This window comes from Fusibacter bizertensis (assembly GCF_029914245.1).
Taxonomy (GTDB): Bacteria; Bacillota; Clostridia; order Peptostreptococcales; family Acidaminobacteraceae; genus Fusibacter_C; species Fusibacter_C bizertensis.
In genome coordinates this window covers 230,687-346,029 of record NZ_JARYZI010000003.1, presented here as the reverse complement: position 1 = coordinate 346,029, position 115,343 = coordinate 230,687, and the positions used below count along the sequence as shown (strand labels likewise).

Here is a 115,343-nt window from a genome sequence, read left to right as displayed (position 1 = left end):
CGCCAAGCTGCGTTACTCTATATTGTACATCAGTGAGTGTTTTCTTCAAAGTAGCATCATCAGGTTTGGGATAATCAGCGGGATCAATAAGTGATTGATCTGCGATTGATAGATCAATGTGACAATAGCCATTTGGATTTTTAGCGAGATAATCTTGATGGTACTCTTCAGCTAAAAAGAATTGATCAAGCGGTGCTACTTCTACGACAATAGGCTTCTTAAATTTTTCTTGTTCTTCTTTGATAATGGTAGTAATGACGTTTAAGTCTTCTTCGTTGCTATAATAGATACCCGAACGGTACTGTGTTCCAACATCATTTCCTTGTTTATTAAGACTTGTTGGGTCTACAACTTTAAAGTAGTATAACAAAAGTGTACTTAAATCAACTTTAGAACTATCATAGACAACATGTACAGTTTCAGCATGCCCTGTATCTTTGTATGAAACTTCTTCGTATGTTGGATTTTCAGTGTTGCCATTCGCATACCCAGAAGTGACATCATAAACGCCTGTGATTTTTTCCATGTAGGCTTCAATCCCCCAAAAGCAACCACCAGCGAGATAGATATCTTTAAATTGATCCTTGTTCCAGTCAATATCAGTTGAGCTTTTTTGTGAAACTGCATCTGAGGAACTGGCGGTAATAGCTTCTGTACCACATCCAGTAACTACAAGTGATAATGTTAAAATAATGAATATTAATTTTTTCATAGTCATGTCCTTTCTATCTTAATGTCCTTAAACTAATAAATAGACATAAATGCTTCTGCTATAGTTTGATTATCAACATGTCCAGGCATAGATTTAATCAATATGCTATCTGAACCGATATATGCAGAAGTTGGATATGCGCGAACACCGAAAGCTTTGGCAATAGAGCCGTTCTCATCTAAAAGTACTTCAATGTTTTTGTAATCTAAAGAACTAAACCATGTGATAAAATCATCTTTTGACTGCTCGCCGTTATAATCAGGTGATACAATCGTGATTACTTTAAAATCTTGGTCGCTTGAAGATAAATCATCTAATTCTTCAAGACCAGCTAAGCAAATTGAACACCAAGATGCCCAAAATTTCACATATACTTTTTCACCTTTTAATGAGCTTAAACTTACTTCTTCACCTTCTAAATTCATCAAAACAAAATCAGGTGCTAAAGCGCCATCATTTGACATCATTTCTTCTGACCCCATATTGCCTTGTGCAATGGATTCATCAGTCATCATAGTCTCCTCAGCCATCATCGAATCTTCATCATTCATAGCTAAGGTTGTTTCTGCCATTTCGTTACTTTCCATGTTTTCTTTTGATGATCTAATTCCAAGTGCAATACCAGTACCTATAATGAGTATTGCTAAACCTATAAATATCAAACTATTTTTTTTCATATCATTAACCTCCATTTAAAATAACCTGTCTATCCAGGCTGTTAAAGTTGATAAGTTTCGAGTCATGAGTATAAGTCCCATAATTACGATTAGTGCACCACCAATTTTTTTGATCATTGGAAGGTGTTTTTCTAGGTTTTCAAACCGCTTCATGACTAATTGAGAAAGACTTGCTAAGACAATGAAGGGAATTGCCAACCCAATTGTATAAAGTAACATCAGCCAACCACCATAAAGTGCTTGACCACCATCAGCTGCAACGACAAGTACTGCCCCTAAAACGGGTCCAACGCATGGCGTCCATGCAAAGCTAAAGGTGAAACCTAAAAGATAAGCATTTAAATACCTATTTTTCCTTTGGTTATTGAATTTTAAACTTTTAAATCTTTCTAGTGCGGGTAACCTAATAAGCTCCATTTGATGAAACCCCATAATCACTACTAGTGCCCCACCTATAAAATAAAAAGCATCCAGCTGAATAAAAGCACCAAGTGCACCTGCCCCAAATCCTAAAGTGATAAAAGTCGTTGAGAGTCCGAGTACAAATAACATTGTTTTAATAAAAGGTGCCATTTTTTTGAAATGACTACCATCATGATCTGTTAAAATACCTATATAGACTGGTATCAATGGGAATGTACATGGAGCGAAAAAAGAGAGCAATCCAGCAAAGAATACAGTACTCATAAATAATTCCATAACATCATCTCCTTGTATTTTTGATTATATTTAAATTATATACTTTCATTTGTCTTAATGATATCTATTATCATTTGAAAAAACTAGATTATCATTTGATTTTATTAGGTATAATGAAGATAGTTTTATATGGTACATATCAGAATAGAAACTGGCGCTGTCTAAGAATGAGCTCAATTTATAGCGAAAAGGAAGGTCTGTGATGAAAAGAGAAATTTTATTACTTGGAGATCAACGTCTTTATGATGTAAGTCGAGAGATTAATCGAGAAGACTTAAGTGAAGTACTTGAAATTGTTCAAGACTTACACGATACTTTGATGGCTTTTAGGCATGAATATGGTGTTGGAAGAGCCATTGCAGCTCCACAAATTGGTGCGTTTAAGCGTCTTATCTACATGCATATAGAGAACCCCAAAATCATAATCAATCCTGCTTTGATATTTGAAGATGAAGAAAAGATGGAAGTCTTAGATGATTGCATGTCTTTTCCAATGCTATTAGTACGCGTTGAGCGTTATAAGAGATGTAAATTGGAATATCGTAATGAAAACTGGGAACTGTGCCTTGAAGAGCTTGAAGGGGATTTATCTGAGCTTATTCAGCATGAATATGATCATTTGGATGGGATCCTAGCGACTATGAGAGCCAAAAGCACAATGGATTTTGTATATAAAAAGAAGTGATAATTTAATTTGAAAGGGGTATAAGCTAATCATAGGCTTTTACCCCTTTTTTAGAAAAAATCCAGTTGTGATAAAATTAGAATTCACATCAAGTGAGTATTTTTGATTTGTCACAGTGTGATTTAATATTGTGAGGTTAATATGAAAAAAACATGGATGACAATTCTTATACTAGGTTTTATAGTTGTATTGGCTGGTTGCAGCTCGCAGGAAAATTCATCAGTCGCTACAGAAAGTACTACTGCAAATAGTGAGCAGATGTCTAGCGAGACGACTATGGAAATGACAAATGAAACAACAATAGGTGTAGATGCAAGTACTGAGGCTGTGGAGGAAACAACTGTCGATGAAAATGGTAATTCTCTAATTGTTTTTACAACTGAAGAATTGGCTAAGTTCAATGGTCAAAATGGCCAACCAGCTTATGTTGCCTATGAGGGTAAGGTATATGATGTTTCAGAAGTTAAAGAATGGAAAACTGGAACGCATCAACGTAAATATGAAGCTGGGAAGGATTATACAGATGTACTCAATAATATTGCGCCACATCCCGCGAGCTTTTTACTTGATATAGGTGTATTAGTGGGCATATTGAAGTGAATTCAACTGTAATGTATGTAAAAAGTGAGTTATTAAAGGATAAAACCTCAATAGCTCACTTTTTATGTTTTTGAGAGTAATTATTTGTTAATCTCATGTAGTTTTTCTTCAGTTTCCAGTTTTATTTGTTCTAGTTCCTCAGTTTTACTTCTAATTTGTTCGTCTAAAGACTGAATTGCCTCAACTGATGATCGAACAAGTTCATAAGAGAAATTTAGAGGATCTGCTTCATAAACTAGTAAACCAACTTGACTAAGTAGTTCATCTTTGCTTTTGTTCAAAGTTGAGATTTCGGATTTGACTTTATTGGAGTCGATAAGTGATGCAGATTTTGCGCCGATAACCTTAGTACTTTTGTCAATGCCTTGTTTGAGTTTGCCAAAAAGATCTGACATAGTATACCTCCACAATTTGATACTAAATATATACACTTAATTATAAAAAAAAAACATGCATCTGCATGTTTTGCTAAATTTCATCTTCATGATATATTTTTTTGAGTTCACCACTAGCGATCATTTCGTGAAGAATCTCGACAAGTTTGATATCTAGTTTTCCCGCTGAAGCATCTGAATCAAGAATTGCCATAGACTGTTCTAGTGTCATGCCTTTTCGGTAAGGTCTATCTGTATAGAGTGCGTCAAAAATATCAGCAACAGTAATGATACGTGTTTCTATATCTATTTCAGAGGCTTTTAATCCGTTGGGATAACCACTACCATCTAGTTTCTCGTGATGAGATAATACCATATCAGCAGACTTTTGTAATGCGGTGATGGGTTTGATAATTCTTGCACCAGCTTCTGGGTGGTCTTTCATAACTTCAAATTCTTCTGTTGTTAAGCGCCCTGGTTTATTCAAGATTGCTTCTGGAGTAGAGACTTTTCCGATATCATGAATAATTGCACCAAGTTCGATGTTTTTTAGTTGTTCTTTGCTGAGCAACATGTGTTTTCCAAGGGATATTGCTAGATCAGCAACACGTCTAGTATGATTTTCAGTGTATGCATCTTTTGCCTCAACTAAATTAGACAAGCTGATAACAAACTCTAATACATTATCCATTTCTTTATCATAATCTCTTCTCAAAAGGTCATATAATCTTGTGATTTCATTGTTTTTTTTCTCAATAATCACAAGTTTTTGTTTCAGTTCTTTTTCAAGTTTGGATTTTTCAATGCCATTTTCAATTACTTTGATCAGTTCGTTATTATCCCAAGGTTTTTCTAGATAATAATAAAGTCCTAAATCGTTAATGCTCTTGATCGCACTTTCTTTATCAGAATAACCAGTAAGGAGAATTGGTACGATGTGCGGTTGTTTTTCTTTTATAAGAGATAATAAATCAAGACCATTCATGTAAGGCATAATAAAATCGGATATTACAAGATCAATCTTTTCACGATCCAATAGACCACTTTCAATTAATTCTTTTGGATCATTTGAAGTAAAAACTTCGTAATCTAGCATTATCTGAATCAGGGTTGATAAAGTAGATGTAATCATAATTTCATCGTCTATAATTAAAATTTTGCTCATATTTGCTCCTAACGTTGTATACTGGTTCAAAAAACAGTTATAATGTTTTATAGGCAAGATAGCCTTTAGAGATATTGTACCATATAATAGTTAAATAAAAACAAATAATGAGAGGAAGAAACATTTAGTTTCGGTAAAAAAATATGAAGCGTTCAATTAAGAGAAAAATTCAAAACTCCATGTTCTTAACTAATATACTTACGTTATTGATGACAACTTTTGTGTTGATTCCTGTGATTCATTATGCCTATGGGCCAGTAACTAGATATATAACAAACTCCATTGCATCTGATTATGTAAAAACGTATGAAGTTCTTTCTTCACAAAGTGCCATGAAGGGTCCAGGAACGCGACAATTTATGGAATCTACTTCATTAGATCAAGTGATTTCAAATATCAATGAACTCATCAAAGAAGAAGAGAATTTGCCAGATGATATGGCGATTAAAGATAATATGACTGAATCCTTAAAAATTGTGGCTCAAGATGAAGATGATTATAAGAGAATCATGGTACTTGCAAAAGAGATTTTTGATGATGCTAACATATTCCCTATCAAATTGAGTTTGATAGAGATGGATGTGTTTATCAAAGATAAAGAACTGTTAATCCCAATTACAAGAAATTATGATTCAAGTTCAGGATTCTCAAAGGATGTTCAAAGTGAAAATAAAATTGAAATAGTTAACGAAAATGACGAATCAATTGGTATGATTGCAATTAGAATGGATCCAATGCTATATACAGGTGTGAATGTCTTGTTTGTAACTTTAATTATAGCTTTGAGCTTATTTTCAATTATTTTCATAAAAATAATCAGTAAGTTTTTATCTAAAGGCATTATGAAACCTATGCATCAAACCAATGAGCAACTTAAACGTATGGCAATGAACGATGTCGAATCTTTATCTAGTTTTCAACTTATGATAAAGAAACCACCTGCTGAGATTGAAGAGATGATAGGTCATTCCAATACAATACTAAAAAAATTCAAAGAATTTAGTGAGCTTTTAGAAAATCAAAATGAAGAATTGCATATGCAAAATGATGAGTTAATTTTCAACAGAGAATTAATTGAGAACCAACAAAATCAACTGATCCAAAGCGAAAAGATGGCATCAGTTGGTCAGATATCAGCTGCAATTGTTCATGAAATTAACACGCCTATTGGTGCAATTAAAAGCAATGCTCAGATGGTAGACATGGTTCTAACGCAGATAGAGACACAAGAAGATCTAGAATCAATAAAACGCAAAGTATCACAGATGAAACCTGCTGTTTCTATGATCACTACTGCTTCTGATCGCGTGAGTCAGATTATTAAGAGCATCAAAAGTTTTTCAAGAATTGATCAGTCAGCTTTTAAAGATGCTGATTTACATGAAGCAATTGAAAGTGTCTTAATCTTAACATCAAATTTATGGAAAAGTAGAGTTACACTCCACAAAAAGTATTCTGAAATTCCATATATTAATTGTTACATCAGTTTGATCAATCAAGTGATTATGAATTTAGTGGTTAATGCAATTGATGCCATTGAAGGGACTGGTGAAATTACTATTGCAACAGGTTTAGTAAAAGATGAGGTGTATGTAAGCGTTGAAGATAACGGCATGGGAATTCCAAGTGATAAACTGAATCAGATTTTTATCCAAGGTTACACAACCAAACCAATAGGAAAAGGAAGTGGCTTAGGACTTGCACTGAGTAAAGATATCATGGATAAACATAATGGTAGAATTGAAGTTGCTAGTGAAGAAGGTAAGGGCAGTAAGTTTACATTATGGATTCCTCTCAATAATCCAGACAAGAGTTTGTAATGTGATAGTACAAAATCATAAAAAGACCAATTTATGAGCCAGCTATAGCTTATAAATTGGTCTTTAATCTGTTCGTGATATCTGAGTAGGTACAGTTAAAACGTGTATATATGCTTATCAATGGCGATTATTTCATTTGCTTCAAGAGGTTTGCTAAAATAGTAGCCTTGAACCACATCACAATTGTATAAGTGTAATAATCTAATGTGGTTTTGATCTTCGATACCTTCAGCTATAATTTTCAGGTTGAGTGCATGAACAAAAGCAATAAGTTTTTCAATCACTTCTACATTGGCGTGATTTAGTAATTTCAAATTCATTTCACGATCAAATTTCAAAGTGTCAATTGGTAAAGTAGCGAGATAACTTAGCGATGAGTACTCAGCACCAAAATCGTCAACAGCTATTTTTATACCATTTGATCTTAAATCATTCATAAAAGAAATTGCTGAGGATTTATTATCCAAAAAAATATGTTCTGTAATTTCTATTTGGATGAGCTCAGGTGGAACATCAAATTGCTTAAGTGTGTCAAATAAAAATTGCTTGTATTCAAGGTCGTTAAGTTGAAGTACTGAAAAATTAATCGCGATGGGCTTGGCTTTTAACCCCATTTTAATCCAAGAGGCAATTTGCTTTATCACCATAAAGGTTACTTTACGTCCGAGGGGGATAATTAATCCACTTTCTTCAGCAACTGGTATAAACTCCACAGGAGAAATTGAGTGTTCTTTGAATCTTAAGAGCGCTTCGTAGCCGATGATTTTACCAGAATCAAGGGCAACCTGTGGCTGATAAACAATTTTAAAGCCATCGTTCTCTAAAGCGTAGCGTAAGTTGCTTTGAATTTCTAATTTCTGCTTTAAATGCATGGCCATTTGTTTGTCAAAATAAGCATAATGGTTTTTACCAGTATTTTTAACATGGTAAAGTGCTAAATCAGCATACATAATAATCTGTTCAAAATCGATGCTATCTTCAGGAAATTTAGAAATCCCCATGCTAAATTCAACTTTGATTTCATGTTTATCAATTAGTAGTGGAGTAGAAAACATGTTGAAAATAGTCTGAACGTATTGATCTAGACTTTCACTATCGTCATTTAAATCATATGCGATTAAAAATTCATCTCCACCAAAACGTGAAACAAAAATATTTTCTGTTGATATAGTGGTTAGCTTTTCTGCAATTTTTTGAAGGACTTTATCTCCAAATATATGCCCTAAGGTGTCATTAATACTTTTAAAATTATCCATATCTAGTAGGATCACGGCGCCTCTTTTATTCATAGTAATTGCATCGGAGAGCATACGATGAAATGAACGACGATTAGGGAGATTGGTTAAGGGATCATGCTCAGCAAGAAAATTTATCTTTATTTGTTGCGTATTTATCTCCTCTAGCTGTGCAATAAGCTCTTCCTCGGAAGCAATTAACATATCGTTTTTAACCGAGATTTCTTCGTTATTTTCTTTAATGGTTGCAAGATAACTCGATACTTTCTCAAGTAAACCATTAATTGAATATGCAATACCTTTAAAAGGATTATCGCTCGACAAATTCAATCGTTTTATAGAAGTTTCCTCTACCTGGATACTACGAATTTGTGAGTCCATATGATCTAGACTGTTTTTTAGTTCTATGAAATTAGATTGCATTGCCCCTAGTGCACTGGAAATTTCACCTATTTCATCTTTGTTTTTAGAAAATTCATCTATTGTACTATGTTCATATTCGTCAAAGTTAAAGTTCGCCATCTTTTTAATCATTTGAGAGAGTGTAAGTATTGGTTTGGTAATATAGCTAGAAATTAAAAAAACAAATATAATAACAATGATTGCCATTATAACAGAAATAAGTAACAGCAATCCGGATAATTCACGAGATTGCTCGAGAATTTCGCTTTTATCAACAATTGAAACATATTTCCACCCACTTATTGGAGAAATATAAAGTGTAAAAACTTTGTTGACACCATTTAACATACCTTCAAAAGATTTGTTATTATACTGATCAAAATTGATGAATTCATCATTGGTCATCTCATGTACATTACTTAAGATCCAATCTGGATTCATGGGACTATTAATGATGATATTGTTGGGACTAAGGATACTAACGTAGCCTGAAGTACCGATTTTTATAGCTGAAACATCACCCATGATATCATGTAGCCGAATGGTTAAACTGACAACACCAATCGTTTCTTGATCTGATTTGACTTTTTTATCAATACTAACCACTAACTCTTTGCTCACAGTGGTTTCATAGGGTTCGGAAACTACGACATCATCACTTGATCTTGCGTTAATATACCATTCTCTTACTCTCGGATCATATGGTGAAGAAGGGCTAAACTGAGGGTATTCAATGTAACCACCAAATTCAGTGCCAAATGAAACAAATGCAACAAAAGGATGAGTATCTACTACTGATTTAAACAAGTTTGAAATTTTACGCTCATTTTCAGTTGAGGTATATTGATATGTTTCAGGTGCAAAAGAGGTATAGTTGTTGATATCAGCATCAACGTGTTGAATATTTTCATCTAGGACAAGCATAGAAGCCATATCTTTCATCGCTACAATTATGGATTCATCTACATGTTGAGCAACTTGTCTTAGAATCGTTTGCGTATGAATGATGCTGTTTTGATATAACCACTTTTCAGTTGTCCCTTTGATGTATAAGGTCCCAAAAGCAAAGGGTACAAGGCAAATCAACAACATACTAAATATAAGTTTTTTACGAATGGATAGGTTTTTGAGCATTAGTATTCTCCAATTATTAAGTGCTGTTATAGATGAGCTAATTGTAACATTTTTAAAGTCCGCTTGCTAGAAAATTAACATAACTATGTTACCTTCATGGGATAAAATACTTCATTAAATTATATTTTTCGTTTGGCAAGATTAGAGCAAGAATGGAAAACTCCTATTTACTTATATTGGTATCAAATTTATATCGTTTACATTTATTTTACAAAAATCAATTTTTTTTTGTGTTATAATACTCGTAAATAATGTTTATATAGGGGTATAATTATGATTCAGTGGGAACAACAATATGAGCTAGGCATCAAATCTATAGACGACCAACATAAAAGATTAATTGAGATTACCAGTGATTTATCTTTATTATTGACAAATGCAGTTGGTGGAGATGATATTTATGATCAGATGGTAGAAATAATACAAGAGATTACTGATTACACAATTTATCATTTTAAATATGAAGAAAGTCTTTTTGATAAAATTGATTTTGAGTATAAAGTAGCCCATATCAAAGAACATAATGATTTAATTGCTGAAATTGAAAGCTTGGACCTAAGAGCCGTTGATGAAGATCAAATCACATATGGCAAGAAAATACTAAAGTTTTTAATTACTTGGGTGTTTAAGCATATCAGTGGATCAGACTTTCTGTATCGAGATTTAATGATTTCAAATGGAATTCAATAGTCATTATTTTTTAGATGATTAAATGTGTTTCATTGAAGATTCAAAAGGTATAAATATATACAGTTAGAATAAAGGGTAATAGAGGTGAGCTTATGGATCAAACGACTAAAGACACTATTTATTTTTGTCTTGATTTTGTAAAAAATAATTATAGTGCTCAGAGTCAAAATGTACAATGTAGAAATTGGATTAAGATGGCGATGGATTTAGTTTCAAAGAGTGATTTGCCAACAAGTGACTTTATTGTTGCTAATTTAAAAGAAGCTGATGACTATTTTTCAGGTGTCAATGGTAATGCAACCTCAAACACACTTTTCGAAAAAATTGAGATGGTAAAAACGCTGCTTACTAGCTAAAAATATAATCCTCATGAATTAGTTTTAACTAATTCATGAGGATTTTTTTTGCTAATGGGATACGACATATATATAAGGAATCTGGATTATAACTAGAGGTTTGTTATAAATATACAATAAAATTGATTTGGAATAAAACTTAAATATCAATTTTATGATAAAAAAATTTAGAAGTATGTGCATGAAAATGTAAATTTTGTAGGTCTTTAGACGCATTTTTCGACTATTTTTATCATAATATAACTCTATTTTCAAAACAGTTGTTTTCAGGTCAAAATTGTTAAGATATAATAAAATGTAGACTTATATAATTTTGGAGGTTGACTTTGGTATATTTATCCATTGGCGTATTGGGATTTGTTTTGTATTATCTTTATGATATCAACAGCGTTATTTGGCAAAATCGATTCTTACATTATTTGTTTACGCTTGGAACGAGCTTTCAATTAATTGCTTCTATTGGCCTTTTGGTTAAATACTTCGACAAACTTAACTTTAATGTGCTTTGGATAATTACAGGTGTTTATAATTTAATACTATTAATATATTCCCTCTTTTTTGCTTTGCCTTTTGAGACGACCTATATTAAAGAAAATCACGAAAGAAAAGTATATCGAAAGGGCGTATATAGTTTAAGTAGACATCCCGGTGTTTTGTTTCATATGGGGACTTATTTCTCAATAGCGCTTTTATATCAAACTTTTATGGTCAGTCTATCCGCAATAATATGGATTACTATGAATATCATTTATATAATAATTCAAGATGCCTGGACTTTTCCACATACTTTTGTGGATTATAGTTCGTATAAAAAAGAAACGCCATTTTTAGTACCTTCTCATAAGAGTCTTAGAAAATGTATTAAATCTTTATAAGGTGGTAAATGATGAACTTAAAAAAGATGCTGAGTGAAAAACAATATGATCAAATTTGGAGCTTTTATTGTGGCTTCCTTGATTTGAGTTTGGAACAATACATGGATATACAGAAAAGGCTCATGATTGAACAGATGAATCTATGGTGTGCTAGTCCGCTCGGGAAAAGTATTTTAAAGGGAAAGAATCCTAAAACACTAGACGAGTTTAGAGCAATGGTGCCACTTACGACTTACGATGATTATGCTGATATTTTATTGCAAAAGCGAGCAGACACATTACCTGATCATCCTATTATCTGGATTCAAACAACATGGGAAGGTGGAAAACACCCTATCAAGGTCGCACCCTATACCCGAAGTATGTTAGATGTTTACAGAACAAATGTTACTGCATGCTTGATATTATCAACAAGTACTGCAAAGGGTAAATTTGATGTTGAAGATACAGATAAGTTTTTATATGGACTTGCTCCTTTGCCTTATGCCACAGGCTTATTCCCATTAGCTTTAAGTGAAGAAATTGATATTGAATTTTTACCTGAAATTAAAACTGCAGTGGAGATGACCTTTTCAGAACGAAATAAAGCAGGGTTTAAATTAGCAATGAAGAACGATGTAGAATTCTTCTTTGGACTAGGAAGTGTTGCATATGCAGTGAGTCAAAGTCTTTCAAGTATGTCTTCCGGAGGCTCAGGAGGATTAAAGTCACTGCTCAAATGTCATCCTAAGATGATGTATCGCATCTTAAAAGCTAAATATATCACTAAGAAGGAAAAACGTAATTTGCTACCAAAAGATTTATTCAAGTTAAAGGGTTTTATGGTAGCAGGTACAGATAATAAATGTTATAAAGATGATCTAGAGCATATGTGGGGAATCCGTCCCATGGAGCTTTTTGCAGGTACAGAACCTTCTATTATTGGGACAGAAACATGGACTAGAAAGGGAATGTATTTTTTCCCTGATACTTGTTTTTATGAGTTTCTACTTGAGAAAGATATGCTTAAGTTAATGGAGGAACCGACATTTAAACCACGCACTTATCTAATGGATGAAGTTGTTCCGGGTGAAAAATACGAGATTGTATTGACACTTTTAAAGGGAGGCGCTTTTGCCAGATATCGTGTAGGTGATATGTACCGGTGTGTTGGTTTAACAAACCATGAAGATGGCACTAAAATTCCAAGGTTTGAATATGTAGATAGAGTGCCAACCATTATTGACATTGCTGGTTTTACAAGGATTTCTGAGCATGGCATACAAAGCGCTATTGAATTATCTGGATTACCAGTGGTTGCATGGACTGCTAAAAAAGAGTTTTCTGAAGATAATAGACCATTTATGCATCTATATTGTGAGATAGAGAAGGATGCTTTTGCACATAACGCAGTGAGCACAGATATAATTAAGGAAATTTTAACGACATATTTTAAGTATATTGATCAAGATTATAGGGATCTAAAGAAAATTTTGGGGATGGATCCACTTAAAGTAACAATACTTAGATGTCAAACCTTTGCATCATTTGAAAAAAGGTATAAAAAAAATATTACTAAAGTCAATCCATCTCATAGTGATTTAATTGAGTTGTTAAGTGTTCAAAATCTTCAAGTAGCACAAGAGGGGGGAGTTGAATGAGTCAAAGCATATATGGTTATATTTCTAGTATTGCACTTTTATGTTACCTTTTTATGTTGATGATTTTTGTCAATGCTGAAAAAAATAAAATCATTAATGCTTTTTTGATGATTTTATCCTCTATGATTTTGTGGACGGGTGGCTCATTACTGATGCGTCTTCAAATTTGGCCCAATTATGTATTTTGGTATCACGTATCGCTGGGTGGATTAATGCTAATTATTTATAGTTACTTTAAATTTATCGTTTCTTTTACTGGAAAGAAAGCAACTTTAGCCTCTAATGTTTATTTTGTTTTACTGACGCTGTGTTTCTTAATTAATATTCCAGAAGGGATACTTTTAAAGTGGCCTAATCTAGTAGACGTCGGTGGTAAGACGATGATGGTTTATGACAAAATGACAAATTATGTCGCCATTTTATTTTTAGTTGCTGCCGTTGTGATCGTGCACATGCTATATTATCTATTTGGTTACCTTAAGAAAAATAAACGGTTAAATAAACAAGCCATGCCAATCGTTATTGGTATAGTTACTCTATTTGCTGGAAACTTAGCTTTGGTACTCCCTGTGTTTTCAGGTTTTCCTATTGATATTGTAGCAGGGGTTTTCAACGCAGGTTTTTTGATGTTTGCTCTGATCAGAAGGCACTTATTTAAACTCAAATTGATGGCAACAGAGAGTGTCGGTTATTTGTTTTGTGTAGTGCTTGGATTCCCTGTATTTTACAATCTGTTACCTTATATTGATAAGTATATTATTGGACGTGTCAATGGTCAGCAAGGTTATGAACTTCCAATTTATTTACTGAGCTTTGTTGTGGTGGTTTCACTTCTGTTCTATTTCTGGAAGAAAGTTATTTCTAGTATCTTTGTAAGAGAAGAAGAATCTCAAAACGAAATATTGAAACATTTTACAACTGAAGTTTCAAAGAGTCTTAAACTGAATGAAATATTGCAACAAACAGTTGAATCAATGAGTCAATCTACGGGAATTAAAAAAGTTTTTATTGGTTTACTTGATCATGAATCTAATAATTTTATACTAAGATACAGTGATCAGTCATTGGCAGATTTGTCTTTTGTAATTCGAAAAGACCATCCAATACTGAAATGGTTAAACAACAATGAAGATATACTTTTATTAGAAGAGTTTGAACAGACAGTAGATTTCAAATCAATTTGGGAAAGTGAAAAGTACCAACTTTCAAGGCTAGGTGCAAAATACTGTATAGGGCTTAAAGAAAATGGTGCATTGATTGGTATTATTTTATTTTCAGATTTTGGTAGAAAATCAAAGTTGAAATTACAAGATTTAAATATGATTATGTCTATTAGTTCAGTTGCTTCTATCGCAATTAAAAATGCACATGCATATGAAAAAGCATATTTTGAAGCACGAACTGATGATTTAACTGGCGTATTAAATCGTCGCTATTTCTATGAACTAATCGGTGAAATCTATGATCAAAATAAAGAAGGTGCACTGGCATTAATTATTATCAATATAGATGATTTTAAGTTGTATAATCAATTGTATGGTGTGAAGCAAGGAGATCAGGCGCTTAAAAATGTTGCTGATTTAATTAAAGGTTCCATTGGTGAACAAGGCTATATATCGCGTTATAGTGGTAAAGAATTTGCTATTTTGTTACCTGGATATGACGTGTTTTCTGCAAGAAAACTCACAGAGACAATTCGTGACCAAATAGGAAACATCACACATAATAGTGCAGGTCAAAGGCAAAAAAGTTTAACCATTAGTGCCGGTATAAGTGTGGCACCATTTGGTGCCAAAAGTGTAAAAGAGCTACTCGATAATGCTGATCATGCAGTATACCAAGTAAAACGAAAAGGTAAAAATGCAATAAGGGTGTTTGATACTTTTATCAATTCAGATAAAGGTTTAGATGAGCTAGATTATAACCAAGTTTATGATGATTATAAATCTACGATTTTTGCTTTAATGGCAGCAATAGATGCAAAAGATCATTATACATTTAATCACTCAGATAATGTTGCTAACTATGCTGTTGCTCTTGCAACTGAACTAAGACTAAACAAAGATATTGTTGAAAACATTAGACAAGCGGCTTTACTACACGATATTGGAAAAATTAGTATTCCCGAAAGTATACTCAACAAACCGGGAAAGTTAAGCGATGAAGAGTTTGTGATTATGCAAGGTCATGTGGAAGCTTCTATTGATATAATTAGACATTTACCATCTTTAGATTATGTTATTCCAGCTGTATTGGGGCATCATGAACGTTATGATGGCAAAGGTTATCCTCGACGAATTTCTGGAGAAGATATTCCACTAACTGCTAGAATTCTATGCTTAGCAGATTCATTTGATGCCATGATTTCAACACGTTGCTATAAACCAGATATGCCAATTGCAAAGGCGCTTTTAATCCTTGAAGAAGAAGCGGGGAGACAATTTGATCCTAAGTTAGTGTCGCTGTTTACAGATATGGTTAACAATGAAAAGCTTGGCTTATCATCAGCGGTTGAGCGATTAAAAGTAGTAAAAATGTAAATACAAATATAAATATAAATATAAATGAAAAAAATGAAAAAAATGAAAGCCCATTTACTTATATAATAAGAATAATGGGTTTTCATTTTTATGATTTTAAAGTATGTTCAAGTCTAGCAATAATGGCTTCACAAAGTTCATGCGTAATAAGTGCATCTTCATCTTTTTTGTTAAAACCTTTGTCTTGCGTAATTTCATCTAAAAATTGATCGATAATCGCTTCAAATCCTTTTTGTGTTAATGCTGAAACCCAATTATCATTGTTAGTAATAATTGAATTTCCATTTAAGTATTGAGTAGATAAACTTAAATCTTCTACAATACGTTTTTCTCCTTTTAACAGATATTCAATTTTTTCTTCAACTTTACCAGAGTCTCGATGCATGATGCCAACAGCAGTTTGACTATTGCCAAATAAATGAAGTGTAACTGCAATGAGTTCATTTGAAATACGCTTACCACTTACCCAAAAGTCAGTGATAGGCTCTGACATTAGATACCTAAGTGTATCAACAACATGGATAAAGTCGTCATAGACAAAGTGCCTGATGTGACAGGGTGAGTACAAACGATTCTTTTGATGAATAATGAGATCAGCAGGAGGAAGTTTTTTTAACGCTGTTAATAGAGGTGCGTATCTCCGGTTGAATCCTACACGAAGTATTATGTTTTTATCTTTTGCAAGTTGAAAAAGTGAGCGCGTTTCAAGTAGTGATTCCGACAATGGTTTATCAATATATACAGCAATTCCATTTTCAATGAGCTTTTTACATATTTCATAATGAGAAGGTGTTGCACTATGCACAAAAGCAGCATCAATACCAAGTGCAATTAAGTCATCAACAGAAGTGGTATGTTGATGAAGCTTGTATTCAAGCGATAACCGTTCAAGAACTAACTCGTTTCTAGAGCACAAAATCAAGTCAATATTTCTTTTGCGTGACAATATTGGTAAATAAGCTTTTTGAGCAATGTTTCCTATTCCTATCATTGCAATCTTCATATAGACCTCCACATGGTGATAAATCTAGTATACCCGTACCTTATAAGGATAAACCGATTGATAAAATCATGACAATATACAATGCACTTATATGCAAACATACAATTGACAAATCGCCAGAGGTAGGTTAAAATCTAAAAGAATTATGCAGTATTCATTTATAAATGTATAATATGGTAAAAAAAGGTTGAAACAAAATTGTGAATTTACAAGATGTTATAGGGGGAAATATGAAACCATCAATTAATTCAAAATTAGCGATTATCGGTGTTGCAATTGATTTGGGTGCAGGTACACCTGGAGTAAGTTTAGGACCAGCGGCTATTCGATTTGCAGGTGTAACAGAGCGATTAAGCAACATTGGTTATCAGGTTGAAGATATGGGGGATATTGTAGCAATAAAACCTGTCTCACCTCATACTGATGGCACTAACCTTAAAAATTTAGATGAAGTTGCAAGGGTAAATAACCTTTTATGTGAAAAAGTATCTACTGCAATGTCTGCAAACCTTTTTCCTTTGGTTCTAGGTGGTGATCACAGCATTGCAATTGGAACGATTGCAGGCGTTCTTCAACACAAGTCTAATCTCGGTGTTATTTGGTTTGATGCGCATGGTGATATCAACACAGATGAGACCTCACCTTCAGGAAACATACATGGTATGCCTGTTGCAGTAAGTTTGGGGTTGGGACATGATAGATTAACATCTATTGGTGGTACTGATAAAAAACTAAATACAAAAAATATTGTCTTTATTGGTTGTAGAGACTTAGATGCAGGAGAACGGAAAATTCTTAAGGAATTAGGCATTACTGTTTTTACCATGCATGAGATAGATCGATTGGGAATGACTGAAGTAATGACTAGGGCGATTGAAATCGCTTCAAATGGTACCGATGGTATCCATGTGAGTTTTGACTTAGACAGTATGGATCCAGTATTTGTACAAGGTACTGGAACTAGAGTTCCTGGAGGTTTAACTTACCGTGAAAGCCATTTGGCACTTGAAATGATTGCTCAAACTGAGAAAGTTGTCAGTGCCGAGTTTGTAGAAGTAAATCCAATTATAGATCATAAAAACGAAACTGCTAAAACAGCGGTTGCGTTAATAGGTTCTTTGATGGGAGAATGGTTAATCTAATCCCAAATATCAAAACTATAGATTCTGCCTCAGTAGAATGTGGTTAAAAATCAACAAGATGGGTAAATATAAAGTGACGATAATAGTCAGAAAGTAGGTGGTGATATGTTGAATGTTATACTTCAAGATGGTTTGAAGGATTACCTTAAACAGCATCATCATAACGATATCTCACTTAGTCTCACACATAGCGATTATGCAACAGGGAACATCCTTTCTATGAGTCCGCATATTCGTTATAAAGCTCCAGACGCTTTAGATCTATATGATACCTATATGGTTGATGGTGTTAGAGTGTATGTAGAAAAAGATGTAGTAGCCTATGATGATACTTTAGAATTTGTTGAGGAATCTCTTTTGGGCGTTCATAGATGCCATGTAGTTGGTATTAAGCTCGACAACAAACTCATATAAACTAAAAAAAAGATATCTCACTCTCTATTGAGGGGTGAGATATCTTTTTTTATGCTTTGTTTATAAGCTTTACACCACTTACAGTGATAGATTTGTTGAGAAAACCTTTTAACAGATTAAATTGAACTGCACTGCCGACAAACCTTGCACGCTTTGTAACGTAGACGTCAATTTCAGAAATATTCTCATGGTAATAATGCTCTAAATTTTTAGGCTTTTCGAGTGAAATATCTTCAAGTTCAAAAAAGCCGCAACATCCACCACCAGACAATGTGATGTCAAAAGTAAGATTTGATTTATTTTTTGATGTTAGATGTTGTATTACTTCTTCAGTTAATATGAATTTTGGTTGTTCCATTGTTCCTCCTCATTTTCTTTACGAATGTTCCGATCTAGTTTTACATCACTAGTTGTCTCGAATCAATCGCGAGATACTTGGTAAAATCGTAGCGAATGTAATAAGTAGAGCACCTGCTAGGCCTTGCAATCCGAGGGCTTCTCCTAGAATAATCCAGCCAAATAATGCACCAAAGAGCGGCTCGAAAACATAGAGTAAAGCTGTTCTAGAAGCTGTTAGGATGCTTTGGCAATAGTTAGCAATTAAATATGCAATACTTGTACAGCCAATGCTTAAAATTAGTATATTGATCCAAAGTTGTGGGTTGATTTTTAAATTTGTGGTCAATAGTGATAGATCCTCGCTGAATAATGCGAAAAGCAGACTTAGTACACCAACAGTAAGTACTTGAATAGATGCTAATGTTATTGCATGTGTATTTTTTACAAATTTTTCTACTTTTAGAATATAAAATGAAATAAAAATAGTTCCAAAGACCGTAATAATATCCCCATTGTTAATCCCACCATGGATACCATCAAGTGTGATCAGCGCGAGTCCTATAATAGCTAAAATAGTTGAAAACCATATGTTTTTTGTTTGATGTTTTTTATAGATAAATGTGAGTATGATGGGAACAAATATCACATTACTCCCCACTATAAATGCATTTTTTGCGACAGTTGTATATTTTAGACCATAAGTGTGCAAGATAAAAGCTAAAAAAAGCAATAAGCCTGTAATCAAACCACCTTTTAATGCTTGATTTGACAGTTTAAATTGTTTGAATACTACTAAAAAAAATACCAATATGATGCCACCGATGACAAAACGCATTGCCATAAAGGTGAAGATATTCATAATATCAAGCAAGGGTTTTGTGAGTGCAAATGAAGCTCCCCATAGTGCTACTGATAGCATGAGCCCTAGTTCGGCTAATTTACTTTTCATGTTTCACCTCGAAATTGTCACTTAATTCTATTTTACATGAATAAGGTAAGAATGTAACCTATAAATCAGTGATGGATTCTGTTATAATAAGATGAATTTAAAACTTAGCGATGTGCTATTAGAATAATTATAACTAATATTTATAATATATAAAATTAGAAAGAAGGCATTATGACACAAACATTTCGTGAATTTGGAATATCTGAAAATTTACTTAAATCTTTAGAAGAAATCGGTTATCAAGCACCAACAGAAGTTCAAGCAAAAGTTATTCCTAAAGTATTATCAGGACAGGACTTAATTGTAATTTCTAAAACGGGAAGTGGTAAAACAGGGGCTTTTGGTATCCCTATGTTAGAAAAATTGAATCACGACTTAAGTGGTCCAAAAGCTTTGATCTTGACCCCGACACGTGAACTCGCTGTACAAGTGGATCAAGATTTGAAAAGTATGTCTAAATATAAACCAATCAAAACTACTGTGTTATATGGTGGGCATAGTATGGTACAAGAAATAGAAAAGTTGGAAAAAGGCGTGGAAATAGTAACAGGAACACCAGGAAGGGTGTTTGATCATATCACTCAAGGCAATTTAAAGACGGGTTCAATTGAATACCTTGTACTTGATGAAGCTGATCGCATGCTTGATATGGGATTTATTGATCAAGTTAAACGAATTATTAAGAAAATACCTTCAAAGCGAGTTACGATGCTCTTTTCGGCAACTATGCCTTCAGAGATTCAATACCTTTGTAAGAGTTATATGAATTCACCAGATACAATTGAGATTGAGTCTGATACTAAAACTGTCGATTCAATAACACAATATTATTACAAAGTTGAAGCCAATGAAAAACGTAGACAGTTACATCGTATATTAACTGTTGAACAACCTGAAAGTTGCATGGTTTTTTGTAATACCCGAATTGCGGTAGATAGAGTCAACGAGTTCTTGGAAAATAAGGGGTATTCATCAAAAGCCCTTCACGGTGCAAATTCACAAAGTAATCGCATGAAATCTATTCAACAATTTAAAAAGGGTGGATTTGAAGTTTTAGTTGCGACAGATGTTGCTGCTAGGGGAATACACGTTGATGATTTATCATTGGTTATCAACTATGATGTACCTCAAGATAAAGATAGTTATGTACATCGCATCGGTCGTACCGGCCGTGCTGGAAATGGTGGAAAAGCGATATCTTTAGTCACTAAAGATGATCTTTTTACACTTTATGAAATAGAAGAACATGTGGGGGCACTTATACCAGAGGAGCCACTGCCTACAGATGAACAAGTAAACGCGATGCCAAAACGCGTTCCAAAACCTAGAACAAGACCGACTACTCATACTGGTAGTGATAAGCGAAATGATCATAAATCGAATCAATCGAGATCAAACAGTACGCATAAGACCGTACAAAATAATAAACCTTATAATGCACCAAAATCAAATAATTCATCAACTCAAAACACTAACCCTAAACCGAGTAACCCTAAACCGAGTAACCCTAAACCGAATACTCCTAGACCAAGTAATACGAATAAGTCGAAAACGGGTTATGAACAGAGAAAAAGTGCACCTTATAAATCTGAATATGCTCACAAAGAACAAGTTGTACCTTCTAAAGTTGATCCTACAAAAGTAGAAAATCAAAAATCAAATATGACATCACAGATTTCAGATAAAGGAACACCAACCAAAACTAAGACATCTTTGATTCAAAAGATTAAGCAAGTATTTAATAGAAAATAATAATATAAATACCAGTAAAAGATAAAGCAGCCACCACAATTGGGACTGCTTTTTATTTGTCTCAAAACTTTTTACTTACATACGCCGTCTATTATTGTGTAAGCTTACTTTGTAACACAGGAGATTTTAAATGGACAAAAAAAGAAAATTAATAGATGAACTTCAAGCTTATCTATTAGAAAATAAAAATGCACATTACAGATTAGCATATAGCTATACTAAACACCCCGAGGACGCTTGGGATATTATACAAGAAAGCGTGGAAAAGGCAATCAGGGCAATTCACAAATCCAATTTTCCCGAGTCAATTAATAATTGGTTTTATCGCATATTGATTAATACATCACTTGATTATCTTAGAAAAAACAAACGCCTTATTTTAACAGAAAGCAATGTGCTTGAGCGCATGTTAGAACATGAAGATCATTATGAAAATATTGATCTAGAGAAAGCAATGGATCAAATTCCATCGGAGATAAAAACGATTATTACCTTAAGGTACTTTGAAGATTTGAAAATATCCGATATAGCGATCATGCTGGATCAAAATGAAAATACAATTAAGACAAAATTATACAGAGGATTGCGATTACTTCGTCTTGAAATGGAGGAGGACTTATGAATATTAACGATAAACATATAAAAGAACAACTGCAAAATGAAATAGAGCGTTACAAATCTTCTCAGATTCCCGATGATCTTGAAATGAAAATTAGAAGAACCTTCAAAGTGAATCGTAGGAAAAAAAGCTTGCAAAGGGTAGTGGCAACTGCTGCTGCTGTGATGTTGCTTTTATTAGGGTCTGCAAATATCAATGAAAGCTTTGCAATTGCAATTTCTGAAATCCCGGTTTTAGGTAATATTGTCAAAGTGCTTAATTTCAGATTCGAAACAATAGATAATGAAAATATACATGTAAATGTTGAGACACCTGTGATTACCGGACTTGATAATGAGGTGCTTGAAAACAGTTTAAATGCAAAGTACTATGAAGAAAATAAAGCGCTTTATGATGACTTTATAGCCAATATGGGTGAGGTTGAAGCAGTAGGCGGCCATATGGGATTTGATTCTGGTTATGAAGTAAAGACCGATACTGATGAAATCCTTTCAATTGGAAGATATTATGTCAATACTGTGGGGTCATCCTCTACCACATTCTCTTTTGATACCATTGATAAGATCGAAGGTATCATGATTACATTACCAAGTCTCTTTAAAGATCAGACATATGTTGAGACCATCTCAAAGTATCTTGTTGAAAAAATGGAAGCGGATATGAAAGCCGATTCAGATAAAATTTACTGGGTAGGTGAAGATGATATTGAAGCATTCAAGCAAATAAATGAAGATCAAAACTTTTATATAACCGCTGAAGGAAAGTTAATCATCTCATTTGACAAATATGAGATAGCACCTGGTTATATGGGGACTTTAGAGTTTGAAATACCTACAGAAATCATCTCGGATTTACTGGTAAGTGATAAGTACATTCATTAAGCAAATCCTAACAAAATCAACAAAGAAAGTGGAAAACCATACTTCAAATCAAGTTGAAGTATGGTTTTTGCTATTTCTAAAATCTATACAAATTTGGAACTCTCCTATATACTAATATGCATGAGAAGCAAAGGAGGGACATTTATGTATGTAACGATTGATCACATACTTCATCTTGAAAAAATTGAAGGTATCAAATTAATTGCAGGTGCCTCTGGCATTCAAAATCGAATTAGCAATGTGAATATGCTAGACAATCCAGATACTTTCGATTGGCTTATCTCAGGGGATTTATTATTAACAACAGGTTACATCTTTAAAAATGATGTTGCCTATCAAAAGCATCTGATCCAAGAACTATATGAGCGAAATTGTGCTGGACTTGGTATGAAAGTACAAAGGTATTTTGAGAAAGTACCTGAGATGATGATAAGTGCTGCTAACGAATTAGGGTTTCCAATCATAGAAATTCCCTACAGGTATTCATTGTCAGATATTAGTAATGTCGTCACTAGTTCAATCTATGGGAATATGGATTCTATACTAAAAAAGAGTTTATCACTGCATGAGACTTTTACCAAAGTCGCTCTTCGCGGTGGCACTTTAAATGATATAACAGCAACGATTGCAGAGAAAATTAGAAATCCACTTATTTTACTTGATAGTAAGTTTAGACTGCTTGCTTATAAGGACATCATTGAAAATCAAGTGAAATTAGAAAGTATATTTGATCTACATTATAAAAGTGTCGTATTTGACAATGAGTTCAACAATAAGCTGCCAGTAGATCCAGAAAAATTTAAGAAATCAATAAAAATAAAGTTTATTCAAAATGAGTTATCGCTAATATGTAGAGTAATTCCCGTTATTGCAATAGGGACAATTTACGGTTATTTGGTAGTCGTTGAAAATGTTAGTAAGCTTACTGAGATTGATTATATTGCACTCGAACATGGTGCGACTGTTATCGCACTTGAACGTATAAAAGCAAAAGAGATTGAGGTTGTAAAACATCGCGTGAGAAGTGATTTTTTTGATGATTTGTTATCAGATAATATTCGTTCTGTTAATAGCCTGAACAATATGGCTGAAATTCATGGACTCAATGCATATAAAAAACATTATTGTATGATTTCTGAACTTAATAATACGCAGAAAACCAACAATGATGACTTTTGGAAAGACAACATACAATTAAGTAAAATTAGAGATCAAGTTACTAAAGTGATTCACGCTGTATTAAATCTGCATAAACATAAAGCAATATCAATTCACCGAAGAAATAAGATTATAACATTTGTTCAAATAGATGAGCAAGATACCAAACTTGTGAAAAATCAGAGTTTGGAAATTGCTAGAGATATCGTTGAAAAATGTCAAAAACAGTTTGGTGCTGTTGATATGCATATTGGTATCGGTAAAGTTTATGAAATTTTATCCATGAGTAAGAGTTTTAAAGAAGCCCAAGAAGCGATCAATATGGAATTTAGGCTTCAAGATGCTGCAAAAGTAGCACACTATGAAAATTATATGATTTACAATTTACTTGGGGCCGAACTTTCAAAAGAGAAACTCAAAGAGTTCTATGATAAGACTGTTGGTAATCTTGTAGACTATGACAAAGAAAACAACACCAATCTTGTAGAGTCACTTAAAACTTACTTTGCGCATAATGGCAACATCTCGGAGGCAAGTAAAGAGATGTTTATTCATAGAAACACTTTTATTTATCGCATTGAAAAGATAAAATCAATTCTTGCAAGTGATCTCAAAGACAGTGAAGCACTATTGGAACTTCAACTTGGACTAAAAATTATGGATTATTTATTATTGGGCAATATGCCTAACTGAATTGTATAGATTTTAGAAATTCATCCAATGACCATCCTTTTTATATCTCATATACTGAATATGAGAAAAGGGGATGGTCATTTTGTTTTATGTTACAGCTATTCATCAAACGAAGATGAACAAGATTAAACGTATATCAGAATTTATATGTGTTCAAGTTTTTGATAAAATGGCCAATTTTGTAGCTGGTGATGAAATGTTCACGATACAAAATCCAGATGTCGAACGCTCTGTAGCAGCGCTGATACTGACAAGGAAAATCAATTTTAAAAAATTACCTCTTAAACCAGGTGATCGTCTAGAAATTGTTGGAGATTGTATTTGCAATGACAACATCATATTTAACATTGCAAAAGCTGTACCTTTTGAGACGAATTTCAAACTTGCTGATATGAATAACTGGGATGAAGAACGTCTTATGAATGCTGCATTTATGGTTAAAAGTCAAATTGTAACTTCTAGTCATAATGGCGTTGGTATCGGTAATTGTTTGATCTATGAACAATTTAAGCCGCTGGATCTTGTTCAGCAAAAGTTTGTAAGATTGATTACACCTTTTGAATGTACGAATCAATGGCAGATTGATCAGTTCACTAGAACAATTGATCAAATCATAGGACTTGGCCCTGGCTTAACGCCGTCAGGAGATGACTTTTTAATAGGATTTTTAAGTGTCATTAGATTTTTTTCCGAAAATTCACAAATTAATCATCATTTAAATCGAATTGAAGAAAGGGTTGAATCTTTATTGTTTAAGACAACAGTGGTTTCAAAAGCCTTTTTAAGCGGTGCAATTGATGGTCAATTTGCCCAAAGTATCTGCCTTTATTTTGAAGCGCTGGATAATGAAGATAAAACTTTACAACATAGAAGTTTAGAAAAAATCGCACAACATGGTAGTAGTTCTGGTGTAGATACACTTAATGGGATATTGTTTGGAATCAAATGGATTATGGGGAATTTAAAACAGGCGAATCATTAAATTTTAAAGGAGATTTTAAATGGTAAAGAAGAGCATTATTAAAGAAAATGCTTACTACGATTCAGTGACCCTTATGCTGATATCTAGTGAAGTAAATGCTATGGAAGGCGTTGAAAACGCAGCAGTTATGATGGGTACAGATCAGAATAAGGATTTAATGTACGATTCTGGTCTAATTGATGACAAAGATTTAGAGCACATCAATGCCAATCATATGGTAATTGGCGTTTTAGCACAGTCAGAAGAAATTGCTGATCAAGTTATTGAAAAAGTCAATATGTCATTAGACCAGAAGAAAACAAGTACTGCAGGTGGAGCGGTGCGCACTAAAACAGCAAGCTCTGCAGTTAATAAATTAGGAACAGCTAATATGACCATTATCTCTGTTCCTGGAAGATTTGCTAAAAATGAAGCGATGAGAGCAATGGATCTGGGACTCAATGTACTTTTGTTCTCTGATAATGTATCACTTGAAGAAGAAATTGAGCTTAAAAAAGTTGCTGTTGAGAAACAACTATTATTGATGGGACCTGACTGTGGAACTGCTATTATCAATGGCGTATCACTTGGGTTTGCAAATAAAGTAGCTAGAGGACACGTTGGTATCGTAGCGGCAGCTGGTACAGGTTTACAAGAAGCATCTGTAATCGTTGATCGATATGGTGCTGGCATATCACAAGCACTTGGAACTGGTGGTAGAGACCTTAAAAAAGAAGTGGGCGGTATGATGATGCTCATGGGTATAGAGGCTTTGATTGAAGATGATGAGACTAAAGTAATCTTAATCGTATCTAAACCTGCTGCAAAAGAAGTGATGGATCAAGTAATTGATAAATTAATGGAAACAAGCAAACCGAAAGTTCTTTGTATACTAGGCGGAGAGCGTCAGACGTCTAAAGAAAATGGCGTATACTATGCTGAAACATTAGAAGATGCAGGGATCATTGCTGCAAGACTATCACAAGGTAAAGAAGATATAACAACCTATTTTTCTAAAGACAAATCCGAAATTGAATCAATAGTTTATAATGAATCTGCAAAATTCAAAAGCAATCAAAATTACTTGAGAGGATTATATGCTGGTGGAACACTTACTTATGAATCGATGTTAGTTGCCAGAGATATAATTGGCGAAACGTATTCTAACACACCTCTTAAATCAAGTTTATTGCTGACAGATGTAAAAAATAGCGTTAAAAATACAGTGCTAGATATGGGTGATGATGAGTTTACAAATGGTAGACCTCATCCGATGATCGATACAAGACTTCGTGTTGAGCGTATTAAGAAAGAAGTGATGGATGAAGAAGTTGCCGTTATATTATTAGATTGTGTAATCGGCTATGGTGCTAACGAAGATCCTGCAGGTGATCTTGCTAAAGTCGTTAAAGAAGCAAAAAATCTGGCTCAAAATGAGGGACGACATATTAGTTTTGTTGCATCAGTATGTGGTACTGAAAAAGATATTCAAGTTAGAATGGCGCAGGAAAACAAACTTAAAGAAGCGGGCGTAATTGTAATGGATAGCAACGCACAGGCAGCTAGATTAGCGGCACTAATCGTCAATAGAGGTGCAATGTTAGAATCACTTAGTTGGGAGGTTAATTAATGAAAGTAAATACTTTATTTAAATCTGAACTTAGAGTTGTAAATATTGGAATCGAAAGTTTTTTCAACGCATTACAAGATCAGCAAGTACCAAGTGCCCATGTGAAGTGGCAGCCACCAGCTGGTGGAAATGCCAAAATGATGGAACTACTAGAATTTCTTAAAAAATAAAGATAGGAGCGAACAACATGAATAAAATCGATATAGCAAATCAAAAAGCACTTGAAATTGTGAATAAAGGCGAACCTGTACTCGTAGATATTAAGTTTGCCAAAGACGTATTGCCAGGTATGGCTAAAAACGTTATAGGTCATGCTGGTCCTCCAATTACTTGGGCGGAAATGTGTGGTCCTATGAAAGGCGCTGTAATTGGTGCGATTAAATATGAAGGCCTTGCGACAACAGATGAAGAAGCTGTAAAACTCGTTGAAAGTGATGGCGTTATCTTTAAACACAATCATAGTATGGGGGCTGTGGGACCAATGACTGGGATGATCACTTACTCTATGCCGCTATATGAAGTGAAAAATATGACTTTTGGTAATGTTGGCTACTGTACTTTCAATGAAGGTTTAGGAAAAGTAATGCGTTTTGGTGCAAATGACGAGACTGTTATTAAAAGACTTAAATGGCTTGAAGAAGTACTCGCTCCTGTTTTAAAGAAAATGCTTAGCGAATATGGTCCAATGAATTTAAAAATCATCATTACAAAAGCACTTGCAATGGGTGATGAGATGCATCAAAGAAATGTTGCAGCATCTGCTTTATTTTTAAAAGAACTTGCCCCTAAACTAGTCACTGTTATTGAAGATAAAGAAGTTTTAAAAGAAGTAATGGAGTTTGTGACAGGTAATGAACAGTTTTTCCTAAATTTAGCGATGGCTGCTGGAAAATCTATTATGGATCCTGCAAAAAACATCAAGGACAGTACACTTGTAACTGCCATGAGTAGAAACGGTACAAACTTTGGTATAAAGGTAAGTGGTCTTGGAGAAAGATGGTTTGAAGCACCTGTTGAGATGCCAGTTGGATTATATTTCCCTGGATACTCTGAAAAAGATGCAAATCCTGATATGGGTGATAGCACAATTGTAGAGACTTATGGTATTGGTGGTTTTGCAATGGGTTCAGCACCAGCAGTAGTAAGATTTGTAGGCGCTGCATCTGTTGAAGCAGCACTAGATTATACACGTGATATGGGTGAAATTACCATAGGAAAAAGCCCTCACTACATTATTCCAAATATGAACTTCGAAGGTGTTCCAACAGGGATTGATATTCGAAAAGTTGTCGAATTTGGTTTAGCGCCAGTGATTAACACAGGTATGGCACACAAAGAACCTGGAATTGGTCAAGTAGGAGCGGGGATTGTAAAAGCACCGATGTCTTGCTTTACTCAAGCTGTAGAAGCATTTGCAGCACAATATAAACCGGAGGAATAAATGGCTAATCATAAACGTGTATTAATTGCTATTGGCGGTAATGCCATTACACAAGAAGGACAAGTGGGAACCATAGCCGAACAAATGGAAAACATTGAGCAAAGTCTAAGTCCAGTTGTAAAAATGTTGACAGATGGCTATGACCTTATCATTACACATGGTAATGGTCCACAAGTAGGCAGTGCACTGATTAAAGAAGAAACGAGTAAAAATAAGGTGCCGGCATACCCTTTAGATATTTTAAATGCCCAGACACAGGGCAGTATAGGGGTCCTTATAGAGCAAGCTTTGAAAAACAAATTGAGACTTGCAAGGTCAACTAGAGAAGTCGCAACCTTAATTACTCAAGTTTTAGTTGATCCTAAAGATCCAAGGTTTGAAAATCCTTCAAAACCAGTAGGTCCGTTTTACACAGAGGAACAATTGAAACAATTAAAGTCTGAAGAACCTTCAGCAAGAGATTTTACATGGGTGGAAGATAGCGGAAGAGGTTATAGAAGGGTCGTACCATCGCCTTTACCAGTGGATATCTTAAATAAAAAAGCGATTCAATCTTTAGCGGAAAATCATTTTGTGGTTGTTGCCGGAGGAGGGGGCGGTATCCCAGTTGTAGAAGATAATGGTCAGTTCATTGGGGTCGAGGCTGTTATAGATAAAGATTTTGCAAGTGCTTTAATTGCTGCACAAATCGAAGCTGATATTTTCATGATATTAACAGGTGTTTCTAGAGTGATGTTGAATTATGGAAAACCGAATCAAGTTGAACTCGCTGAGATGACGGTCGCTCAGGCTAAAAAATATATGAATGAAGGTCAATTTCCAAAAGGCAGTATGGGGCCTAAAATTGAAGCCGCAATTTCATATATTGAAAATGGTGGAAAGCAAGTTATTATCACTTCAATTGATAAAGTTGAAGCAGCATTAAATGGTGAAACTGGAACAAAAATTGTTAGATAAGATTAATTGTTTTAAATGGTTAAAAGGGGTTAATAATTCTGAAGAAGGAGAACAAATATGAAAAAAACAAAGTTCGCAGGTATAGCACTAATTTTATTATTAATGATTACACTCTTCTCAGGATCAGTGGTGTTTGCAGACACAGCAACTGAAACTGTCAAGGAAGTTCCATCTGGATTATATGCGATTTTGACTGTTATTCCATTAGCAGTTATATTAGTACTGTTATTTATGAAAGTTAATATGCTTGTAGCCGGTTTAATTGGTGGTATAATGGCTATGGTTATTGGTGGCATATCTCTTGCTACAGCAAATTCACTATTCCTTGCTGCAATACCGAGCATGCTTTCGATTACCGTCCCAATTATCAACTCAGCTGTTGCGACAGCAGTGTTTAAATCAGGTGGTTATACATCAGCCTTAGCACTTGTTAGAAGAGGTATTGGTGGAAAAGTCGAGTACTTTGCAGCATTTATCGTAATTCTAATGTCAGCAGCGACATATATGTCTGGTATTGGCGGAGGTACTGCGATGGTTCTTGCACCACTTGCTTTTGCAGCAGTGGGTGCTATTCCTGAGTTAATTGCAGCGATGTGTTTAGCTGCAGCAGTTTCATTTACAACATCTCCAGCATCACTTGAGTCTGGCATCGTATCAAAACTTACTGGAAGTCCTGTGACAGAATATGTCGCAACGATGAGACCTTATTGGCTCATCTTTGTAGCAGTAGCAGTTGTCATTGGTTTTATCGGTGCAAAACGTAGAAAAACACTTTTCCAAAGTGAAGAAACTGATGAAGTTAAAAATAAAACAACAAAAGAATTATGGTTAAATACAATGCCTGCAATTTTCTTGTTATTTGCAGTTCTTGCAGGACCTTATATCAATAAAGCGATTGGTATGCCAATTCTTGGACCAATGATGTACATGATCATCACAGTAGGATTAATTGCACTTTGTACTAAATTTACTTTACCACAATCGGCAGATGCGTTAATTGAAGGTTCGACTTATATCCTTACACGTCTATTCCAAGTTGGTATTTTCTTAACCTTTATCAATATCATCGGAGAAACAGGTGCCTTTGGCGCGATTGTAAGTGTTGCACAAGCTGCACCATCTGCACTGGTTGTACCTGTAGCTGTACTTGCTGGATTTGCAATTGGTGTACCTGCTGGTGCTTATGTGGGTACTATATTAACACTTGTATTACCTGTTGCAATCACACTTGGATTACCATTACAAGCTATTGGTTTTATCGCAATGGGCGTTGGACTTGGTAGTCAGATGAGTTTCGTAAATATTACGATGCAAGCGCAGTCTTCTGGATTCCAAATTCCAATTTTACAAGTTGTAAAAGGAAACTCAAAGTGGATATTAGGTTCACTTGTAATTTTGTTAGTGATATCATTTTTCGCATAATTGAATTAGGAGGCACAAATGGAACTTTTAATTAAAAATGTAATCATCGATGAAAGTAATAAACCTGTTGATATTGCTATTGAAAATGGATTTATTAAGAAAATAGCAGAAAATATTGTTGCTCCAGCTGATCGTGTAATATATGGAGAAGGACATGTGGTGATTCCAGGTCTGGTTGAAGCACATCTTCATCTTGATAAGGCACTGATTGCAGGTAGATTACCAAACAAATCAGGAACACTTAAAGAGGCAATTGAAGTCACTGGAAAACTTAAATCAACTTTTACGAAAGAAGATGTAATGACCAGAGCAACTGAAGCAATAGAGATGTTGATCCAAAATGGAACGACCTATGTACGTACACACGCTGAGTTTGATCCAAGTGGTGGTTTTCATGGATTTGAGACTATTATGGCGCTTAAAGATAAATATAAAGAGGTTATCGATATCCAAGTGGTTGCTTTTCCTCAAGAGGGCATATTTAAATCACCAGGAACTGAAGAAATGATGCATAGAGCTATGGAATTAGGCGCAGATGTAGTAGGTGGTATACCTTACAATGATACAGATGCCATAGCACATATTGATCTGATATTTGAAATTGCTAAGAAATATGATAGAGATATAGATCTACATCAAGATTTCAAAGATGAATACGAAGGACAAACCATTGCTTATTTATGTGAGAAAACCATAAAAGAAGGTTATCAAGGAAGGGTGTCAGTTGGCCATCTTACTACCCTTGGTGCGATGCCAGATGCTGAGTTAAACCCTATAATTGAGCTAATGGCAAAAGCGCAAATCAATGTAATGTGTTTACCTATGACCGATTTACACCTCGGTGGTAGAAATGATGAATACAATGTTAGAAGAGCTGTAACGCCAGTTAGGAAACTAAGAGACGGTGGTGTCAATGTCTGTTTAGCAACGAATAATATCAGAAATCCATTTACACCTTATGGTAATGGTGATTTGTTACAAGTAGCAATGCTGGCAATTCCTGTTGCGCATCTTGGCGGTGCTGATGATTTACACACAACACTACCTATGATCACAGAAAATCCTGCTAAAGCACTAAAATTGAGAAATTATGGTGTTAAAGTAGGGTGCGAAGCGACGTTAGTTGTTTTAGACACAAAAGATTACCATAATACAATACTAGACATGCCAGAGCGATTATTTGTGATAAAAAATGGACATGTTACCATTGAACTTAAAAGACAACTTACTAAGAATTATTAATCAATAGAGAAAAACTTAGGAATGATCAAGTAACAATAATGACCATAAAAAAAGGATGAGTATTCATCCTTTTTTTTATGGTCATTTTGCACAATAGAATGAAAGCTATTTAGTATAGCCCTACAATGACTGTACTATAAAAAAAACATAAAATAGAATTAGAAGACGCAGTAATTATTTAGGAGGTTTTTATGAAAAATATAAGAATATATAGCTTGGTGATCTTAATTTTAAGCATATCTGTTTTTGTGTTAGTGGGATGTTCAAACGACACATCTGTCATCACGATAAAATTAAGCCATGACTTACTTGAAAATACACCTCAACATGTTGGTGCATTAGCGTTTAAGTCAGAGGTTGAAACAAAGAGTGAGGGTAGAATTAAAGTGGAAATTTTTCCTGCAGGGCAGCTAGGAAGTGATGTGGAAGTGACTGAGATGATGCAATTAGGAACGCTACAAGCTGGTCTAGTACCAACCGCTAAGCTCAGTGGTTTTGCACCTGAACTCCAAATTGTAGACCTTCCTTTTATCTTTGAATCTCGTGATATCGCATATGCGGTATTAGATTCAGAGTTTAAAAATACGGTTTTCGAATCGCTTTTGGAAAAGAAACTTAAAGGAATCGCATTTTGGGAAAGTGGATTTAAACAATTTACATCAAATTTTGATATATCAAGTCCAAATGACTTAATGAACCGAAAAATAAGGGTTATGGAAAGTCCAATGCTCATAGAGCAGTATAAAATGGTAGGGGCGAATCCTACGCCTATTGATTTCTCTGAAACTTATAATGCGCTTCAACAGGGCGTAGTAGAGATGCAAGAAAATCCTTTGGTCTCAATTGTTAATATGAAGTTTTATGAAGTACAAGATGTTTTAACGATGAGTAATCACGGTTATCTTGCTTACGCGTTTTTACTCAGTAAAGATTTTTGGGATGGTTTATCAGAAACAGATCAAGAGATCGTCGAATCAGCAGCAATGAATGCTGCTAAAGTAGAGCGCGAAGAAACAATTGCCAGTGAAGAAGTCTATCTTCAGACGATTAAGGATAGTGGTACGTTGGTTAACGAAATAGATGATGCACAGCGTGCTGCTTTTATCAACGCATGGCAGCCTTTAAAAGATGACTATACACATATTTTGGGAGCTGATTTGATGGACCAATTGGATCAAGCGATAAAAGATGCCCAGCAAAAATAATATGAGTGAGGATTAAATAAAAAGTTAGGGGTGGATATGTTGGACAAAATTCTTGCTAAAGTTGAAAATACAATAATCGTAGGTGCACTGTTGTCTAGTGTCCTAGCACTTATGGTCAATATTGTATTACGGTATATATTTAAATCCGGTTTGATATGGGCTGAAGAATATGCGAGATTTGCTATTGTTTGGCTAACTTTTATCGGTGCAAGTGTAGTGATAAGAGAAGGCGAACATTTATCTGTGGGGATTGTGATGGAACTTTTGAAAAATCGTAAAGCTAAAGTCTTTGTAGAGAAGACTGGCATTTTATTGGCACTATTATTTAGCGTGTTCTTGATTGTATTTGGAGGTCAACTTACGGTAGAAACCTATAAACTTGGACAAGTTAGTCCATCACTACAACTTCCCATGTGGACCGTTTATAGTGCGGTTCCCATGGGGGGCTTGCTGACCAGTTATAGATTTATACAACTTTTAAGGAGAAAGACATGATTGCTTTTGTATTTGTTTTACTGCTTGCAATGATGCTAATGACGACGCCAATATATGTTGCGCTGGCAGGTACAGTAACGGTTGTTTTTGCGCTTTTCAGTGATATTCCACTTATGATTGTCATTCAGAGAATGTTTGCAGGCATCAATAAATTTTCGCTGATGTCTATTCCTTTTTTTATCTTAGCAGCAAATGTAATGAGTTATGGTGGCATTTCAAAACGAATCATAAAGCTTGCTAATATATTGGTGGGTGAATTACCTGGTGGACTTGCAATGACAGTTGTGCTCGCAAGTATGTTCTTTGGTGCAATTTCAGGGTCAGCACCGGCTACTGTTATCTCAGTGGGTGCGTTACTTTATCCTGCATTACTAGAAAAAAAATATGGTGAACACTTCTCCGCGGGAATCGTAACTGCTTCAGGATCACTTGGTATTATTATTCCACCTTCTGTGACGATGATCGTCTATGGTGCGATAACAGGTGCATCAGTTGGTGCTTTGTTTATGTCGGGGTTCGGGGCAGGAGTTGTATTTTCACTGGGTTTTATCCTGTATGCATTTCTATATGGCAAAAAACATAAAGCGGTGATTACGACGCAAACGTATACGATAAAAGAAAAAATTAAGGCGCTTAAAGATGCTGCTTGGGGGATGGGAATACCGATCATCATATTAGGCGGAATCTATAGTGGAATTTTCACTCCGACTGAAGCATCTGCAGTTGCTGTTTTCTATGCACTCTTTGTAGCACTTATTATTTATCGAGAGATGACAGTCAAAAGCATAACCCAAATGTTTGTTAGGTCGTCTGTAACAACTGCACAGGTCATGATATTACTTTCCGCAGCTTCAATTTTTGCATGGCTACTGACTTCAGAAGGTGCGACGACGCTCCTTGCGAGTAGCATGCTTCAGTTTAGCTCACACCCTTTGGTGATTTTGATGATGATGAATGTGATCTTTTTAGTGGGTGGGATGTTTATTGATGGCGCGTCGCTAATAATGATCTTAGTACCTCTAATTTATCCCATTGCCACTCGAGTGGGAATTGATCCAATCCACTTAGGGATTGTTATCACTGTCAATTGTGCGATTGGGATGTTTACACCGCCATTTGGACTCAATTTATTTGTAGCTTCGGGCATAACAAACAAACCATTATCATTTATAAGTAAATCTGTATTGCCTTTTATAGCAATATCTATGGTAATCCTGATTATAATTACGTTGTTTCCTAGCTTAAGTTTGTGGCTTCCAAACGTCATTTATAAGTAATCATACAAAATAAGCGCTTACAATTAAACTTGTAGGCGCTTATTTTATAGTGTGCTCTAAAATTTATTTATTTAGCATAGATTGATAGAGTGGACATGTCCTTAGAAGGTGCTCATGTGTTCCTCTAGAGACCAGGTTGCCTTGGTCCATGACATAGATATCTTTCATCTGTTCCATGCCTGTGAGACGGTGTGTGATCCATATAAGTGTATGGTTTGTACTTTCAAGTAGATTGTGCATAATTTCATTTTCTTTCTCGCGTTCAAGACCTGAGAAAGCTTCATCAAGTATTAAAAAAGGTTTGTCTCTTAAAAGTGCCCTTGCGAGTCCTAAGCGTTGTCTTTGACCTCCAGAAAGGCGTACACCATCTTCTCCAATCCATGGGTTTGTATCAGTCCAGAAAACTGGATCAAGGCCAGAGCGTTCTAATGACATGTTAAGGTCTGGATGATCTTCTTTAACAAATAAGTTTGAGATAAATCGATCGTTAAAGAGATAGATGTCTTGATTTACAACACTAAAATATTCAGCAAGATCATGATAATTTGCTTCATCATAAAATCCGCAAAGCAGAGCTGCCAAAGTGCTTTTACCAGAACCAGAAGGTCCTACAATTGCAATGTGCTTACCTGTTTCTAAAGTGAAACTCGGAAAATTTATTTTGAAATCAGAATGTTTATAATTAAAATCAATTGTATCATAATGAATTGAACTTAGTTGATCCTCTTCATCCCTCAAAATTTTAAAAGCATGATTGTTTGATGCGCTTGGTGGATTAGGTTCACTAGAAGTAAAAGAAACGATATTGGCAGCACTTACAACACATGCATCAGTTTTTATAAAAAAATTAAGTACAGTAGGTGCTGCTTCATACAAACTAAAAGTGGCTAATACAAATGTAGCTAACCAAACGCCGTCAAGTGCCTTATTTTGAATGAGTATGATCCCTACAATAATCAAGATTAAGATGTGTAAATTGATCAATATTTGTTGCAAATTGCTTGAAATAATATTTACTTGATTCATCGCTGTACATATTTGTTCTGTTTGCTGAGCTTGTTTGTTGACGGCGTTACGTTTAGCTAGTTTAGTACCATGCCATTTTAGCAAACTATGGAAATCAACATAACTGGAAAAGTCTGAATGATACACCTTTTTTGCCATTGTAAATTGGTGTGAAGTACTTTTGGTGATACGATTGATGATCCAAGCAACCCCTATAGTTGAAATCGGATAAAACACAAAAAAGAGCAGTGCTTGTATTTTATGGAGTTGCCATAAACCAACTGTTGCAATTAACCAGATCAAAATAGAACTCAATAAAGGTAAAATACCTCTCAGAAAATAATCTTGTAAAGTTTCTATGTCTAAGGTTAGAAGGTGAAAAGCATTTTTTCGGTTGAGATTAGTGATCATTTCACCAGAAAGTCTGCTGACGCTTTGGTACAGCTTTATACGCAATTGACTAAGGTATAAAAAAACTGCATTATGCGATAGAAGTCTTTCGACATAACGGAAAACTGCACGTCCAATACCTAAAAATCGCACGATTGTTATAGCAAGCATGATTTCTGCTATGGATGGCATCAGTGCTGAAAAAGAAATGATGTATGCAGAAAAAGCCATTAATCCAGTGGAAAAAAGTACAGTTAATACGGAAAAAAAAGTAGCATAAATAAGTGGTTTTCGATGTTTAATAAATAAAAGTGAATATAACGCTTTTAGAGGGTTAACGGTTTTCATACGCACCTCCATCAAGCGATACGGTATCATGGCAAAGTGATAAGGTCGTTATATTATGCGTTGCAATCACCAGTGTTCTCATGTATGAGATGCGTTTTAATGCCATAAGAACCTGTTGTTCACATGTTTTATCAAGTGCACTTGTTGGTTCATCAAGAAGAATGATTTCAGTTTCTCGTAGGCAAGCCCTTGTAAGAGCAACTAGTTGCTTTTCACCACCACTTAGTGGTTGAAAACCTTCACCAACACAGGTCATAAGTCCAAGTGGAAGACGATTGATCACTGCATCAAGACCAGTTAGTTTACTATATTTAGTAATCATTTCTTCATTAATATTTGGTGCATCAAGTTTTAAATTATATAAAAGGGTCCCACTTAATAGGTTACTTTTTTGGGGCATATATGTCATGGAGTTGATTAATGTGGACTCATTATAATCAGATAAATGTTTATCTTTGAAATAGATTGTTCCTTCTTTTGGTGTGAGTTCACCTAATAATAATTTAAGCAAAGTGGTCTTTCCAACACCACTTTTTCCAACAACTCCAAATATTTGTCTATTAGGAATTGCCAAAGATAAATTTGATATAATTGGTATATCTTGCACATAATAAAATGAAATGTTATCTAATTCGAAGAGCGGTGTATGATCATTGATGTTGAGGTTTTCAGTACCAGAATCCTTATGCTTTGAGATGATATTGTCTATATTTATTGTGTGATTTTGCGTGTAAGTCGCAATTAAAGTTTTAAACTCACTAGAGATGTTTTTGGCATTCATCGAACTATGAAATTTCAGTCCAAGTTGTCGTAATGGTTGGAAAAACTCTGGTGTCAATAACAATACAGCTAAAGCAGGAGCAAAAGACAGCTCACCATATAGAAGTCTTAAACCAAGAGATACGGCAATAACAGCAGTGCTAATCGTTGTGCAAAGTTCAAGTGCAAGTGCAGAGAGAAAAGTAATCTTCATTAAATTAAATGTTTGCTTTCTATAAGCCTCACTAATTCGGCTGACATTTTGTGCTTGAACTTTCTCTTTTTGAAAATACCGTATAGTGGGCATTCCCTTTAGTAGATCAAGTAAATGACCATTCATCCTTTTTAAAGTGAGCCATTGCTTTTGGTTTTCTCCTTCTGCATTTTTACCGATAAGGATCATAAATACTGGAATCAAGGGGGCTGTAACCATCATGATTAGACCAGAGATCCAATCGAGATAAAGTGTATAAGCCAATATAAGAGTAGCGTTTATGAGCATAAATATAAGGTGAGGTAAAAATTCAGCATAATAGGCATCAGTACTTTCAACACCTTCTGTTGCAAGTGTTGTTATCAGTCCTGAGATAGGTTGATCATCATCTTCTATATCATCTAATCCCTCTACCATTGATGTGAGTTCAGTTCTAAGAGAAAATTTGGCAGCTGAAGTTTGTTTCCTATTATACCACTCAAAAACTCCTTGGAAGAAGGGTCTTAACAGCAAAACCATAAACAGTAGTCCAAGCGGTGATAAAACTGACTGTATAGGAAGTCCCTTTAGGAAGACTCTGTTGATGACACTTGAAATTAGCAGCGCTTGCGCGATGGCAAGCACTGCTAAAGGTAACGCTAATAAACCGTTGAAAACAATGTACTTTTTTATTGATTTTATCTTTTGTATCAAGAATTTATCTATCATATTGCCTCGATATAATTTAGTAGTTTACATCTTTTAATGTCATACGCGCTTTAAAAACCCTAAAAGTCCAGTATTGATAAGCTAGGATAAAAGGGAGTAGTGTAAGTGCAATAACACTCATTACTTTAAGTGTATAATCACTTGATGCAGCATCAATTAAGGTTAAATTGTTGGCACTGCCTAAACTTGAAATCATCGCATTAGGAAATAATCCTGTGAAAAGAGCAGTCATAGTTAAAGCAATCACTAGAAAGTTTAGCAGTAGCGTTATCTTGATTTTACCACTTCTAAACATTAAATAGGATATAATTAATATGATACCAGAACTAATCAGTATGATTCCTGAAAGTAGAGATGTGCCTTTTAGAGATACATAAGCGGTCACAATGAAGAGTACGTATGCAATTAATGCAAAAATACCTAGTTTTTTCCCAATTTTCAAACTGTTTGTCTCTACGACGCCACTCGATTTATTGGCTAAATATACAGCGCCGTGAAATACAATAAACAAGCAGCCATAAAGGCCAGCAGCAAGTGTAAAAGGTGTTAAAAGGTCCCAAAAACCACCTACGTATTCCAATTTGCCATTAGCTATTTCTATAGGCGTACCTCCTATAAGATTTGCAAAAGCAACAGGTAGTAAGATCGCATTGATTAAACTGGAAAGAGAAAGTGCAGTATCCCAGTTATCTCGCCAAAATCGCGAATCACTTTTATTCCTAAACTCAAAGGTAACACCACGCACAATTAAACTTGCGAGTACTATAAATAGAGCTAGATAAAAGCCACTAAACATTGTAGCATACCAATATGGAAAGGCTGCAAACATTGCACCGCCAGCTGTAAGTAGCCAAACTTCATTTCCATCCCAAACAGGACCTATTGTCCCAATGGCGATTTGTCTTTGTTCGTCACCCTTTGCTACAAAAGGCAGTAGGATGCCAACGCCAAAATCAAATCCTTCTAAAAAAATGAAGCCAGTAAATAGAATGCCTATTAAAAGAAACCATAAATTAGTCAAATTTACCATGTGATTAGCACCTCACTTTCGGATTTTACAGATTCATCAATATCAGCAAAGCCTTTTTTAATATAATTCACCATCAAGGTGACATCAATTAATGCCAATATACCATAGAGTATTACAAATCCGATTAAACTTATTAGCATAGAAGTTGTTCCTACTGAACTTGCAGTTGTTAAACCATCTTGTAGCGTTAACAAGCCTTGTACAACCCATGGTTGTCGGCCAACTTCTGTAAAGATCCATCCAAATGTGTTACAAAGATAAGGAAGTGGCAGTAAAACTGCTAAAAGGATATAAAACCAAGCATGCCCTGTCAATTTTTTTGCAAAGATGACTGTCATTAACATGATCAATAACATGAAACTACCGGCATATACCATTATTCTAAAACTATAGTACATGAGCGTAACCGGAGGGGTGTAATCTCCAGGACCATAAGTTTGTTCATATTCTGCTTGTAAATCGTTGATACCTCTAACAGTTGCGTTTGGATCGTTAAATGCAAGTATACTTAAACCATACGGGATTTCAAGAGAGATCCCATTGGTTTTTCTTTTTTCATCAATGATCGAGAAAATGCTAAACGGTGCTTGTTCAGTTGTATCCCACAGTGCTTCAGAAGTAGCGATTTTCATAGGTTGATATTTTGCAATGTATTTGCCTTGACCATCACCTGCCCAGACGGATACCAAAAGTGCAATTAATGCAAACAATGCAACGGGTCTGATGAGTCTTTTAAATACATCGTTTTTCTTATTAATTAGTAAATTGATGGCGCTAATTGCTAGAACGAAAATAGCACCTGTTGCAAAACCAGAAGCTAAAACATGTGGAAATTGGACCCAAACATGCGGGTTGGAGATGAGTTCAAAAAAGTTTGTCATCTCAGCGCGAGGGCCAAATGCACTTTCTCTTAAAACAAACCCTGTAGGTGCTTGCATAAAAGAATTTGCAATAATAATCCATAGTGAAGATATTGAGGCAGCAATAGCAACAATCCATATAGTTGCTAGGTGTAATTTGGGGGAGAGTTTATCTCGTCCGAAAATCCATAGTCCTAAGAAAGTTGATTCAAGGAAGAAGGCAGCCAATGCTTCGATAGCAAGTGGTGCTCCAAAAACATCTCCTACGAACCTAGAATAATTTGACCAATTCATACCGAACTGAAACTCTTGAACAATCCCTGTAACAACACCAAGTGAAAAGTTGATAAGAAACAGCGTTCCGAAATACCTTGTTAAAGTATCCCACCCTTTATCTTTGGTTTTGTAATATTTGTACTGCATCCAAGCAACTATAAATGATAGTCCAAGTGTAAGCGGTACAAATAAAAAGTGATAAATGGTCGTTGCTGCAAACTGCAAACGTGCTAAAGTCAATAAATCCATATAAATACCACCTGTCTTTCTTTTTTGAGTATATACTCCGCGATATTTATACCCTAATAATATTTACATAACACACTAAATTTTATTTAGTTAACATGTGTCAGCTTAGTCATTGTTTGAAATTAGCAGCCGGTGGTATATCAAAATATAAGGAAAATGTACTAAAATCAAAGCATTGGCAATCGTGAAATTTGTGTTACAAATGTTAGTTTATTGAAAATATACTTGATTACATCAGCAAATGTGTGTACAGTAATTATATTATTTATTTTGAAGGAGTATAATTTGATGATGTATGTTTTGCTAATCCTAGGCTTTTTACTATTGATAAAAGGCGCAGATTATTTTGTAGATGGTGCTTCAGGAATTGCGAAGTATTATAGAATTCCTCCAATTATAATTGGATTGACGATAGTAGCTTTTGGTACTTCTGCCCCTGAAGCAGCAGTTAGTATAAGTGCTGCACTCAAAGGAAGTAATGGAATTTCACTGGGAAATGTTCTTGGAAGTAATATTTTTAACATATCTGTGATTATAGGGATCACATCATTTTTGAGTGCGCTTAGTGTTCAAAAACAAACCATAAGAAAAGAAATCCCCTTTACACTTTTAGGGGGTGTAGCGCTTTTGGTCCTTGCAAATGATTCAATATTAAATGGTACAAAACAGATGGTGATTAGCCAATCTGACGGTATTATATTACTACTTTTTTTTACAGTGTTTTTATACTACATTGTAGAAGCTGCACTTAATAGCAAAGAGCCTCAGGATAATTTTCTACCAGAATCTCATAGAGAATCTTTAAAACTTGGCCCCAACTTAGTTTATACACTTGGTGGAATGGCGGGTATAATTATAGGTGGGGAACTTGTCGTTAGTAGTAGTGTGAAAATTGCTACGAGTTTTGGTATTAGTCAAACGATTATAGGTCTTACAATTGTTTCGATAGGTACTTCGTTACCAGAGCTTATAACAAGTATTACAGCTGCAAGAAAAAAGAATACAGATATCGCTGTTGGAAATATAATAGGAAGCAATATTTTCAATGTGCTTTTTGTTTTAGGAATTTCGGCGTCGATACACTCAATTGTTGTAGAGCCTAAGCTAATCATGGAACTTTTTATCAATATTATTTTGACAGTTGTTTTATTTATCTTTTCTAGGACGAACAACAAGATAGTTCGTGGTGAAGGCGCTGTTTTTATATTGTTTTATGTAGTTTACATGGGTTATTTACTAGCAACCAATTTATAAAGCCCAATTACGGAGGTGGCTATTATGGCAATGACAATGACACTTCGCGAATATTATGAAGATGCCAAATCAAAAGGAAAAAAAGAATACAATAGATTTAAAGCCCGAGGTAAATCGGGGCACTTAAGTTCACTTGATGGACTTTTAAAAGATGTAGATATCGTAGGCACCGTGTCTTTGGGAAATTATGAAATCCCGCTTCATAAAGTAGTAGGAACTTATTATCATGCTCGGCGGATGCTATTTTCTAAGAGTTTTTTACCCCTTGAATCAGATACAAGTGAGTTTGGATTGAAATGGATCGAGGTTTGTAGAGCACATTTGGAAGAGGGCATTAGAGATTCAATAAAAGTTTATGAGTATCTAAATTTTTATTATGTAATGGAAGGCAATAAACGCGTCAGTGTACTTAAATATTTTGATGCGGTTACTGTTCAAGCTGAGATTATCAGATTAATTCCAAAATTTGATCCTGATGATGAGGATATTGTTAATTATTATGCCTTCTTAGAGTTCTTTGATGTGACTAAACTCGTGTCTATCTGGTTAAGTAAACCAAGACGATTCAAAAGGCTATTATCCTATTTGGAGGAATATGCGCCAGCTGATATTCTTCCAGAAAACAAATACATTCATTTTCAAAAGTATGTATATCACCCTTTTAGAACGATTTATTTGGAAGCAGGTGGAGAAGCACTTCCAATGACAACAGGTGATGCTTTTCTCCTTTATGCTAAACTGTATAAAATCCCTGATTATTTAGATGAACAACAAATTAGGGCAATTATGCCGAGTTTGATTAAAGAACTCACAAATTATGGAGAAGAAGAGGAAGAATTAGACATTGTAACCAATGCTGATGATATGGAAAAGGCAACAATTTTTGATGCGTTAACCTCTTTTATTGCACCTAAAAAAATCAAGGTTGGATTTGTCTATGCGAGAAACACTCAAAGTTCAGGTTGGACATATTCTCATGATTTGGGTAAAAATTATGTAGAAGAAGTTTTTAAAGATCAAATTACAACTGGGGTTATTGATAACGTTCCAGAAGATGATAGTGCCTATGAGGTTATCAAGTCATTTGCTGAAGATGGTAACTACGATGTAATCTTTACAACTAGTGAGGTTTTTAGAAAAGCAACTTTAAAATGTGCAATTGAACTGCCAAAAGTAAAGTTTTTTAGTTGTTCAGGGAATAGACCATATGTTCATATGTCAAATTATTTTGGACGAACTTACGAACCAAGATTTTTAGCGGGTATTATTGCTGGTGCCATGACTACTTCTAATTTAATTGGTTATACTGCTACAGATGCCAGCCCAGAAGTGATCAGTTCAATCAATGCTTTCGCAATTGGAGCCAAACTAGTAAATCCCAAAGCAGAGGTACTGGTTGCATGGACAGGCGAATGGAATAATCCGAAAAAGAGTACAAATATCAGTGAAAAACTAATTGAGATGGGTGCAGATATGATTAGTAATAAAAATCTAATTGTACCTAGAGAAGTAACCTGGGATTATGGTGTATATGCGATGTTATGCGATATCAACCCAGAAACTAAATTGCCAAACAACTATCTCGCAGCTCCTATTTGGAAATGGGGTAAGTTTTATGAGAAGATGATTTCTAGTATGCTAAATGGTACTTATCAGCGCATGCTGGCAAGCACAAATCAATCGCAAAGAATCATCAATTTTTGGTGGGGACTTGATGTAGGTGTTATTGATTTATATGCAGCAGAGGAATTAATTCCCCGCGATACAGTTAAACTCTTGAAATTAATGAAAGAGATGATTATGTCTGAACAATATCACCCTTTCATTGGTCCTGTATATGATAACAACGGACAACTTCAAATTGAAAAAGACGTTATCCCCACTCCAGAAGAAATCATGAGTATGGAATGGTTTGCAGATAATGTAAAAATCATAGTTCAATAATTTTATAGTCAAATGCATTGATTATTCTAGTTTCATTATATTGATGCTCACGTTCACAAATACCATAATTCAAGTGTTGGTGACCGTGTATCATAACAGCAGGCGCATACTTGTCTAGAAGCTTAAAAAAGCTTTTATAACCCGTATGCGCTTGATCTTTTCCATCACCAATCCCAAACACTGGGGCATGTGTCAATAAGATATCGATCCCTTTTCTGTATTTAAACTTATTTTTAGAAATTCTTCGCGACATTTCTAGATCGGTAAACTGTAATGGTCCACCGTTGTAAGTCATACAACCACCTAGACCAGCAATTCTAAGTCCATTGAATTCATATACTTTATCATCAATACATTCGCATCCTTCAGCAGGTTCTCTAAGTAAAGTTCTGTCGTGATTGCCATGTACATAGAGTAATGGTTTGTTAATCATCGTTACAATATATGATAAATAATGCGCTTTTAAATCACCTGCAGACAAGATAAGATCAATATCTTTAAAGCGACTTGGATCAAAGTAATCCACTAAGTATCTACTTTCTATATCTGAAATTGCCAGTATCTTCATAATACCTCCAACTTTAAGTATGTATTATTGTATCACAACATTAAAAGCTTTTAAATACTTGACAAGGATTGATCATAAGGCGTAAATTATGAGTATAGTATGCTGATGTGGCTCAGTGGTAGAGCAGCGCACCCGTAATGCGCAGGTCGTGAGTTCAAGTCTCACTATCAGCTCCAAAAAAGATGTACATCATGAAATTTGGACATTTTGTCCTTTGATCGTGATGTACATCTTTTTAGTTAGTGTGGTTATCTTTTAAATAAATTTGGGTCTAGTAGGTTTACTACCAATAACTTCTACTGCGCAACTCGCATTTTTAATAGAAACCGAATCTTTCCTTTTAAGCGCATCACCTTTGCATCATAGTTATCGATAACTAAAAGTAATCCTGTACCATTTAGTACAATGTGGACATCATTGTTTTCAGCTGTACAACAGTTGTTTGTCCCACAGATAATTTGCCTATGTTTCATTTGATTGGGCGGGAAGTTATTGATTCTGCTGACGTATTAAAGATATTAGTTTCCCGTGTCTAAGACACTGAACTAATTATAATAGGTTTAACTTAAAGTAACCTTAAAGCAATGAGAGAAGTGTGATATAATTTCATATGATAAAAAGTTGGAGGCAATATGAAATATAAAAAAATAATGGGATTAGATACAGAAGTTTCTGTAATTGCCATGGGCTGTATGCGCATGGGTGAGCTCTCAATAGAGGCGTTAGAAGGCTTAATAGAAAAGGCATTTAACTTAGGAATCAATTTTTTTGATCATGCAGATATCTATGCATCAGGTAGATCAGAACAATTATTCGGTGAAGTCCTTAAAAAAAGACCTGAGTGGAGAGAGAAGATGTTGATTCAATCTAAGTGTGGTATCCGAAAAGGTTACTATGATCTCTCTAAAGCGCATATAATTAGTTCAGTTGAAGCTAGCTTGAAACGTTTAAACACAGATTATCTTGATGTACTTTTGCTTCATCGTCCTGATGCACTTATGGACCCAGTAGAAATTGGAGAAGCTTTCGAAACCTTGTATAAACTAGGTATGGTCAAGACTTTTGGCGTTTCAAATATGACACCTGGACAAGTCGCTTTAATTCAAAAAAATTCGCAATATCCGCTTATTTTTAATCAACTACAGTTCAATGTGGTGCATGCATCCATGATAGACGCAGGCATACACGCTAATATGAAAGAGATGCCATCTCTAGATCATGATGGTGGTGTGTTGGATTATTGCCGTTTGAACAATATCACAATACAGTGTTGGTCTATTCTTCAAGCTTCTTGGGAAGAAGGGACATATATCAATCATAAAGATTACTCTGAGCTTAATGATATGCTTGAACGTTTAGGGCAAAAATATGGGCTTACCAAAGCGGCAGTGGCAACTGCGTGGATATTGAGACATCCTGCCGGCATGCAAGCTATAGCTGGGACCACATCTCAAGAAAATTTAGAAGCAATCTGCCAAGCTTCTAATGTAAATATTTCTAGAGAAGATTGGTACAAATTATACACTTCAGTCAATCGCATATTACCGTAGAGATGTACGGTTTAAAAACCATGTATAATGTAAATACATGGTTTTTTTATACCCAACGTGCCACCATTTCTTCACCTATCTTTTTTAAACGACTATGATGCGTTAATCCGGTAAAATGATTTTTTGATATTTTTCTAATATAAGACTTATCAAATGAATTGCGATGCATCTGTATGGCATCTGTAATCAGAAAGTTCATACTTTTTTCAAGAAGAAGGGTGAGGTTTGATTTTAATTTTATATTTTGAGTAGGGATGTTTAATAATACATTACTAGACAGTAGACATAGTTTTTCAACATTTTCTGCCAAAGTTTCTCTAGTCTGGCCAAAACTAAACAAAGTTCGGTGTGAGACAAATGCATCAGAAGTCATATCCTGCAAATCATCGGCAAGTTGTAGGACAATCCCATAGCCAGTAAGAAAATCAAATTGATCTGTGTCAAGCTTTCCTAATACAAGATAGCCATCAGCTATAACAGATGAGGCACCTTTTTCAAAAGAAATTTTGCTGATTTGACTGATATCAAGTTGGCTGTATTGTTGCTTCATACTTTCCTTTTGACATGCATGAATAAGGCATAAGCTTTCATATACCAATGGATATTGTTCTCTGCTGTATTGAGATTCAATAAGAGAAACCATATCATAGACATCAGTGTATTGGGGAGAAGTTTCATTACCTGTTATCCCATTGAGTCTATTGCCTAGAGCTTCAATGAACTGAAATTTTTCTTGCTTAGATAATGTTGAATCATCGAGTACATTGTCTGTAAGTGGATAAAGCATACTATAAGCAAACATCGCATCTGTAAGTTCGATTTTATGATCACACATCATTTGTATTGCGATCATAATCCAAACATTTCTAAGTGCTTGAAATATACTCTCATTGTCCATTTGTGGCCATTTTAGTCGAACTCTGGAGATAAATGCTTCAGTTGCTTCAATATAGTTGCCTTTTAATGAATCATCCATTTCGCCTATGTCAAATTGCAACCATAATCGAATAAGTCTATCAATCTCAGGGTCATCTTTGAACTTAGTCAAATCATAGTCTGAATTTGCAACGGGCCTAGACAGCTCACTTTTTGAAATCTTAATCAATTGCTTTCTAATGATATAAAAATGATAATAGCGTTTTAGGACAGATATAGGCTTAAGAGATCTTGTTATTTTATTTAATTTATCCCAACTTGACAGATATTCATCAATGGATGTGTTGAACCTTGACACCAGCAACATATAAGACTCCTTAGATTTGGTTAATATTTTTTTCTACTATATATATTATTAACATATAAAAATTGGAATTGGGTTAGAATTATGATAAAAAATAGGCATACTTGACAAATGTGACTAAAACGCATATACTTTCATCATCAAAAGCCGTGAAGAGAAGAGTAGTAGAGTATAATTCGCACAGAGAATTCCGCTAGCTGAGAAGGAATCGATATTGACTTTATGAAACAAGACTCGGAGCTATATTTCGGATCAATTGTGATGAAATATCGGGAGTTCCCGTTATAGAACTTAGCACTATGCTGATGAGGCTTTTTAGCGAATTAGGGTGGCACCGCGAGATTATCGCCCCTATGGTCATGATGACTGTAGGGGTTTATTTTTTGTTATAAAGTGAGATAAATAGGAGGATTTTATGTATACACCAAAAAGGCCAAGGCCAGAGTTCCCAAAGAGGGCAGTGATTACTGCAGGTATGCCATATGGTAATAAGCCGCTTCACTTTGGACACATCGGTGGCGTGTTTATACATGCCGACACGTTTACTAGATTTTTAAAGGACAGAATTGGGGCAGACAATGTCATATTTGTATCAGGCACTGACTGCTATGGCTCACCAATCTTAGCAAGCTATAAAAAGCATATTGAAGAAAGTGGAGAAGACATTAGCATGGAAGACTATGTCTACCGCTTTTATAATCTTCAAACAAATGTACTTAAGTCCTATGATGTTCAACCAAGTTTATATGGAGCATCAGCTTTTGGAGAAAGTGCAAAAGTGCATAACAAAGTATCTGAAACACTATTTAATGCGCTTTACGAACAGGAAACGCTTAATGTGATGTCATCTCCACAGTTTTTTGATCCAATAGAAAATGTTTATCTAAATGGTCGTCAAGTTGTTGGGAAATGTCCTGTAGACGGATGTAAATCAGATAAAGCGTATGCAGATGAATGTGCACTGGGACATCAGTATATGCAAGATGAATTAATCGATCCTGTTAGTATTTTGTCAGGTGAAAAACCTGTACTGAAGGATGTGAACAATTGGTATTTTATATTGGATGCATACAGAGAGCACTTAAACGATATGGTTACAAAGATGCGAAAAGAGAGACATGTACGTCCAAATGTAATTAATACAATTGAAGAATTTTTGAAAACACCAGTCATATATGTAAAACGTAAAGACCATGAAGAACTGATCTCCAAGGAAATTGATTTAGGTGCAAATGAAATTCAGGATGATGGCAAAAAACCATCAGTGACATATGTATTTGAAGCACTTGAAAATAGAGATTTAGCACGTGTAAAGCTAGATACTGAAGGTATTCGTTATAGAACTGGAAAGACACTAGTACCATTTAGACTATCAGGCAATATCGACTGGGGTGTTCCTGTACCGTCACGCGAGGGTTTAGATGACCTAACATTTTGGGTGTGGCCTGAGTCACTGTGGGCACCAATTTCTTTTACGATAACTTATCTTAATAGCCTTAATCAACCGAGTTCTGATTGGTCGAAGTGGTGGTTGGATAAAGATTCAAAAGTGTATCAGTTTATCGGGGAAGATAATATTTATTTTTATGGGGTTGCTGAGATGGGCATGTTGATGGCTTATCTAGGTATTCGCCCTGATGATGGACGTAGTATAGAAGATGTTAATTTTCCACAACTTGTGGCAAACTGCCATTTGCTATTCTTAGATTCAAAAGCAAGTAGTTCTAGTGAAGTAAAACCTCCAATGGCTGATGAACTTTTAAATCACTATACCAAAGATCAACTGAGAATGCACTTTTTAAGCCTTGGTTTATCAAAAAAATCAGTGAGTTTTAGTCCAAAACCATTTGACCCAAATTGTCCTGAAGATGCGCCAGATGTCGTATTAAAAGATGGCAATTTATTGACAAATGTCTACAATCGTTTGTTGCGTTCATGTTTTTATACGGCTCAAAAGTATTTTGATTCTGTTGTGCCAAAAGTTGAGGTCAGAGAAGAAATTAAAGATATTCTTCACAAAGCGATTTACGATTATGAGCATAATATGGCAAGACAAGAGTTTCATCTTGTAATCTATACCATCGATGACGTAATTCGTAGCGTCAGTAAGTATTGGTCAAAATATATGAAACAAGCTGATGATCACGATAGTGATGAATTAAGGGCTCAAGTTGTAGCAGATGCTATATATGCAGCAAAATCTATTTTAACTTTACTTCATCCTATTACACCATCAACATCAGAATTTGTAAGAGAATACCTGAATTTAAACGAAACACTGTGGTCATGGGAACATATCTTTGATGACGTAACAGCGCATATGGATACTCCTGAAACACATAAACTGAAATTTATAGAACCAAAATTTGACTTTTACAAAAAAGATGAAAGTCAATTTTAAAACAATTGCATTTGAAAATAACGTAAAAAAGCTGACTTTTGTTTATAGAAGTCAGCTTTTACTCATTCATGAAATTTTTACTTTTAAATCAATCCTTAGCTTTCACAATAGATGGTAAACCACGCTCGTTTAAGAGTGCCTCAGTGTCAAAAAGAGACCAATTTTTGTTAAGTGCAAACATGACAACTGCGTCGCGTTGATCTTTAACATATAGTTCAGATTTTTCAGCGAGTTTAAGTAACCTATTGGTTTCATCAAGAGCAAGTCCAAGCCCAAGCGCTAGCTGTAAAACTTTAGTTCTTGAAGGTTGTCGCTTGCCATTAAATAATTGATAACCATAGGATTCACTGATCATAGAGAGCCTTAAGCAGTCGGATATTTTCATATCTCGTACTTCCACTAAATGATAGAGATAATCGTTAAAATTCTCTGCAACTACACTGTGGCTGTGCGTATCTAAAAAAGCGTCTATATCCGAACTTTTAATCAAACTTTCTGCTAAGATTTCCGTTGATGGCTTTTTCTTATCCATATAGTCTCCACTTCCTTAATACACCTATTATAGCAATGGAATTACATGGATACAACTGGAAGTCAAAAAACTGTGCAAATTGCATAATAAATCGTAAGAAAAGTAAGGTACAATGTTTTTAGAAGGCAAGCGGCGCTATTGAAAGAAGGTAGATTTGTGGATTTAAACGACTTTCAAAAGAGTGTAGAATTTGATTTGTGCTCCAGCGGATTAAGTGACACTCTTCTTGAATCATATCATATCCGTTCACTGATTAGTTCAGGTTCGAGAAGTACTATTTATCTGTTAAAACGTAAAGAAGATGAATCTTCATTCGTTTTAAAGGCCATAACGCAAACCCCAAATCCGATGCAAGACCTGAATGCAATGGCGCCTGTTCATTGCCGAGGTTTTAACCGAATCGAGAAAAGTACGCAAACAAGTCATTTCCTTTATTATGTGAAACCATATATTCAAGGGATGACACTTTATGATTATAAACTTAGCAATGGGGCATTAACACAGTACGAAACGTTGAGTATACTTTATCAAATCGTTAATGCGCTGATGGCTTTAAAGAAATCAAGACCTAAACTCAAATATCGTAAAATTCTCCCTGAAGATGTGATTATAGATAGTAGGGGAAGGTGTACAATTATTGACCCAGAAAATATGGAAGTACAGGAATACTCACAAGATTATACAAGTGAGAGTGATCAAATCAATGGTATTGGAAATCTGTTATTATTTTTATTAGATCAATCTTGTACGCAGCACAAACAGCATAAAGAACATCATAAGGACAAGCCCAATCACTATAGGATAGATCAAGCTGTTTCCCTATTTTTATGGGCATGTTTGGCAAGTGGAACTGAACAAGGTATCAACACCTTAGAAGACGTGCTTGACAAATTGCTTGAGCTTACCAAAATTAAGATTACTTAATTAAGTCTAAAAAAAGTGTCGTTTGCTTTTTGAATTTCATCTAAAGCAGTTCTTAGATTACTACCAGATTGGATTAATGGGTGAATTGTAAGCGCATGTAGTGCTTTTGCGTAACTGTTTTCGAGAGATGCACTGATGACTAACCTTTCGTAACTTTTGAGTATTGAGAGTTCTCCTAGTGCAGTTTCAGTAAGCGTATTTACAGGTAGTGGTATAGCGCCACTCGAGGTGATCAGTGAGGTCGTTTCAATGACTGCATTATCAGGTAAGTTACATAGTATACCGTTATTTAATACATCTACGACCATTAGTGAATTTTTATCATTATAGATTGCATTTACAAGTTCACAAGCGGCTTCAGAATAATATGCGCCACCACGGTTTTCTAACTGTGGTGGTTTTTTATCGCATTTTTGGTCACGATATATCTCGAAAAGTTCAGTTTCAACTTTTTTCACGATTTCACCACGTGTACCATGTTCTTTGAAATCTTCATAAGCATGGTTATACATGTCACCTTGCATATAAAAATAAGAGTGATAATAGCAAGGCATTAGACCACTTCCTAATATCTGTTCAATTGCATAAGGCGTGTTGCCAATATTTTTTGGATTAAAAGAATCATCCATCATTAATTTAGGTAGCAAGCTTTGAAGTTGGTCTTCACCTTCGAAAACGATTTTATGTCCCCAAACATAGTGATTTAAACCTGTAATTTGCATAAAAAAGTTATCAGAACCAAGTTGCCTTGAAACTGCCTTATGCATATTAACAGGTACATTACATAGACCAATAGTTTTAATAAAAGAATGATTTAATACCGCTTCAGTTATGATTCCAGCAGGATTGGTAAAATTGATTAACCATGCATTAGGGCATAGTCTTTCCATATCTTTTGCAATAGCTAAAATAACAGGGATCGTTCGCATTGCTTTAGCAAAACCTGCCAAACCATTTGTTTCCTGACCAAGCATATGGTGCTTAAATGCAATTTGCTCATCTTTAATTCGAGCGTTGATTCCTCCAACTCGGAGTTGCGTGATGACAAAATCGGATGATGGCAATGCAATATCCCGATCATATGTTGCAGTGACTTTAACGTTGAGATTTGCCCTTTGAAACATCCTTTTTGTTAAGTCTAAGATAATACTTAACTTTTCAGCACCTTCAATTACGTCAACGAGACATAGTTCGGTAATGGGTAATTCATGATACCTTAATATAAATCCTTCAATGAGTTCTGGTGTATAGCTAGAGCCACCGCCTATTATGGTTATTTTTAAATTTTTCATATAAACTCCTTTGTAGAAAAATAATATTGTTTCTTTATTGTTTGATTATAAAACAGAAGCAAACAATAAAACAATAAGAAAAACAAGAAGAGTTTGTGATAATATATATATAAACAAGAAAACAAGAAAACAAGAAAACAAGAATAAGTAAAGCTGAGTGTATTAAGATTTAATGACTTTTAAATATAAGGAGGAAGCATTAATGACTGCAAGTGAAAGGTTAAGTGATATAAGGCAACGTGTAGAAAAACAAGGAACTGTACTGGTTAAAACGCTTGCAATTGAATATCGTGTTACAGAAGATCTCATAAGAAAAGATCTGAAGAAATTAGAGAAGCTTGATGTTGTCGACAGAATTTATGGTGGAGCGGAGAGAAAGAAAAATAAATTTCAAGCGTCAACTTTTGGTTATAGACTTGAGTCTCATGTGGAAGAGAAAGAGAAAATAGCTACAAAGGCAGTTAAACTTATAAGGCCAGGGAACTATATATTCTTAGACACGTCTTCAACTTCGTACTATATAGCGAAGTACATAGCTCTTGCAGAGATTGAAGTGACAGTAATTACCGATATGCTTGCTATTGTAGTTTTATTAAGTGACTATAAGTCTATTAAACTTATCAGCATTGGAGGTGAATATGATGCATATACAGGTGGTTTTTTTGGACCTGTTGCTTCATCACAAATTCACAAATATAAAACAGACTTGGCGTTCATCAGTTGTAAGAGTATAAGCGTAAAAGAGGGGTATCTTTTAGAAGGTTTCGCTGAAATTGGGAACCAAAAAAAAATCATATTAGATAACGCAAGTAAGAAAGTACTTGCAACTCAAAAGTCAAAGTACAATGACTCTGGCGTATATCGTTTTTATGAGTTAAAAGAGATAGACATCATTATAACCGAAGATAGTTTGGAGATGAATGTAGTTGAACAGTTAAAAGAACTTAAAATAAACATCTTTTAGTAGTATAATTGAAATAGAATAAATAATTTGGAGGAGGATCAGTTGAGGATAGGTACGTATATTAATAGTCTAATTGAGCAAGCGATGTCCAAGGCCTTTGAAGATCCCCAGTTCTCGTTCGAATTAGCACTTGAAGCGCAACAAGTAGCAATTGAATTAAATCTTGAAGTCGAAAGAGGAAAAGCACTTTTTCAAATGGCTTATGCTTGCAGGGTGATGTCAAAGCATAGTGAAGGACTAAATTATGCCTTTAAAGCATTAGAAATTATGAAAAAAGAACAACACATTCAAGGTATTTATAGAGCAAAAAATATTATAGGGATAATATATTTCTATTATGGCGATTTAACTGATGCGCTAGAAAATTTCATGAGCGCACTGGATTTAGTATCGGAGACAAATGACATTAATTTAAAAACTTCTATATTAAACAATATAGGTGAGGTATATAGAGAAGCTGGTGAGTACGAGAAAGCCAGAGTATATTATGAGCAAGCATTGTCACTTGCTCTCGAATTAGATCTAAAGTTCAATGCATCAGCAATATACCTTAATATTGGAGAAGTCCTCTATCAAGAGGGAAAATTTGAAGAATCAAATGTATTCTTGGAAAAAGGTTACCTTATTGTACTCGACGAGAATAGATTATTGGAGCAAGGGGAAGCTGAAACCAAGATTGGGCGCGCCTTCGTCGCACAAGGAAAATATATCGCTGCAAAAGAAACATTTTTAAGTGCTTTAGATAAATTGAAATCAGTTAACAATAAGTATTACATGGTTGATTTGTTGATGGAGATGGCAGACCTAGATGTTGCGGTGGGATTGAGTCCTTTAAGAAATTTAAATGAAGCCCTAGATTTGTCAATATTATCTGGAATTGAGAAGAAAATTGTAAAAATCTATGAGAATATTTCTTTTTATTATGAGAAAAAAGGGGATTACAAATCAGCACTTGAGTATTATAAGAATTTCCATTTGAAGCAATCGGAACTAGAAGCGTCAAATCTATCTAAAAGATTAGAAATTTTATCAGTGGAATTTAATTATTACAAAGAAAAAAGTGAGAATTTAAAATTCAAGAAATTAAGTGAAAAACTTGAGCGCGACATTGACACGTATAATAAAACACTTGAAAATGTAAAGGCTCAGAACCAGTCGTTACTAAAAGAAAGTCTTTATGATGAATTAACGGAAGTTTATAACAGACGTGGACTTGAAGTGAGCTATCAAGATTTATTCACCACGATGGATGAAATCTTGGGTTCAGTGTTCATTATTGATATTGATCGATTTAAAAACTTTAATGACACATGGGGACATGTAAAAGGCGATGAGTGTTTGAAAAAAATTACTGAGTCGTTAAATAAAAATATTAGTCAAGGAATCTTAGCGAGATTTGGTGGAGAAGAATTTGTGGTAATTACCCAATTAAAAACGCTAAGTGAAGCCACTAATTTCGCGCAACAGTTGAGAAAAAGTATAGAAAGCGAAAGCATACAAGCAGAAAAAAACGCTGATAAAGTGGTTACTATTAGTATTGGCGGTTATCTGGGTAAATTGACCAAAGATAATCTTATGAAGCATATAGAAGAAGCAGATAAGGAACTTTATATTGCCAAAGAAAATGGACGAAACTGTATATCCGTAAGAGAAGAGGCCAAGTAAAATGAAGCTCAACCGAAAACTACACATTCCCTTATATATACAACTTAAAGATCAGATTTTGATGACTATAAAATCTGATGATCATGCAATTGGTGATATGATTCAGAGTGAACAAGAACTGATGAAAGATTACCAAGTTGGTCGCGCTACAGTGAGAGAGGCGATTAATGAACTGGTGAAAGAAGGCTTTTTAGAAAAACAACAAGGTAGAGGCACTTTTATTAAAAGAAAAGAGACAAGTCTGGGTTTTGAGCCTCTTTTGAGTTTATCTTATTCTTTAAAGATGAGAGGTTGGGAGCATCAAAATCAAGTCTTAACAAAGTCACAAATAGACAATATCTTTTCAGAAAATCTAATAGTCAGTCCGAAACTTTTTTATTTTGAGAGAAATAGAACGATAGATGGACATCCCCTTGGACTTGAAAAGTTCTATTTCAGACCCGAATTTGAAGCGCTTATAGCTGATTATAACCTTGAGCATTCTATCGGAAAATTGATCTTAGAGATATTGAAATTACCGATAGAGAAGTTAACACAGGAGGTCACAATCCTCAAAGCAACTCAGGAAGAAGCCCAAATGTTAAAACTAAACACAGGAGATGATTTGATGTTTATGAGACGCTGGCTTTATGTCAAAGGTATCGAAGGTGTCTATCAATACTACGAGTTTAAAGTGCCTGTTGGTGTCTCCGCATTTCCTGCTGATTTATTATAGTGTAAGTAGAAATTTGATAGTTGTAAGTGATGAGCCGCTGTAGATGATCGTATAAAGATTATTTATATCGGCTTTTATTTTGTCCTATTTACTAAATAAAATAGATATGATATGATTAATTAAACGTCCGGACGACCGGATGAAAATAAAGTTTTCATAGAATTTGCGAGGTCAAGTAGATGCAAAATCAAATGTATGGTAAAAGAGATATTTATTCAAGTAGAAGACGAAACCAACAAAGGGCAAAACTTGAAAAGAAACTGAAAAAAGTGATAGATGGTAGTATCAATTGTAGTCTATATATGGATTCAGTTAGAATTACTGGACAGGTAGATACTTGGCAGAAGGTAGTTAAGGCTGGTCAAATAGCTGCAAAAACAAATTTTAAAGAAGTGATCAACGACATTTTTTTTAAAGAAAATAGTCAGAATATTCAGTTTAACGAGCGATTAGCAAGTACTGCTCGCTATGAAAACTGGGATATTGCCATCATAGGTGGAGGGATCATAGGTTGCGCCATAGCGAGAGAACTTTCGAAATATGATTTAAAAATATGTATCATTGAAAAAGAATACGATGTCGCAATTCACGCTTCCTCTAGAAACGACGGTATGATTCATCCTGGAATTGCATCGCCACTAGGTTCTTTAAAAAGCAAGATGAATATAAGAGGTAATGCACTCTATGAAAAAGTTTCAAAAGAACTTGAAGTGCCGATCAACTGGTGTGGTTCTTCAATTCTTTTTAAAACAACATCGAGCAAACTAATCTGGCCATTTTTTTGGATTAAAGCGAAGTTGATTGGACTTAAGGGTCTAGAATATATGCCTAAAAAAAGTGTGTATCAACGTGAACCACATCTTTCAGAAGGGGTAAAGTGGGGTGTTTTGTGCAAAAGAGCAGGTGTAACCTCTCCTTATAAAATGACTGTGGCATATGCTGAAAATGCGATAGAAAATGGCGTTACTTTGAAACTTAATGCCAAAGTGATTGGTATGAAAAATATAAATAAAGATGCCACTTTGATTAATAAGGGTGAAATTTCAGAAATATATGTTCAGGATCAAACTGAAAAATATACGATTAAGCCCAAAATCGTGATCAATGCTGCAGGAGTCTATAGTGACCTCGTCGCTGAAATGGCAGGAGATCGGTTCTTTTCAATTCATCCAAGAAAAGGTGAGGTTGTTCTATTTGATAAGAAAAAAGCCGATTTGGTGAACGGAATTTTAGGGTTTATGGGAGATCGTAGTTCCAAGCACACAAAAGGTGGCGGCATCATCAAAACCTATGAAGGCAATATTTTAGTGGGTCCAAATGCACTTGAGACATTTGAACGTGATAACTATGAAACCAATCGGGCGACGATTGATGAGATGCTGAGACTCAAATTACCTCAGATAAAGGGTTTAGATATGAAAGATGATATCACATTTTTTACTGGAATTAGGGCATCCACCTATAAAGAAGATTTTATCATAGAGGCTTCAAGGCAACTCAAAAATATGATTCATGTTGCTGGGATACAATCACCTGGATTTGCATCAGCACCTGCAATTGCAGAACGTGTTGAAAAAATATGCGATAAAATGTACCTAGAATTGACAAGTCAAAAAATGGTACAGGATGTGAATTTTAATCCAAATAGAAAGGCAATACCAAATTTCAAGGAGATGTCTTTAGAGGAAAGAAACAAAATGATTGCTTTGAGGCCGGAATATGGCGAAATCATTTGTAGATGTGAAGAAATCAGTAAAGGAGAAATACTAGACGCCCTACATACACCCATTAAAGTAGACACAATTGACGGTGTAAAAAGAAGAGTACGTGCGGGGATGGGGAGATGTCAAGGTGGTTTTTGTATGCCGCTAGTGATGGAGATCATCCACTCGGAATTAGGCGTCTCTATGGACCAAATTACCAAGAAGTCAGGAGAATCAAAAATTGCTGCACATTTCACTAAAGACAGAGGTGAAAATAAATGAATTACTATGACAGTATCGTTATCGGCGGTGGGCCAGCAGGACTTGCTGCGGCTTATCAATTGAAAATTGAAGGTGCAAAAGTGCTGATCTTGGAAAGAGAAGCCAGATTAGGCGGTATTTTAAAACAGTGTATCCACGATGGTTTTGGACTGATTGAATTCAATAAAGTGCTCACTGGACCGGAGTATGCTGACTATTTTGTGAATGCTGTGAAAAGTACCAAAATTGACATAATGACAAAAACATTTGTAACCGATCTAATAAAGACGGAAAAGGGGTTTCATGTAACCATCGTAAATAGTCAAACGGGTGTACAAATCTTGAGTTGCAAAACCATTATCCTAGCAACGGGGTGCAGGGAACGCACAAACAAGCAACTATTCATTACTGGAGATAGACCAGCAGGTGTTTATACCGCAGGAACTGCTCAATATATGGTAAATATAGAAGGCTTGCTGCCATGTAATCGGTGTTTGATACTTGGCAGTGGTGATATAGGGCTAATCATGGCTAGGCGGTTAACACTTGAAGGCGCAAAAGTGATAGGTGTATATGAAGCAAAAGACACCGCTTCAGGACTGGCGCGAAATGTACAGCAGTGTTTACTTGATTTTGAGATCCCCATCTATTACCGAAAAACAGTGATAGAGGTGCACGGTAGAGAGAGACTTAAAAGCGTTACTGTTGCAGATGTAGATGAACAAATGAAGGTGATTTACGGTACTGAGAAAGAGGTTGTTTGTGATGGGTTGATTTTATCTGTGGGACTGATCCCAGAAAATGAAATAGCGGAGAAGCTCAGTGTAGCTATAGATCCTAAAACCAACGGGCCTATAGTAGATGGGCAGATGATGACCTGTATACCTGGTGTTTTTTCATGTGGGAATGCACTTAAAGTTTTTGATCTGGTAGACCATGTAACTGCAAATGCACGAATCGCTGCAAAAAGTGCATTAAAATATATTCAAAAGGAGAGTGAAACCGATGGATGAGCCTATGAATCGCATGATCTGTATCGTTTGTCCCAAAGGTTGTCAGATGATGGTTCAAAGAGATGCTAAAAGTGGGTCAATAAAAGTCACTGGCAATGCATGTGAAAAGGGGGCTTTATATGCAAGTGAAGAGCTATTACATCCTGTGAGGACATTGACGACGACGTTAAAGACAGATAATCCTATTCATCCAAGGATATCGGTTAAAACAAGTGGGGCAATTCCTAAAGAACAGCTTATACCTGCTATGCAGTTTCTTAACGACTTTTGCGTTGAAACACCAGTTGAAATTGGAACAGTGTTAGTTGAAAATTTACTGGGTCTCAATGTAGATGTCATCGCTACAATGACACTTAAGGAGGGAGAATGAAACGGTATGTGATTTCGATAGATTGCGGGACACAAAGTGTTCGTGCATTATTATTTGATCAACATGGAACGTTAGTTCACAAAGTCAAATCTGAATTCGAACCATACGTCAGTAGTGAGCCAGGTTTTGCAGAACAAGACCCTGACATTTATTATCATCACATATTAGCAGTACTCAAAAAACTTTCAGATGAACAAGCAGAGTTCATTCAATATGTCGAAGGCATGTGTATGACTGTTTTAAGAGATACAGGTGTTTTTTTAGATGAAAACTTAGGTGTTTTAAGACCTAGTATCTTATGGTTGGATCAACGTAAAGCCGTTTGTGACCAAGCACTTGCTTTATCGAACCAAGTTAAATTCAAAGTGACGGGTATGTCTAGGGCGATTGATATGACGCGCAAGTTATCTAAAACAAATTGGGTAAGGGAAAATGAACCCGATATTTGGCGTAAGACGAAGTACTTTGTTATGCTACCTGCTTATTTACAATATAAGTTAACGGGGATATTGGTAGATACTATAGGCAATCAAATTGGACATGTGCCTTTCGATTATAAAAAACAAAAATGGCCTTCAAATTCAAAAGATTACAGATGGGAGGTCTTTGGAATTGAATCGGATCAGTTGTGTCAGCTTATACCAGCGGGAAAAGTCATCGGCAATTTGCTCCCTGAGATTATCCAAAAAACCGGTTTGCCTCCTGGTCTTAAACTTATAGGAGGTGCATCTGATAAGGGGTGCGAAACCTTAGGTGTTGGATGTATCGACGTGACACAAGCGAGCTTGAGTTTCGGCACCACAGCAACGATCCAGACGACATCAAGACATTATTTTGAACCCCTTCTTTTCATGCCAGCATATCCAGCTGCTATACCAGGACGGTTTAGCCCTGAAGTTCAAATCTTTAGAGGATACTGGATGATCAGATGGTTTAAAAACGAATTTGCAGCACGTGAAGAACAAGAAGCAAAAAAAAGAGGAATCGCACCAGAAACTATATTAAATGAATGTCTGAAAAATATTCCACCTGGTTCTGAAGGTCTTATACTTCAACCTTACTGGACCCCTGGTTTAAAGCAACTGGATGCAAAAGGGGCTGTGATTGGCTTTAGTGAAGTACATACACGTGGGCATCTGTATAAAGCGATTATTGAAGGTATAAATTATGGGTTAATGGAAGGGCTTATTAAAATTGAGAAAAAATCACATGTGAAAATTAATCAAGTGATGGTGAGTGGTGGTGGCTCTCAATGTGATGAAATTTGTCAGATTACAGCAGATATGTTTAATTTACCAGTGCATAAAGGTGAAACTTATGAAGCTGCTGGCCTAGGTGCGGCAATCATCTGTTTTGTAGGCTTAGGCATCTACCCTGATTTTGAAATAGCCGTGGCTAATATGGTGCGCTATGCCAATATTTTTCAGCCACAGCCTCAAAATGCAATTTTGTACAATACGTTATTTAATAAAGTCTATTTGAAAATATTTAGTCACTTAAAAGATCTCTACTTTGAAATAGCACAAATTCAAAAAAATGAGGAGAAATAAGATGCGTAATGATGAAAAGTTTTATCCAAATTGGAGTGAGGAAGCACCACCGATAAATTCATATCGGTCTATATTTAAGTGGGGGGATCCCAACGAATTTAAACATCCGAATCGTCGCCTGTATGCGCTAATGAAAAAGACGTTTGACATGACTGATGAGGATTTTAAAGTTAAAAAAGAGATGGGGCTTGAGGTCGTTGAAGGTGAATATCCCTCAGGGCTAGAAAAAGTACATTTGGAAGCCTTAAAACAAATCGTCGGCGCAGAGAATATAAAACTAGACGTGTATTCTAGATTAAGAGTCGCTTACGGAAAAACCATGATAGACCTGATGAGACTTAGAAAAGGAATGATCCAAAATCTGCCTGATGTCGTGCTCCATCCAAGAGATAAAGACGATATTGCTAAGATCGTGGACTATTGCAATCAGCACAAAATTCCAGTGAATATCTATGGAGGAGGCTCTTCAGTAACAAGAGGTGTAGAATGTTACCTCGGTGGCATCACCATGGATATGCGTGTGCATATGAATAAAGTGATAGCGTTCAATGAAACCAACCAAACAATCACGGTACAGGCGGGGATCAGTGGTCCGGAACTTGAAAAAGCACTCAACAATGCTCAGTCGCTATTTGGTGCAAAACGCGCCTATACATGTGGACATTTTCCACAATCGTTTGAGTATTCAGTTGTTGGGGGATGGGTGGTGACACGAGGCGCTGGTCAAAACTCCACTTATTTTGGAAACGCAGCTGATCTTGTAATGAGTCAAGAATATGTGACGCCGATAGGCATCATCAAGACAAAAGATTATCCCGCAGAATCAACTGGCCCCAATATTGATCAGCTGATGATGGGAAATGAAGGTACCTTTGGTGTTTTAGTAGAGTGTACGCTGAAAGTGTTCAGATACATGCCTGAAAATCAAAGAAAATTTAGCTATATCTTTAAGAACTGGTCAGACGCAAGAGCAGCGGCAAAAGAGATCATGCAAGGTCAGTTTGGTTTTCCATCCGTTTTTAGATTATCTGACCCAGAAGAAACAGATGTAATGTTAAAACTCTATGGCGTTGAAGAAACACCTCTTGAAAAAATAATCTCTGCAATGGGTTATAAAGAAGGCGAGAGATGTCTATTTCTAGGATTTACAGATGGTGAGAAGTATTTCACAAAGAATGTCAAAACAAGACTGCATAAAATCTGTAAAGCCTATGGTGGATTTTATTTAACGGGCATTCCTACAAAGGGATGGGAACACGGAAGGTTTAGAGATCCCTATATGAGAGAAGATTTACAGGATTTTGGCATTATGACAGACACACTTGAGTGCTCAGTAACTTGGGATACGATGGAAAAAGTACACAGTGGCGTGAGAGCCTTTTGTAAAAGTCGTCCCAATACTATCTGTATGACACATATGTCACATGTGTATCCTCAAGGTGCAAACCTTTACTTTATTTTCATCGCAAAAATGGAGGATATAGACGAGTATATAACTTATCAAAGTGGCATACTTGAAAGCATATATCAACATGGTGCTTCCATGAGTCACCACCATGGTATCGGCAAAACCATGGCACCATGGCTTGAAAAGCAAATTGGCAAGAATCAACATGATATCATCAAAGCACTTAAAAAACATTTTGATCCAAACGGCATTATGAACCCTGGTGGTACCTTAGGTTTGTAACCTATATCCCTTGGTCTATACTTGTCCCAGAAACTTAAATCATGTATAATAGTTAAGAATACAATTGGGTTTAAGGAGCTGACGATGAGTAAATACACGAATGAACTTGAGAAGTATGCCGAATTAGTTGTTAAAGTAGGCATCAATGTTAAACCAAATGAAGGACTTATTTTAGGAACAAATGAATCAGGTTTACCACTTGCTAGAGAGATTATGAAAAAGGCTTATGCAGCAGGCGCTAAACACGTGGAATTCATGATGAATGATGATGCCATGACTTTAGCTAGATATGACAATGCGAAAGACTATGTTTTTTCTACATATCCAGCATGGAAAGTTGATTTGATGGTGAAATTATATGAAGATAATTATCATCATTTGTTTATCATTGCACCAGATCCAGAATTGCTAAAAGCTGTACCGGGTGAGAAGGTTGCCCTTGATCAAAAGACCGCATCTGCGGCAATGTCTCCTGCTACTAAGTTTAGGATGACAGGACAAACAAAATGGTGTATAGCAGCTGTTCCATCAGTGGCATGGGCAAAAAGTGTCTATCCTGAAATGTCTGATGATGATGCAGTAGATGCGCTATGGCAAAAAATATTTGATGCCACTCGAGTAAGTACTGAAGATCCTGTGACAGCATGGCAACAACATGACCTTAACTTAAAGAAATATAAAAACTTCCTCAATGAAAAAAATTATGATAAATTGGTTTTCAAAGCGCCAGGTACTGATCTTGAAATCTGCCTCGCTGATGAACACTATTGGATGGGTGGTTCTAAAGAAAGTTGGGCTGGAGACGCTTTTGTTGCCAATATCCCAACAGAAGAAGTTTTTACAACACCACATAAATTTAAAGTTAATGGTACAGTGAAATCGACTAAACCACTTAGTCACAATGGCAAAATCGTCGATGGATTTGGGTTTACTTTTAAAGATGGCAAAGTCGTAGATTATTATGCTGAAAAAGGCAAAGAAGTCCTAGATGCCATGTTGTCTAACGATGAAGGTGCAAAATATTTAGGTGAAGTTGCACTGGTTCAAAACGATTCACCGATTTCAAATACAGGTATTTTATTTAACAATACACTATTTGATGAAAATGCATCAATCCATTTAGCATTAGGTAGAGCATATGCCTATGCAATGCGTGATGGTTCAAACTTAACACAAGAAGAACTTGAAGCAAGAGGGGCAAACTTCAGTCTGATCCATGTGGACTTTATGATAGGTGGTCCAGAGATGGAAGTGGTTGCACATTCTAAAGATGGCTCGACAGAAACTTTATTTAAAAAAGGAAATTGGACATTCTAGTGATGTATAAGTAATTTTATTTTGAAGGAATATCAAATTATAAATGATTTGATATTCCTTTTTTAATTGCTAGTTCGTGATGGAAACGTGACCAAAATGGGTATAAAATATATATGTATGAGTAGAATTAAAGGATGGAACATATGAATAAAGCAAATTCAAAACTTGTAATCGAAAAAAAAACAATAATGATCATGATCATTTTATTTCTAGTGCTATGCTTTTCATTTGAGAATGATATCACTTTCGCTTCAGATCTAAATTATCCAAGTTCACCTAAAATACTATACCAAGTAGATGAAAACTATCCCCCTTATACATATTCAAATCAGAAATTTATGTACGGATTTGATATAGAGTTGACCAATCTGATATTCAAGATAAATGATTATCAGTTGATTTATTCTACTGATGTTTGGTCCAACGTTTATAATCGTCTAAAAGATAGAGAGATCGATTTGGCTGGGATTATAGCTGTTACAGATGAACGGAAAAAAGATATTTTGTATTCAAACGATCTATTTAATACCTATGTATCTGTTTATACCTCAATTGATTTTAGAGAGATTGAATTAAATGACTTGAAAAACGTAAAAATTGGGGTGGGAAAGGGTTATTATACTGAAGAACTGCTTATAAATAATTTGGGTATAGAAGATTATGAAGCGTTTGCTCATCTTGAAGATGCCATAATAGCGCTTAAAATGGGCGAAATTGATGTGATATTTGAAAATCAACAATTAATGGATAATCTTCTCGTAAAAATGGGAGAAAAAGGTATTATAGTCCCTCAAATCACTAATCTATTTCCGATTGCATATGCCTATGGTATTAGCAAAGACAAACCTGAACTTGTAAAATATATCAACAATCGATTACATGATTTGAAAAAAAATGGTATTTTCGAAGAATTGTATGATAAATATTTCTATCAGCACTCAGAAGATTATCTTGCAGAACAACAAAAGCAACTCTTGATGATTATTTTAATCCCAATTACTGTGATGAGTATTGCTTTACTGGCGTTAAAATTTTATATTGATAAGCTAAGGAAAAAAGTTTCAACAAAGGCAGTAACCCTTAATTCTGAAAATGAAATACTTACAGATTCTAATGAAAAACTTTTGCAACAGTATGAAGAAATAAATGCTCAATACGAAGAAATTAATGCGCAATATGAAGAAATAAAAATTAATAATGAGACGATCTATCAACTGGCATACTTTGACCAACTAACGGGTCTTCCAAATCGATTAATGCTTTCAGAACATATAGATAATCTGTTGGAAAAGCGGCTTAAAACACAAAAACAAGCTTTACATGCCTATGCTTATTACATTGAAATTGATAACTTTAAAGTGATCAATGATATTTTAGGGCATAACTATGGAGATGAAGTACTTAAGTATATTGCAAATTTACTCAAGGATAGTTTGGGGTCTAGTGCCTTTATATCCAGAGTTGGTGGTGATGAGTTTTACATCATATTGACCAATATTGAATCAAAATTAAGTGCAAAAGTGTTTGCTGAAAAAATATGGGGAATATTTAATAAAATATGGTATATCGGTGAGCACGAAGTCTATTTGTCAGCGAGTATAGGTATCGTATCCATTGATGAGGACTGTTCAAACTTAGCGGAAGTTTATATGTTTGCTGATACTGCCATGTATAAAGTAAAAGCTAGAGGTGGTGGCGGGTATAGATTTTATGAATCTAGTATGATAGCAGATGTAATAAAAAGAAGTGCTCTTGAACGCGATTTGAGAAAAGCAATCATTCATGAAGAGTTTTCACTTGTTTATCAACCTATTGTTGATGCAAATTCAGAACGTGCTGTTGCAATGGAGGCGTTAATAAGATGGAATTCGCCAGAGAAAGGTCTGATTAGTCCCATTGAATTCATCCCATTAACTGAAGAAATTGGACTGATTGTTCCTATTGGAGAATGGGTTATAGCAGAAGTATGTAGGCAGATCAAAGAATGGCAATTGAGTGATTATAAAACCATACCGGTGTCGATAAATGTTGCTCAGCTACAATTGGAGTCAAAGGTTTTTTTAACAGTGCTTTCAAAATATATCAGACATTATGATATTGAACCTCAATTGTTGCATATTGAACTTACTGAAAGTAATCTTATGCATAGTATTTCAAGAAATGATAGACTACTAAAAATTGTAAGAACAATGGGATTGACTGTTTTACTTGATGATTTTGGAACAGGCTACTCTTCATTATCGTACTTACAGAGATTGCCTATAGATATTGTCAAAATTGACAAGTCGTTTATTAATGAAATCAATCAGACGAATTCAGAAGAGCTGCTTATCAGCGATATCATATCAATCGCACATCGATTAAATAAAACTGTAATTGGTGAAGGTGTTGAGACCTTAGAACAGCTTAATTACTTACGTGCTTGTGGGTGCGATGCAATACAGGGCTTTTATTTTTCAAAACCAATAAATGCGACAGAGGTGGTAAAGTTTTTAGAGAAAAACAATTGAGCATGACGATTGACATGCTCATTTTTTTGGAGTATAGTAATAAAAAGCAAACAATTAAATTGCATACAATTATTAATAGGAGGTTATTATGAAATTTTATGATTTTACAGCAATGGCAATGAATGGTGACGATATTAATATGTCCAAATACGAAGGTGAAGTCGTTTTAGTGGTTAACACAGCAACAAAATGTGGTTTAGCACCTCAATTTGAAGAACTTGAAGAATTACACAACAAGTACGGAGATAAAGGCCTAAATATTTTAGGTTTTCCATGTAATCAGTTTGCAAATCAAGAGTCTGGTTCAAATGATCAAATTCAAAACTCATGTCGTCTTGACTTTGGTGTAACATTTCAACTCTTTGAAAAAATAGATGTAAACGGAGACAGTGCTCATCCGTTGTATCAATTTTTAAAAAAAGAAGCTAAGGGTACATTAGGAAATAATATAAAATGGAATTTTACTAAGTTTCTAGTCGATAAAGAAGGCAATGTGATCAAAAGATATGCACCAACAGTAAAGCCACTATCCATTGAAAAAGACATCATAAAATTGATGGAGGCGTAATTTGCCACAAAATAGCCCTTTTCAATATCTCAATTTAAGTGTAACATTATGTGGAGATGACATAATATAAGACAAAGGGAGAATTTTATGAAGTTACTTAAAAAGCAATCATTAATCAGTTTGTTACTTCTTATGATGGTTATAATGTTAGCGGGATGTAGTCAACAAGCCAATATTGAAACAACAGCTACATCTACAGAGATGCCTGCTGATGATTTTGGAGCAGCTTTAGATTATGATACAGTATACATTGAAGATGTGCCTGAGAGTGTAAGTATTCAGATCGAGAAGCTAATTGTAAACCGTGGTTACTTTAAGTGGGAAGTCGATGGTGAAAATTATTTGCTGATCTCTAGTGGAGAAAAACCTACAGGTGGATATGGCATTGAAATTGTTACTTTTGGAGAATATGATGGCGTTTACAAAATTTTAGTTGGTGAAGGCAAACCCGGCAAAGATGCTGTAGTTCCTCAAATCATTACTTATCCATATGTACTTGTAAAATACACTGGAGATTTGGACGTTTCAGAGGTATACAATGAACTTTCTGAAGAATTTGTACTACTAGACTCTGTAGAGTAAAGACCATATATAAATATTATTTTGATAGAGTGCTCCTCAGATACTGATAGGCACTCTTATTTTTTTTGTAAACAAAGTAAGTTTTCAGAAATGTTAAGAAATTCTAACAATTCCCATTTTTAATCTTTGCAGTGATATAATGTTGTAAATACATAACGTGGAGGTCTTATATGACAGAGATTTTTGAGATGGCTAAAAAGTTAAAAACGAATATACAAAAAGTAATTGTAGGAAAAGATGATGTAATAGATCTTATTACGACGTCGATGATCTGTTCTGGTCATGTACTTTTGGAGGATTTACCTGGTACTGGTAAAACGTTACTTGCAAGAGCTCTTGCAAAATCTTTTGATGCAGAGTTTAGTCGAATTCAATTTACACCGGATTTGTTACCTTCTGATTTAACGGGACTAAACTTTTTCAACCAAAGTACAAATGCTTTTCAATTTAAAAAAGGACCATTAATGAGTCAAATTGTACTCGCAGATGAAATCAATCGTGCTACTCCAAGAACACAATCGAGTTTACTTGAAGCTATGGCGGAAAAACAGATTACAGTTGATGGCGAAACATACGAGTTAAAAGATCCATTTTTGGTATTAGCAACTCAGAATCCAATTGAGACTGGGGGAACTTTTCCACTTCCTGAGGCACAGCTGGATCGTTTCTTTATGCAATTATCGATGGGATACCCGAACCGACAAGATACGATACAGATATTAAAGCGTTTTAGAACTGAAAATCCTTTGGATAATCTGGCGACTGCGATCAGCGTTTCGGAGCTCTCCTTTGCCAAAAACAATTATACATCAGTACATTTCTCGGAAGTGTTAATGGATTATCTAATGGATATCGTCGAAGGTACAAGATCACACAAAGACGTGGAGATGGGCGTTAGTCCAAGGGGTGCACTAGCACTATTTAATGGTGCACAGGCCTATGCCGCTGTTAAAAATAGAAACTATGTTACTCCAGATGATATAAAAGCACTAGTGAATCCAATTTTAGGTCATAGAATGATACTAAAAGACGCGTATTCTAAAAGAACAAGTAGTATCTTGAAAGAAATTGTAGAGCAAATAGTGGTACCAACAGAGAAATATTAGTTGGAGGAGCACATATGTCTATCATTTTAACGATTGCTTTTTTTATAGCAACTATATATATTTTTATGAAAATGTGGCCTAAATGGGCACCAAAACATTTTTATATGGTTCGGTCATTTAATCTTGAACGCATACCTGTAGGTGAATCAATTCGTTTAACTACAGAGATGACAAATAAGAAGATCTTACCACTGCCATGGATTAAACTGAGAAGTCATCTTCCTAACAGCTTTATAGCAATATCTGATGAGCCAGAATCAACAGATGAGTCGACTTCATATGATGAAGAATTCACGTTGCACCCGTATAGGGAACATGAAATTGTTACTTCATTGCTCTTCTATGAAAAAGTATCAAAACATGAGACTTTCAAATGTATCGCGAGAGGGTATTTTAAATTAGACGCAAGTGAAGTTGAATTTGGGGATTTATTTGGATTGTATACCAGTACTTTTAATTATATGAAAACACCTACACTCTATGTTCATCCTCGTATTCATCCCATAGATCGACTTTTAATTTCTCCAAACGGTCAACTAGGAGCTTTCTCTGTAAAACGATGGATTTTACCTGATCCGATATTAGCAGTGGGAACCCGAGACTATACACATAACGATAGTTTTAGATCTATAAGTTGGCAAGCAACTGCAAAGGTTGGGAAACTTCAAGTTAAGAATATGGATTTTAGTGCAGATCAAAAATGTATGATCTACTTGGATGTACAAACTTCACCAAGGCATTGGGAGGGTATTGATCCTGTTTTGATAGAAAAGAGTATAGAACTTACGGCATCAGTATTTGATTATATTTTTAAGCAAAAGTATGAAGTGGGTTTGGCAATTAACTCTGCGGATAAACAAGGTGAAAAGATGTTTTACCTAACGCCCTCATATTCTCCGACCCATATACTCAAAGCGTTGGATGCACTTGCACTTGCAACGGAATTCCGTGGTGTCTCAATGCTTGAAATATTGAAAAAAGCTTCACAGCCTAATCTAAGGGATAATCTTATCATACTGATTACAGGTAATTTATCAGATGATTTAATTTCTGAACTCAACAGCATCTCTAAGTTTAACGCAAATATCAAAGTAATCGCTACGGTTAATCACACAAAACCAGTGCGCCTCAATAGAAATATAGATTATACAATTTTTGAAGGCTTTGCTGACGATGAATTTCAAACTTTAACGCTTCAAAAAAGGGAGGCTTAAAATGCGCCTTTTTAAGAACAAAAAATCGAGTTATGCAAGCATTATTATTAAAGCTTTAGAGTATACTTTGTTTAGTGTGATGATGGCAATCACTATCGCAGGTATTGTGAGACGTGAAACTACTGCAATTGAAAATTTTAATAAGATTTGGGGCATCAGTATCGGGCTTTATTTCCTAAGTGCATTTGTAAATCATAAGTTTGAAAATGCTAATTCTTTAGTACTTACGGTATTTTCAATGGGTGCAATTGTAGGCAGCTTAATACTCATACTGGGTACTACCTTCTACTTTTTTGAAATACCATTGTTTATTGCTTTTGTTTTTATTTGGATGAAAGGTATAAATATAGAAATTCATAGTGAGAAAATCGAGTCTCTTAGAACTCGAATCTTATATGGGCTTATTTTTTTCGTTCTTTCATATTTTGTTTTATTTAAGACTAATTTAAGTGGCTCATATTCCTTTGTTTCGCATTATTATATTCCTTTCTATGGTATTTTGGGATTTATGATGTTAAACCTCGTTAATATGTACTCAGCTTATGCAAGTGGTAATTTTAAAATCAATGAAAATCAAAATGTAGATAGATTTAGTAAGATTGCTTTAGCAATATCAGTAATTGTACTTCTGGCCATGCAAATGCGTTTTTTTGATACCTGGCACGCAATAAATGGATTTTTGTCCTTAATATACGACATTATTTTCAAGATCATCTCAATCGTATTGTTTCCGATATTATGGGTAGTAGAGCAGTTCTTAGCGCTAGTAAAAAGCAGATTTGCAGGTGAAGAAATTGAAAAAATGGATGGTCTTGTTAAACCAAGTGTAATGGATATACCACAACAAGATGGTATAATGATTACACCAGGAATGGAGACGGCTTTTACGATAATCACTTGGACACTACTGATACTTTTGGGCTGTTTTATGATCTGGAAAGTCTACCAGCAGATTGCTATTAAAGCCAAAAAAAGAGTTTCAACTGGGAGTGAAGAAAGAGAGTTTGTATTTAATTTAAAAGATGCTTATCGTGAGCTTTTTAATCGTGCGAACAATTTAAACAACAGCGATAAAGGTCCGAAACATCCCGTGAGGAGAGCCTATAAAGAAGCATTAATCGATTTGAAAAGTAAAGGTTTGTCAAAGCCTTTAGATTATACTCCAAAAGAATATTATGAAGAATACGTTGATATAAGTTCGCAGTTACCTGAAGATGAAAAATCCAAATTCAAAAAACTGACAAATGAATATCAACAAATTAGATTTGGAAGTGACGGTAAATAATGAAAATGAATTGGATTGATAGGCACTAAAATTGATGATATAATAACTTTAATAGGTTTAAGGGAGTAGCTTGCAATCACTTTGATTGTGCGGTTGGTCGTCATGACGGTCTTAAAGGCCCGGTCAACAGCTCTTTTTTGAAAGCGAGACTTTTACCTCGAATTAACTTCGGGGTAAAAGTCTTTTTTTATTCTTTTGAGCGTTATTTAAGAAACAAGAATTATATTTTAAGAATCAAAAAAATAGGGGAGGATTTTATGGATCAGTTTGCACAACTTTTTCAAGGCATTGCTAATTTCCACTGGCAATACATCATTATGTATTTTATCGGTGGCGGTTTAATTTATCTCGCAATAAAAAAAGATTATGAACCTATGTTATTATTACCAATTGGATTTGGTGCTATTTTAGTGAATTTACCACTTAGTTCAATTTGGGAATATGAAGGAACACCAGGTGTACTTCAGATTTTTTATAATTCAGGTATTTTAACTGAAATTTTTCCAGTTTTAATTTTCGTTGCAGTAGGTGCAATGATAGATTTCACACCACTTCTTCAAAATCCAAAAATGTTATTTTTTGGTGCAGCTGCTCAATTTGGTATCTTTTTTACGACCTTGGCAGCACTTTATCTCAACACTTTATTTCCAAGTTTGGGATTTGATCTTAAGACAGCGGCTTCGATTGGTATCATAGGTGCTGCAGATGGCCCCACCTCTATATTTGTTGCGTCAAAGTTCGCAAAAGAGTGGCTTGGGCCAATATCGGTTGCAGCGTACTCCTATATGGCACTAGTACCAGTTATTCAACCACCGGTGATAAGAGCGCTGACAACTAAAAATGAGAGATTGATTAGGATGCCTTATAAGGAGGTTAAAATTTCAAGAACGGTTCTAATAGCATTTCCAATACTGATTACAATTATAGCTGGGATTATTGCACCAATTTCTGTTCCGCTAGTGGGTCTTTTAATGTTTGGTAATCTCATCAGAGAATCAAGTGTGCTGGAGAGGCTCTCGAAAGCAGCCCAGAATGAACTTGCAAATCTTGTCACTTTATTGCTTGGTATCACTATAGGAGCAACGATGCATTATGATAAGTTTTTAGATGTAAAAACATTATTGATCATGGCAATGGGACTTGTTGCATTTGTATTTGATACTGCAGGTGGTGTACTATTTGCTAAATTACTAAATCTATTTACCAAAGAAAAAGTAAATCCTATGGTTGGAGCAGCAGGTATATCAGCGTTTCCAATGTCTGCTCGCGTTATTCAAAGAATGGCGAAACAAGAAGATCCACATAATTTTATATTGATGCAAGCAGTTAGTGCAAATGTTGCAGGACAACTTGGATCAATCGTTGCAGGTGGTATGGTACTTGCACTCGTACCTTGGCTTTTAATGAAATAGGGAGGACATATGAACGAGTTAGAATTAGGTTTAGAATTAATGGGTTATGGTTTAGCTGGTGTTTTTATCGTCTTAATATTATTTTTTATTGTCATTAAAATACTTGTTAAGATTTTTCCATCTAGGGAATAATTGTTTTTTCAGTTAATTTAAATCATTGTAATATTTAAACGTAAACTTGACACTGCAATAAATATCAAGTATCATATCCCTTAATGAATACACTTTAAATTGGTCCTGTGAGGCCAGAAAGAGGTATGGTATGCAAAACAAGGGAACTCTATATTTAAAACTTGAGACAAAGGAAGTAGACACACATATACGTGTGGCTTACTTCCTTTTTTTGATTTGCACCCTCTCTAGTGTATGGTTTTGATAAGGAGGGCAACATGAAAGCACGGTTAATATTAGAAAATGGCGCGGTATTTGAAGGCGAAGCTTTTGGCTACTTAGACACGCAAGTGGGTGAAGTTGTATTTAATACAGGAATGACAGGCTATCAAGAGGTTTTGACAGATCCTTCTTACTGTGGACAAATTATCGTGATGACTTATCCGCTTATCGGAAATTATGGCATTAACTTAGACGATTTTGAATCAAATAGTATTAAAGCAAAAGGGTTAATCGTAAGAGAAAAGTGTGCTTTTTCTAGTAATTTTCGTTCGGAATTTGAGTTAGAACAATTCCTTAAACATAATAAAGTGTTGGGAATAGAAGGCATAGATACGCGTGCGTTAACACGTATGATTAGGAGTAGAGGTACCATGAGAGGTATCATTACAACTGAAGATTTATCAGAAACTGAAATTTCATCTTATATTGAGGACTATTCTAGTAAGGGCGTAGTATATGCTGTGTGTACTAAGACCATAGAGCGTTATAATGGTTTAACGACTTCAAGTGATGAGCAACACAAAAAAGTAGCGCTTATTGATTATGGTGCAAAGAAGAACATCTTAAGAGAATTACTTAAAAGAAATTGTGATGTGACTATATATCCAGCGTGGACAAGTGCAGATGAAATTCTAAAGGATCAACCTGATCTTGTTTTTTTGTCCAATGGACCTGGAAATCCTGAAGATTTAGCGCCAGAAATTGAAGAAATTAAAAAGCTTATAGGTGTAAAACCGATTGTTGGGATTTGCCTAGGGCATCAACTAATTGCACTTGCCTCAGAAGGCGAAACAGAAAAACTAAAATTTGGTCATAGAGGCTGTAATCATCCAGTAAAAGATATTGGTAAAAATCGTGTCTATATTACATCACAAAATCATGGTTATTGTGTCACAAAATTGCCAAAAGATTTTGAGGTAACGCATGTCAATGTCAATGATGGTTCAGTGGAAGGGATGAGACATACCCTGTTGCCTGTCTTTTCAGTTCAATTTCATCCAGAAGCTTCACCGGGACCGAGAGAAAGTGATTATCTATTTGATGAATTTATCGCATATGCTGAATAGGGGGAATTGAAGATGCCTTTAAATAAACAGATTAAAAAAGTATTAGTGATTGGGTCGGGACCAATCGTTATCGGTCAAGCCGCTGAGTTCGATTACTCAGGTACTCAAGCTTGCCAAGCATTACGAGAAGAAGGGGTTGAGGTGGTGCTGATCAACTCAAACCCTGCGACCATAATGACAGATAAAGAAATTGCAGATAAGATCTATATAGAACCAATTACACTTGATTATGTAATCAAAGTTATTGAAAAAGAAAAACCAGATAGCTTGCTTGCTGGTATGGGTGGACAGACTGCTCTTAATATGGCACTTGAACTATCGGAAAAAGGATTATTAGATCATTATAATGTAAAACTAATTGGCACAAAGATAGAAGGCATCAAGCAGGGTGAGGATAGAGCACTTTTCAAAGAAATGATGTTAAGAATCGGTGAGCCAATGATTCAGTCTGAGATAGTAACTGATGTGTTGTCAGGTGTAAATTTTGCAGCTCAAATTGGCTACCCAGTGATCGTTAGACCCGCTTATACACTGGGAGGAACTGGAGGCGGAATCGCTGATGATGAAGTTTCACTTAAAGCGATTATCGTGTCAGGGCTATCAAATAGCCCTGTGGGGCAGGTTTTAATAGAGAAAAGTATCAAGGGATGGAAAGAGGTCGAATATGAAGTCATGAGAGATGCAAATGGCAATCGTATATCAGTTTGTAACATGGAGAACTTCGACCCTGTTGGTATCCATACTGGTGACAGTATCGTTGTTGCACCTAGCCAAACTTTATCAGATAAAGACTATCAGATGCTCCGAACTTCTGCACTGAATATCATTGAAGCAATTGGCATCGAAGGTGGTTGTAATGTTCAATTTGCTTTAAATCCGGAAAGTTTTGAATATGCTGTAATCGAGATTAACCCTAGAGTGAGTCGATCTTCGGCGCTTGCATCAAAGGCAACAGGCTATCCAATTGCAAAAGTAGCAGCTAAAATTGCACTTGGTTATGGCCTTGATGAAATTAAGAATGCAGTTACAGGTGTAACTTACGCATGCTTTGAACCAAGTCTTGACTACGTTGTTGTTAAAATTCCTAAATGGCCATTTGAGAAGTTTTTTAAAGCAGAGAGAACGCTGGGAACGAAGATGATGGCAACAGGAGAGATCATGGCAATTGGCACCAATTTTGAAGCGGCTTTTTTAAAGGGGATAAGGTCACTTGAACTTGGACAATATCATCTCAAACACAAGAAGTTTATGAAACTGCCACTAACTCAGTTAAAGGCTTTAGTAATGAAAGCAGATGATGAGCGGATTTTTGCTTTAGCAGAATTGATCAGAAGAGAGTATAGACTCGAGCAGATCAATGCAATCACAGGGATAGACCCTTGGTTTTTAGATAAGTTAAAATGGATTATAGATCAAGAAACACATATTGAATCCTTAAAGTTAGAACAGATTTCTAGCGACATGTTGAGAAAGCTAAAGAGAAAAGGTTTCTCTGACAAAGGCATTGGAGATTTAATCGGTATTTCGCCAGAAGAGGTTTATGATTATCGAATCAGTCTTGGCATTAGAGCTGTCTTTCACATGGTTGATACATGTGCAGGTGAATTTGAAGCTGTATCGCCATATTATTATTCAAGCTATGAAACCATAGATGAAGTGACAGTTTCAAACCGCGATAAAATTATAGTCTTAGGATCTGGCCCCATAAGAATTGGTCAAGGAATAGAATTTGATTATGCCTCAGTTCATTGCGTGAACTCCCTTAAACGTCTAGGTTATGAAACCATAATTATCAACAGTAACCCAGAAACGGTGAGTACAGATTTCAGCATCGCCGATAAGCTTTATTTTGAGCCCTTGACAGAAGAAGATGTCCTCAATGTTATTGAGAAAGAGAACCCTATAGGCGTAGTGCTTCAGTTTGGTGGTCAGACTGCTATTAAACTTGCTAAGTTTTTATCGGAGCGCCATATCAAAATAATAGGTACTGATTTTGAACAAATTGATCTTTGTGAAGACAGAGAAAAATTTGATGCTTTCCTTGAAAGCGTTAATGTTAATCGCCCAACTGGAAAAGGTGTGATGTCCGTGAAAGAGGGGATAAACATTGGCCGTGAATTAGGCTTACCTGTTTTAGTAAGACCAAGTTATGTCCTTGGTGGACAAGGCATGAAAATTTGTTCAAACTTAATTGAATTAGAGGATTATCTAGTGGATGCTTTTATTAAAGATAAAAAGAATCCTGTTTTAATCGATAAATATATTGTGGGTAAAGAACTAGAAGTGGATGCAATAACAGATGGGAAAAATGTATTGATTCCAGGTATTATGGAGCATATAGAGAGAGCTGGAATTCATTCTGGTGACAGTATGACAGTGTTTCCGCCTCAAACAGTGAGTGACAATATGAAGCAGATAATCGTGGAAACGACAGAGACAATTGCGCTAAGGCTGGGTGTAATGGGTATGATCAATATTCAGTATATTGAATGTGAGGGTATACTGTATGTAATCGAAGTTAACCCGAGAGCTTCTAGAACGGTACCTTACATTTCAAAAGTAAGTGGTGTACCGATTGTAGACCTTGCAACAAAAGTGTCACTGGGCATGTCTCTTGAGACATTAGGCTACGGTACAGGTTTATATGCTCAGCCAGATCTAATAGCGGTTAAAGTCCCTGTCTTTTCTACACATAAGCTACCTGATGTTGAGATTTCATTAGGACCTGAGATGAAATCAACTGGTGAAGTTTTGGGAATTGGTAGAACCTATGCAGAAGCACTCTATAAAGGTTTTATTGCGGCAAAAAATGCACCTGATATTGAAAAGAGTTCTCGTAAACCTGTGGTGCTTATGACGTTAAACGATGAAGATAAAAGTTCTATAAGTGAAGAAGACTTGCCTGACACTTTTGATTATTGTGCCACAAGGGGAACCGGTGTTGTTTTATTGTCACATGGCGTCACTGCGATAAGAGTGAGGAAAATAGGCAATGAAGCGCCTAACTTACTAGATCTAATAACAAATGGTGACATTGATTTAATCGTGAATACGCCGACGCATGGTGATGATACAAAAAGTGATGGCTTTATCATGAGACGTGCTGCATCTGAGCGGAATATACCTGTCTTTACATCAATTGACACCTATAGAGCTTGGAATTATGCTTCTAAAATTATCACTTCATCAAGTGAAACAGATATATACAATATGAAATAATGTTCAAGGATTTGTATGTTAGCATAATATAAAAAAGATGCTGTCGTTTATCTATTTATAGATTTGCAACAGCATCTTTTTATTAATTATTATAATGTAAATCTAAAGTATTACTAAAAAATCGTTTTGACATAATCGTAGAAATTAAGTTTGATTTTTCTTCTTCAGAAATCGTCTTATCTGCATCCATAAGTTTAAATACGTCTTCATCTATTACGTATTCTGTTGTCATTGCGACTTGTAATTCATTTAAACCTGCGTCTAGAACCATCAATTTTGAACTATTTTCTTTATTGGTCCATTTATCCCAAGTAACAAGACCTGTACTATTGGGATTACCAGTATACATAAAGTTTCCAATGTAACTTTGAATTACATCGGAGAGTGATTCTCTTCCAACTTTGTTTTCAACGGTATAGTTAGATTTAGCAAGATCACTTTCTTTCCCTGTTACAAAGTCCATATCACTACCATGATTTGCGCCTAGTACATAACCAAGGCCTGGAGGTATAATTGATATATCCTCTCCCCATTTAAATCTATATGCATATACAGAAGGTTGACCACTTACATTTGCTAGACGCTCAGCTGATCTTTCCGCATTAAATCCAGTATAGAGCATGCTACCATACTTTTCAGCAAAATTATATTGTGCAAATAGTACCGGATCTTGTGCCAATTTGCCACTAAATAAAGCACCTGCAAACATTGGGTCAAATCCTGCAAAGACAGAAAACTCTGATTCACAACTACCTAACATAACGGGTACTTTATTGTATTTTCCAGTTTCAAATACATCAAAACCTTCTACTGGTAGTGTTACACCATCTGCAAAAAGATGAGGGAAAACAGACATTCTTATTGATGCATTTCCCATAAGCGATGCAATTCTTTCTGCGGATAAACTCATCAAATATGTTCTTACTTCATCGCTGTCAGTATTTAACCACTCAATCGCATCAGTTTCAGTTTTTACAATTTCATCCTCTAAAACGAGTTCTGAAAACGCTTTTACTGCAATGTCTTTCGCAGTGGTTGGATCAGTTATAGTCATACCACCACTCAGCGCAATAGCCTTTTGAAAGTCACCTCTAAAAATCGGAGAAATTAAAACTGCCATGACATCTCTACCACCAGCAGATTGACCTGAAATTGTTACATTATATGGATTTCCACCGAAACTTTTAATATTTTCTTTGACCCAACTTAAAGATTCATGAATATCTAGTAAACCAAAATTTCCTGAGTCTTCATACGCATTTCCTGTTTTTAATGCAGGTAAGTTTAGCCAGCCTAACGCACCAAGACGATAATCAATGGCTATGATAATACTGTTAGTTTTTGTGGCTAACATTTCTCCTTGAAAGTCCTGACTTGTTCCAGTTTGATTATTTCCACCATGGATAAAAACAAGAACAGGTAAGTTTGCCTCTTCAGTATTAGGTCTATAAATATTTAAATATAGACAGTCTTCACTTCCAATGATACTTCCATTGGCAATTTGGATTGCCTTTTCTGAAAAAGCTTTTGTTTCTTTTATGCCTTCCCAGCTCATCGGTGATTGAGGCGCTTTCCATCTTAATTCACCTATTGGTGCTGCAGCATATGGCACACCAATCCATGCTAATGACTTGTTTTTATTTAAGACAACGCCCTCAACTTTACCGTACAACGTATTTTGTAAAACACCTTGTTGATAAGATTGATCCATACTTGCAACATTGTCTAATAATGCAACCGCTTCTTCATTTGTTAAATTTTTACTTGGATTAAAATAGCCATTTGTATAACCTTTAACTATACCTTTAACAAATAATGTTGAAACTGCATTTTTCTCATCTACAGATAATTTATTAAAATCTTTAAATGGTGCTAAATTTTCGGTTTTATCTAACTTTAGTACGTTATAAAGTGCGAGTGCTGCTTCACTTCTAGTAATCATATTATCACCTTCTGTGAGCTTAAGTTCTAATCCATTCATTGATAAAGCTAAATCACTAAACTCCAACCCAGTCAACTGCTTTTGAGGTAAGTACATACCATTTTCATTTGAAACAATTTTACCATTTTCGATCCATTTTGTATAAATACCTAATGACCATCTCCCATCAAGATCATCAGATACAAAACTGTTGGCAATACTTGGTACTGATATTATTACTAGTGTAAAAAATAATATCATGCTGACTAATTTTTTTTTCATCATTTTTTTCCCCCATCCAAATTTTTTTAATACACGAAACCGCATTTTCTCTTTATTTCTTGTGCACTTACAAAATTGTATCATTTCAAATACAACATATATTTAACATTTCGTGAAAAGCATTTTTTTTATCACTATTTGTAGTTTTCTTGATTTTAGCTAAAAAAAAAGTGCTATTAAAGATAGCACAAAAACTTCACTAAATTGAATTGAGTTAATTGAGTATAAAAAAATCATCTTATTTAAGAATTAAGTAAACTTAGTTTAAGTTGCTTTATTATCAGTATTTTCATCTGATTGATCTTCAGATACAGTAACTGTATTTCTACCAGAATTTTTAGAATTAAAAAGCGCTTGATCGACTCTTGTGAACCACTGTGTATAGTCTTCATTTGTACGCTTTTGTGAAACACCAAAACTAGCTGTAACGATACCAGCGGTACTATGAAGGTGCGTTTCAAGTTTTTTTCTTAGTTTTTCAGCAGCAATGTAACCTCCTTCAGAAGTAGTCCCTGGTAAAAGAATTGAAAATTCCTCGCCGCCCCATCTAGCGATAATATCTGTCGTTCTAAGAATTTCCTTAGCAAGTCTACTGGTTTCCACAAGGACATCATCACCAACGATATGACCATAAGTATCGTTGACTCGTTTAAAGTGATCTAGGTCAAAGATCATCATTGATAATGGACCACCATAACGTTCGCTTCTCTCAATCTCCTCGATGACGAGTTCATTAAATTTATGACGGTTTAAGAGTCCGGTTAAAGAATCCGTACTTGCAAGGTTAATCAGCTTAGATTCATAATCTTTTTTGTTTTGAGTATTTAGAAGAATGCCCTCGTAAAAATGTGATAAGGCATTATCTGCTCTGTATTGAATGTGGATTTCACCCCAAAAAACTTCCCCAGTGAACTTTACAAATTGCATCTCTATAACAACGAGTTTTTCTTTGAGCGTTAAGATTGACTTAAACCTCTGAAAGTCTTCAGGATTTGCAAAAATAAGTTCAGGTGTTTCTTTAAATGTAGACTTTAATGCTTCTTTATCTTTCGCAGCAAATTGGCTGATAAAGTTAAGATTAGAGTAGATAAGATTGAAGTCAGAATCAATTAAAAAAAGACCAATGGGAATTGAACTGACAAGTCTATCTGCCATTTGTTCGATGGTGTTGGAAAGCAGTCCAAATTCATCTTTTCTATTTGTTCCAAATAGTTCTTCTGATAAATAGATATTTTTATTTTGAAGACTTTGAATCAGCAACATAAAGGGTTTTAGAAAAATATGTTTGATAAATATATTGATTACTATAATGATAGCGATAATTGAAATGACCATCATTATAATAAAAAGGAGTAAATTGTTTGAGGTATAAAAAGTGCCATTTGTGTAGAAAGTAATGACATACCAGTTGGTGTCTTTTATGCTAGATACAGCAGCATAATCGTAATTATCGTTTTGTATTTTAAGAATGGTTTCACTTTGCTCAGAAACCAATGATTCCTTCAACTCCGCGTTGAAACGATCCTCATTGATGAAATTGTAGACCGAAGAATAACCATAAGCCTCATAGTCTCGGTTGGCGGTACCATCTAATTGAATATCTCCGTTTTTATTGATGATTAATGTATATGCTGATTTATCCTTGTTAGAGGAGATGTTTTCATTTATAAAATAATCAAGGTATAACCCGGTTCCAATCACCCCAACTGGACCATCGGGACCTTCAACTTTCACATTAATCCAAACACGATAGGTATCTAGAAAACGATCTTTATCAATATTGATGTTATAGAGTTCATCACTGTTAATGGTATCGAAATACCATGAGTCTTCTTTGATGTCTTTAGAAATAACACCAGCTATTTCTAATGGAATTTGTTGATTTATTTGTTCTGGAAAATAGATGTTTTTAGAACGATCCATCACGATAAACATGTTATGATCGTGTAAAAGATCTATAAAAGAGTTGATTTCTTCAAGTGCAACTAGTTTTTTACTTAATTGATCTTCGTTAGTTATCCATTCTATTATACTAGGGGTACGTGCTAATTTTAGTGATAAGCCAATCTCTCTACTTAGATGTGTCTCGATAACATGAGCAATTTCTGAAGCATACATTTTTGCATAACCTTGGGATACTTTTGAGGTAATATTGAGCATAGCAAATCCCATCACTATAAGATTGATAAAAATAGTAATGCATAAGATTGAAACAACTATTATGTTAAAGCGTTGTGATATGTTATATTTTTTCATGAAATCACCTACTATTTATAGGTAATATACCCGTATTAAAAAGACTCTAATTTTTTTTATAAAAAAGAATCGAAACAATTTCACACCTAGTATTAGTGCTCAAAATTGCTCCGATTCTTATAATTTGGTTAGATGTTTAATTCACCCTTAAAAGTTGGTATCTTTGTACTCTTTTTTATGGAAAATATCAAAGAGTACAGGTATAAATATTAATGTTAAAAGTGTTGCGTAGATTAAACCACCTATAGTTGTAATTGCCATAGGTTGCATCATTTCTGTACCTGTTCCAGCTCCTAGTGACATTGTAGATAAAGCAATAATTGTTGTAAGTGCTGTCATTAAAATTGGTCTTAGTCTGTCTGTACCAGTTTTGATTAGTGCTTCGCGTTTAGATAACCCAGAAGCGCGCATCTTGTTGGCATAATCGACGAATACGATCCCGTTGTTAACAACAACTCCAGTAAGGATAATTAATCCTATAAAAGCTACAATAGAGAGAGGTAAACCAGTTAGCATGAGTGCAAAGAAACCGCCTGTAAATGCTAGTGGAATTGTAAACATTACGATGAATGGTGAGAGTAAGGATTGGAACTGTGAGACCATAATTAAATAGATGAATACTACTGCTAATAACAACATCATAAACAAGTCTTTAAACGAGTCTGTGATGGTTTTATTTTCACCAGTCATCTCTACGGTATAGCCTTCTGGTATTGTATACTCATCTAATTGTTTTTGAATTTCATCTGAAACCAATCCAACATTAAAACCATCTGCAAGTGTACCAGTAACTGTAACATATCTTTGCTGACCAATTCTTCTGATAGATTTAAAACCATTATTTTCTTCTAAAGAAGCGAGATCTGATACTTTGACAACTTCACCTTGAGGCGTTGTTAATTCGAGATTTAAAATATCGTTTCTATTTGTATTTTGTATATCTGATTCATCCATTACGATGATATCCATGTCATTACCATCGATGCTGATGGATGTAGATTTAGAGGCTTTAGAAAGTAGTTTGTTGACCTCTACGAAGACCTGAGCGACAGTTAAACTATTTTGTATGCTCGCCTCTTTATCAACAACTAGCTTTAATTCTGGAGCAGTTTCTTCTATTCCAGATGAAACATCTTTTGTACCCTCTACGCCAGAGACGATTGAAGCTATATCTTTGGCAATGGTTTCTAGTGTAGCAAAATCGCGACCTTTAATTTCAATTGAAATGTCGCCACCACTTAGTGCCCCCATATTCATGTCAGTACCTGAAACAGATACTTCGTATTGATCTGAAGCGATAAGTGCTGTAAGTTCACTGCTAATTTCTTCTGTAGACTGATCGCGGTCATCATTCAGTGTGATATAGAATGTAGCGCTAGTACCGCCTGAGCCTGCTAAGCCCATTCCGCCCATACCAAACATACCACCACCAACAGTTGATCCGATGCTTTCTATGCTTTCGATAGTTTGTAGTTTTGTGGTAATATCATCTGCTGCTTGTGTGAGGTCTTCAAACTTGGAACCGATTGGCATCTCAAGTGTAATATTTAATTGACCTGAGTCTGTCGTAGGGAACAATTGTGTTCCCATGGAAGTGACACCATAGATACTGCCAGCAAATAAAATAATTACAATAGCAATAACCAACACTCTATGATCAAGAGCAAATTCAAGTACTTTGCTGTATCTTGACTTGAGCTTGGCAAAAACTTTATGGTCTTGTTTTACTTCCTTAGCTAAAATCTTAGAGGCCATAGTTGGTACCAAAGTTAATGCCACCATTAAGCTCGCGATGAGAGAATATGCGATGGTTAAGGCCATATCAGTAAAGATTTCTCTTGTGAATCCTTCTATGAAAACAATGGGTAAAAATACTGCAATTGTTGTTAGGGTTGAAGCAATAATTGCTCCAGATACTTGTTTTGCACCTTCAACAGATGCTTCAATAGCGCTTTTTCCCTCGCTTCTCATGCGGTATATGTTCTCTATGACGACGATTGAGTTATCTACCAGCATACCAACCCCGAGAGCTAACCCTCCCATCGAGATGATATTGAGCGTAATATCACTAAAATACATCAGTACAAATGCAGCGATTACACTAACGGGAATTGAAAAGCCAACAACAAAAGTCGGTTTTAAATCTCTTAGGAACAATAGTAAGATAAGGATAGCTAATAAGCCACCAATAATTAAATTGTTGAGAAGGGAATTTACAACGATATCGATGTATTCACCTTGGTTCATTAATGTAACCATCTTAAGCTCGGGATATCTGGTTTCAAGTGAACTTATCTTTTCTAAGATGTGGTTTGTAACATCTGAGGTAACATATTCTGTTTGTTTTTGAACGGTAAGGGTGATGGCATCAATGCCATTTACTTTAGAGTACATTTCATCAGAATTGCTCACATACATCACATCAGCGACATCATCTATAGTGATAGGGTCCATACCTTCAAATGGTAAGACCATCAATGTGAGTGATTTAAGTGCCTCATAGTTTTCAATTGCATCACCAGTTCTTACAAGATAATCAACACCGTCTTCAGTAATGTAGCCTGTCGGCATACTGAAATTCTGCCCTTTGAGAATGCCAGAGACCATCTCCTTTGTGATGGTTATGGCCATTGTTTCAGGTGTTGGTGTTTCTGGCGTAGTCACTTCTGGTGAACTAGCAGCGAGAGCAGCAAGTTCAGCGGGACTCATATTTGCCATTGCGGCTTGAGCCTCTGCTTTAGCAGCTTCTATTTGTAATGCAATTTGATTGCTTAGTTCTTGATTGATCGCATCGATTTTATCTTGTTTAATGATGACGTGAATTTCATTTTCAATCAATCCAGAAGCATCCACTGATGCAACGCCTTCTATGCTTTCAAGTTCAGGTATAATTTTATCTTGAAGGAAAGCAGAGGATTCAGAAATTTTCTGTCCCTCAACTGCTGCAGAGACTACCATTATAGGCATCATATCTGGATTGAGTTTCATGATAGTTGAAGTACCAACGCCATCGGGCATATAACTACCTAACATATCCAGATTTTCTCTCATCTCAATTACTGCTGAATCCATATTGGTGCTCTCTCCAAATTCCAAAATCACCAAAGACATATTTTCTCGCGATATAGACTGGACACTTTTGATGTTGCTTATTGAGGCCATACTTTGCTCAATTGTCTTGGTCACAACCATCTCTACTTCTTCAGGACTAGCCCCGATATAAGGGGTGATAATCACTGAATAAGGTAAATTAATACTTGGTAATAAATCAGTTGATATATTGCTAAAAGATACAAAGCCCAAGATGAGCACCAGTACAATTGCAACAAAAACTGTAAAAGGTTTTCTGACACTGTAGTTTGAAATCATAGTTTCTCCTTGTATTGTGAAATCATTTATTGTCCAATGCCATTAATGAGCATTTTAACGAGTAAATCTTTTTCTATAAGTTGTTGTTCTTCTGAATGCTGCATCATAAGTGAACGGAGAGCAGATCTATTGAGCATTTCAAAAAATAAATCTGCATAATAATCTAGATTCGATCCAGAGAGTTGCCCTTCATTATGACCAACCGTTAATATATCGAGAATAATTTGAACAACTTCTACTCTCGTATCCATGAGAATCTTTAAAGTTTCCTGACTATTTTTTGAATTAAAGATTAGATCAGCGGAATTGTTCATCATTATGCCTGCGTATTTGAAATTCTCTTTGAGAATCTCTGTATGACAGCCAATATACGATTCTAACATACTATTGAACGTAGATTCGGAAATTACCACATTGCGAATTCGGGTTAGGTACCTTTCTATGTTGTATTTTAGCACTTCAATATAGAGCGTCATTTTGCTATCAAAATACTCATAGATTGTTCCTTTACCAACATTTGCATTGTCAGCAATCTCATTTATACTTGCATCGTGATATCCATTTATAGCGAAAATTTCAGATGCTGATGATAATATTTGATCGCGTTTGTTTTTTACTCTTGCCATGTATTCACCTCACTTTAGCATGATTTATTATAACTGACTGACTGGTCAGTCGCAAGATGCAAGGCCAAATTTAACAGTAAGTTCACAAATTGAAGTAAGGCTATACATAAAAATGATTTTAATCTTACTAATAGGGTAGATATTAATATTATATTTATAGTGAGGTAATTAATATGCTAAAAGATTTTAAAAAATTTGTGGTTAGGGGAAATGTCGTTGATTTAGCAGTTGCTGTTATCATCGGTGGCGCTTTTGGTAAGATTGTGAGTTCATTTGTGGGCGATATTGTGATGCCTTTAATTGGAAAGCTTATAGGTAAAGTAGACTTTAAAACATTAAAATGGGTTCTTGAAGAAGCTGTTGGTGATCAGCCTGAAGTTGCTGTTTATTATGGTAACTTTATTCAAAATGTCGTAGATTTTCTCATAGTTGCCCTAGTGATTTTTATAGTGATTCAAATTATTGAAAAAATCAAAAGAAAACCAGAAGCAGTTACAGCTGCTCCAGCTAAGCCGACAGAAGAGGTCGTTCTACTAACTGAGATTAGAGATTTATTAAGATCAAAGAACTAAACTTGATTTCATGAATTTATAAAAAAGTCAGTCCAGACATGGATTGGCTTTTTTTTGTCTAGGTGATATATTCATATTGTATTCATATTGGAAGCGTATAGTAAAGCAAGATGAAGTGTAGATGAGTTTTTATGATGTGGGAGGCGACGTGATTAATATATTATTGGCTGAAGATGATGACAGTTTAAGGAAATTAATGACATATCATTTAGAGCAAAATGGTTATCATGTGTTACAGGCAAAAGATGGTGAATACGCACTTGATTTACTGGATTTACAACATGTAGACCTCTTAATTAGTGATGTGATGATGCCAGAATTAGACGGATATACTTTAGTGAGAAGACTTAGAGAAAGCAAATACGAGTTACCAATATTGATTGTAACTGCAAAAGAATTAATTGAAGATAAAAAAAGAGGTTTCGAAGCTGGAACAGATGACTATATGGTAAAACCACTAGATATGGAGGAGATGCTCTTACGTGTTGAGGCTTTATTAAGAAGAGCAAAGATACAGACTGAACATAAGCTAAATATGGGTGAAACCATGCTGGATTATGATACTTTAACAGTAACTAAAGGTGAAATTAAAACTGAACTACCCAAAAAAGAATTTTACTTACTTTTCAAGCTGCTTTCCTATCCTAAGAAAATTTTTACGAGGCAACAACTTATGGATGAGATTTGGGGATATGACGCTGAAGCGGACGAAAGAACAGTTGATGTTCATATTAAAAGATTGAGGGAAAAATTTGATGAAAATAATGATTTTACAATTATCACAATAAGAGGTCTAGGATATAAGGCGGAGTGGCATGAAAAGAATTAGGCTTAAATCAATTTACACCAAATTTATATTGATCATCTCAATTGTGCTTATGTTATCAAGTACTTTGGCACTTTCAATTGTATCTGGTTATACGATACAGTTGCTTTATAACCCTCTTGTAAAAATGATGGACAATAAAGTAAGTGAACTTAAGCGTATGAGTGATGAGTTTGATATTCCACCAGAAAATTTTGTATCATTAGCTGATAACAGTTTTATGATGGTCAAATTTTATGAAACAAAAGAAGCACTATTAGATGACAATGAAGTAGTCTCAAAAGATGTCATAGATGCAATTGATGCGGGTGAAATTTCAAAATACTATCCCGAAAAATTTATTCATAGAAAGATGAGCTTGTATCTTATTACTAGAATTGATGAAAAATGGGTGATGATTCATCCAGTGATTAATAGTGAAGTATTTACAGAGGTAGGAAATGCGCTTAGACAGGCCCTGTTATTGAGCATGATTTTTACGATTTTATTGATGTTAATCGTGTTAAAGAGATTGGTGAAACCTCTTAAAAAATTAACAAGAGCGACACAAAAAGTAGCGGAGGGAAATTTCGAAGTGGAAGTGTCCTATAAAAGTGAAGATGAAATGGGACAACTCGTAGCCAATTTCAACACGATGGTAATGGAACTTCAAAATATGGAGTACTTAAGAAAAGATTTTGTCAGTAGTGTATCACATGAGTTTAAAACGCCTATAGCATCTATCGGAGGATTTGCCAAAATATTGAAAACTGATGGGTTAAATTCAGAGCAGCGCAAAGAATACGCGCAAATCATCATTTCTGAAACGGAGAGATTATCTAAATTATCTTCTAATTTGTTGAGACTATCAAGTCTGGAAAATCAAAGTATCATTGATAGAACACAGTTCTTTGATCTAGATGAACAGATTAGACGGGTTGTGGTTTTACTAGAACCAGGTTGGGGTAGAAAACATTTAGAACTGGAGTTAGAACTATCAAAAATAAGATTTTATGCTGATGAGGAGTTATTCCAGCAGGTCTGGATAAATTTAATTGAAAATGCAATTAAATTTTCAAGAGATTCTGGCAAGTTAATAATCCGTGCTTCAGTGATAAGTGAACAAGTAAAAGTGTTTATAGAAGATACAGGTATGGGAATGACTGAAAGTACAGTTCAGAGAATCTTTGAGAAGTTTTATCAGGGTGATTCTGCTCATAAAACAGAAGGAAGTGGACTAGGACTTTCTATTGTAAAACGAATTATTGATCTTTATAATGGCAAAATAGAGATTCATTCAGAGGTTGGAGTTGGTACTAGGGTTGTGGTGTCGGTCCCAATTGTTAAGAATAATGAATTGTAAAAAATTGAGAATCTTTATTGTGTTTTAACTTCAAAGTGCTAGAATAGAAACGTGAAGTAGTTTTGACAAAAATATAACAAAAATTCGAAAGTCAAAACTTTAAGGAGGGAAACATGTTTTTATTTGAATCAATCCCTTGGTACTCAGCAATTATGTGGTTTGCTGTTCTGGGGGGATTAATTGCACTAAACGAATTGGCAAGACTGAACAAATGGATTTCTTTGGCATTATTTTTAGTATTACCTATTATTTTAACAATTACTGTATGGCCTAAAACAGCTGGTGAAGGTACAAGTGTGGGGACTTGGTTTCATTGGGCAAAAGTATACTCTGCTTTAGCGGGATGTTTAGGTTTTCTTGCAATTAGACATATCAAGGGCGCTGTGAATAACAAGTGGATATTGTTCTTTCCGGCTTTGATACTTTCAGTGAATATTTTAGAGGCAGTTGTAAGAGATTTTCAATGCTTTAGCTTTAACGGGTTAATTGATGGTGTTGTGATCATTGGGGGCCCTTGGAATATCATGAATGGTATTGCAGGACTACTTAATATCATCACGATTTCAGGCTGGATTGGCATCCAAATCAGTAAGGATAAGAAAAAGGACATGATTTGGTCAGACCAACTTTGGTTTTGGATCATTGCTTACGATATATGGAACTTTGCATATGTTTATAATTGTGTTTCTGATCATGCTTTTTATGCAGGAGCTGCACTTCTCATTTCATGTACGATTCCAGCTTTTTTTATCAAGAAAGGTGCATGGTTACAGCATAGAGCTCAGACATTAGGCTTTTGGATGATGTTCGTTATGAGTTACCCAGCTTTTGTAGATACCTCAAAATTTGCAATTAAATCATCACATAACGAAACTGCTTTATTTGTTGTTAGCTTTTTAGCTTTAGCTGCAAATTTAGCTGTATTCATTTATCATTTCGGTAAAATAATTAAGCATAAAAAGAACCCAATCAAAGAAGAAATTCATACTGATCTTGCAGCTTTTAAAGAGTTAAAAGCATTATAAAAGATAAAAAACAGAAGATGTTTAATATGGATTTTACTTAAGCGCTCACATGTTTGGTCAAATTGTAGTGACAATCGGCCAAAAGTGAGCGCTTTTTATTAATATTGCGATATTTTGTGCATCAAATCTTTGCATGGTTTCCAACTAAAGAGGTATAATAGTTATATTGAATACAATAATTAGGGGGAGTTATGATTTATATTGATCGACCTGATTCAAAGCAACCTTTATTTCATGTTCAAACACAAAATGTTAGCTACATAATGACGGTCTTGCCCAACGGAAAACTTGTCAACTTGCATTATGGAAAAAAAGTATCCCATACACCTTATTTGGGTGACCTTTTCCAAAACTATGACATGCAAGTGGGATCATCTACCCTTTATGAACAGGGAAGCAACCTCACACTTGATACTCTACTTCTTGAGAGTTCTTGTTTCGGTAAAGGAGACTATAGAGTACCTTCTATTTACCTCTCATGGGAAGATGGCGCTAGAACAAGTGATTTTGTATATGAATCTTTTTTACTTCACGAAGGAAAAGTATCACCTAAAGGATTACCTAGTGTAAGGGATGAAAATCTTCAATGCGATACCCTTGAAATCATACTGAAAGAACGTGTAAAATCAGTAACACTTCACCTTTTTTATACACCGATTGATGATGCCGGTACAATTTGTAGGTTTAGTAGATTGATCAATCATAGTGAAGAAGTAATTCAAATTCATAATATGCAAAGCATTAATATGGATTTTAGCCACAGTGACTTTGAACAAATTTCGTTAGATGGCATGTGGATAAGAGAGCGCCAAATGCATCGTCAAGCAGTAAGGAAAGGCATATATACCATTGACTCAAAAAAAGGTGTCAGTGGTGCAAATCATAATCCAATGATTGCTTTAGTCTCACCAGAAACAGATGCAACCAGAGGTGATGCATACGGATTTGCACTGATGTATAGTGGAAACTTTTGTGGGAAAGTTGAAGTGAGTCCTTATGAAATGACGAGAGTTCAGCTTGGCATCTCGGATTTTGAATTTAAATGGAACCTTTCACCAGGTGAAGCCTTTGATACACCAGAAGCGGTTTGTGTATTCGCATCAAATGGTCTAAATGGTTTAAGTCAGAATTTCCATCAATTGATAAATGCGCATGTTGTATCTCCACATTGGCAGTATAAAGAACGTCCGATCCTGATTAACAATTGGGAAGCTACTTATTTTGATTTCGATCAGAAAAAACTTGTGGCACTTGCAAAAGAGGCAAAGCATATGGGGATGGAGCTTTTTGTACTTGATGACGGTTGGTTTAAAGGTCGAAATGATGATACCACATCGTTAGGTGATTGGACAGAGGATGCAAAAAAACTGCCGAACGGGCTTAAGGGGCTCAGCAAAAAGATAAAAGCAATGGGACTTGATTTTGGCATATGGGTTGAACCGGAGATGGTTTCTGAAAATAGCGAATTATATAAGGAACATCCAGATTGGGCGATTAAACTAAACGATCGTAAACCTTCATATGGAAGAAATCAGTTGATACTTGACTTTACAAACCCAGATGTAATAGAAAATATATATGAGCAACTAAACTATGTTTTTAAACAGGGAAATGTTGATTATGTAAAATGGGATATGAATCGCAATTTTACAGATGTCTATTCTAATTATTTACCTAAAGAAGATCAAATGTCACTTAATCATCGTTATACACTTGGGTTATATGCCTTATTAGAGCGACTATGTAATGCCTTTCCTAATATTTTGTTTGAGTCTTGTAGCAGTGGAGGTAACCGCTATGACCTCGGTATGCTTTATTATATGCCTCAAACATGGACAAGTGATAACACCGATGCTGTGGAAAGAATTGATATTCAATTTGGTACTTCCTTGGTATTCCCACCTTCAACAATGGGAGCTCATGTGAGCGGTCGCCCTTCACATCAAGTACTTAGAACCACTCCGATTGAAACGCGTTTTAATGTTGCAGCATTTGGTTTACTTGGCTATGAACTTGATTTAACAAAGCTATCAAGTTTTGATAAAAAAGTTATTGCAAAACAAGTTTCATTTTATAAAAAACATCGGAAAATTTTGCAATTTGGTACTTTTTATAGACATACTGCAGAAATTACCGAAAAACCTACGGTATGGTCAGTTGTCGATGAGACAAAAAATCAGTTTGTTATAGGATATTATCAAAAATTACATCGACCTTGCCCACCACTTGAAACGATAAAAGTCATGGGAATTGATGAAGATGCTGTTTATGAAGTTCAGTCAAGAACCCAATATCATAACATTGCTGGATTTGGAGAATTGATTAACCCTTTTTTACCCATTAATTTAAAAGATGGTGGTATCCTTCAAAGTATCATTAACAATAGATATCTATATGCACTGGAAAAACAAAGTTTTCTCCAGCAAGGAGATACACTTGCAAATGTGGGGTTAAAACTTTATGCACAGTTTGCGGGTACAGGGATTAGCGATAAGACTAGAAATGTCGGAGACTTTGGTTCTAGGCTATATGTTGGAAGTCGCCGAATTGACTTGTAATGTATAAAGAGGCACTATAAAATAAATATATGACTTAAACACCTATAAGGAGAATATTATGAACAATGATAGCAGAGAGCAACGTGATAGACGAATAGCTGTTTTAATCGATGCTGATAATGTTTCAGATAAATATATAAAATCAATTATTGATGAAGTTGCCAATCATGGCACACCAACTTATAAAAGGATATACGGCGATTGGACAAAGCCACAACTGGCATCGTGGAAAATAGTCTTGTTAAATCATTCAATTACGCCTATTCAACAATATAGCTATACTTCAGGGAAAAACGCTACAGATGCGGCATTAATCATTGATGCGATGGATATTTTATATTCACATAATGTTGATGGATTTTGCATCGTATCAAGTGACAGTGATTTCACTAAACTTGCTGCAAGGTTAAGAGAAGCAGGAATGTATGTACTTGGGATGGGGGAGAAAAAAACACCGACGCCTTTCATAGCAGCTTGTGAAAAATTTAAATATCTTGAAGTGCTCTCTGCAACTACACTTGATCGTCCAGAAGTGAATAAAGCAAAATCTGCAATTGTTCAAGAATCTAAAGCAGGTATGATTTCAAAAGATGAACTTATAGATGTTGTGAAAGCAATTATAAGTGAAATTTCTGATGATGATGGCTGGGCATTTTTGGGGGAACTTGGAAGTATGCTCAACAAAAGATACCCAGATTTTGACACTAGAAATTATGGATTTTCTAAGTTGACGCCACTTGTGTCTTCACTCAAACAGTTTGATATTCGATCGAGAAAAACCAATAATCCAAGTGTAAGTTTAAAATACATTCGCATAAAAGAAGCGATCAATTAGTAGCATAATATTGATTAAGTTGAATAGGTAACCACTAATTTACAAGATGATGGAGACAAAGATGAAGATTTTAGCACTATATTTTTCAGGAACTGGGAATACAAAGTTCGTAGTTGAAGAAATGAAGAATGCTTTTGTGAAACATGGAATTGATTTAGAACTTCTTAGTATTGAAGACTACACTGATGAAGATGCACTAAAGATCTCAGAAGCAGATTGTCTTCTATTTGCTAATCCCGTGTATGGTTCTATGGCGCCAATGATTATGTGGCGTTTTGTAAAACAAATTTGTCCATTGCTCGAAGACAAAAAAACAGCAGTAATCGTTACGCAATTGATGTTCTCAGGTGACGGTGGTGCTTATCTTGCTCGTATATTAAGAAGATGTCATGCTGAAATTATATCTATTGAGCACTTTTTCATGCCTTCAAATCTCGTAGATGTAAAGATGTTTAAAGTGAAAAATGATGCTGAAGCTATGAAAGTGGCAACAGTAACACGTCAAAGAGTGGAACTTTACTGTTCTGATTTTGCCAACAACATTATGAGAAAACGTGGAGATGGTGTTGGTTCACTTTTACTTGGTGCGATGCAACGGATTCCATTTTCAAAATGGGAGAAAAAATTGGCGGCTAATGTGAAAATCTCGGATTCACTCTGTATAAAGTGTGGTAAGTGTGCAGCGATTTGTCCGATGGATAATCTGCATCTCGTAGATGATAAAATTAAGCAAGATGGCAAATGTACACTTTGTTATCGCTGTGTGAATCAATGTCCACAAAAAGCGATAAGCATTATGTCAAAGAAAAAACCCACGGTACAGTATCAAGGTATAAAGAGGTGAAAAATGATAGAGTATCGAAAAATTCAAAGCAATGGCAATAATTTTTTACTATTAAATAATTTGTCGCTTAGCTATAGCTCTGCTGCATTATCAAAAATGGCAAAGAGAGATTGTGATGTTAAAAAGGGGATTGGTGCTGACGGTATATTGGCCATAGAACCTTCTGAAAAGAGTGATTTTAAGATGCGCATCATCAATGCCAACGGTTTTGAAAGTGAAATGTGTGGCAATGGTGCAAGATGTGTTGCCTTATATATGTTTGAACAAGGCAAAACAGGTTCGCAAATGAGTTTTGAAACATTAGCCGGTGAAATTCGGGCAAATGTAACTGGTAATACAGTTAAAATCACCATGGGGACCTATTCTATTAGTGGCATCAGTGAAGGTCATAAAGATGGAATAGGTTATCAGTTCATGCAACTTGGTGTACCGCATGTTGTGATTTTTCAGGAGGATAATCAAGTTTATTCTTTAGAGGAAATGAGAAAGGTTGGTAGAAATTTTGATACAGATCACGTGCTTTTTAGTAATGGGACCAATATTAATTTCGTAAAGAAGTTATCTGTAGATCAGATCGAAGTGATTACCTATGAACGTGGGGTTGAAGATATAACCGATTCTTGTGGGACGGGTTCATGTGCAAGTGCTGTTTTAGCCTCTAAACGATACAAGATGAACTCACCAGTTGATGTTAAAAACATTGGCGGGATTAATCGCGTTTACTTTATCGAAGAGGATCAACAAGTTGAAGTTTTTCTCGAAGGAAAAGTTTATTATTCCGGGTATATAAAGTGTGACCCTTTGAAGTGAGGACTATATGAAGCGTACAAAGTTAAACCTACCACCAGAATCAGTCATTTATACAGGTGATTACCCTAACAACATGACCCAAATTCAAGTTTTTGCATATGACAGTGAACATATGGCGTATGATGAATTCACTGACATTGACTTTGAATCAGAACTAGCAGAGTTGCTTGATTCAGATAAAAATATATGGATAAATGTCATTGGACTCAATCAAGTTGAAACGATTATCTCGCTTGGTGAGTTACTCGGTTTATCTCCTCTTGCAATAGAAGATATTGTTCATGTCGCACAGCGAAGTAAAATAGAGATTAATGCCCCGTATTTGTTTACAATTTTAAAAATGGTCTATCGTTCTAAGGATAGACTTGGAAATTTTGCTGGAGAAATAGTTCACGAACACCTTTCAATTGTTTTAACTGACAGAGCTGTTATTACTTTTCAAGAAAAAGATGATGATGTTTTTGATTTTATTCGTCAACGGCTAAAGCAAGGCAATGGAAGATTAAAAAGCTCGGGAGCAGATTATCTTTACTATGCAATAATTGATGCACTTGTGGATCATCAACTTGAGATTTTAACGGGTATGGGAGATCTAATAGATGCTTATGATCAAAACATTTTAGAAGATGAAAAGCTTGAACTGGACCAGTTGTTTAAGCTTAGAAAACAAATTTTGTTGATGCGTGCATCAGTGATGCCTTTTAAGGATATATTGATTGAGTTAAATGGACAACAGACCAATGAATGGATTTCGTCAGAAGTTAAAGTTTTTCTTAAAGATGTATCAGATCATGTAAATCATGTTAACGATCTTGTGGCACTTTATAGAGAAATGGTTAACAATATTTACGAGATGAACATGATGAATACAAGTAATCAGTTAAATCAAGTGATGTCTATACTCACTATTTTTTCAGCTATTTTCATACCACTCAACTTCATGACGGGTTTTTTTGGAATGAATTTCAAGTATTTCCCTGGTCTTGAAAGTACATTGGGAATTCCCGTGTTTTTAGCAACAGCGTTTTTAATTTTCGTAGGAATGATTTTATTTTTCAAGAAAAAAAAATGGTTTTGAGGTGACTATGTGTACACTTGCATTAGCATATAAGTACCATCCTAAATACCCGCTGATTTTTATAGGTAATCGCGATGAGTTTTATGCGAGACCGACCTTAGATGCTCATAAGCATGATGGCATTATATCAGGGGTTGATTTAGAAAAAGGTGGCACTTGGACCGGTATAACAGACAGTGGAAAATTCGGTTTTATTACCAATTACCGCGACTTTTCAAAACATGTATCAGATCCAAAATCTAGAGGGTTGTTGATCAATGAATATTTCAATTCTAACTGTTCACCATTGGATTTTTTGAAGACGCTTACTGAAAAAAAACTAAACTATGATCCTTTTAATTTAATCGTAGGTACGCTAGATGAATTAGGTTTTTATTCAAATATTGGCGATGAAATTAAATTACTTGCACCAGGACTTTATGGGTTAAGCAATGCATCATTAGATACCCCTTGGCCTAAAGTTGAGCGGATAAAAAAAGATTTAAGTGATTTTATAGAATCAAACCTAATGGCGTCAAAGTATAGTGATGAAATCCTGTATGAGTCTTTGTTTAAGATTTTAGAAAATAGAGCTATAGCCAATGATGATGAGCTTCCGGAAACGGGAATTGACTTGGAACTCGAAAGATCATTATCCTCATTGTTTATCGAACTTGATGCTTATGGTACAAGATATGAAACTGTGATATTAATAGATGAACAAAATAGTGTGTATTATTATGAAAAGGCACGACAAGAACAAGGTCGTTGGACTTTACAGAAAATAAAATTCAATATAAATTCGGGAGATTGACATGACAGAATATGAGCTTCCAAAGCGACTGGGTTTTATACTTGCAATTGTTTTTATATTGAGTGTGTTTACGTGTTTGTTTCTTGGTAAATCACTTATAATTGGATTGAGTATAACTTTAGGTTTTGCAGTATTATCAGTAAGAGCTAAGGGCGTTCCATTTAGAACTAGTTTAACGTGGATAGTGAGAGGCATTTGGAGTATTAAAGATATATACATGATCGTACTATTAATTGGTGTCAACGTTGCCATGTGGATTTCATCAGGGATTGTACCCGCGATGATTTATTACGGTTTTAACGTGGTTGATAAAGTCTATTTTCTACTTTTTGCATATTTAATGACAGCCTTAGTGGCTTTTTTTTTAGGGACCGGTTTAGGCACACTAAGTACTATTGGAGTTGCACTGTTTTCGCTTGGGATTTCTATAGGCATGCCACCAGGTATCCTAGTAGGAGCGCTAATATCTGGTGCATATGTAGCGGATCGTTTATCACCTATATCTGCACTTGTCAATTTCACACTTGAGACTGTAGATGTAAAATTTAATGCTTACTTTAAAAGTACAAGTAAAGTGATGATTCCAGCCGCTATTTTAGCAGGTTTTGTATATCTTATGTTAAGTTTAAAATACAAGAGTAATATTTCAGTAGATAGTATATTAGCTTATAAAGCGATAATTGATACCAATTTTATGGTCTCCCCTTTACTTTTTATAGTCCCTTTTTTTGTACTGATAGCGAGTTTTAAAGGAATTAGATCTGCACGGGTACTTGGAACAGGGATTTTTTTTGCCGCACTTATTACCATATTTGTACAAGGGAACAATGTTTTAGATACAGTTTCTTATATGCTGAATGGCTTTAAAAGTGGAGGAGAAGAGGGATTTTTAAAGTCTCTAGAGATAGGCGGTGCATTTGCAATGGTTGAAGTTGTGTTGATTATCATGGCAGGGATTTCAATGAGTACACTATATGAAAAATGTGGTTGGATTAATCCAATTATAAATTTAGTATCGTCTCACAGTACTAATCGCAAGAATGCTTTGGTTAATACAGGAATTTTATCTACTGTTTTGAACGCATTAACATGTGATCAAACAGTGGGCATTCTAGTTCCAGGCAGGTATTTAAAAACCTTTTTTAAAAAATTTAATTATGACGACGTGACTTTGGCACAAATAATTGCCAACACAGGAACGGCTTTAGCACCTTTGATGCCTTGGAATGTAAATGCAATAATAATACTTGCAATAACCGGTGTGAGTGCTATGCAATATGCGCCATTTGCTTTTCTCAACTGGTTTACATTTCCAGCTGCAATTATCTTAACAAGTGGTTCGTTCCAGACCTATAAGAATATAAAATCTAACCCTATAAAATAGGAAAGTGACTGCCTTGACAGGTTTTTCACGGTAGCGTATACTTATGTATATACTTTGAAAGTCAAACTATTTTGAGGTGCCAATGAATTCTAAGAAAGAAGTGATGAACCATTTACTGGTGACTCTGTTTAATCAAATACTCAATATTGAGGAAAAAGCACTGAAAAAGGGTCCATATAACAATTTAACCATTAACGAATTACATGTGATTGATGCTATTGGTATTGATCATGTACATCCTATGTCAATAATTGCTAGTAAGTTAGATGTGACTGTAGGGACTTTAACCATTGCGATGAATAATCTTGTAAAGAAAGGTTATGCGACAAGAGTTCGCAGTGAAGAAGACCGTAGAGTTGTGCTGGTGGGGTTAACAACTATTGGTGTAGAAGCATATGAGCATCACAGAGAGTTTCATGAAGATATGATAACATATACGGTTTCCGCCATGAATGATAAAGAAAGTGATGTCCTCATAGAGGCGTTAACAAAAATTACAGAGTATTTTAATAACAAATACCTTGATTAATGAGGTATTTATTTGTAAAATATAGTTTGAAATTCAAAATAATCGTATCTCAAAGCAAAATGCGATGTTAGATAGAATACTATGTAACTGATGCATTGATTAATCAAAGCCAGTGAATCTAGGCGTTCATAGGAGAAAAAATATGAAAATCACACTCATTACAGATAGTACTTGCGACTTACAACCAGATAAGCTTGCTACTTTAGGCATACAATTTGCGCCACTGAAAGTTTTGTTTAAAGAGAAAGAGTATATCGATAAAATCGATATAACTAATCCAGAGTTTTATGGAATGATGCGTCAAACCAAAGAGTTACCAACAACTTCACAAGTAAATCCGGGAGAGTTTTACGAACTGTTCTCGCAGGAATTAACTAAAGGTAATCAGGTCGTTGGTATTTTTTTATCATCAGATCTAAGCGGTACTTATAATTCAGCGGTGGTTGCAAAAGAGATGCTTGGAAATGAAGGTATTCATTTAATTGATAGTCGTACAGTGAGTTTTGCGCTTGGATTGATTGTAATTAAGGTTCAAGAAAAAATTGATTCTGGTGCATCGATAGAGGAAATCTTGACACTTAGTAGAGAACTAGTAGCGCATTCACAACTTTATGGTATGCTTGATACACTAGATAATTTAAAAAAAGGTGGAAGATTGTCTTCAGGGACAGCTATGATTGGTAAGATGCTGAATCTCAAACCAATTATAGAAGTTCAAAATGGACTGGTTAATGTTGCTGAAAAAGCAAGGGGATCAAGAAAAGGGTTAGCATGGATGGTGGAACAAGTTACCAATCATTATCCAGATGGTAAAATAGATGAACTTGCGATTGCACATGCCAATAATGCAGATAAATTGGCTGATATTAAGCAGCTATTACTCGAAAGATTTGAAATAGGTAAAATTCACGAAGTAGAAATTGGTTCAGTAGTTGGAACACATGCTGGAGAAGGTGCAGTAGGAGTAACTTTTTTCAGAACGAAGTAATTTAGAAATCAATGCATTTGAATATTAAAATTCAAAAGGAGCCAGTCATAAAAATTTGACTAGCTCCTTTTAATATTATCTTAGTTCATATTAAGATAAGCAATTGTAAAAATAAAAAAAGATACAATCGCAATATTGATTGAGTTAAAAGACAATTCAACTTTTCTCAATTTTTTAAGGAGAGCATTATTTTTTATAAGCGTAAAGTAAATTATAAAGCAGAATGAATAACTTAAAAGATAACTTGGTAATTTGCTAATTTGCTTAGAAAAAGACAACACCAAATCTTGGTTGAGAAGATTGACGTTGATAAAGCTTCCTCCGGTACCTAAGAGAACACATGTGAGTGCTAAAGTAATAAGAGCAGTAAATTCGGTTTTTCTAATCTTAAAGAAGTTTACTTCGTGAGTTGGTCTTTTGAAAATTAACAATATAAATTTGATAAATGAAGTCATTGTTCCTAAATTAATGAGCTGAAGTAAAAAAAGTTCTGTCCAATTATAACGTCCATAAGCGATAAAGTATTTTGAGAAACCACCACTAAAAAATGGTGCACCTGTGATGCTAAATACAGCAACCAACAGTATGACAGAGAGTGGTTTGGATAACCACCAAAGGCCACGCATATCACCAATTTTGCGCGTCTCAAAGCGATAAATTAAGACGCCTGCGATTATAAAGAATAGTGACTTAAAAACACCATGACTCAAGACGTGATAGAGTCCACCCATTTGATTGATGTTATTACCACCAAAACCAATAAGCATCAAGCCAACTTGAGAAATCGTGTGATAAGCGAGGATCAATTTAATGTCAGTCTGTGCAATGGCGAAAATAAAACCAGCGATAGCAGTTAAGTAACCAATTGCCGATATAAGTGGAACAACATCAATAGCACTAGAATACATGAACTGAATTCTCAGCAGTAGGTATATGCCTATCTTAACAAAAATTCCTGATAAGACTGCGGAAACTATAGAGGGTGCACTAGCTGTACCATGAGCTTTGGGTAACCAACTGAAAAGTGGTAACACTGCAGCCTTTAAGCTTACACCTGTAAATAAAAAGGCAAAGGAGAGATTGAGATATTTTGGCTCATCAATCAACATGATTTTATCCTTGATCGTCTCGAAGTCTAATACTCCGACAGTCTTATACAGTATCCCTATACCAAATAAGAAAAAAGTCATGGCTATCATATTTACGGTTAAATAAAGCATACCATCATACATAGACTGTTTATCTTTTTTGTACATAATGAGGATTGATACGGTAATTGTAGCTACTTCAATTAAGATGTAGACGTTAAAAATATCTGTCGACAGAAATAGACCGTTTATCAATCCTTGTAAACTCAAAAATAGAAACGTAAAAAGGCGGTCCATGTATTTTTTCTTACTGCTAAAAAGCATTAGACTAAAAAATAAGAAGTTGTTAAGTAAGATGAAAACTTTAGAAATTTCATCTAATTTTAACTTCATCCCAAACGGAGGCGGGATATCTAAAAGCATGAGTTCCATGTGAGGTGCTCTTAATAGAGCTATCGTAATTAAGATAAATCCCAATTGCATAACCATAGCGAGCCATTTGAAAAAAGTACGATTAAAAATATACCCGAGTAATCCTATAAAAATTGGTGCTATAACAAATGCATATAATAGTAATGTCAATCAATTTCACCTCGTTTCTTTTTCACCTTATTCCAGTTAGTTGTTCCGTATTTGTGAAACATAGAAACGAACATCGTCAAGCAAACTGCAGTTACAGAAACGCCAATAACCACAGCAGTAATCATAAGCGCTTGAGGTATTGGATCAGCAACGTGTTTAAATTGATCTAAGTTTTGTCCTATCGGTGGTATTGAACCACTTTCAAAAGATGAAGATAAAAAGTATAAAATTGCAGCGGCTTGCATAAGTGACATACTGATAATTGTCTTCAAAATATTGCGTCTTGCACAAAGCCCATATACACCTATAAAAAAGATACATATGCTTACATTTTCGCCATTGAGATATTCTTTCATTGTCACCTCGATTCATAAAATGCAAATCTATAGAAAATAATCGTCATGCCACAGGCAACTTTTAATCCGATTATTATATTGGCGAGTACCATGTAGTAAACAAGACTATGAACAAATAGTTGATACACATTAAGTGTGATAAATAAAGTTGCGAGAATCAAAAGACTTAATAATGCATATTTTTCAATTGTTTGTATTCTATATAAGTCTAAAAACATGATTGGCTGACTCAAGTATTTAGCGATAAATACAGAGCTGAGAACAGCACCTCCTTGAAAACCACCACCTGGTGAAATATGACCATTGAGGACAATGTAGATCCCAAAGAGAATCACAAATGGGTAAATAATGCCCATTGTTCTATTGAGTAATTGGGAATGATCATTCATCGTATTTATCTCCTTCATGAACTGACATATAGATTACTGCTATGATGCTGAACAAGAGCATTAGTGCTTCGAAGAGTGTATCATAGTATCTATAAAACAAGTAAACAGCTGTAACCACATTTTCTGAACCTGTCTTTGAATAAGTGTTTTTTATTAAATAGTCGGCGATAGGTTTGACGTTTAGAGCAGGTATCGCGTTGGATTGATAAACAACGACTATCCCAACGAAAAAAATAAATAGGCCAATATATTTTCGTCTCATAGAATATCCTCCTCAACTTTTACAAATTCATAATGGTATCTTGGATGTACTTCTATTTCAAGAAAACTTTTAAGGGCATCAAATTTATAGTTTTCAGGGTGAGCATATATAACAAGTGTATTTTCCTTCTCTTCTAAGATTAAAGCATATTGATGTTGTTCCATAATAAATTTAATATCTTCAGTAGAGTAGATAATTTGAGTTTCTAGTTCTTGTTTAGAACAAAACTTTTCAAGTGACTTGATTAATTGTTGTTTATGAAGTGACATAGTAGCATGTTCATCTAATTCAGTACTTTGTAGTTTATAATAAATAGTATAAATTTTATATTTTTGTAGTGCAACGATATATAATATCGTAGAAATAGTTGAACCAATAATTGCTTCTGCAAGTGCAACGTCAGGTGCGCTATAGAGCAAATACACAAAAGAAATTGCCAATGAAAACAAACCTAGATAAATTACAGCTTGTCTCATGTATCGCGTTTGAATCGCTGCAATAGAAGTGATAATTAACAAAAGCAAAGCAATTTCTAACATAGTTACTCCTTTCCGATTTTGTAGCCGCTAATTTTAGCTGAACGCACAATAGAATGTGTGATCATTGGATTTATAAGCATATTTACAATCAAGATAACGATTACTTTTAGTGTGAAAAAATTGAAACCACTTTTTAAAATAACACCGAGAATAATGGTGATAAAACCAACTGTATCAACTTTTGAAGCAGCCAATGCCCGAGCGTAAAAATTATTAAACCTATAAATTCCAATTACGCCTATGCTTACAAATATAACACCAATGACGATGACAATTGAACCGATAAGATCTAGCATTAGAATCGCCCCTTTCTTTGAATGAATAAGGCAATAAATATAATGCCCATAAAACTAAGTAGCGCATACACAAGTGCAAGATCTAAAATAAAAGTTTGCTTTCGAACAAGTGCTACTAAAATAATAAGCATCATTAGCTTAGACGTGACAAGATTAAGTCCCAATAATCGATCCCATAAAGATGGTCCAATCAATATCCTTATGGCACTAATTACAGTGAGGATAACTAAGATAGCTATAATAAGTGTCATAAGCCCTCCTTGATTTTTTTTTCGATTCGCCCTTTAATCTTTATTCCTGCCATAGTAGGCTGGGTAGTTGAAGGGTTGATCCACAGAACTTGTAAACTATGTCCTTGAACATCTACAGTAATCGTTCCAGGTGTCAAAGTAATTGAGTTTGCAAGTATAACAATATCTAAGTTAGATTCTAATTCTGTATAGATATCAACAAATCCTGGATTTGCTTTTCCACTGATAATATATGGGATAATGGAAAATCCAGATTTATAGATTTCGAAAAACATAAACAACGAATATCTTAGTATTTTGAAAATATTGAATGGATAAAAAGTATAAAAAGAATCGTCAACCAAGTATTTTTCAGAAAAATAAATACTAAAAACAGAGAAGAAAAAACCGCTTAAGATGATAATAATAGATATTTTTTCGAAAAATATCACCCAAAGAGTTGTTAAAAGTAGAGCGAGTTGAAGGTAGTAGATTCTTTTGCGCATAATTTCTCCTTTCAAATTGTGTCATATAAAACATGATATAAAACATTTTAATATTTATACCCACAGAATAATTATCACAATCAAAAAAAGAGACCGATTTACAGAAAAATTTCTGATAAAAGGTCTCTTAATCTATTTAGTTATTTTGATATAATATAATGATATACCAGTTGCATTGTATTCTCTAGCGCTTGGTAATGTGTACGCTCCATACCGTGGGAAGCGTGAACTCCTGGTCCAATCAAAGCACCTTTAAGGTTGTTGCCAGCTCTAAGTGCTGCACTTACATCCGACCCATAATAAGGGTAGATATCAACCGCATACTTAAGTGAATTAGCTTTTGCAAGGGTCATCAATTTACTTGTAAAATCATAATCATAAGGTCCACTTGAATCCTTTGCACAAATAGAAACATCATACTCAGTACAAGATAAATCTTCGCCTATACAACCCATATCAACAGCTAAGAGTTCCTCTATATCATTTGGAATATGTGCTGCCCCATGACCGACTTCTTCATAAGACGAAATAACAACTTTAGTCGTGTATTGTGGTTTTATATCATGAGTTGATAGATACTCTAAAACGCCAAAGATACAAGCAACAGAGGCTTTGTCATCTAGAAAACGAGATTTTACAAAGTCGTTGACCAAAGTAGTTTTTGGATCGATACAGATAAAATCACCTACCTGTAAGCCCAATTTTAATACATCATCTTTCGATTTCACTACCGCGTCTAATCTCACTTCCATATTTTCAGGTGTTCTAGGTAATGTGGAGCTCTCTTTGTGAACATGCATCGCTGCAGCATTACTTATGAAAGTCCCCGTAAAGGATTCGCCTTCTCTTGTATAGAGTGTACAGTATTCACTGTCGAGTGTCGGAACAATAGGTCCTCCAACTAATGAGAATTTAATCGCCCCAGATGAAGAAATACTTCTAATCATAGCACCTAACGTATCTACATGTGCAGATAGTCCTATTGTTTTAGATGAATCAATACCATCAACCGTGATAACACCGTTGCCTTTATGCGTATACTCAAAGGTATAGCCTAAAGCTAGTGCTTGTTGTTCAATTAACTGCATCACTTTCTTGGTATAACCAGAAGGACTGTCAGTTTTTAATATGTTGCTTAGAAAATCCCAAAAATATGATTTATTGATTTGCATGTAATTCTCCCTTCGAAGTTTTTCACGACAATACATGAATATGCTCTATAACTATTATTGCCTGTCTTTCATGATTTCGTCAATAGCTTCTAAGATAGAATCTATAGTATTTTGTTCTAACATACCTGGATAGAGATAAAAATATTCAAAATCTGGCCCTAAAAAGAGCGACGTTGGAAAACCTGTAACACCAAACATGCTGGCTAATTCACCTTTTTCATCAAGAAAAATAGGCATTTGATAACCGTGTTCGTCGATATAATCTTGAACAGTTTTTTGATCTTCATTGACACTAATAGCAAGTACTGTGACATCATCTCTTTTATCAAGTTCATCTAAAAGTGGCATTTCTTCAATACAATATTTACACCAAGTTGCCCAAAAGTTTATAACGATAAGTTGTCCTTCATAAGCAGAAAGAGATGTTTCTTCACCACCAAGTGTTGTTAGTTTGAAGTCTGGTATATAATACGGTTCTGGTTCAGTGGTTGTCTCAACTGTATTATCAGAGGTACTTTGATTGGTGGTTTCAGCGCCGCTTGTACTTTCTGGTTTCAAAGTAACTTGCTGATCCGTTTGATCTGATCCACAAGCAGAAAAAAGAAATAAGACAGAAATTACTCCAAAAAGTATTATAAATGATTTGAATTTTGATTTTTTTGTCAATTTTGATAAATGCATAATCCCTCCGTTGATAACTAACTTGTTAAATCGATTAACCAGTTTGCGATGATATACATTTTATCAGTAAAAATCAGCAAACCAATGATCATTAGAAAAACGCCAGCTATCCTATTTAGTATTTTCGAGTATTTGGTTAAACTTGCGACTTTTTGATCAAAGAAATTCAAGAAAATCGATGTTAATAGAAATGGCACTGCCATACCCATTGAGTACGTAAATAAGTACTTTACACCCTCTGCCACGTTCTTACTGATTGCAGCAGTAGATGCGAGAATTGCGCCTAATATAGGACCAAAGCATGGTGTCCAACCAAAAGCAAAAGCCATTCCTATTGCAATTGAAGATACAAAAGTTACATTGCTTCGTGCAGTCCTTTTGCGATAATCTTTGGACATAAATGGAAGTTTTATTAAGCCTGTCATATATACACCAAAGAAAATAATGACTAGACCACTTATTTTTCCAAGAATAGCTTTGTTTTGAGCAAACAAGCGACCAATAAAACTTGCTGAGACGCCTAAAATCATAAAGACTATGGTAAAACCTAAGATGAAACCAAGCGTCTGAATAATTGCTCTTTTTCTTTTTTTAGCAATATCTGCTGTATCAAATGATCCCGTTAAATACATAATATAGGCTGGTACTAACGGGAGCAAACACGGCGAAAAAAAAGAGAGAAAGCCCGCGGTGAAGGCTGTCCAATAATTTACTTGAAATAACATTTCTCACCTCATATAATCATAGTAGTAATATTATACCCCATAGGGGAGGGGGAATCAATTTAAGTTATTGTATTAACAAGACTTTGTTTCAAACGGTTTCATCATAAAAAGAACTGGAAAAAAGAAACAATTTAAAGTACAATTAGTGTAATAAAAGCTAAGAAGTCTAAAGAAAGATTTGGAGGAGCTAGAGTGGGAGATTACAAGTTAACTAGAAGAGGGTTGTTAAGTGTACTGCTATTGCTGGTTTTAGCTGTATTTTCGTTGGTTAAGGGATCCATATACTTAGCTGTTTTTACTTTTGTTTTTTGTTGCATTATACTAGCAATTACTTTATACGAAGTACTGATCAATCGATAAAAATTAGAAGAGAAAATGAGACACCATATCGACATCACCATCTTCAGATATAACTACAGCAAAACAATTTGAGTAATTTGGTGTTTTATTAATGGTTTCGACATATCGAATGGCAGAGTTATAACGTGCACCTCTAGAAGGGTCTCCTTTTTCAGTTGCAATACCATCTAATATAACACCTATGCCATGGCAAGTGCCATCTAAGTCCATTAAAACAGCACCATCTATACTGGTAATAGAGCGAATTATTGAAGGGGATAAACTCAAGGCATCAATTAAAAAACCTTGATTTCTCAACCTGAATGCTTCGCTTCTTGCATTTTTTGACACAACGATAATAGTACCTTTAGGTTGTTTTAAGGCTTCCAAAATTAGACGATATAGATTTAAAACTTTTTTCGATTCAATCGCTTGAAAAACCTTTTTTAACTCGGTACTAAAACTAAAGAAGCTGACTTTAGGTTTAGGGATAAAAACCTCTTCATGGGTAATTTGCATTAGTTTGTTACCATTGTAGGTGAGTTGCCATGAAAAATAATTATTGAACTCAATTGTAAAAAAATGATTTATTGAATCATGTAAAGGTTTGAATTCAACGGTATTGTGAAGATACTCTCCATCGGAAACCAAATAGACTTCAGAATTGCTTAATTCCAAAATTTTACGGATATGCCTTGTGTTAGAGAGCGGGATCTTTGTTTCAAAATGAACCATAGGTTTCAAAATGTGCTGTGATGCAAGTGCTTGTGAAGCTTGTGTATTAAGTAGCAGTATTTTACCATCACTAAAAGATTTTTCATAACTTAGAGATGATATCTTATTAAATTTTTCGAAAGGATTAATGGCATGTTCATTTTGTAAAATATGTTGAAGCAATCGCTTACCTGATTGCTTAAGTAAGTCGGAGTAGTGGCGTTCATGAATCTCTTCATTAAGTATTAAGCCTTGTACACATTCATTGATATACGAAAGTGTTTCGTATATAATGGTATCTAATAGCGAACGAAATTCAATCTCCAATACTTCGGGGATTTTATAGTAGATGTCCATAGATTTTGAATCAAATTGTAGAGCAAACTGATATCTCTTGCTGGAATACTCAAACAACTCACTAAGATAAATGTTATACTTTTCGGTGTTCATGATGTTTTTAACAAAGTCGGATTGCATATTGCTTTCATCAATAAGGTGTAGTTGTGGTACCATTTCTTCATCAATTTTTCGAAATAAAGCAAAACAATAGCCATCTAAGTACAGATGTAGCTTTGTTAAATCAGCAAAAAACATAAGTCACCATCCTCGTAAAAAGCTTTGTTATATATTTATAGCCATTGTTTTCTTAAAATAACAAAAAAAAATACTAGAGATGGCACTCTAGTATAAGGAATGACAGGAACAATCTGGCTTAGTTTGAAATGTATCATAGGGATTTTCAGAGGGAGGTACATTCCATAAGCTTCGATTGTCTTTCATTAATAACAATTTTAGCATAAATATCAACTCAATTTCAACTGCAATCAATAAATTTGTGAATATAAATCTTCACAGGGTATATAAACTTACGAATAAATTAGAAAGAGGATAATACTAGCATGTATTCAGTCTTAATTATTTCAAAGGATAACGAATATGTTAGAAACGTTGAATATAAAATTTCATCTCAACAATACACTTTATCGCATACTGTGGATTTAGTTGATGCACTCAGTTTAATGGAAGGTCAGGATGTAGATATTGTTATAGTCGATTCAGAGAGTGAAGAATCGGATAAAGCGATATTGACACATTTAAAGAATGCCTATCCTAAGGTCATTAGATTTTGCGTATCGAGTATTCAGTCGAATTCTGATCATTATTTACCAAAGAAAATGAATAATTCCCAGATTCAATGTAATAAAAACATCTCAATTGATGAACTATTTTCTTTAATTGAAAAAGTACTTGAGATTGATGCAAAAGTTAAGGATAAGGATCTTGTAAACCTGATGTCTAATTTAAAGCATCTTCCTACTGTACCCCAAGTTTACAATCAGATGACTAATATGATCATGAACAATGCTTCAGTTGAAGAAATTGCCAATAAACTCGAAGAAGATCCTGCCATTACTTCCAATATTCTCAAACTAGCAAATACAGCTTTTTACAATGCAAAAACAGGCTCGATTCGTCAAGCCATTATGTATATTGGATTAATTAATGTTAAGAATATTATCTTAACTAATGCGGTGTTTGGAAACGATGGACTTGATCCTAAGACGAGAGATTTACACTGGGAACACGTTATGAAAACCAATAAAATCTTAAATGCTTTTTATATAGAAGTTTTAGGCAAAAAGTTAAACAATAACATTTCTTCAGTGGGACTTTTACATGATATCGGCAGTATTGTACTTATGAGTAATTTTCCCAAGAAATTTGATGGAATAGTAAAAGCAGTGCAAGAAAATTCGACGTTAAGATTCCATGATCTGGAGGAAGAAACATTTGGATTCAACCATGAGCAATTGGGGGGACATTTACTTGATTTATGGGGATTACCTTATCCTGTTATCGAAGCCGCTCTTTTTCATCATGATCCACTGAACCCTAAACTCATTAATCAAGAACTTGTAAAATCCGTTCATTTGGCGAATTATTATGCTTGGAAGTCAATCAATTATACAAAGTATGATAATTATCTCGTTGAGGAAGTTTTTGAAAGTTTGGGGATCACAAAACTAGAATTTGAGAACTTTTTTAATGGTTTTATAAAAAAAATATAGTAGACCATATGGTCATCTTCGGATAATTTTGATAATATTATCCTCAGGTGACCTTTTTAAAGCACCTAAACATGAAGGGAGTAATAATATGTCAAACAAAGTTTTAGCAAAAGTTAATGGTAGAGAGATCACAGAAGGTGAGTTGAATTCATTTTATCAAACGCTTGGACAACAAATCCAAGGTCAATTTCAAGGAGAGCAAGGTAGAAGCAGACTTTTAGATGAGTTGATCTACCAAGAACTTTTCTATGCAGAAGCTGTGGAAAGTAAACTTGAAGAAACTGAAGCGTTCCAAATAGAGCTTAACAAAATGAAAGAAAGCTTATTAAAACAATTTAACATCAAAGAACTTGTTGATGGCGTTTCAGTTGAGCCAAGTGAGATTGAAGCTTTTTACGCTGAAAATCCTCAGTTTTTCCAAGGTCAAGAACAAGTTCAGGCATCACATATACTTGTAGATACTGAAGAAGAAGCAACTAATATTTTAGCTGAGATTAAAGGTGGACTTACATTTGAAGAAGCAGCAACTAAGTATTCTAAATGTCCTTCAAAAGAACAAGGTGGCGATTTGGGTCTTTTCCAAAGAGGACAAATGGTACCTGAATTCGAAGAAGCAGCATTTGCTATGAAATTAAATGAAATGTCGTTACCTGTACAAACTCAATTTGGTTACCACATCATCTTAAAAACAGGTGAGCAAGCTGCTGAAACACAATCATTTGAAGCAGTAAAAGATCAAATTAGACATCAATTATTAATTCAAAAACAAAATTCAGCTTATATTACTAAAGTTGAAGCTTTAAAAGAAAAATATACTGTTGAAAGATTATAATATCTTTTTTATAGTTTAAGTATGTTGATGACTCAATTATATTTAAATCAGATATAACTCAAATGAGCACCGATTTATGTTGTGTAAAACATAAACTGGTGCTCGTTGTTTATCTAGACCTTAAAACAAGTTGATTGAAAGGATTTATGTTGATAGCATGGTTTTAATCATGAATATGTATTATAATGGTAAAATAACTTTAACCATAAAACAAACTAAAAGGAGTGAAATCATTGTTAATAAAGGACTTTAAAATTGGCGAAGAAATAATGGGATTTTATTTAGTCAAAGCAAAAAATGTGAAAACTTCAAGTGCCAACAAACCCTATATTGATTTTACACTTCAAGATATTACCGGAGAAGTAAATGCTAAATTATGGGACGTAAAAGGTGATGTTGAAAGCATATATAATCCAGGTGAAGTTGTAAAAATACAAGCGAGTGTAACACAATGGCAGCAGTCTGTTCAACTGAAACTCATCAAAATCAGGGGCATCTTACCGGAAGATGAAATCGACTACAATCAATTTGTTCCAACTGCACCTATAGAGGCAAGTGCTATGCTGGAAGAAATTCTTACTTTTGTAGATGAGATGAAGTCAAATGAAATTAAGTTGTTGGTAAAATCTTTGATTGAAGATTATCGTGAGCAATTGATGTATTATCCTGCTGCAAAGTCGAATCATCATGCAATTAAATCAGGGTTACTATATCATATTTTGAGAATGCTTCGCTCTGGGAAAGCGTTAGGTGGGATTTATAAAAACATCAATTTAGATTTAGTTTATGCAGGCGTTATATTACACGACATAGAAAAAATCAATGAAATGGATGCCACTGAAGTTGGTGTAGTAGAGGGGTACTCAAAAGAAGGTCAGCTGTTAGGACATATTATCATGGGGATTAAGCGAATAGATAAAAAATCTGAGATGTTGGGGATTGATCCTGAGATTTCATTGCTGATTCAACACATGATTTTATCGCATCATTATGAAGCTGAATATGGGAGTCCTAAAAAGCCGTTGATTCCAGAAGCAGAACTTCTTCATTATCTAGACATGATTGATGCACGTATGTATGATATGAATAAAGCGTTAAGAGACATTGATGAAGAGCAATTTACAGATCCTATTTTTGTACTTGATCGTAGAAAACTATACAAATCAAAATACAGTGCGAGTGAATCATACTAGTAAAGCTTGAGTTTAGTTAAAAATTTATGGGGATATAGCCCGCTAATTCTGTTACAAGCAAATTGTGACTAAAAAAAAGACCAGTTAATCATATTGATGATTACTGGTCTTAACTTTTAATTACAAAATGGTTTAGTGATTATTCTTTATCAATACAACATTTTTTGTATTTTTTTCCACTACCGCAAGGGCATGGTTCATTTCTACCAATTTTGTTTTCAACTCTAACAGTTACCGAGTCAACATACTCTTTTTTGATTGCTTTCATCTGTTCTTTGGTTAAAATTTCTTTCCAAAGTGGGATGTTATAAAGCCAATCAGCTTTAGCCTTGTGCATGTTTAAGAAAAGTTTTTCAAAATCGATTGTATAGTTGAGTTCTGACTCTTCTGTCATTTCTTCTAGTGAAATTTCTTCTTTAAAACTTGTGTGAATACCATCGATGAATCCAACTGCTAATATTGGCTCAAGTTCATGTTTTTCACCAAATTCTTTTAAAGTACCAGTGATTTTGTCAATTCCGTCTTCGACTTTTTTTGCAAGAATTTCATCATAGATCACTTTTTCGTGCGCTAGATATGCGTTCCAAAATTCTTCGGATTGCTCTTGTGTCAACCCTTTACCTTCGAGAATTGCGTTCCATTGTTCAAATAAAGACATAATGTCCTCCTTATAAAATTCCAAAAATAAGTCTATCATACTCATTAAAAGGTTTCAACTCTAATATTTTTTTGTTATAATCTTAGAGTATTAGGGTAGAGGCATAACGGTAAACGTATTTTGAAAGGAGACTTCAACACATGCAGAGTTACGAAGCAGCACTTAATCGTTTCAAAGAAGCTGAACACAAAATTCATTCCTTAAGCTATTCAACCTCTATGCTCTTTTGGGACGCGTCAACAGGCGCACCTAAAAGCGGTGCAGATGCAAGAAGTCAAGCAATAGGTGTTTTAAGTGGTTTTCAATATCAGTTACTCGTAAACGAGCAAATGAATGAAGATTTAAACACTTTGATGGCAAACTTAGATGCACTTGAAGAAATCGATCGCGTTCTCGTCAAAGATATAAAAAAGGAATACGATAAATTGACGAAGATTCCGATGGATGATTTTCAAAAATACAATATGTTAATTTCAAAATCATCAATGGTTTGGGAAGATGCTAAAGCGAAGGCAGATTTTGCTCTTTTTAAACCTTATTTAACAGAGGTTATTGATTATCTGCTTAAATTTGCTGAATACCGTGGTTATGAAGGGCATCCTTATAACTTATATATTGGTGATTATGAAGATGGCATGTCGGTTGATCAACTCAACGTCTTTTTCGACGAGTTGCGTGCACGTATCGTGCCGCTGCTCAAAAAAATCGCGCTAAAGAACAAGCACATTGATACAGACTTTCTAAAAAAACACTATAGCAAGGAACTCCAAGATAAGGTATCACGAGAACTTCTTGGCTGGATGGGTTTTGACCTTGATAAAGGACAACTCAAAGAAAGTGTACATCCATTTACAATGGGTGTCGATATCGACGATGTAAGATTGACCACACATTATTACGAAGAGGATATGGCTTCAGCATTATTTAGCACAGCTCACGAAGGTGGCCATGCTATCTATGAGCAAAACTTTGACAGAAAACTTCAGGGAACAGCACTTGCTCAAGGGACATCTAATGGTTTTCATGAATCTCAATCGAGAATTTTCGAAAATAATTTTTGTAAAAGTGAAGCTTTCTTAAGTTACTTTTTACCCAAACTTAAAGAAGTTTTTCCCGAGCAGCTTGAAACTGTCACTTTTGATAAGTTTAACGAAGCAATTAATTTAGTAGAGCCGTCTTTGATTCGTATTGAAGCGGACGAATTAACGTATTCACTTCACATCATGTTGAGGTATGAAATCGAGCTTGGATTGATCGATGGCAGCATAAAAGTGGAAAATCTACCTGATGTGTGGAATCAAAAGGTGAAAGATTACCTTGGGATTACACCACCAGATGATTCAAAAGGCGTACTTCAAGATGTACATTGGTCAGAAGGTCTATTTGGTTATTTTCCAACCTATGCACTAGGGAGTGCATATGCTGCACAACTTGCACATTATATGTCTAAGGAAATTGACGTAGAAGGTTGTTTGAAAAATGGAAATTTCAAACCTTTGACAAAGTGGTTAAACCAAAAAGTACATCAGTATGGTGCATTAAAAAAACCAAACGAACTCATCGAGATGATTACAGGTGAGCGTTTGAATTCAAAGTATTATTGTGACTATTTAGAGTCTAAATATACCAAACTCTATGGTCTATAATTAGGAGGCAGTTATGAACGTTTTAAAAGGTAATTTATTGGTCGCTCAAGGTGGCGGACCAACTGCAGTAATCAACCAATCAATGGTAGGTGTTGTACTTGAAGCTAAAAAGTACCCACAAGTAGAAAGAATCTACGGCGCAGTACATGGCGTTGAAGGTATCGTAAATGAAGAATTCATGGACTTAACAAGAGAAACTGTTGCAAACCTTGAAGCAGTAGCAGCTACACCGTCTTCAGGACTATTATCTACACGCGTTAAGCCTACACCTGAGTTTTGTGCAAAAATGTTTGAATCAATGAAAGCACATAATATTCGTTTCTTCTTCTATATCGGTGGTAATGATTCATCTGATACAGTAAGAATCGTTAACGAAGAAGCAAAAAGACAAAATTATGAGTTCAGAGCTGTTCATATCCCAAAAACAGTAGATAACGATCTTGTGATCAACGATCATACACCTGGATTTGGTTCTGCAGCAAGATACGTTGCTTCAGCATTTGCTGGTATCAACTATGATAATAGAGCACTTGCTGGTGTTTATATCGGAGTCATCATGGGTAGACATGCTGGTTTCTTAACTGGTGCAGCTGCACTAGGTAAAGTTTACGAAGAAGATGGTCCACACCTCATCTATTTCCCAGAGCGTGCTTTCAATGTTGATAACTTTTTAGCAGATGTTAAAGCGACTTATGAAAAGTATGGTAGATGTATCATAGCTGTTTCTGAAGGTATTCAAGATGAAAATGGCGTTGCGATTATCACTAAACTTCAAAAGAACGTTGAAACTGATGCACATGGTAATGTTCAACTCTCTGGAACAGGAGCGCTTGGCGATTTATTAGTTGCTGAAGTAAAAGAAAAATTAGGAATTGGTAGAGTACGTGCGGATACTTTAGGATATATGCAACGTTCTTTCCTTGGTTGTGTTTCTGATGTGGATCAAAAAGAAGCAAGAGAAGTTGCTGAAAAAGCAGTTCAATATGCTCTGATTGATAATCTTGATGGTTCTGTTGTTATGGAGAGAACTGGTGATTATGCAGTTGACTTCAGATTAGTAGACCTTAAAGAAATTGCAGCAAAAACTAAGCACATGCCAGAAGAATTTATCAACGCTGCTGGTAACAATGTAACGGAAGCGTTTATAAAATATGCTAAACCACTTATCGGTAGTGGCTTTAACCCAGGTGCTAGATTGAGATCACCTATGGTTGAACCAATTTTAAAAAAATAATTAGATAAAGTTAAAAAGCTGGAACGCACTCAAGACGTTATTGTCAAGATGCTGTTCCAGCTTTTTCTTATATAAAAGCATTTCCAATATGGACATTTTTTAGATATTTTTGTGCAATTTCTCTTGCTATTGTAAGCGTTTCAAGTCTGGTTTTTGGAATAGTGAGTTGATGTGCTGGAAAATATCGACTGATGTGGAGTGGAAGATTTGAGTTCAGATCAGCGAGCCACTTGCAAGTTCTTTCAAAATCAGTCCAGTTTGTATTAAGTGAATCAATCAATAGCATAGTGACTTCAACATGTGTGCTTTTGCTACATAGAGAAATTGTTTCCTTAACGGGTTGTAGTGTTCCGCCGCATATATCTTGATAAAAAGAATTGATTGTTCCTTTTAAATCAATATTCATAGCATCTAGCCAAGGTAAGAGTTCTATCATAGGGGCTGAATTTATATAGCCATTAG

At 35.0% G+C, this 115,343-nt stretch carries 103 protein-coding genes, 1 tRNA gene and 1 other annotated feature (2 of these 105 running past the window's edge); of the genes, 68 read left to right on the top strand and 36 right to left on the bottom strand.

The window, feature by feature from the left end; translation table 11 throughout:
* The 3 genes in view from msrB to QE109_RS06760 are tightly spaced (at most 32 nt apart) and all read right to left on the bottom strand, a layout consistent with a single transcriptional unit that may run on beyond the window.
* Nucleotides 1–712, bottom strand: partial view of a peptide-methionine (R)-S-oxide reductase MsrB gene (gene msrB, locus QE109_RS06770; RefSeq protein WP_425365110.1) — the 5' portion only. It extends 365 nt beyond the left edge of the window; the window shows 712 of its 1,077 coding nt (coding positions 1–712); it begins with the start codon at nt 710–712; its stop codon lies beyond the left edge, outside the window.
* Nucleotides 713–744: 32 nt separating this feature from the next.
* A complete protein-coding gene (locus QE109_RS06765) occupies nt 745–1,389 on the bottom strand; it encodes a redoxin family protein (RefSeq protein ID WP_281093667.1) in 645 nt (214 codons plus the stop codon).
* A 15-nt stretch (nt 1,390–1,404) separates the two neighbouring features.
* Nucleotides 1,405–2,088, bottom strand: coding sequence for a cytochrome c biogenesis CcdA family protein (locus tag QE109_RS06760; RefSeq protein ID WP_281093666.1), 684 nt, complete (start codon nt 2,086–2,088; stop codon nt 1,405–1,407).
* 202 nt (nt 2,089–2,290) lie between these two features.
* Here QE109_RS06760 and QE109_RS06755 point away from each other — a divergent pair, with 202 nt between their 5' ends.
* Complete coding sequence (locus tag QE109_RS06755) at nt 2,291–2,773, top strand: peptide deformylase (protein WP_281093665.1); 483 nt, start codon at nt 2,291–2,293, stop codon at nt 2,771–2,773.
* Nucleotides 2,774–2,914: 141 nt separating this feature from the next.
* Nucleotides 2,915–3,373 carry a cytochrome b5 domain-containing protein gene (locus QE109_RS06750; RefSeq protein WP_281093664.1) on the top strand — a complete coding sequence of 153 codons (459 nt, stop codon included), beginning with the start codon at nt 2,915–2,917 and terminating at the stop codon, nt 3,371–3,373.
* 80 nt (nt 3,374–3,453) lie between these two features.
* On the opposite strand, the gene QE109_RS06745 is transcribed toward QE109_RS06750, so the two are convergent.
* Together QE109_RS06745 and QE109_RS06740 are read right to left on the bottom strand one after the other, a co-directional pair.
* Nucleotides 3,454–3,768: a hypothetical protein gene (locus QE109_RS06745; RefSeq protein ID WP_281093663.1), complete on the bottom strand. Its 315-nt coding sequence runs from the start codon at nt 3,766–3,768 to the stop codon at nt 3,454–3,456.
* 73 nt (nt 3,769–3,841) lie between these two features.
* Nucleotides 3,842–4,912: an HD domain-containing phosphohydrolase gene (locus QE109_RS06740; protein ID WP_281093661.1), complete on the bottom strand. Its 1,071-nt coding sequence runs from the start codon at nt 4,910–4,912 to the stop codon at nt 3,842–3,844.
* Nucleotides 4,913–5,055: 143 nt separating this feature from the next.
* Here QE109_RS06740 and QE109_RS06735 point away from each other — a divergent pair, with 143 nt between their 5' ends.
* A complete protein-coding gene (locus tag QE109_RS06735) occupies nt 5,056–6,732 on the top strand; it encodes a sensor histidine kinase (RefSeq protein ID WP_281093660.1) in 1,677 nt (558 codons plus the stop codon).
* A 95-nt stretch (nt 6,733–6,827) separates the two neighbouring features.
* Here QE109_RS06735 and QE109_RS06730 read toward each other — a convergent pair whose 3' ends face one another.
* Nucleotides 6,828–9,503 carry a bifunctional diguanylate cyclase/phosphodiesterase gene (locus QE109_RS06730; RefSeq protein ID WP_281093659.1) on the bottom strand — a complete coding sequence of 892 codons (2,676 nt, stop codon included), beginning with the start codon at nt 9,501–9,503 and terminating at the stop codon, nt 6,828–6,830.
* Nucleotides 9,504–9,776: 273 nt separating this feature from the next.
* Between QE109_RS06730 and QE109_RS06725 the strand changes: the two genes are divergently transcribed.
* The 5 genes from QE109_RS06725 to QE109_RS06705 all read left to right on the top strand — a co-directional run bounded on the left by QE109_RS06725 (nt 9,777) and on the right by QE109_RS06705 (nt 15,604).
* Complete coding sequence (locus QE109_RS06725) at nt 9,777–10,193, top strand: bacteriohemerythrin (RefSeq protein ID WP_281093658.1); 417 nt, start codon at nt 9,777–9,779, stop codon at nt 10,191–10,193.
* A gap of 92 nt (nt 10,194–10,285) precedes the next feature.
* Nucleotides 10,286–10,549 carry a hypothetical protein gene (locus QE109_RS06720; protein WP_281093657.1) on the top strand — a complete coding sequence of 88 codons (264 nt, stop codon included), beginning with the start codon at nt 10,286–10,288 and terminating at the stop codon, nt 10,547–10,549.
* Between the two features lie 326 nt (nt 10,550–10,875).
* Nucleotides 10,876–11,424 carry a methyltransferase gene (locus tag QE109_RS06715; protein WP_281093656.1) on the top strand — a complete coding sequence of 183 codons (549 nt, stop codon included), beginning with the start codon at nt 10,876–10,878 and terminating at the stop codon, nt 11,422–11,424.
* An 11-nt stretch (nt 11,425–11,435) separates the two neighbouring features.
* Nucleotides 11,436–13,064, top strand: a complete 1,629-nt coding sequence (locus QE109_RS06710) for a GH3 domain-containing protein (protein ID WP_281093655.1) — start codon at nt 11,436–11,438, stop codon at nt 13,062–13,064.
* Nucleotides 13,061–15,604 carry an HD domain-containing phosphohydrolase gene (locus QE109_RS06705; RefSeq protein WP_281093654.1) on the top strand — a complete coding sequence of 848 codons (2,544 nt, stop codon included), beginning with the start codon at nt 13,061–13,063 and terminating at the stop codon, nt 15,602–15,604. Before QE109_RS06710 ends, QE109_RS06705 begins: the two co-directional genes overlap by 4 nt.
* Nucleotides 15,605–15,692: 88 nt before the next feature.
* On the opposite strand, the gene QE109_RS06700 is transcribed toward QE109_RS06705, so the two are convergent.
* Nucleotides 15,693–16,607 (bottom strand): Gfo/Idh/MocA family protein, encoded by a 915-nt coding sequence (locus QE109_RS06700; protein ID WP_281093653.1) that lies wholly within the window; start codon nt 16,605–16,607, stop codon nt 15,693–15,695.
* Between the two features lie 230 nt (nt 16,608–16,837).
* On the opposite strand from QE109_RS06700, the gene rocF reads away from it, so the two are divergent.
* Both rocF and QE109_RS06690 read left to right on the top strand, forming a co-directional pair.
* Entirely contained in the window at nt 16,838–17,749 is a 912-nt protein-coding gene (gene rocF, locus QE109_RS06695; protein ID WP_281093652.1) for an arginase, read from the top strand.
* A 105-nt stretch (nt 17,750–17,854) separates the two neighbouring features.
* Complete coding sequence (locus QE109_RS06690) at nt 17,855–18,163, top strand: hypothetical protein (RefSeq protein ID WP_281093651.1); 309 nt, start codon at nt 17,855–17,857, stop codon at nt 18,161–18,163.
* A gap of 49 nt (nt 18,164–18,212) precedes the next feature.
* Here QE109_RS06690 and QE109_RS06685 read toward each other — a convergent pair whose 3' ends face one another.
* Entirely contained in the window at nt 18,213–18,521 is a 309-nt protein-coding gene (locus tag QE109_RS06685; protein ID WP_281093650.1) for a hypothetical protein, read from the bottom strand.
* A 48-nt stretch (nt 18,522–18,569) separates the two neighbouring features.
* Nucleotides 18,570–19,451, bottom strand: a complete 882-nt coding sequence (locus QE109_RS06680; protein ID WP_281093649.1) for a DMT family transporter — start codon at nt 19,449–19,451, stop codon at nt 18,570–18,572.
* A 171-nt stretch (nt 19,452–19,622) separates the two neighbouring features.
* Here QE109_RS06680 and QE109_RS06675 point away from each other — a divergent pair, with 171 nt between their 5' ends.
* The 14 genes from QE109_RS06675 to QE109_RS06610 all read left to right on the top strand — a co-directional run bounded on the left by QE109_RS06675 (nt 19,623) and on the right by QE109_RS06610 (nt 35,184).
* Nucleotides 19,623–21,203, top strand: coding sequence for a DEAD/DEAH box helicase (locus QE109_RS06675; protein WP_281093648.1), 1,581 nt, complete (start codon nt 19,623–19,625; stop codon nt 21,201–21,203).
* A gap of 130 nt (nt 21,204–21,333) precedes the next feature.
* On the top strand, nt 21,334–21,825 hold the full coding sequence (locus tag QE109_RS06670; protein ID WP_281093647.1) for a sigma-70 family RNA polymerase sigma factor: 492 nt from the start codon (nt 21,334–21,336) through the stop codon (nt 21,823–21,825).
* A complete protein-coding gene (locus QE109_RS06665) occupies nt 21,822–22,703 on the top strand; it encodes an anti-sigma-V factor rsiV (protein ID WP_281093646.1) in 882 nt (293 codons plus the stop codon). The genes QE109_RS06670 and QE109_RS06665 overlap by 4 nt, the downstream gene beginning before the upstream one ends.
* A 144-nt stretch (nt 22,704–22,847) precedes the next feature.
* Nucleotides 22,848–24,554, top strand: coding sequence for a PucR family transcriptional regulator (locus QE109_RS06660; RefSeq protein ID WP_281093645.1), 1,707 nt, complete (start codon nt 22,848–22,850; stop codon nt 24,552–24,554).
* A 73-nt stretch (nt 24,555–24,627) separates the two neighbouring features.
* The gene (locus QE109_RS06655) at nt 24,628–25,536 is read left to right on the top strand and encodes an oxamate carbamoyltransferase subunit AllH family protein (RefSeq protein ID WP_281093644.1); all 909 of its coding nucleotides are present in this window, start codon (nt 24,628–24,630) and stop codon (nt 25,534–25,536) included.
* Between the two features lie 19 nt (nt 25,537–25,555).
* On the top strand, nt 25,556–27,145 hold the full coding sequence (gene fdrA / locus QE109_RS06650; protein WP_281093643.1) for an acyl-CoA synthetase FdrA: 1,590 nt from the start codon (nt 25,556–25,558) through the stop codon (nt 27,143–27,145).
* The gene (locus tag QE109_RS06645) at nt 27,145–27,315 is read left to right on the top strand and encodes a fdrA domain protein (protein WP_281093642.1); all 171 of its coding nucleotides are present in this window, start codon (nt 27,145–27,147) and stop codon (nt 27,313–27,315) included. Before fdrA ends, QE109_RS06645 begins: the two co-directional genes overlap by 1 nt.
* Nucleotides 27,316–27,332: 17 nt before the next feature.
* Nucleotides 27,333–28,586, top strand: coding sequence for a YlbE family protein (locus QE109_RS06640; protein WP_281093641.1), 1,254 nt, complete (start codon nt 27,333–27,335; stop codon nt 28,584–28,586).
* A complete protein-coding gene (gene arcC, locus QE109_RS06635; RefSeq protein ID WP_281093640.1) occupies nt 28,587–29,543 on the top strand; it encodes a carbamate kinase in 957 nt (318 codons plus the stop codon). It abuts the gene before it with no gap.
* Between the two features lie 57 nt (nt 29,544–29,600).
* Nucleotides 29,601–30,965, top strand: a complete 1,365-nt coding sequence (locus tag QE109_RS06630) for a hypothetical protein (RefSeq protein ID WP_281093639.1) — start codon at nt 29,601–29,603, stop codon at nt 30,963–30,965.
* 18 nt (nt 30,966–30,983) lie between these two features.
* Nucleotides 30,984–32,207, top strand: coding sequence for an amidohydrolase family protein (locus QE109_RS06625; protein WP_281093638.1), 1,224 nt, complete (start codon nt 30,984–30,986; stop codon nt 32,205–32,207).
* Between the two features lie 191 nt (nt 32,208–32,398).
* Nucleotides 32,399–33,412: a TRAP transporter substrate-binding protein gene (locus QE109_RS06620; RefSeq protein ID WP_281093637.1), complete on the top strand. Its 1,014-nt coding sequence runs from the start codon at nt 32,399–32,401 to the stop codon at nt 33,410–33,412.
* A 36-nt stretch (nt 33,413–33,448) separates the two neighbouring features.
* The gene (locus tag QE109_RS06615; protein WP_281093636.1) at nt 33,449–33,907 is read left to right on the top strand and encodes a TRAP transporter small permease; all 459 of its coding nucleotides are present in this window, start codon (nt 33,449–33,451) and stop codon (nt 33,905–33,907) included.
* Nucleotides 33,904–35,184: a TRAP transporter large permease gene (locus QE109_RS06610; RefSeq protein ID WP_281093634.1), complete on the top strand. Its 1,281-nt coding sequence runs from the start codon at nt 33,904–33,906 to the stop codon at nt 35,182–35,184. The genes QE109_RS06615 and QE109_RS06610 overlap by 4 nt, the downstream gene beginning before the upstream one ends.
* Nucleotides 35,185–35,247: 63 nt before the next feature.
* On the opposite strand, the gene QE109_RS06605 is transcribed toward QE109_RS06610, so the two are convergent.
* From QE109_RS06605 to QE109_RS06590, 4 genes are read right to left on the bottom strand one after another with little or no spacing between them, the layout of a single operon-like run.
* Nucleotides 35,248–36,927: an amino acid ABC transporter ATP-binding/permease protein gene (locus tag QE109_RS06605; RefSeq protein ID WP_281093633.1), complete on the bottom strand. Its 1,680-nt coding sequence runs from the start codon at nt 36,925–36,927 to the stop codon at nt 35,248–35,250.
* Nucleotides 36,914–38,608 carry a thiol reductant ABC exporter subunit CydD gene (gene cydD / locus QE109_RS06600; RefSeq protein WP_281093631.1) on the bottom strand — a complete coding sequence of 565 codons (1,695 nt, stop codon included), beginning with the start codon at nt 38,606–38,608 and terminating at the stop codon, nt 36,914–36,916. Before cydD ends, QE109_RS06605 begins: the two co-directional genes overlap by 14 nt.
* A 16-nt stretch (nt 38,609–38,624) precedes the next feature.
* Nucleotides 38,625–39,638 carry a cytochrome d ubiquinol oxidase subunit II gene (gene cydB, locus QE109_RS06595; protein ID WP_281093629.1) on the bottom strand — a complete coding sequence of 338 codons (1,014 nt, stop codon included), beginning with the start codon at nt 39,636–39,638 and terminating at the stop codon, nt 38,625–38,627.
* Nucleotides 39,632–41,023 (bottom strand): cytochrome ubiquinol oxidase subunit I, encoded by a 1,392-nt coding sequence (locus QE109_RS06590; protein ID WP_281093628.1) that lies wholly within the window; start codon nt 41,021–41,023, stop codon nt 39,632–39,634. Before QE109_RS06590 ends, cydB begins: the two co-directional genes overlap by 7 nt.
* Before the next feature lie 288 nt (nt 41,024–41,311).
* Between QE109_RS06590 and QE109_RS06585 the strand changes: the two genes are divergently transcribed.
* Nucleotides 41,312–42,277, top strand: a complete 966-nt coding sequence (locus QE109_RS06585) for a calcium/sodium antiporter (RefSeq protein WP_281093627.1) — start codon at nt 41,312–41,314, stop codon at nt 42,275–42,277.
* A 24-nt stretch (nt 42,278–42,301) separates the two neighbouring features.
* Nucleotides 42,302–44,221: a BMP family ABC transporter substrate-binding protein gene (locus QE109_RS06580; RefSeq protein ID WP_281093626.1), complete on the top strand. Its 1,920-nt coding sequence runs from the start codon at nt 42,302–42,304 to the stop codon at nt 44,219–44,221.
* Here the strand turns inward: QE109_RS06580 and QE109_RS06575 are convergent.
* On the bottom strand, nt 44,208–44,789 hold the full coding sequence (locus QE109_RS06575) for a metallophosphoesterase family protein (RefSeq protein ID WP_281093625.1): 582 nt from the start codon (nt 44,787–44,789) through the stop codon (nt 44,208–44,210). The two genes, QE109_RS06580 and QE109_RS06575, sit on opposite strands and share 14 nt — an antisense overlap.
* A gap of 101 nt (nt 44,790–44,890) precedes the next feature.
* Here QE109_RS06575 and QE109_RS06570 point away from each other — a divergent pair.
* Nucleotides 44,891–44,965: transfer RNA gene (locus QE109_RS06570), tRNA-Thr, on the top strand.
* A 120-nt stretch (nt 44,966–45,085) separates the two neighbouring features.
* Here the strand turns inward: QE109_RS06570 and QE109_RS06565 are convergent.
* Nucleotides 45,086–45,262 (bottom strand): hypothetical protein, encoded by a 177-nt coding sequence (locus QE109_RS06565; protein ID WP_281093624.1) that lies wholly within the window; start codon nt 45,260–45,262, stop codon nt 45,086–45,088.
* 159 nt (nt 45,263–45,421) lie between these two features.
* Between QE109_RS06565 and QE109_RS06560 the strand changes: the two genes are divergently transcribed.
* On the top strand, nt 45,422–46,339 hold the full coding sequence (locus tag QE109_RS06560; protein WP_281093623.1) for an aldo/keto reductase: 918 nt from the start codon (nt 45,422–45,424) through the stop codon (nt 46,337–46,339).
* A gap of 46 nt (nt 46,340–46,385) precedes the next feature.
* Here the strand turns inward: QE109_RS06560 and QE109_RS06555 are convergent, their stop codons facing one another.
* On the bottom strand, nt 46,386–47,582 hold the full coding sequence (locus QE109_RS06555) for a hypothetical protein (RefSeq protein ID WP_281093622.1): 1,197 nt from the start codon (nt 47,580–47,582) through the stop codon (nt 46,386–46,388).
* Between the two features lie 137 nt (nt 47,583–47,719).
* Nucleotides 47,720–47,935 (top strand) — a binding site (T-box leader).
* Between the two features lie 59 nt (nt 47,936–47,994).
* Here QE109_RS06555 and QE109_RS06550 point away from each other — a divergent pair.
* Entirely contained in the window at nt 47,995–49,980 is a 1,986-nt protein-coding gene (locus QE109_RS06550; RefSeq protein WP_281093621.1) for a class I tRNA ligase family protein, read from the top strand.
* Nucleotides 49,981–50,068: 88 nt separating this feature from the next.
* Here QE109_RS06550 and QE109_RS06545 read toward each other — a convergent pair whose 3' ends face one another.
* Nucleotides 50,069–50,512 carry a hypothetical protein gene (locus QE109_RS06545; protein ID WP_281093620.1) on the bottom strand — a complete coding sequence of 148 codons (444 nt, stop codon included), beginning with the start codon at nt 50,510–50,512 and terminating at the stop codon, nt 50,069–50,071.
* A gap of 138 nt (nt 50,513–50,650) precedes the next feature.
* Here QE109_RS06545 and QE109_RS06540 point away from each other — a divergent pair, with 138 nt between their 5' ends.
* Nucleotides 50,651–51,436 (top strand): serine/threonine-protein kinase, encoded by a 786-nt coding sequence (locus QE109_RS06540; protein ID WP_281093619.1) that lies wholly within the window; start codon nt 50,651–50,653, stop codon nt 51,434–51,436.
* Here QE109_RS06540 and QE109_RS06535 read toward each other — a convergent pair.
* Nucleotides 51,433–52,728, bottom strand: coding sequence for a 6-phospho-beta-glucosidase (locus QE109_RS06535; protein WP_281093618.1), 1,296 nt, complete (start codon nt 52,726–52,728; stop codon nt 51,433–51,435). The two genes, QE109_RS06540 and QE109_RS06535, sit on opposite strands and share 4 nt — an antisense overlap.
* 202 nt (nt 52,729–52,930) lie before the next feature.
* Between QE109_RS06535 and QE109_RS06530 the strand changes: the two genes are divergently transcribed.
* The 19 genes from QE109_RS06530 (at nt 52,931) to carB (ending at nt 77,332) form a co-directional block, all read left to right on the top strand.
* Nucleotides 52,931–53,692: a DeoR/GlpR family DNA-binding transcription regulator gene (locus QE109_RS06530; protein ID WP_281093617.1), complete on the top strand. Its 762-nt coding sequence runs from the start codon at nt 52,931–52,933 to the stop codon at nt 53,690–53,692.
* A 42-nt stretch (nt 53,693–53,734) separates the two neighbouring features.
* The gene (locus tag QE109_RS06525; RefSeq protein ID WP_281093616.1) at nt 53,735–55,357 is read left to right on the top strand and encodes a GGDEF domain-containing protein; all 1,623 of its coding nucleotides are present in this window, start codon (nt 53,735–53,737) and stop codon (nt 55,355–55,357) included.
* A 1-nt stretch (nt 55,358) separates the two neighbouring features.
* Nucleotides 55,359–56,072 carry a GntR family transcriptional regulator gene (locus QE109_RS06520; RefSeq protein ID WP_281093615.1) on the top strand — a complete coding sequence of 238 codons (714 nt, stop codon included), beginning with the start codon at nt 55,359–55,361 and terminating at the stop codon, nt 56,070–56,072.
* 179 nt (nt 56,073–56,251) lie between these two features.
* Complete coding sequence (locus QE109_RS06515; protein ID WP_281093614.1) at nt 56,252–58,057, top strand: NAD(P)/FAD-dependent oxidoreductase; 1,806 nt, start codon at nt 56,252–56,254, stop codon at nt 58,055–58,057.
* Complete coding sequence (locus QE109_RS06510) at nt 58,054–59,049, top strand: NAD(P)/FAD-dependent oxidoreductase (protein WP_281093613.1); 996 nt, start codon at nt 58,054–58,056, stop codon at nt 59,047–59,049. Before QE109_RS06515 ends, QE109_RS06510 begins: the two co-directional genes overlap by 4 nt.
* On the top strand, nt 59,042–59,419 hold the full coding sequence (locus QE109_RS06505) for a DUF1667 domain-containing protein (protein ID WP_281093612.1): 378 nt from the start codon (nt 59,042–59,044) through the stop codon (nt 59,417–59,419). The genes QE109_RS06510 and QE109_RS06505 overlap by 8 nt, the downstream gene beginning before the upstream one ends.
* Nucleotides 59,416–60,969, top strand: coding sequence for an FGGY-family carbohydrate kinase (locus QE109_RS06500; protein WP_281093611.1), 1,554 nt, complete (start codon nt 59,416–59,418; stop codon nt 60,967–60,969). The genes QE109_RS06505 and QE109_RS06500 overlap by 4 nt, the downstream gene beginning before the upstream one ends.
* Before the next feature lies 1 nt (nt 60,970).
* Nucleotides 60,971–62,659, top strand: coding sequence for an FAD-binding oxidoreductase (locus QE109_RS06495; protein ID WP_281093610.1), 1,689 nt, complete (start codon nt 60,971–60,973; stop codon nt 62,657–62,659).
* Nucleotides 62,660–62,743: 84 nt separating this feature from the next.
* Nucleotides 62,744–63,976: an aminopeptidase gene (locus QE109_RS06490; protein ID WP_281093609.1), complete on the top strand. Its 1,233-nt coding sequence runs from the start codon at nt 62,744–62,746 to the stop codon at nt 63,974–63,976.
* Nucleotides 63,977–64,119: 143 nt separating this feature from the next.
* Nucleotides 64,120–66,486 carry an EAL domain-containing protein gene (locus QE109_RS06485; RefSeq protein WP_281093608.1) on the top strand — a complete coding sequence of 789 codons (2,367 nt, stop codon included), beginning with the start codon at nt 64,120–64,122 and terminating at the stop codon, nt 66,484–66,486.
* An 88-nt stretch (nt 66,487–66,574) separates the two neighbouring features.
* Nucleotides 66,575–67,054, top strand: a complete 480-nt coding sequence (locus QE109_RS06480) for a glutathione peroxidase (protein ID WP_281093607.1) — start codon at nt 66,575–66,577, stop codon at nt 67,052–67,054.
* A gap of 87 nt (nt 67,055–67,141) precedes the next feature.
* Complete coding sequence (locus QE109_RS06475; RefSeq protein WP_281093606.1) at nt 67,142–67,636, top strand: protease complex subunit PrcB family protein; 495 nt, start codon at nt 67,142–67,144, stop codon at nt 67,634–67,636.
* Nucleotides 67,637–67,806: 170 nt separating this feature from the next.
* The gene (locus QE109_RS06470; RefSeq protein WP_281093605.1) at nt 67,807–68,742 is read left to right on the top strand and encodes an AAA family ATPase; all 936 of its coding nucleotides are present in this window, start codon (nt 67,807–67,809) and stop codon (nt 68,740–68,742) included.
* A 14-nt stretch (nt 68,743–68,756) separates the two neighbouring features.
* On the top strand, nt 68,757–69,956 hold the full coding sequence (locus tag QE109_RS06465) for a DUF58 domain-containing protein (RefSeq protein ID WP_281093604.1): 1,200 nt from the start codon (nt 68,757–68,759) through the stop codon (nt 69,954–69,956).
* A 1-nt stretch (nt 69,957) separates the two neighbouring features.
* A complete protein-coding gene (locus QE109_RS06460; protein WP_281093603.1) occupies nt 69,958–71,241 on the top strand; it encodes a hypothetical protein in 1,284 nt (427 codons plus the stop codon).
* 257 nt (nt 71,242–71,498) lie between these two features.
* A complete protein-coding gene (locus QE109_RS06455; protein ID WP_281093602.1) occupies nt 71,499–72,653 on the top strand; it encodes a sodium ion-translocating decarboxylase subunit beta in 1,155 nt (384 codons plus the stop codon).
* Between the two features lie 9 nt (nt 72,654–72,662).
* Nucleotides 72,663–72,785, top strand: coding sequence for an OadG-related small transporter subunit (locus QE109_RS06450; RefSeq protein WP_281093601.1), 123 nt, complete (start codon nt 72,663–72,665; stop codon nt 72,783–72,785).
* Between the two features lie 257 nt (nt 72,786–73,042).
* Nucleotides 73,043–74,113 carry a glutamine-hydrolyzing carbamoyl-phosphate synthase small subunit gene (gene carA / locus QE109_RS06445; protein ID WP_281093600.1) on the top strand — a complete coding sequence of 357 codons (1,071 nt, stop codon included), beginning with the start codon at nt 73,043–73,045 and terminating at the stop codon, nt 74,111–74,113.
* 12 nt (nt 74,114–74,125) lie between these two features.
* Nucleotides 74,126–77,332: a carbamoyl-phosphate synthase large subunit gene (gene carB / locus QE109_RS06440; protein WP_281093599.1), complete on the top strand. Its 3,207-nt coding sequence runs from the start codon at nt 74,126–74,128 to the stop codon at nt 77,330–77,332.
* A gap of 82 nt (nt 77,333–77,414) precedes the next feature.
* Here carB and QE109_RS06435 read toward each other — a convergent pair whose 3' ends face one another.
* The 4 genes from QE109_RS06435 to QE109_RS06420 form a co-directional block, all read right to left on the bottom strand.
* A complete protein-coding gene (locus QE109_RS06435) occupies nt 77,415–79,538 on the bottom strand; it encodes a carboxylesterase family protein (RefSeq protein ID WP_281093598.1) in 2,124 nt (707 codons plus the stop codon).
* 261 nt (nt 79,539–79,799) lie between these two features.
* Nucleotides 79,800–81,791 carry a sensor domain-containing diguanylate cyclase gene (locus QE109_RS06430; RefSeq protein ID WP_281093597.1) on the bottom strand — a complete coding sequence of 664 codons (1,992 nt, stop codon included), beginning with the start codon at nt 81,789–81,791 and terminating at the stop codon, nt 79,800–79,802.
* Between the two features lie 147 nt (nt 81,792–81,938).
* Nucleotides 81,939–85,160, bottom strand: coding sequence for an efflux RND transporter permease subunit (locus QE109_RS06425; RefSeq protein WP_281093596.1), 3,222 nt, complete (start codon nt 85,158–85,160; stop codon nt 81,939–81,941).
* A 26-nt stretch (nt 85,161–85,186) separates the two neighbouring features.
* Nucleotides 85,187–85,786 carry a TetR/AcrR family transcriptional regulator gene (locus QE109_RS06420; protein ID WP_281093595.1) on the bottom strand — a complete coding sequence of 200 codons (600 nt, stop codon included), beginning with the start codon at nt 85,784–85,786 and terminating at the stop codon, nt 85,187–85,189.
* 173 nt (nt 85,787–85,959) lie between these two features.
* On the opposite strand from QE109_RS06420, the gene mscL reads away from it, so the two are divergent.
* The 13 genes from mscL to QE109_RS06355 all read left to right on the top strand — a co-directional run bounded on the left by mscL (nt 85,960) and on the right by QE109_RS06355 (nt 99,370).
* Entirely contained in the window at nt 85,960–86,358 is a 399-nt protein-coding gene (mscL, locus tag QE109_RS06415) for a large-conductance mechanosensitive channel protein MscL (protein ID WP_342637115.1), read from the top strand.
* A gap of 148 nt (nt 86,359–86,506) precedes the next feature.
* On the top strand, nt 86,507–87,187 hold the full coding sequence (locus tag QE109_RS06410) for a response regulator transcription factor (protein ID WP_281093594.1): 681 nt from the start codon (nt 86,507–86,509) through the stop codon (nt 87,185–87,187).
* On the top strand, nt 87,174–88,526 hold the full coding sequence (locus tag QE109_RS06405; protein WP_281093593.1) for a HAMP domain-containing sensor histidine kinase: 1,353 nt from the start codon (nt 87,174–87,176) through the stop codon (nt 88,524–88,526). The genes QE109_RS06410 and QE109_RS06405 overlap by 14 nt, the downstream gene beginning before the upstream one ends.
* A 113-nt stretch (nt 88,527–88,639) precedes the next feature.
* Nucleotides 88,640–89,551 (top strand): DUF5692 family protein, encoded by a 912-nt coding sequence (locus QE109_RS06400; protein WP_281093592.1) that lies wholly within the window; start codon nt 88,640–88,642, stop codon nt 89,549–89,551.
* A gap of 191 nt (nt 89,552–89,742) precedes the next feature.
* Nucleotides 89,743–92,109 (top strand): alpha-galactosidase, encoded by a 2,367-nt coding sequence (locus QE109_RS06395; RefSeq protein ID WP_281093591.1) that lies wholly within the window; start codon nt 89,743–89,745, stop codon nt 92,107–92,109.
* A gap of 58 nt (nt 92,110–92,167) precedes the next feature.
* On the top strand, nt 92,168–92,944 hold the full coding sequence (locus QE109_RS06390; RefSeq protein ID WP_281093590.1) for an NYN domain-containing protein: 777 nt from the start codon (nt 92,168–92,170) through the stop codon (nt 92,942–92,944).
* Nucleotides 92,945–93,005: 61 nt separating this feature from the next.
* Nucleotides 93,006–93,788: an EFR1 family ferrodoxin gene (locus QE109_RS06385; protein WP_281093589.1), complete on the top strand. Its 783-nt coding sequence runs from the start codon at nt 93,006–93,008 to the stop codon at nt 93,786–93,788.
* A 3-nt stretch (nt 93,789–93,791) separates the two neighbouring features.
* Nucleotides 93,792–94,598 carry a diaminopimelate epimerase gene (gene dapF / locus QE109_RS06380; RefSeq protein ID WP_281093588.1) on the top strand — a complete coding sequence of 269 codons (807 nt, stop codon included), beginning with the start codon at nt 93,792–93,794 and terminating at the stop codon, nt 94,596–94,598.
* Nucleotides 94,599–94,605: 7 nt separating this feature from the next.
* The gene (gene corA / locus QE109_RS06375; protein WP_281093587.1) at nt 94,606–95,676 is read left to right on the top strand and encodes a magnesium/cobalt transporter CorA; all 1,071 of its coding nucleotides are present in this window, start codon (nt 94,606–94,608) and stop codon (nt 95,674–95,676) included.
* A 7-nt stretch (nt 95,677–95,683) separates the two neighbouring features.
* Entirely contained in the window at nt 95,684–96,469 is a 786-nt protein-coding gene (locus QE109_RS06370; protein ID WP_281093585.1) for an NRDE family protein, read from the top strand.
* A 1-nt stretch (nt 96,470) separates the two neighbouring features.
* Nucleotides 96,471–97,853, top strand: coding sequence for a Na+/H+ antiporter NhaC family protein (locus QE109_RS06365; protein ID WP_281093584.1), 1,383 nt, complete (start codon nt 96,471–96,473; stop codon nt 97,851–97,853).
* Between the two features lie 82 nt (nt 97,854–97,935).
* Complete coding sequence (locus QE109_RS06360; protein WP_281093583.1) at nt 97,936–98,382, top strand: MarR family winged helix-turn-helix transcriptional regulator; 447 nt, start codon at nt 97,936–97,938, stop codon at nt 98,380–98,382.
* A gap of 142 nt (nt 98,383–98,524) precedes the next feature.
* Nucleotides 98,525–99,370, top strand: a complete 846-nt coding sequence (locus QE109_RS06355) for a DegV family protein (RefSeq protein WP_281093582.1) — start codon at nt 98,525–98,527, stop codon at nt 99,368–99,370.
* 80 nt (nt 99,371–99,450) lie between these two features.
* On the opposite strand, the gene QE109_RS06350 is transcribed toward QE109_RS06355, so the two are convergent.
* The 11 genes from QE109_RS06350 to QE109_RS06300 form a co-directional block, all read right to left on the bottom strand.
* Nucleotides 99,451–101,040 carry a complex I subunit 5 family protein gene (locus tag QE109_RS06350; protein ID WP_281093581.1) on the bottom strand — a complete coding sequence of 530 codons (1,590 nt, stop codon included), beginning with the start codon at nt 101,038–101,040 and terminating at the stop codon, nt 99,451–99,453.
* Nucleotides 101,037–101,396 carry a sodium:proton antiporter gene (locus tag QE109_RS06345; RefSeq protein ID WP_281093580.1) on the bottom strand — a complete coding sequence of 120 codons (360 nt, stop codon included), beginning with the start codon at nt 101,394–101,396 and terminating at the stop codon, nt 101,037–101,039. Before QE109_RS06345 ends, QE109_RS06350 begins: the two co-directional genes overlap by 4 nt.
* A 2-nt stretch (nt 101,397–101,398) precedes the next feature.
* Nucleotides 101,399–101,785 carry an MnhB domain-containing protein gene (locus QE109_RS06340; protein ID WP_281093579.1) on the bottom strand — a complete coding sequence of 129 codons (387 nt, stop codon included), beginning with the start codon at nt 101,783–101,785 and terminating at the stop codon, nt 101,399–101,401.
* Nucleotides 101,778–102,047: a hypothetical protein gene (locus tag QE109_RS06335; RefSeq protein WP_281093578.1), complete on the bottom strand. Its 270-nt coding sequence runs from the start codon at nt 102,045–102,047 to the stop codon at nt 101,778–101,780. The genes QE109_RS06340 and QE109_RS06335 overlap by 8 nt, the downstream gene beginning before the upstream one ends.
* Nucleotides 102,044–102,586, bottom strand: coding sequence for a Na(+)/H(+) antiporter subunit B (locus QE109_RS06330; RefSeq protein ID WP_281093577.1), 543 nt, complete (start codon nt 102,584–102,586; stop codon nt 102,044–102,046). The genes QE109_RS06335 and QE109_RS06330 overlap by 4 nt, the downstream gene beginning before the upstream one ends.
* A 2-nt stretch (nt 102,587–102,588) precedes the next feature.
* The gene (mnhG, locus tag QE109_RS06325; protein WP_281093576.1) at nt 102,589–102,882 is read right to left on the bottom strand and encodes a monovalent cation/H(+) antiporter subunit G; all 294 of its coding nucleotides are present in this window, start codon (nt 102,880–102,882) and stop codon (nt 102,589–102,591) included.
* Nucleotides 102,882–103,133, bottom strand: coding sequence for a monovalent cation/H+ antiporter complex subunit F (locus QE109_RS06320; protein WP_281093575.1), 252 nt, complete (start codon nt 103,131–103,133; stop codon nt 102,882–102,884). The genes mnhG and QE109_RS06320 overlap by 1 nt, the downstream gene beginning before the upstream one ends.
* Entirely contained in the window at nt 103,130–103,618 is a 489-nt protein-coding gene (locus tag QE109_RS06315) for a Na+/H+ antiporter subunit E (RefSeq protein WP_281093574.1), read from the bottom strand. The genes QE109_RS06320 and QE109_RS06315 overlap by 4 nt, the downstream gene beginning before the upstream one ends.
* A 140-nt stretch (nt 103,619–103,758) precedes the next feature.
* Nucleotides 103,759–104,790, bottom strand: a complete 1,032-nt coding sequence (locus QE109_RS06310) for a M42 family metallopeptidase (RefSeq protein WP_281093573.1) — start codon at nt 104,788–104,790, stop codon at nt 103,759–103,761.
* Nucleotides 104,791–104,844: 54 nt separating this feature from the next.
* Nucleotides 104,845–105,471, bottom strand: a complete 627-nt coding sequence (locus QE109_RS06305; protein ID WP_281093572.1) for a TlpA family protein disulfide reductase — start codon at nt 105,469–105,471, stop codon at nt 104,845–104,847.
* 17 nt (nt 105,472–105,488) lie between these two features.
* Nucleotides 105,489–106,196 (bottom strand): cytochrome c biogenesis CcdA family protein, encoded by a 708-nt coding sequence (locus QE109_RS06300; RefSeq protein WP_281093571.1) that lies wholly within the window; start codon nt 106,194–106,196, stop codon nt 105,489–105,491.
* Nucleotides 106,197–106,388: 192 nt separating this feature from the next.
* On the opposite strand from QE109_RS06300, the gene QE109_RS06295 reads away from it, so the two are divergent.
* Nucleotides 106,389–106,556 (top strand): hypothetical protein, encoded by a 168-nt coding sequence (locus QE109_RS06295; protein ID WP_281093570.1) that lies wholly within the window; start codon nt 106,389–106,391, stop codon nt 106,554–106,556.
* A 3-nt stretch (nt 106,557–106,559) separates the two neighbouring features.
* On the opposite strand, the gene QE109_RS06290 is transcribed toward QE109_RS06295, so the two are convergent.
* Nucleotides 106,560–107,843 carry a DNA integrity scanning protein DisA nucleotide-binding domain protein gene (locus QE109_RS06290; protein WP_281093569.1) on the bottom strand — a complete coding sequence of 428 codons (1,284 nt, stop codon included), beginning with the start codon at nt 107,841–107,843 and terminating at the stop codon, nt 106,560–106,562.
* A 305-nt stretch (nt 107,844–108,148) separates the two neighbouring features.
* Here QE109_RS06290 and QE109_RS06285 point away from each other — a divergent pair, with 305 nt between their 5' ends.
* The 3 genes from QE109_RS06285 (at nt 108,149) to QE109_RS06275 (ending at nt 111,343) form a co-directional block, all read left to right on the top strand.
* Nucleotides 108,149–109,318 (top strand): HDOD domain-containing protein, encoded by a 1,170-nt coding sequence (locus tag QE109_RS06285; protein WP_281093568.1) that lies wholly within the window; start codon nt 108,149–108,151, stop codon nt 109,316–109,318.
* A gap of 88 nt (nt 109,319–109,406) precedes the next feature.
* On the top strand, nt 109,407–110,150 hold the full coding sequence (locus QE109_RS06280; RefSeq protein ID WP_281093567.1) for a peptidylprolyl isomerase: 744 nt from the start codon (nt 109,407–109,409) through the stop codon (nt 110,148–110,150).
* 233 nt (nt 110,151–110,383) lie between these two features.
* Entirely contained in the window at nt 110,384–111,343 is a 960-nt protein-coding gene (locus QE109_RS06275) for a 3'-5' exoribonuclease YhaM family protein (RefSeq protein ID WP_281093566.1), read from the top strand.
* 139 nt (nt 111,344–111,482) lie between these two features.
* Here QE109_RS06275 and QE109_RS06270 read toward each other — a convergent pair whose 3' ends face one another.
* Nucleotides 111,483–112,001 (bottom strand): SEC-C metal-binding domain-containing protein, encoded by a 519-nt coding sequence (locus tag QE109_RS06270; protein ID WP_281093565.1) that lies wholly within the window; start codon nt 111,999–112,001, stop codon nt 111,483–111,485.
* Between the two features lie 140 nt (nt 112,002–112,141).
* Here QE109_RS06270 and QE109_RS06265 point away from each other — a divergent pair, with 140 nt between their 5' ends.
* Together QE109_RS06265 and QE109_RS06260 are read left to right on the top strand one after the other, a co-directional pair.
* The gene (locus tag QE109_RS06265; RefSeq protein WP_281093564.1) at nt 112,142–113,647 is read left to right on the top strand and encodes a carboxypeptidase M32; all 1,506 of its coding nucleotides are present in this window, start codon (nt 112,142–112,144) and stop codon (nt 113,645–113,647) included.
* Between the two features lie 13 nt (nt 113,648–113,660).
* A complete protein-coding gene (locus tag QE109_RS06260) occupies nt 113,661–114,881 on the top strand; it encodes a 6-phosphofructokinase (RefSeq protein ID WP_281093563.1) in 1,221 nt (406 codons plus the stop codon).
* 67 nt (nt 114,882–114,948) lie between these two features.
* On the opposite strand, the gene amrS is transcribed toward QE109_RS06260, so the two are convergent.
* Nucleotides 114,949–115,343: the final stretch of an AmmeMemoRadiSam system radical SAM enzyme gene (gene amrS, locus QE109_RS06255; RefSeq protein ID WP_281093562.1), read on the bottom strand. 445 nt of this gene lie beyond the right edge of the window; 395 of the gene's 840 nt are visible here — the last part of the coding sequence; its start codon lies off the right edge, out of view; it ends in the stop codon at nt 114,949–114,951.

Coding starts and splice junctions, on each gene's coding strand:
- QE109_RS06765 (WP_281093667.1), bottom strand. CDS start 1,389: ATGAAAAAAAATAGTTTGATATTTATAGGTTTAGCAATACTCATTATA.
- QE109_RS06760 (WP_281093666.1), bottom strand. CDS start 2,088: ATGGAATTATTTATGAGTACTGTATTCTTTGCTGGATTGCTCTCTTTT.
- QE109_RS06755 (WP_281093665.1), top strand. CDS start 2,291: ATGAAAAGAGAAATTTTATTACTTGGAGATCAACGTCTTTATGATGTA.
- QE109_RS06750 (WP_281093664.1), top strand. CDS start 2,915: ATGAAAAAAACATGGATGACAATTCTTATACTAGGTTTTATAGTTGTA.
- QE109_RS06745 (WP_281093663.1), bottom strand. CDS start 3,768: ATGTCAGATCTTTTTGGCAAACTCAAACAAGGCATTGACAAAAGTACT.
- QE109_RS06740 (WP_281093661.1), bottom strand. CDS start 4,912: ATGAGCAAAATTTTAATTATAGACGATGAAATTATGATTACATCTACT.
- QE109_RS06735 (WP_281093660.1), top strand. CDS start 5,056: ATGAAGCGTTCAATTAAGAGAAAAATTCAAAACTCCATGTTCTTAACT.
- QE109_RS06730 (WP_281093659.1), bottom strand. CDS start 9,503: ATGCTCAAAAACCTATCCATTCGTAAAAAACTTATATTTAGTATGTTG.
- QE109_RS06725 (WP_281093658.1), top strand. CDS start 9,777: ATGATTCAGTGGGAACAACAATATGAGCTAGGCATCAAATCTATAGAC.
- QE109_RS06720 (WP_281093657.1), top strand. CDS start 10,286: ATGGATCAAACGACTAAAGACACTATTTATTTTTGTCTTGATTTTGTA.
- QE109_RS06710 (WP_281093655.1), top strand. CDS start 11,436: ATGAACTTAAAAAAGATGCTGAGTGAAAAACAATATGATCAAATTTGG.
- QE109_RS06705 (WP_281093654.1), top strand. CDS start 13,061: ATGAGTCAAAGCATATATGGTTATATTTCTAGTATTGCACTTTTATGT.
- QE109_RS06700 (WP_281093653.1), bottom strand. CDS start 16,607: ATGAAGATTGCAATGATAGGAATAGGAAACATTGCTCAAAAAGCTTAT.
- rocF (WP_281093652.1), top strand. CDS start 16,838: ATGAAACCATCAATTAATTCAAAATTAGCGATTATCGGTGTTGCAATT.
- QE109_RS06690 (WP_281093651.1), top strand. CDS start 17,855: ATGTTGAATGTTATACTTCAAGATGGTTTGAAGGATTACCTTAAACAG.
- QE109_RS06685 (WP_281093650.1), bottom strand. CDS start 18,521: ATGGAACAACCAAAATTCATATTAACTGAAGAAGTAATACAACATCTA.
- QE109_RS06680 (WP_281093649.1), bottom strand. CDS start 19,451: ATGAAAAGTAAATTAGCCGAACTAGGGCTCATGCTATCAGTAGCACTA.
- QE109_RS06675 (WP_281093648.1), top strand. CDS start 19,623: ATGACACAAACATTTCGTGAATTTGGAATATCTGAAAATTTACTTAAA.
- QE109_RS06670 (WP_281093647.1), top strand. CDS start 21,334: ATGGACAAAAAAAGAAAATTAATAGATGAACTTCAAGCTTATCTATTA.
- QE109_RS06665 (WP_281093646.1), top strand. CDS start 21,822: ATGAATATTAACGATAAACATATAAAAGAACAACTGCAAAATGAAATA.
- QE109_RS06660 (WP_281093645.1), top strand. CDS start 22,848: ATGTATGTAACGATTGATCACATACTTCATCTTGAAAAAATTGAAGGT.
- QE109_RS06655 (WP_281093644.1), top strand. CDS start 24,628: ATGGTCATTTTGTTTTATGTTACAGCTATTCATCAAACGAAGATGAAC.
- fdrA (WP_281093643.1), top strand. CDS start 25,556: ATGGTAAAGAAGAGCATTATTAAAGAAAATGCTTACTACGATTCAGTG.
- QE109_RS06645 (WP_281093642.1), top strand. CDS start 27,145: ATGAAAGTAAATACTTTATTTAAATCTGAACTTAGAGTTGTAAATATT.
- QE109_RS06640 (WP_281093641.1), top strand. CDS start 27,333: ATGAATAAAATCGATATAGCAAATCAAAAAGCACTTGAAATTGTGAAT.
- arcC (WP_281093640.1), top strand. CDS start 28,587: ATGGCTAATCATAAACGTGTATTAATTGCTATTGGCGGTAATGCCATT.
- QE109_RS06630 (WP_281093639.1), top strand. CDS start 29,601: ATGAAAAAAACAAAGTTCGCAGGTATAGCACTAATTTTATTATTAATG.
- QE109_RS06625 (WP_281093638.1), top strand. CDS start 30,984: ATGGAACTTTTAATTAAAAATGTAATCATCGATGAAAGTAATAAACCT.
- QE109_RS06620 (WP_281093637.1), top strand. CDS start 32,399: ATGAAAAATATAAGAATATATAGCTTGGTGATCTTAATTTTAAGCATA.
- QE109_RS06615 (WP_281093636.1), top strand. CDS start 33,449: ATGTTGGACAAAATTCTTGCTAAAGTTGAAAATACAATAATCGTAGGT.
- QE109_RS06610 (WP_281093634.1), top strand. CDS start 33,904: ATGATTGCTTTTGTATTTGTTTTACTGCTTGCAATGATGCTAATGACG.
- QE109_RS06605 (WP_281093633.1), bottom strand. CDS start 36,927: ATGAAAACCGTTAACCCTCTAAAAGCGTTATATTCACTTTTATTTATT.
- cydD (WP_281093631.1), bottom strand. CDS start 38,608: ATGATAGATAAATTCTTGATACAAAAGATAAAATCAATAAAAAAGTAC.
- cydB (WP_281093629.1), bottom strand. CDS start 39,638: ATGGTAAATTTGACTAATTTATGGTTTCTTTTAATAGGCATTCTATTT.
- QE109_RS06590 (WP_281093628.1), bottom strand. CDS start 41,023: ATGGATTTATTGACTTTAGCACGTTTGCAGTTTGCAGCAACGACCATT.
- QE109_RS06585 (WP_281093627.1), top strand. CDS start 41,312: ATGATGTATGTTTTGCTAATCCTAGGCTTTTTACTATTGATAAAAGGC.
- QE109_RS06580 (WP_281093626.1), top strand. CDS start 42,302: ATGGCAATGACAATGACACTTCGCGAATATTATGAAGATGCCAAATCA.
- QE109_RS06575 (WP_281093625.1), bottom strand. CDS start 44,789: ATGAAGATACTGGCAATTTCAGATATAGAAAGTAGATACTTAGTGGAT.
- QE109_RS06565 (WP_281093624.1), bottom strand. CDS start 45,262: ATGAAACATAGGCAAATTATCTGTGGGACAAACAACTGTTGTACAGCT.
- QE109_RS06560 (WP_281093623.1), top strand. CDS start 45,422: ATGAAATATAAAAAAATAATGGGATTAGATACAGAAGTTTCTGTAATT.
- QE109_RS06555 (WP_281093622.1), bottom strand. CDS start 47,582: ATGTTGCTGGTGTCAAGGTTCAACACATCCATTGATGAATATCTGTCA.
- QE109_RS06550 (WP_281093621.1), top strand. CDS start 47,995: ATGTATACACCAAAAAGGCCAAGGCCAGAGTTCCCAAAGAGGGCAGTG.
- QE109_RS06545 (WP_281093620.1), bottom strand. CDS start 50,512: ATGGATAAGAAAAAGCCATCAACGGAAATCTTAGCAGAAAGTTTGATT.
- QE109_RS06535 (WP_281093618.1), bottom strand. CDS start 52,728: ATGAAAAATTTAAAAATAACCATAATAGGCGGTGGCTCTAGCTATACA.
- QE109_RS06530 (WP_281093617.1), top strand. CDS start 52,931: ATGACTGCAAGTGAAAGGTTAAGTGATATAAGGCAACGTGTAGAAAAA.
- QE109_RS06520 (WP_281093615.1), top strand. CDS start 55,359: ATGAAGCTCAACCGAAAACTACACATTCCCTTATATATACAACTTAAA.
- QE109_RS06515 (WP_281093614.1), top strand. CDS start 56,252: ATGCAAAATCAAATGTATGGTAAAAGAGATATTTATTCAAGTAGAAGA.
- QE109_RS06510 (WP_281093613.1), top strand. CDS start 58,054: ATGAATTACTATGACAGTATCGTTATCGGCGGTGGGCCAGCAGGACTT.
- QE109_RS06505 (WP_281093612.1), top strand. CDS start 59,042: ATGGATGAGCCTATGAATCGCATGATCTGTATCGTTTGTCCCAAAGGT.
- QE109_RS06500 (WP_281093611.1), top strand. CDS start 59,416: ATGAAACGGTATGTGATTTCGATAGATTGCGGGACACAAAGTGTTCGT.
- QE109_RS06495 (WP_281093610.1), top strand. CDS start 60,971: ATGCGTAATGATGAAAAGTTTTATCCAAATTGGAGTGAGGAAGCACCA.
- QE109_RS06490 (WP_281093609.1), top strand. CDS start 62,744: ATGAGTAAATACACGAATGAACTTGAGAAGTATGCCGAATTAGTTGTT.
- QE109_RS06485 (WP_281093608.1), top strand. CDS start 64,120: ATGAATAAAGCAAATTCAAAACTTGTAATCGAAAAAAAAACAATAATG.
- QE109_RS06480 (WP_281093607.1), top strand. CDS start 66,575: ATGAAATTTTATGATTTTACAGCAATGGCAATGAATGGTGACGATATT.
- QE109_RS06475 (WP_281093606.1), top strand. CDS start 67,142: ATGAAGTTACTTAAAAAGCAATCATTAATCAGTTTGTTACTTCTTATG.
- QE109_RS06470 (WP_281093605.1), top strand. CDS start 67,807: ATGACAGAGATTTTTGAGATGGCTAAAAAGTTAAAAACGAATATACAA.
- QE109_RS06465 (WP_281093604.1), top strand. CDS start 68,757: ATGTCTATCATTTTAACGATTGCTTTTTTTATAGCAACTATATATATT.
- QE109_RS06460 (WP_281093603.1), top strand. CDS start 69,958: ATGCGCCTTTTTAAGAACAAAAAATCGAGTTATGCAAGCATTATTATT.
- QE109_RS06455 (WP_281093602.1), top strand. CDS start 71,499: ATGGATCAGTTTGCACAACTTTTTCAAGGCATTGCTAATTTCCACTGG.
- QE109_RS06450 (WP_281093601.1), top strand. CDS start 72,663: ATGAACGAGTTAGAATTAGGTTTAGAATTAATGGGTTATGGTTTAGCT.
- carA (WP_281093600.1), top strand. CDS start 73,043: ATGAAAGCACGGTTAATATTAGAAAATGGCGCGGTATTTGAAGGCGAA.
- carB (WP_281093599.1), top strand. CDS start 74,126: ATGCCTTTAAATAAACAGATTAAAAAAGTATTAGTGATTGGGTCGGGA.
- QE109_RS06435 (WP_281093598.1), bottom strand. CDS start 79,538: ATGATGAAAAAAAAATTAGTCAGCATGATATTATTTTTTACACTAGTA.
- QE109_RS06430 (WP_281093597.1), bottom strand. CDS start 81,791: ATGAAAAAATATAACATATCACAACGCTTTAACATAATAGTTGTTTCA.
- QE109_RS06425 (WP_281093596.1), bottom strand. CDS start 85,160: ATGATTTCAAACTACAGTGTCAGAAAACCTTTTACAGTTTTTGTTGCA.
- QE109_RS06420 (WP_281093595.1), bottom strand. CDS start 85,786: ATGGCAAGAGTAAAAAACAAACGCGATCAAATATTATCATCAGCATCT.
- mscL (WP_342637115.1), top strand. CDS start 85,960: ATGCTAAAAGATTTTAAAAAATTTGTGGTTAGGGGAAATGTCGTTGAT.
- QE109_RS06405 (WP_281093593.1), top strand. CDS start 87,174: ATGAAAAGAATTAGGCTTAAATCAATTTACACCAAATTTATATTGATC.
- QE109_RS06400 (WP_281093592.1), top strand. CDS start 88,640: ATGTTTTTATTTGAATCAATCCCTTGGTACTCAGCAATTATGTGGTTT.
- QE109_RS06395 (WP_281093591.1), top strand. CDS start 89,743: ATGATTTATATTGATCGACCTGATTCAAAGCAACCTTTATTTCATGTT.
- QE109_RS06390 (WP_281093590.1), top strand. CDS start 92,168: ATGAACAATGATAGCAGAGAGCAACGTGATAGACGAATAGCTGTTTTA.
- QE109_RS06385 (WP_281093589.1), top strand. CDS start 93,006: ATGAAGATTTTAGCACTATATTTTTCAGGAACTGGGAATACAAAGTTC.
- dapF (WP_281093588.1), top strand. CDS start 93,792: ATGATAGAGTATCGAAAAATTCAAAGCAATGGCAATAATTTTTTACTA.
- corA (WP_281093587.1), top strand. CDS start 94,606: ATGAAGCGTACAAAGTTAAACCTACCACCAGAATCAGTCATTTATACA.
- QE109_RS06370 (WP_281093585.1), top strand. CDS start 95,684: ATGTGTACACTTGCATTAGCATATAAGTACCATCCTAAATACCCGCTG.
- QE109_RS06365 (WP_281093584.1), top strand. CDS start 96,471: ATGACAGAATATGAGCTTCCAAAGCGACTGGGTTTTATACTTGCAATT.
- QE109_RS06360 (WP_281093583.1), top strand. CDS start 97,936: ATGAATTCTAAGAAAGAAGTGATGAACCATTTACTGGTGACTCTGTTT.
- QE109_RS06355 (WP_281093582.1), top strand. CDS start 98,525: ATGAAAATCACACTCATTACAGATAGTACTTGCGACTTACAACCAGAT.
- QE109_RS06345 (WP_281093580.1), bottom strand. CDS start 101,396: ATGAAAGAATATCTCAATGGCGAAAATGTAAGCATATGTATCTTTTTT.
- QE109_RS06340 (WP_281093579.1), bottom strand. CDS start 101,785: ATGAATGATCATTCCCAATTACTCAATAGAACAATGGGCATTATTTAC.
- QE109_RS06335 (WP_281093578.1), bottom strand. CDS start 102,047: ATGAGACGAAAATATATTGGCCTATTTATTTTTTTCGTTGGGATAGTC.
- QE109_RS06330 (WP_281093577.1), bottom strand. CDS start 102,586: ATGTTAGAAATTGCTTTGCTTTTGTTAATTATCACTTCTATTGCAGCG.
- mnhG (WP_281093576.1), bottom strand. CDS start 102,882: ATGCTAGATCTTATCGGTTCAATTGTCATCGTCATTGGTGTTATATTT.
- QE109_RS06320 (WP_281093575.1), bottom strand. CDS start 103,133: ATGACACTTATTATAGCTATCTTAGTTATCCTCACTGTAATTAGTGCC.
- QE109_RS06315 (WP_281093574.1), bottom strand. CDS start 103,618: ATGCGCAAAAGAATCTACTACCTTCAACTCGCTCTACTTTTAACAACT.
- QE109_RS06310 (WP_281093573.1), bottom strand. CDS start 104,790: ATGCAAATCAATAAATCATATTTTTGGGATTTTCTAAGCAACATATTA.
- QE109_RS06305 (WP_281093572.1), bottom strand. CDS start 105,471: ATGCATTTATCAAAATTGACAAAAAAATCAAAATTCAAATCATTTATA.
- QE109_RS06300 (WP_281093571.1), bottom strand. CDS start 106,196: ATGTTATTTCAAGTAAATTATTGGACAGCCTTCACCGCGGGCTTTCTC.
- QE109_RS06290 (WP_281093569.1), bottom strand. CDS start 107,843: ATGTTTTTTGCTGATTTAACAAAGCTACATCTGTACTTAGATGGCTAT.
- QE109_RS06285 (WP_281093568.1), top strand. CDS start 108,149: ATGTATTCAGTCTTAATTATTTCAAAGGATAACGAATATGTTAGAAAC.
- QE109_RS06280 (WP_281093567.1), top strand. CDS start 109,407: ATGTCAAACAAAGTTTTAGCAAAAGTTAATGGTAGAGAGATCACAGAA.
- QE109_RS06270 (WP_281093565.1), bottom strand. CDS start 112,001: ATGTCTTTATTTGAACAATGGAACGCAATTCTCGAAGGTAAAGGGTTG.
- QE109_RS06265 (WP_281093564.1), top strand. CDS start 112,142: ATGCAGAGTTACGAAGCAGCACTTAATCGTTTCAAAGAAGCTGAACAC.
- QE109_RS06260 (WP_281093563.1), top strand. CDS start 113,661: ATGAACGTTTTAAAAGGTAATTTATTGGTCGCTCAAGGTGGCGGACCA.